Origin of the sequence: Cohnella laeviribosi DSM 21336 (assembly GCF_000378425.1) — a bacterium.
In the GTDB taxonomy this organism is placed as follows: Bacteria; Bacillota; Bacilli; order Paenibacillales; family Paenibacillaceae; genus Cohnella; species Cohnella laeviribosi.
Genome location: NZ_KB899811.1, coordinates 115,343 through 212,132, shown reverse-complemented (window position 1 = coordinate 212,132; position 96,790 = coordinate 115,343). Strand labels below are relative to the sequence as shown.

Annotated in this window: 91 protein-coding genes, 2 tRNA genes, 1 other RNA gene and 1 pseudogene (1 of these 95 only partly in view); 34 read left to right on the top strand and 61 right to left on the bottom strand. The window is 55.1% G+C overall.

Features of this window, described 5'->3' with window-relative positions:
- The first annotated feature begins 621 nt into the window (after window positions 1–621).
- The 5 genes from F560_RS0104515 (at window position 622) to F560_RS0104495 (ending at window position 4,896) form a co-directional block, all read left to right on the top strand.
- Window positions 622–2,148, top strand: a complete 1,527-nt coding sequence (locus F560_RS0104515) for an alkaline phosphatase family protein (protein ID WP_245554803.1) — start codon at window positions 622–624, stop codon at window positions 2,146–2,148.
- Between the two features lie 48 nt (window positions 2,149–2,196).
- The gene (locus F560_RS0104510) at window positions 2,197–3,039 is read left to right on the top strand and encodes an alpha/beta hydrolase (RefSeq protein ID WP_019004523.1); all 843 of its coding nucleotides are present in this window, start codon (window positions 2,197–2,199) and stop codon (window positions 3,037–3,039) included.
- 94 nt (window positions 3,040–3,133) lie between these two features.
- Window positions 3,134–3,517, top strand: a complete 384-nt coding sequence (locus F560_RS24875; protein WP_083931981.1) for a YmaF family protein — start codon at window positions 3,134–3,136, stop codon at window positions 3,515–3,517.
- Between the two features lie 424 nt (window positions 3,518–3,941).
- Window positions 3,942–4,424: a DUF4183 domain-containing protein gene (locus F560_RS24870; RefSeq protein ID WP_083931979.1), complete on the top strand. Its 483-nt coding sequence runs from the start codon at window positions 3,942–3,944 to the stop codon at window positions 4,422–4,424.
- An 88-nt stretch (window positions 4,425–4,512) separates the two neighbouring features.
- Window positions 4,513–4,896, top strand: a complete 384-nt coding sequence (locus F560_RS0104495; protein WP_019004520.1) for a DUF4183 domain-containing protein — start codon at window positions 4,513–4,515, stop codon at window positions 4,894–4,896.
- Window positions 4,897–5,022: 126 nt separating this feature from the next.
- Here F560_RS0104495 and F560_RS0104490 read toward each other — a convergent pair whose 3' ends face one another.
- From F560_RS0104490 to F560_RS22475, 8 genes are all read right to left on the bottom strand, one after another.
- The gene (locus F560_RS0104490) at window positions 5,023–5,901 is read right to left on the bottom strand and encodes a formylglycine-generating enzyme family protein (RefSeq protein WP_019004519.1); all 879 of its coding nucleotides are present in this window, start codon (window positions 5,899–5,901) and stop codon (window positions 5,023–5,025) included.
- Window positions 5,902–6,064: 163 nt separating this feature from the next.
- On the bottom strand, window positions 6,065–6,700 hold the full coding sequence (locus F560_RS0104485) for a glycoside hydrolase family 11 protein (protein ID WP_019004518.1): 636 nt from the start codon (window positions 6,698–6,700) through the stop codon (window positions 6,065–6,067).
- A gap of 804 nt (window positions 6,701–7,504) precedes the next feature.
- The gene (locus tag F560_RS22480) at window positions 7,505–8,626 is read right to left on the bottom strand and encodes a Gfo/Idh/MocA family protein (RefSeq protein WP_019004517.1); all 1,122 of its coding nucleotides are present in this window, start codon (window positions 8,624–8,626) and stop codon (window positions 7,505–7,507) included.
- A gap of 154 nt (window positions 8,627–8,780) precedes the next feature.
- Window positions 8,781–10,511 carry a sensor histidine kinase gene (locus F560_RS0104475; RefSeq protein ID WP_019004516.1) on the bottom strand — a complete coding sequence of 577 codons (1,731 nt, stop codon included), beginning with the start codon at window positions 10,509–10,511 and terminating at the stop codon, window positions 8,781–8,783.
- 126 nt (window positions 10,512–10,637) lie between these two features.
- Complete coding sequence (locus F560_RS0104470; protein ID WP_019004515.1) at window positions 10,638–12,203, bottom strand: ABC transporter substrate-binding protein; 1,566 nt, start codon at window positions 12,201–12,203, stop codon at window positions 10,638–10,640.
- 52 nt (window positions 12,204–12,255) lie between these two features.
- The gene (locus tag F560_RS0104465; protein WP_019004514.1) at window positions 12,256–13,143 is read right to left on the bottom strand and encodes a carbohydrate ABC transporter permease; all 888 of its coding nucleotides are present in this window, start codon (window positions 13,141–13,143) and stop codon (window positions 12,256–12,258) included.
- A gap of 11 nt (window positions 13,144–13,154) precedes the next feature.
- Complete coding sequence (locus F560_RS0104460) at window positions 13,155–14,117, bottom strand: ABC transporter permease (protein WP_019004513.1); 963 nt, start codon at window positions 14,115–14,117, stop codon at window positions 13,155–13,157.
- Between the two features lie 106 nt (window positions 14,118–14,223).
- The gene (locus tag F560_RS22475) at window positions 14,224–15,849 is read right to left on the bottom strand and encodes a response regulator (protein ID WP_019004512.1); all 1,626 of its coding nucleotides are present in this window, start codon (window positions 15,847–15,849) and stop codon (window positions 14,224–14,226) included.
- A 128-nt stretch (window positions 15,850–15,977) separates the two neighbouring features.
- Between F560_RS22475 and F560_RS0104450 the strand changes: the two genes are divergently transcribed.
- Entirely contained in the window at window positions 15,978–16,358 is a 381-nt protein-coding gene (locus F560_RS0104450; protein ID WP_019004511.1) for a RidA family protein, read from the top strand.
- 101 nt (window positions 16,359–16,459) lie between these two features.
- Here the strand turns inward: F560_RS0104450 and F560_RS0104445 are convergent, their stop codons facing one another.
- From F560_RS0104445 to F560_RS0104425, 5 genes are all read right to left on the bottom strand, one after another.
- Complete coding sequence (locus F560_RS0104445) at window positions 16,460–17,164, bottom strand: 4-carboxy-4-hydroxy-2-oxoadipate aldolase/oxaloacetate decarboxylase (RefSeq protein WP_019004510.1); 705 nt, start codon at window positions 17,162–17,164, stop codon at window positions 16,460–16,462.
- Window positions 17,164–17,895 (bottom strand): PIG-L deacetylase family protein, encoded by a 732-nt coding sequence (locus F560_RS0104440; protein WP_019004509.1) that lies wholly within the window; start codon window positions 17,893–17,895, stop codon window positions 17,164–17,166. The genes F560_RS0104445 and F560_RS0104440 overlap by 1 nt, the downstream gene beginning before the upstream one ends.
- Window positions 17,896–17,934: 39 nt before the next feature.
- Window positions 17,935–18,909, bottom strand: coding sequence for a catechol 2,3-dioxygenase (locus tag F560_RS0104435; RefSeq protein WP_019004508.1), 975 nt, complete (start codon window positions 18,907–18,909; stop codon window positions 17,935–17,937).
- A 3-nt stretch (window positions 18,910–18,912) separates the two neighbouring features.
- The gene (locus F560_RS0104430) at window positions 18,913–19,806 is read right to left on the bottom strand and encodes a DUF1932 domain-containing protein (RefSeq protein WP_019004507.1); all 894 of its coding nucleotides are present in this window, start codon (window positions 19,804–19,806) and stop codon (window positions 18,913–18,915) included.
- Between the two features lie 139 nt (window positions 19,807–19,945).
- Window positions 19,946–20,587 carry a GntR family transcriptional regulator gene (locus tag F560_RS0104425; RefSeq protein WP_019004506.1) on the bottom strand — a complete coding sequence of 214 codons (642 nt, stop codon included), beginning with the start codon at window positions 20,585–20,587 and terminating at the stop codon, window positions 19,946–19,948.
- A 311-nt stretch (window positions 20,588–20,898) separates the two neighbouring features.
- Here F560_RS0104425 and F560_RS0104420 point away from each other — a divergent pair, with 311 nt between their 5' ends.
- The 3 genes from F560_RS0104420 to F560_RS0104410 are packed head-to-tail and all read left to right on the top strand — an operon-like array spanning window position 20,899 to window position 24,742.
- Window positions 20,899–22,497: a response regulator gene (locus F560_RS0104420; RefSeq protein WP_019004505.1), complete on the top strand. Its 1,599-nt coding sequence runs from the start codon at window positions 20,899–20,901 to the stop codon at window positions 22,495–22,497.
- A gap of 20 nt (window positions 22,498–22,517) precedes the next feature.
- Window positions 22,518–23,264, top strand: coding sequence for a sensor histidine kinase (locus F560_RS22470; RefSeq protein ID WP_169449888.1), 747 nt, complete (start codon window positions 22,518–22,520; stop codon window positions 23,262–23,264).
- 14 nt (window positions 23,265–23,278) lie between these two features.
- A complete protein-coding gene (locus tag F560_RS0104410; protein ID WP_019004503.1) occupies window positions 23,279–24,742 on the top strand; it encodes an ATP-binding cassette domain-containing protein in 1,464 nt (487 codons plus the stop codon).
- 59 nt (window positions 24,743–24,801) lie between these two features.
- Here the strand turns inward: F560_RS0104410 and F560_RS0104405 are convergent, their stop codons facing one another.
- The 8 genes from F560_RS0104405 to F560_RS0104370 form a co-directional block, all read right to left on the bottom strand.
- Entirely contained in the window at window positions 24,802–26,001 is a 1,200-nt protein-coding gene (locus tag F560_RS0104405) for a lactonase family protein (RefSeq protein WP_019004502.1), read from the bottom strand.
- A gap of 21 nt (window positions 26,002–26,022) precedes the next feature.
- A complete protein-coding gene (locus F560_RS0104400) occupies window positions 26,023–27,153 on the bottom strand; it encodes a sugar phosphate isomerase/epimerase family protein (RefSeq protein ID WP_019004501.1) in 1,131 nt (376 codons plus the stop codon).
- A complete protein-coding gene (locus F560_RS0104395; RefSeq protein WP_019004500.1) occupies window positions 27,146–27,622 on the bottom strand; it encodes a C-glycoside deglycosidase beta subunit domain-containing protein in 477 nt (158 codons plus the stop codon). Before F560_RS0104395 ends, F560_RS0104400 begins: the two co-directional genes overlap by 8 nt.
- Window positions 27,623–27,644: 22 nt before the next feature.
- Window positions 27,645–28,751, bottom strand: coding sequence for a Gfo/Idh/MocA family protein (locus F560_RS0104390; protein WP_019004499.1), 1,107 nt, complete (start codon window positions 28,749–28,751; stop codon window positions 27,645–27,647).
- A gap of 14 nt (window positions 28,752–28,765) precedes the next feature.
- Window positions 28,766–29,743 (bottom strand): ABC transporter permease, encoded by a 978-nt coding sequence (locus F560_RS0104385; RefSeq protein WP_019004498.1) that lies wholly within the window; start codon window positions 29,741–29,743, stop codon window positions 28,766–28,768.
- A gap of 2 nt (window positions 29,744–29,745) precedes the next feature.
- Window positions 29,746–31,245 carry a sugar ABC transporter ATP-binding protein gene (locus F560_RS0104380; RefSeq protein ID WP_019004497.1) on the bottom strand — a complete coding sequence of 500 codons (1,500 nt, stop codon included), beginning with the start codon at window positions 31,243–31,245 and terminating at the stop codon, window positions 29,746–29,748.
- A 77-nt stretch (window positions 31,246–31,322) separates the two neighbouring features.
- Entirely contained in the window at window positions 31,323–32,546 is a 1,224-nt protein-coding gene (locus tag F560_RS0104375; protein WP_019004496.1) for a sugar ABC transporter substrate-binding protein, read from the bottom strand.
- Between the two features lie 136 nt (window positions 32,547–32,682).
- A complete protein-coding gene (locus F560_RS0104370) occupies window positions 32,683–33,927 on the bottom strand; it encodes an MFS transporter (protein WP_019004495.1) in 1,245 nt (414 codons plus the stop codon).
- Between the two features lie 121 nt (window positions 33,928–34,048).
- On the opposite strand from F560_RS0104370, the gene F560_RS0104365 reads away from it, so the two are divergent.
- On the top strand, window positions 34,049–34,930 hold the full coding sequence (locus F560_RS0104365; protein WP_019004494.1) for a LysR family transcriptional regulator: 882 nt from the start codon (window positions 34,049–34,051) through the stop codon (window positions 34,928–34,930).
- Between the two features lie 55 nt (window positions 34,931–34,985).
- On the opposite strand, the gene F560_RS0104360 is transcribed toward F560_RS0104365, so the two are convergent.
- Complete coding sequence (locus F560_RS0104360) at window positions 34,986–35,864, bottom strand: AraC family transcriptional regulator (RefSeq protein ID WP_019004493.1); 879 nt, start codon at window positions 35,862–35,864, stop codon at window positions 34,986–34,988.
- A gap of 142 nt (window positions 35,865–36,006) precedes the next feature.
- Here F560_RS0104360 and F560_RS0104355 point away from each other — a divergent pair, with 142 nt between their 5' ends.
- Window positions 36,007–37,422 carry a DUF455 family protein gene (locus F560_RS0104355; protein WP_019004492.1) on the top strand — a complete coding sequence of 472 codons (1,416 nt, stop codon included), beginning with the start codon at window positions 36,007–36,009 and terminating at the stop codon, window positions 37,420–37,422.
- 249 nt (window positions 37,423–37,671) lie between these two features.
- On the opposite strand, the pseudogene F560_RS26575 reads toward F560_RS0104355, so the two are convergent.
- Both F560_RS26575 and F560_RS26570 read right to left on the bottom strand, forming a co-directional pair.
- Window positions 37,672–37,788 (bottom strand): annotated as a pseudogene (locus F560_RS26575) (IS3 family transposase); the annotation flags it as partial.
- A gap of 835 nt (window positions 37,789–38,623) precedes the next feature.
- Entirely contained in the window at window positions 38,624–38,755 is a 132-nt protein-coding gene (locus F560_RS26570; protein WP_083931974.1) for a transposase, read from the bottom strand.
- Window positions 38,756–38,913: 158 nt separating this feature from the next.
- Between F560_RS26570 and F560_RS25480 the strand changes: the two genes are divergently transcribed.
- Window positions 38,914–39,057 (top strand): IS3 family transposase, encoded by a 144-nt coding sequence (locus F560_RS25480; RefSeq protein ID WP_019004489.1) that lies wholly within the window; start codon window positions 38,914–38,916, stop codon window positions 39,055–39,057.
- 111 nt (window positions 39,058–39,168) lie between these two features.
- On the opposite strand, the gene F560_RS0104335 is transcribed toward F560_RS25480, so the two are convergent.
- The 4 genes from F560_RS0104335 to F560_RS0104320 form a co-directional block, all read right to left on the bottom strand.
- Window positions 39,169–39,255: transfer RNA gene (locus F560_RS0104335), tRNA-Leu, on the bottom strand.
- A gap of 188 nt (window positions 39,256–39,443) precedes the next feature.
- Window positions 39,444–40,601, bottom strand: coding sequence for an ABC transporter permease (locus F560_RS0104330; RefSeq protein WP_019004488.1), 1,158 nt, complete (start codon window positions 40,599–40,601; stop codon window positions 39,444–39,446).
- The gene (locus F560_RS0104325; protein WP_019004487.1) at window positions 40,594–41,766 is read right to left on the bottom strand and encodes an ABC transporter permease; all 1,173 of its coding nucleotides are present in this window, start codon (window positions 41,764–41,766) and stop codon (window positions 40,594–40,596) included. Before F560_RS0104325 ends, F560_RS0104330 begins: the two co-directional genes overlap by 8 nt.
- A 12-nt stretch (window positions 41,767–41,778) precedes the next feature.
- Window positions 41,779–42,699 (bottom strand): ABC transporter ATP-binding protein, encoded by a 921-nt coding sequence (locus F560_RS0104320; RefSeq protein ID WP_033395794.1) that lies wholly within the window; start codon window positions 42,697–42,699, stop codon window positions 41,779–41,781.
- Window positions 42,700–42,903: 204 nt separating this feature from the next.
- On the opposite strand from F560_RS0104320, the gene F560_RS0104315 reads away from it, so the two are divergent.
- Both F560_RS0104315 and F560_RS0104310 read left to right on the top strand, forming a co-directional pair.
- Window positions 42,904–44,028, top strand: a complete 1,125-nt coding sequence (locus F560_RS0104315) for a sensor histidine kinase (RefSeq protein ID WP_019004485.1) — start codon at window positions 42,904–42,906, stop codon at window positions 44,026–44,028.
- A gap of 25 nt (window positions 44,029–44,053) precedes the next feature.
- Window positions 44,054–44,803: a response regulator transcription factor gene (locus tag F560_RS0104310; protein ID WP_019004484.1), complete on the top strand. Its 750-nt coding sequence runs from the start codon at window positions 44,054–44,056 to the stop codon at window positions 44,801–44,803.
- Here the strand turns inward: F560_RS0104310 and F560_RS22460 are convergent.
- Window positions 44,695–45,432 carry a YkoP family protein gene (locus tag F560_RS22460; RefSeq protein WP_019004483.1) on the bottom strand — a complete coding sequence of 246 codons (738 nt, stop codon included), beginning with the start codon at window positions 45,430–45,432 and terminating at the stop codon, window positions 44,695–44,697. The genes F560_RS0104310 and F560_RS22460 overlap by 109 nt on opposite strands.
- A 222-nt stretch (window positions 45,433–45,654) precedes the next feature.
- Here F560_RS22460 and pdaA point away from each other — a divergent pair, with 222 nt between their 5' ends.
- Both pdaA and F560_RS0104295 read left to right on the top strand, forming a co-directional pair.
- Window positions 45,655–46,461 (top strand): delta-lactam-biosynthetic de-N-acetylase, encoded by an 807-nt coding sequence (pdaA, locus tag F560_RS0104300; protein WP_019004482.1) that lies wholly within the window; start codon window positions 45,655–45,657, stop codon window positions 46,459–46,461.
- Between the two features lie 324 nt (window positions 46,462–46,785).
- A tRNA-Leu gene (locus F560_RS0104295) sits at window positions 46,786–46,872 on the top strand.
- Between the two features lie 73 nt (window positions 46,873–46,945).
- Here the strand turns inward: F560_RS0104295 and F560_RS0104290 are convergent.
- The 3 genes from F560_RS0104290 to F560_RS0104280 all read right to left on the bottom strand — a co-directional run bounded on the left by F560_RS0104290 (window position 46,946) and on the right by F560_RS0104280 (window position 48,277).
- Window positions 46,946–47,158, bottom strand: coding sequence for a hypothetical protein (locus F560_RS0104290; RefSeq protein ID WP_019004481.1), 213 nt, complete (start codon window positions 47,156–47,158; stop codon window positions 46,946–46,948).
- A gap of 95 nt (window positions 47,159–47,253) precedes the next feature.
- On the bottom strand, window positions 47,254–47,580 hold the full coding sequence (locus F560_RS0104285; protein WP_019004480.1) for a hypothetical protein: 327 nt from the start codon (window positions 47,578–47,580) through the stop codon (window positions 47,254–47,256).
- A 127-nt stretch (window positions 47,581–47,707) separates the two neighbouring features.
- Complete coding sequence (locus F560_RS0104280) at window positions 47,708–48,277, bottom strand: xanthine phosphoribosyltransferase (protein ID WP_019004479.1); 570 nt, start codon at window positions 48,275–48,277, stop codon at window positions 47,708–47,710.
- A 259-nt stretch (window positions 48,278–48,536) separates the two neighbouring features.
- Here F560_RS0104280 and F560_RS0104275 point away from each other — a divergent pair, with 259 nt between their 5' ends.
- The gene (locus tag F560_RS0104275; protein ID WP_019004478.1) at window positions 48,537–49,271 is read left to right on the top strand and encodes a hypothetical protein; all 735 of its coding nucleotides are present in this window, start codon (window positions 48,537–48,539) and stop codon (window positions 49,269–49,271) included.
- Between the two features lie 976 nt (window positions 49,272–50,247).
- Entirely contained in the window at window positions 50,248–51,312 is a 1,065-nt protein-coding gene (locus F560_RS0104270; RefSeq protein WP_019004477.1) for a YkvI family membrane protein, read from the top strand.
- Window positions 51,313–51,346: 34 nt separating this feature from the next.
- Here F560_RS0104270 and F560_RS0104265 read toward each other — a convergent pair whose 3' ends face one another.
- Window positions 51,347–52,495 carry a glycosyltransferase family 4 protein gene (locus F560_RS0104265; protein ID WP_019004476.1) on the bottom strand — a complete coding sequence of 383 codons (1,149 nt, stop codon included), beginning with the start codon at window positions 52,493–52,495 and terminating at the stop codon, window positions 51,347–51,349.
- Window positions 52,496–52,587: 92 nt separating this feature from the next.
- Here F560_RS0104265 and F560_RS22455 point away from each other — a divergent pair, with 92 nt between their 5' ends.
- The 4 genes from F560_RS22455 (at window position 52,588) to F560_RS0104245 (ending at window position 56,575) form a co-directional block, all read left to right on the top strand.
- Window positions 52,588–53,736 (top strand): GGDEF domain-containing protein, encoded by a 1,149-nt coding sequence (locus tag F560_RS22455; protein WP_019004475.1) that lies wholly within the window; start codon window positions 52,588–52,590, stop codon window positions 53,734–53,736.
- Between the two features lie 61 nt (window positions 53,737–53,797).
- On the top strand, window positions 53,798–55,183 hold the full coding sequence (locus F560_RS0104255) for an RsmB/NOP family class I SAM-dependent RNA methyltransferase (protein WP_019004474.1): 1,386 nt from the start codon (window positions 53,798–53,800) through the stop codon (window positions 55,181–55,183).
- A gap of 182 nt (window positions 55,184–55,365) precedes the next feature.
- Window positions 55,366–55,458, top strand: a complete 93-nt coding sequence (yjcZ, locus tag F560_RS24850) for a sporulation protein YjcZ (RefSeq protein ID WP_019004473.1) — start codon at window positions 55,366–55,368, stop codon at window positions 55,456–55,458.
- Window positions 55,459–55,723: 265 nt separating this feature from the next.
- Entirely contained in the window at window positions 55,724–56,575 is an 852-nt protein-coding gene (locus F560_RS0104245) for an SDR family oxidoreductase (protein ID WP_020621263.1), read from the top strand.
- A gap of 29 nt (window positions 56,576–56,604) precedes the next feature.
- Here the strand turns inward: F560_RS0104245 and F560_RS0104240 are convergent, their stop codons facing one another.
- The 4 genes from F560_RS0104240 to F560_RS0104225 all read right to left on the bottom strand — a co-directional run bounded on the left by F560_RS0104240 (window position 56,605) and on the right by F560_RS0104225 (window position 59,918).
- On the bottom strand, window positions 56,605–56,907 hold the full coding sequence (locus F560_RS0104240) for a hypothetical protein (protein ID WP_019004471.1): 303 nt from the start codon (window positions 56,905–56,907) through the stop codon (window positions 56,605–56,607).
- Window positions 56,908–56,947: 40 nt separating this feature from the next.
- Window positions 56,948–57,817 carry a pseudouridine synthase gene (locus tag F560_RS0104235; RefSeq protein WP_083931984.1) on the bottom strand — a complete coding sequence of 290 codons (870 nt, stop codon included), beginning with the start codon at window positions 57,815–57,817 and terminating at the stop codon, window positions 56,948–56,950.
- Window positions 57,818–57,998: 181 nt separating this feature from the next.
- Entirely contained in the window at window positions 57,999–58,802 is an 804-nt protein-coding gene (gene yjbM / locus F560_RS0104230; RefSeq protein WP_019004469.1) for a GTP diphosphokinase, read from the bottom strand.
- 21 nt (window positions 58,803–58,823) lie between these two features.
- Entirely contained in the window at window positions 58,824–59,918 is a 1,095-nt protein-coding gene (locus tag F560_RS0104225; protein ID WP_026298085.1) for a quinone-dependent dihydroorotate dehydrogenase, read from the bottom strand.
- A 261-nt stretch (window positions 59,919–60,179) separates the two neighbouring features.
- Between F560_RS0104225 and F560_RS25890 the strand changes: the two genes are divergently transcribed.
- Window positions 60,180–60,323, top strand: coding sequence for a hypothetical protein (locus F560_RS25890; RefSeq protein ID WP_169449887.1), 144 nt, complete (start codon window positions 60,180–60,182; stop codon window positions 60,321–60,323).
- Window positions 60,324–60,347: 24 nt separating this feature from the next.
- Here the strand turns inward: F560_RS25890 and F560_RS0104215 are convergent, their stop codons facing one another.
- The 3 genes from F560_RS0104215 to F560_RS0104205 all read right to left on the bottom strand — a co-directional run bounded on the left by F560_RS0104215 (window position 60,348) and on the right by F560_RS0104205 (window position 63,588).
- Window positions 60,348–61,823, bottom strand: a complete 1,476-nt coding sequence (locus tag F560_RS0104215; RefSeq protein ID WP_019004466.1) for a L,D-transpeptidase — start codon at window positions 61,821–61,823, stop codon at window positions 60,348–60,350.
- Between the two features lie 137 nt (window positions 61,824–61,960).
- On the bottom strand, window positions 61,961–62,197 hold the full coding sequence (locus F560_RS0104210; RefSeq protein ID WP_019004465.1) for a ferredoxin: 237 nt from the start codon (window positions 62,195–62,197) through the stop codon (window positions 61,961–61,963).
- A gap of 119 nt (window positions 62,198–62,316) precedes the next feature.
- Window positions 62,317–63,588 carry a DNA polymerase IV gene (locus F560_RS0104205; protein WP_019004464.1) on the bottom strand — a complete coding sequence of 424 codons (1,272 nt, stop codon included), beginning with the start codon at window positions 63,586–63,588 and terminating at the stop codon, window positions 62,317–62,319.
- 166 nt (window positions 63,589–63,754) lie between these two features.
- On the opposite strand from F560_RS0104205, the gene cimA reads away from it, so the two are divergent.
- The gene (gene cimA / locus F560_RS0104200) at window positions 63,755–65,368 is read left to right on the top strand and encodes a citramalate synthase (protein WP_019004463.1); all 1,614 of its coding nucleotides are present in this window, start codon (window positions 63,755–63,757) and stop codon (window positions 65,366–65,368) included.
- A gap of 79 nt (window positions 65,369–65,447) precedes the next feature.
- On the opposite strand, the gene F560_RS22445 is transcribed toward cimA, so the two are convergent.
- Window positions 65,448–66,026, bottom strand: coding sequence for a TlpA family protein disulfide reductase (locus F560_RS22445; protein WP_019004462.1), 579 nt, complete (start codon window positions 66,024–66,026; stop codon window positions 65,448–65,450).
- Between the two features lie 159 nt (window positions 66,027–66,185).
- On the opposite strand from F560_RS22445, the gene F560_RS0104190 reads away from it, so the two are divergent.
- Window positions 66,186–67,496 carry an MFS transporter gene (locus tag F560_RS0104190; protein ID WP_019004461.1) on the top strand — a complete coding sequence of 437 codons (1,311 nt, stop codon included), beginning with the start codon at window positions 66,186–66,188 and terminating at the stop codon, window positions 67,494–67,496.
- Between the two features lie 52 nt (window positions 67,497–67,548).
- Window positions 67,549–67,977, top strand: a complete 429-nt coding sequence (locus F560_RS22440) for a M67 family metallopeptidase (protein WP_019004460.1) — start codon at window positions 67,549–67,551, stop codon at window positions 67,975–67,977.
- Between the two features lie 20 nt (window positions 67,978–67,997).
- Here the strand turns inward: F560_RS22440 and F560_RS0104180 are convergent, their stop codons facing one another.
- Genes F560_RS0104180 through F560_RS0104170 form a run of 3 tightly spaced genes read right to left on the bottom strand, consistent with a single transcriptional unit; the run spans window position 67,998 to window position 71,241 of the window.
- Window positions 67,998–68,735 (bottom strand): exonuclease domain-containing protein, encoded by a 738-nt coding sequence (locus F560_RS0104180; RefSeq protein ID WP_019004459.1) that lies wholly within the window; start codon window positions 68,733–68,735, stop codon window positions 67,998–68,000.
- 5 nt (window positions 68,736–68,740) lie between these two features.
- Window positions 68,741–69,820, bottom strand: coding sequence for a DUF294 nucleotidyltransferase-like domain-containing protein (locus F560_RS0104175; protein WP_019004458.1), 1,080 nt, complete (start codon window positions 69,818–69,820; stop codon window positions 68,741–68,743).
- A 53-nt stretch (window positions 69,821–69,873) separates the two neighbouring features.
- The gene (locus tag F560_RS0104170; RefSeq protein ID WP_019004457.1) at window positions 69,874–71,241 is read right to left on the bottom strand and encodes an ammonium transporter; all 1,368 of its coding nucleotides are present in this window, start codon (window positions 71,239–71,241) and stop codon (window positions 69,874–69,876) included.
- Window positions 71,242–71,647: 406 nt separating this feature from the next.
- On the opposite strand from F560_RS0104170, the gene F560_RS0104165 reads away from it, so the two are divergent.
- Both F560_RS0104165 and F560_RS0104160 read left to right on the top strand, forming a co-directional pair.
- Window positions 71,648–72,103: a MerR family transcriptional regulator gene (locus F560_RS0104165; protein WP_019004456.1), complete on the top strand. Its 456-nt coding sequence runs from the start codon at window positions 71,648–71,650 to the stop codon at window positions 72,101–72,103.
- A gap of 22 nt (window positions 72,104–72,125) precedes the next feature.
- The gene (locus F560_RS0104160; RefSeq protein WP_019004455.1) at window positions 72,126–72,806 is read left to right on the top strand and encodes a zinc metallopeptidase; all 681 of its coding nucleotides are present in this window, start codon (window positions 72,126–72,128) and stop codon (window positions 72,804–72,806) included.
- 69 nt (window positions 72,807–72,875) lie between these two features.
- Here the strand turns inward: F560_RS0104160 and gltC are convergent, their stop codons facing one another.
- Complete coding sequence (gltC, locus tag F560_RS0104155; RefSeq protein ID WP_019004454.1) at window positions 72,876–73,814, bottom strand: glutamate biosynthesis transcriptional regulator GltC; 939 nt, start codon at window positions 73,812–73,814, stop codon at window positions 72,876–72,878.
- 55 nt (window positions 73,815–73,869) lie between these two features.
- Window positions 73,870–74,469: a rhomboid family intramembrane serine protease gene (locus F560_RS0104150; RefSeq protein WP_019004453.1), complete on the bottom strand. Its 600-nt coding sequence runs from the start codon at window positions 74,467–74,469 to the stop codon at window positions 73,870–73,872.
- A gap of 146 nt (window positions 74,470–74,615) precedes the next feature.
- Between F560_RS0104150 and tpx the strand changes: the two genes are divergently transcribed.
- Window positions 74,616–75,134: a thiol peroxidase gene (gene tpx / locus F560_RS0104145; RefSeq protein ID WP_019004452.1), complete on the top strand. Its 519-nt coding sequence runs from the start codon at window positions 74,616–74,618 to the stop codon at window positions 75,132–75,134.
- 73 nt (window positions 75,135–75,207) lie between these two features.
- Here the strand turns inward: tpx and F560_RS0104140 are convergent, their stop codons facing one another.
- From F560_RS0104140 to cshA, 4 genes are all read right to left on the bottom strand, one after another.
- Window positions 75,208–75,591 (bottom strand): DUF1499 domain-containing protein, encoded by a 384-nt coding sequence (locus F560_RS0104140; RefSeq protein WP_019004451.1) that lies wholly within the window; start codon window positions 75,589–75,591, stop codon window positions 75,208–75,210.
- A gap of 80 nt (window positions 75,592–75,671) precedes the next feature.
- Window positions 75,672–75,854: non-coding RNA, 6S RNA (ssrS, locus tag F560_RS24845), on the bottom strand.
- A gap of 59 nt (window positions 75,855–75,913) precedes the next feature.
- Window positions 75,914–76,678, bottom strand: coding sequence for a YesL family protein (locus F560_RS0104135; protein WP_019004450.1), 765 nt, complete (start codon window positions 76,676–76,678; stop codon window positions 75,914–75,916).
- Between the two features lie 70 nt (window positions 76,679–76,748).
- Entirely contained in the window at window positions 76,749–78,380 is a 1,632-nt protein-coding gene (gene cshA, locus F560_RS0104130; protein WP_026298083.1) for a degradosome RNA helicase CshA, read from the bottom strand.
- Between the two features lie 188 nt (window positions 78,381–78,568).
- Between cshA and F560_RS0104125 the strand changes: the two genes are divergently transcribed.
- Complete coding sequence (locus F560_RS0104125; protein WP_019004448.1) at window positions 78,569–79,402, top strand: YitT family protein; 834 nt, start codon at window positions 78,569–78,571, stop codon at window positions 79,400–79,402.
- A 114-nt stretch (window positions 79,403–79,516) separates the two neighbouring features.
- Window positions 79,517–80,689 (top strand): putative glycoside hydrolase, encoded by a 1,173-nt coding sequence (locus F560_RS0104120; protein WP_019004447.1) that lies wholly within the window; start codon window positions 79,517–79,519, stop codon window positions 80,687–80,689.
- A gap of 54 nt (window positions 80,690–80,743) precedes the next feature.
- On the opposite strand, the gene F560_RS0104115 is transcribed toward F560_RS0104120, so the two are convergent.
- The 4 genes from F560_RS0104115 to F560_RS0104100 all read right to left on the bottom strand — a co-directional run bounded on the left by F560_RS0104115 (window position 80,744) and on the right by F560_RS0104100 (window position 83,521).
- Window positions 80,744–80,956, bottom strand: a complete 213-nt coding sequence (locus F560_RS0104115; RefSeq protein ID WP_019004446.1) for a DUF3906 family protein — start codon at window positions 80,954–80,956, stop codon at window positions 80,744–80,746.
- Between the two features lie 30 nt (window positions 80,957–80,986).
- Entirely contained in the window at window positions 80,987–81,955 is a 969-nt protein-coding gene (pfkA, locus tag F560_RS0104110; RefSeq protein ID WP_019004445.1) for a 6-phosphofructokinase, read from the bottom strand.
- 109 nt (window positions 81,956–82,064) lie between these two features.
- Window positions 82,065–83,141 carry a tetraprenyl-beta-curcumene synthase family protein gene (locus F560_RS0104105; protein WP_019004444.1) on the bottom strand — a complete coding sequence of 359 codons (1,077 nt, stop codon included), beginning with the start codon at window positions 83,139–83,141 and terminating at the stop codon, window positions 82,065–82,067.
- Window positions 83,142–83,170: 29 nt separating this feature from the next.
- Window positions 83,171–83,521, bottom strand: coding sequence for a hypothetical protein (locus tag F560_RS0104100; protein ID WP_019004443.1), 351 nt, complete (start codon window positions 83,519–83,521; stop codon window positions 83,171–83,173).
- A gap of 140 nt (window positions 83,522–83,661) precedes the next feature.
- Between F560_RS0104100 and F560_RS0104095 the strand changes: the two genes are divergently transcribed.
- Both F560_RS0104095 and F560_RS0104090 read left to right on the top strand, forming a co-directional pair.
- Entirely contained in the window at window positions 83,662–85,002 is a 1,341-nt protein-coding gene (locus F560_RS0104095; protein WP_019004442.1) for a hypothetical protein, read from the top strand.
- Entirely contained in the window at window positions 84,999–86,156 is a 1,158-nt protein-coding gene (locus F560_RS0104090) for an MFS transporter (RefSeq protein WP_019004441.1), read from the top strand. The genes F560_RS0104095 and F560_RS0104090 overlap by 4 nt, the downstream gene beginning before the upstream one ends.
- A 106-nt stretch (window positions 86,157–86,262) precedes the next feature.
- Here the strand turns inward: F560_RS0104090 and F560_RS0104085 are convergent, their stop codons facing one another.
- From F560_RS0104085 to F560_RS0104075, 3 genes are all read right to left on the bottom strand, one after another.
- On the bottom strand, window positions 86,263–87,564 hold the full coding sequence (locus F560_RS0104085; protein ID WP_019004440.1) for a hemolysin family protein: 1,302 nt from the start codon (window positions 87,562–87,564) through the stop codon (window positions 86,263–86,265).
- Window positions 87,565–87,837: 273 nt separating this feature from the next.
- Complete coding sequence (locus F560_RS0104080; protein WP_211214103.1) at window positions 87,838–89,163, bottom strand: replication-associated recombination protein A; 1,326 nt, start codon at window positions 89,161–89,163, stop codon at window positions 87,838–87,840.
- Between the two features lie 102 nt (window positions 89,164–89,265).
- Window positions 89,266–90,303 carry a CotH kinase family protein gene (locus tag F560_RS0104075; RefSeq protein ID WP_026298078.1) on the bottom strand — a complete coding sequence of 346 codons (1,038 nt, stop codon included), beginning with the start codon at window positions 90,301–90,303 and terminating at the stop codon, window positions 89,266–89,268.
- 294 nt (window positions 90,304–90,597) lie between these two features.
- Between F560_RS0104075 and F560_RS25475 the strand changes: the two genes are divergently transcribed.
- Complete coding sequence (locus F560_RS25475; protein ID WP_156828885.1) at window positions 90,598–91,008, top strand: hypothetical protein; 411 nt, start codon at window positions 90,598–90,600, stop codon at window positions 91,006–91,008.
- Between the two features lie 474 nt (window positions 91,009–91,482).
- On the opposite strand, the gene F560_RS0104060 is transcribed toward F560_RS25475, so the two are convergent.
- The 4 genes from F560_RS0104060 to F560_RS0104040 form a co-directional block, all read right to left on the bottom strand.
- On the bottom strand, window positions 91,483–92,244 hold the full coding sequence (locus tag F560_RS0104060; protein WP_019004435.1) for a tRNA threonylcarbamoyladenosine dehydratase: 762 nt from the start codon (window positions 92,242–92,244) through the stop codon (window positions 91,483–91,485).
- A 55-nt stretch (window positions 92,245–92,299) separates the two neighbouring features.
- A complete protein-coding gene (aspS, locus tag F560_RS0104055) occupies window positions 92,300–94,135 on the bottom strand; it encodes an aspartate--tRNA ligase (RefSeq protein WP_019004434.1) in 1,836 nt (611 codons plus the stop codon).
- The gene (gene hisS / locus F560_RS0104050) at window positions 94,125–95,411 is read right to left on the bottom strand and encodes a histidine--tRNA ligase (RefSeq protein WP_019004433.1); all 1,287 of its coding nucleotides are present in this window, start codon (window positions 95,409–95,411) and stop codon (window positions 94,125–94,127) included. The genes aspS and hisS overlap by 11 nt, the downstream gene beginning before the upstream one ends.
- 671 nt (window positions 95,412–96,082) lie before the next feature.
- Window positions 96,083–96,790, bottom strand: partial view of a coproporphyrinogen III oxidase gene (locus tag F560_RS0104040; RefSeq protein ID WP_083931983.1) — the 3' end only. It continues 942 nt past the right edge of the window; 708 of the gene's 1,650 nt are visible here — the last part of the coding sequence; its start codon lies off the right edge, out of view; it ends in the stop codon at window positions 96,083–96,085.

Sequence of the window (96,790 nt, the reverse complement as noted above, 5' to 3'; positions counted from 1 at the left end):
CGCTCACTAGTTTCCGCCGCCGACTGCCGATCACACTAAGCGCTTCTCCACAACAAGGTGAGGGGACCAACTCTGCACATCGAACTGAAAACGCCGGGAGTCTTCTCAACCAGCTCATACTCTGTTACAATGATCATGTTGGGTAGGGGATGCATCCCGTGAGCCTGTTGCTGCAGGCCCACATAAAAGGGAAGCATCCTTTTCCTTTTCTGTGATACGGTCATTATATTCAGCAACTTCCGGACAGGCAATCCCATCAGCAATTGGACGTTATGCTTCAGCGGTAACAATATCCGATTGCTTGGCTTTTTGCACGTTCGTTTGGGTGCAGCCTGCGCTCACGCATACGGCCAACAGGCCTGCGATCAGACAACGGTGCTTCATAATGACCTCCTGCGTTTCGTTTTTCCTTTAGAGATGTAGAATTCCAAGAATGCCGAGATTTATGCGGTTTCCGATATTCCGGCCGGACGAGCCGAATAATTTGGATGGCCGATGCAAAAAATGGACCTGGTTCCAAAACCGGCAGAAGAGACTGGCAGGTGCAAAATGGCAAAGATGCGAAAAATGCGAAGGCTCGTTTTAACCGGCGCGATTGTTTTGGCGCTGCTCTCGGGATGCATGAGGAATCAAGCAACGCCAAAAGAACGCGACCTTCTTCGAATCCAATCCAAAAAACCGGATGCCAAAAAAATCATCTTGATTTGCGTCGATTCGCTGATGAGCCAATCGATCGACAAGGGGATCGGGGAAAATAAGCTTCCCGCTTTTCGGTTCCTCGTCGAACGCGGTCAATACTATAAGGATGTCGTCACCTCTTTTCCGACCATGTCCGTGTCGATTGACAGCACCCTGCTGACCGGAACGTATCCGGATGCGCATCGCGTACCGGGACTGGTCTGGTATTCCGCGAAAGAGAAAAAAATCGTGAACTACGGCAGCGGGCCTCTGGAAATAAGCCGAAACGGAATCAACCGCTTTCTGGGCGACGCGTTGATCCGCTTGAACGGAAACCACTTGAATCCGCACATTCCCACCCTTTACGAAGAACTGGCCCATAAGGGGCTGAAATCGGGTTCCGTCAACGGTCTGATTTACCGGGGAAACTCGGATCACCTGCTGACGTTTCCGCTTTGGGCTCGCATGTCTACCGCATTGCCCGAGGAACTCAAAGTGAAAGGACCCGATTTATTGGCGTATGGCGCTCTCTCGAACCCGTTGGAAGGCGTAAAGGACTTGCCGGACAACCTAAACGACCGGTTTGGCTTCAACAACGAATACTCCCTTGAAGTGGTAAAGCACCTCATTCAACATAACAAACTCCCCGATTTTCTGTTTGTCTATTTTCCCGATTTGGACAGCCGAATCCACAAAAAAGGGCCTTCGGATTTGGAGGGCGTGATCCGCACGGATCGGCAACTGCAGTCTTTGCTGCAGGCGTTTGGTTCGCGGGAGGAGGCTTTGAAAAAAGCCGTGATCCTGATTGCAGGGGATAACGGAATGGCGCATATCCTGCCGGAAAAACAGCAACCGGTGATCGACTTGGGCGAATCCTTAAAGGGGTATAACCTCTTACGGCCGGGAGCCGCCGTTACGGATCAAACGGAGATCATTGTTGCGGCAAACGACCGGATGGCTTATCTATATAAGCTAACTCCCCGATTGTCGTTTGAACCGATCGTCAAAGCCTTGAAGGCCGATCCGCGAATCGATATCCTGGCTTGGAAAGACAAGGGATGGATTCGCGCCGTTCGAGCGGGATCGTCCAACGAATTCGCCTACCAATCCCAAGGAGGATGGGTCGATCCCTACAACCAATCATGGACATTGGCCAAAGACCCGGAAGTGTTGGATTTGCGGATCGATCTCCGAAAGCGCACATTGGACTATGGCCGATATCCCGATGTTTTGCGGCGATTGTCCGCAGCCTTGAATTCGCATCAAGGCGAATTTATGGTGGTCACCGCCAAGCCCGGATATGAACTGAAGTACGGCAGCTCGCCGACGCATGAAGGAGGCGCGGGCCACGGCGGCATCAGTCAAGTGGAGTCACTCGTCCCGCTTATTGTTGCCGGAACCGACCGTAAACCGGAATCCTTGCGGATCGTCGATTTAAAGCCTTTTCTGCTTCAACTTTTAAAGGGTTAGCGTTGTGAGACCTGCGAAACCGAAACATCCATTTGGAGAGACAGAATCATGATTACGGACGAATATTTTTCGACGAGCAAAAAAGTGAAATTGTATATCCGGTATTGGCTCCCTGAATGCCCTAAGGCATTCATGATGTTCATCCATGGCGCGGGAGAGCATTCGGGGCAATACTCCCATCTTGGAATGGAGTGTTTGCAACGACAGATTGCTTTTATTGCCCCTGATGTGCGCGGATTTGGAAATTCGATCGGGCCGCGGGGGCATATTCGCCGATTCCAGGATTATCTGGACGACTTGGACCAATTGGTCGTTCATTTGCATGCGCGGAATCCGGAATTACCCGTTTTTCTCATGGGCCACAGTTTCGGGGGGCTTATTGCAATCCGCTATGCTCAACAATTTTGCAAAAAGATTCATGGAATCATCTTGACTTCGCCTGCCTTGGATATTGCCCCTGGAATCCCTAAACTCATCAGAAAAATGATCGGTCTTGTTTCCTTTGTAACACCCGCTTTGCCGCTTGAACTTGTCAAGTGGAATGAATCTTTGAGAAAGTTCAAATGGTTTCAGTCGAAGTCGCCATATAGGACTGCGGATCTGCTGAACGATCCTTTGGCCACGATAAAGTATACTCCTCGTTGGGTAAGTGAACTGATACATAACGGAACAAGAGCTCTATCGGAAATCAATCCTTTTCAAACTCCGACATTGTGCTTTTATGATCGTTATGATCCGTTAGTAAGTCCGGATCTGATTGAGCGATTTATCGGAAATATCGTCTCCCATGATAAAAAATTGACCGTATACGCTGATGGAAAACATCAGTTTCTACATAACCGCGAAGTGCTTCAACATATTTTTCAATGGTTGTCCGTACGTTTGGAATAGTACACAGTTAGGCATATACGTCTGGGTATCCATCCGTGTCAAGGACAGGAATATTTAACATAGTCTACTCCAGAATAAAATGAAGGAGATGCTTATGGATATTCCAATTAAGGGTTTCATCTTTGATTCCGACGATCCCAACGGTCAACACTCTCACAAGTTGTACATTACGTCTTGGGACGGCAGGCCCGTTCACGTCCACTCTTTTGCCGGCGTCACTTCATTTGATGTCGGGCACTCCCATGAATATGCTGGGGTTACTGCACCAGCCCCTTCAGGTGTTCCGCATGTACACGAGTATCAAGCTGAAACAACGTTTAACGACGGCCATACGCACTTTATCCGCGGCACAACTGGCGAAGCAATTCCCATTCCCGGAGGTGGCCATTATCACTATTTTGAAGGGGTCACAACAGTTAACGGAAGACATCCGCATGCTCACGGATATCAAGGTAGAACCGGTAACGAGGTAACATAGAAAAGAAAGCCGCTAGTTAGTAAGACTCTGTCACATTGGAAATTGAAGTTGAGCATAAACATGCCTATTTCGATGTTCATTTTTTCTTGGTTTATTAGCATCCGTACGTCGGCCGAACGTATCATGGGAAGAAGGGCGGGACGGCGATCGGCCGTTATCTGATTGGAGCGGATCATGCTGCCGGCATGTTCACTAAGGGTGGTACCGCGAGAGATCGTCCCTGTCTTTGATGACAGGGGCGTTTTTTCATTTCATCACCTGGGAAGATCTGGAGTACCGAAGCTTGATATACCAGGTGACGAATCGCGAGGGGCTGGAAAACCGCTCAATGTTATCACCTTTCTGCGATTGAGCGTGAAATATCCTATAGAGGAGTGGATTCTTTTTCCACGGGTAGGAATCGTGGTTGGCGAGGTGGATCTACATGCCCCAAATCATTATTAACATATACTGCCAAAAGAATAGAAGACTAAAATGTAACTGTGATAAACATACAAAAAAAAGGTACGCCAAGAAGAGAAGAAGATGTAGAAAAAAAACAGCATACAAGACCCTATACGAAGTAAATCGAATAAAAATAAATTGTCCCATGCATCCCTCAATTAGCGTTAGACCTATAGTTAAACGATATTTTTTTGTCGCCCCCTATGATATAAATTTAACAGACGAAAACGTTATTTATTCCAATCAGTTTGTCGATGATCATGGCGAACCCATCACCGAATTTTCTGATTTCGGTCAACAGGGTTATTTCAATTTGTATGTCAATGGTGTATTGCAAGAGGGCAAAATGTATCACGTGAATTCCAATGCACTAACGCTTGCCGCAACCGGACAACATATTTCTAAAGGAACCCCCATTATTGTTGAATCGGTTGGATTTACCACGGAACTAGTATACAAATAGTCATATGAACCAGAAAGTTCGCCCACCCCCTTCATATAATCTCGAATAAAATCTTATCGTAGTCTATCTTACGAGGAGGTTTTTAATCATGGCACTACAACTTATGAAGTTATTTGTTACGGCAACAACCACGACGGAAACGGTTCCAACTCCACAAAAATTTTTTTATGTAACAACGGGTGAAACCGCAGCGGGAGCTACCTTAACGATTGATGCGGCTGATTTTTTCGACGATACTGGCGCAGCAGCAACTGAACTTCCTCCGCTGGCGACAAATAATAGCATGTATCGCGTTTACATTAACGGTGTATTGCAAATGCAGGGCATTTCGACCTATACTCCTGGAGCTACTGCTGTTGGATCGCTAGTGATTAACGTGCCGGCAGGAGGAGATCCCATTCTAGCTAATTCGCCGATTGTATTGGAAATCGTAAACTTTGCTCCATCCTCTACAACAACGGTTATAACATAATTCATAGCCGTATTTCCGTGGGCGGAAGGGATGAGCCGGGAAGAGACGGCGGCGTATGTGAAGCACCACATGGAGAGGCAAAGCTAAAGCAACCGTCTCTGTTGCATAAAAATTCCTTGTTCCCGTTTACTCGCCGCGAATCACACGAAAACCTTGATCGGGTCCAATGCCACTCGCCTCGAACTTGCCCCGAAAAGAGATCTCGTTGTTGACGACGTCGCCGATCCAACCGCCGCCCTTCACAACCCGGTAAGAGCCGCTAGTAATATCCAAGCCGTCTCCGTACCAATTCCAGCACCATTCCCTTACATTACCTGACATATCGTAAAGTCCTAATTCGTTGGGTTTCTTGGTACCGACAGGTTTTGTTTGATTATGGTTGTTTTCGATGATAGGCCAGTTCCAATCTCCTGATAAGTACTTATCTCCGGCGTTTCTCCAATACCATGCTACTTCATCTGCATTATTGCTTCCGCTGTATGCGTAACTCTTGCTTTTCTGACCTCCGCTTGCAGCATATTCCCACTCCGCTTCCGTCGGCAATCGATAACCATTCGCTCCCTCGTTGATCGTTACGGTCCATTTTATATTATCGTAATCACTCTTATTATTCGGGTCTATTTTATTCTTGTTTATATTGTAGTACGGTTTTAAGCCCTCTTTTATACTCCTTTTGTTGCAGTACTCAACAGCGTCATACCAACTGACCATTTCTACCGGCAAATTGTCGCCTTTGAATGCTGAGGGATTACTTCCCATTACCTCCATCCACTCTTTTTGAGTTACTTCATATTTGCCGATATAAAAGTTCGATAGGGTTTCACTTTTTCCATAGTAGTTGGACTTTGTGTTTATAAAAGTCCCGCCTTTGACCAATACAAAGTTATCATTTTTTTCAATATTTTCATTATTTTTATCGCTTCCATTCTTTCCGGTCTTTTCCTGTGAACAAGCGCCGACAACAAATATTATGGCGATTAGAAGGAAAATGAACAGCTTTCTCATGGGTAGCTCTCCTTTAAAAGGAATCGGTTTCCTCCATAATATCTTTTGTTGAAATATATAAGGCCGCCGGCTGTGAGACCGGCAGGCCTTAGCAATATCAATGATTAAAAGACTTTCTCAATATTCCGGAAACGGTCTAGTTGCCCTGTTTGCAGTTGACCTGTTACCACACCGTTACGTTAGCGCTCCCGCTACTTTGATACCCTTCTACTGCCAACACCTGGTAAGCCCAACTGCTTCCCAGATTCATGCCTGCATTTCTCCATGCGTTAACGTGGTTGCTAAAAGTGATAGAGACGTTGCTTCCGGTCGGTCTCTTCGACTGACGGACACTCCAGTATTGGGGGAAAGTTTGTGTACCGTCAATGGAAGGTGCGTTGTATCTCATCGTCGTATAGATGTCATAGGTGCCCCCATCACTGGTCACGGTGCCTTTATACGTTCCAGTAGGTCTATAAGTGCCCCAACTGTCCACGACATAATATTCGATGAGCGAGTTTCTCGTCCACCCATAGAGAGTCAAATACCCATTGCCGGACGGCGCCCAGACGCCGGCATTGTAGTTCACCGTTCTAGTTGGCGATCCGGTTCCCCAGCCTTTACCGACAACAAAATTCCCGACATTGCTCCATGTAACACTGTAATTGCCGCCGGATCCATTGGTAGCATTTACTGTCCCGCCGCCATCGGTCCAATATTGCCAATAGTCTGTCGCTGCATTTGAGGTTGCTGCAAACAAGCTAAAACTCATTAATGCTGCAATACATACCGTCAAAAATTTCTTTTTAGACTTAATCATAATTTACCTCCTAAAAAATTTTTGATTACTGCTTGCCTGCACACTACCTGCTTGTCGGTTGTTTCTCGTTGAAGTTCATAACTTATCCTGTGTCAGGATCTTCCGCGAACTTCTTACTTTCACCTCCTTTTTAGTAAATTATAGAATGTAAGCGTATACACAACAACTTAACAAATTAAAGATTTTACCCCGTTTTTTTAATACTTTTAAATGCATAGAAACCGTCGAGGAACCGAGGTTATAACGGGTTCCGTAACATTGGACGGTTGTGTTCGAACCGCTATGCACTTTCACCCATTTCCTGTCCATCTTTCTAAGGTTAATTGAACATCAAATTTCATCGACATGTACGGTCCCAAAGGGTTTCCCCACATGTTAATTTTCTGATTATCAAGATCAGATATGTAACGACCGCCCTTTTCGAGGTAATCATAATCCGGATCAAATACAGTCATGGGTCGGAAAAAAGCAGGTGGCGGCGGTAAAGTTAAAGCTCCTGGTTCGGTTCTTGAAAAACTTGAGCAGCCGCATGTCCTTGTACGGGATAAATTGAAAGGCAAAGTAGAGCAAATGCTGTCAAGGTAAAAAATATCTTTCTCATTCTATCTTCCCTTTCCTGGTTTTATTAAGAATGAATAGTAAAGCCGCATTTCACAGAAAAATGCGGCTGATTTCTGATTATCGTGAACTTTCGGAAGCGTCCAACCCTTAACCATCCCTGTCGGTATGACGATCAACGATTTCAGAGCTGAACGCATGATCAGGTTGCGAACCTTGTCGGATGTAAAAAGATTCTTGAACTAATCAGCTTCTGACAAACAATCCGCTATGGGTGGCCTGCAGATTCATCGGCAAAGGTTCAGGACGATCACAGGTACTTTGCATAATGTAATACCTTCCCTCATGGGAAGAAATATGGAAACCGTGCATAGCCTCCAGCACGTGATACGCGATTTCCCCGTTTACTCTGTGGGGATAACCGAGACGGATCGCATATGCCATATCGAGCACACCGATCCCTCGGTTGTTGTCCGTGAAGGTATGAGTCAGCGGAACGTCCTGCCAGTTCGAATCTTTTCTAGCCATTCTGAGTTTCACTGTTCCTCCGAACATGTTGGGAACCGGAAGCGACAAGGAACCCTGGCTGCCATAAATTTCGATATGGGGGAGATTTGCTCCGCCTTTGATATCGAAGCTCGTTATCATTGTGCCGACCGCCCCATTTGCAAAGTTCAATACTCCTGCGATATGGGTCGGTGTCCGCACGGGAATTTTTTCGCCGTATCTGGCCTCGGATGTGATTGTCCTTTCGGCGAAAGAGGTCGTTGCCGAACCCGTCAGTTTGGAAATCGGTCCGAGCAGGGTAACGAATGCGCTCAAATAATAGGGCCCCATGTCAAACATCGGTCCCCCGCCGACATCATACAGAAAATCGGGATTGGGGTGCCAGCTCTCCGGACCCGGAGCCATCATGAATGCGGTCAGGGCGATCGGGAAACCGATCCATCCGTCATCAATCAGCTTGCGGCATGTTTGTATGGCGCCGCCCAATACGGTATCCGGCGCAACACCTACCCGCAGACCTTTCTGCCGCGCAAGCTCCAGAATTTTGCTACCGTCTTCCATCGTAACGGCCAGGGGTTTTTCCGAGTACACATGTTTTCCCGCTTCCAATGCCGCGATGCTGACCTCCGCATGGGCCGCGGGGATGGTCAAGTTTACGACAATTTCGATCTCCGGATCGGCCAGGAGCTCTTCGACAGTGCACACCCTAGAAACTCCAAATTCCTCCGCTCTGGCCTTCGCGCGCGACAGATCAATATCTGAAATGGCCACAACCTCAATCAGGTCAAATGTCTTGAAATTTTTCAGGTAAATGCCGCTGATCACTCCGCTTCCGACAATGCCCACTTTTACTTTTTCCATTATGACCTCTCTCCTGTTCCGTTCTGAAGTTGAATCTGGATTTAGACATTTTTGTTATCATTTTTGTTCAACAATATTACGAATATATTATATCCCACTATTCGATGCTGTCAATGATTTATATGCACACCCGCAGTGCTTTCACATGATCAGATCATTGCAATGGCAAACGAATTTCTACCTTTGCCCCGCCTTCCGGTACATTGGAAAACGTCAATTTTGCCCTGTTTTGATAAAGCAATGCGAGTCTCCGTTTGACGTTCCAGATTCCCACATGTTCTCCGTTCAACGGTCCCGGATCATCGGAATGCAAATATTCCAGAATTTCGGGAGCAAACCCCTTGCCGTTGTCCCCGATTTCAATAAACAAACCGGGCCCATGATCGTCATCCACAAGTTGAATCCGGATAAATATATGGATCGACTCATCCATGGTCAACGCATGTTTGATAATGTTCTCCACAAACGATTGAATGACCAGCGGAGGAACAGGAAAATCTCCCACGTCATCATCCATTCTGATTTCATATGTCAGATGATCGACAAACCGCAACCGTTGAATGTTGAGGTAGTTGCGGATATGCCTGATTTCTTCTTCCAGGGAGACAAAGGAATGGTTGCTTCGAAACATGTACCTGAAATATTCGACCAGATTGAGAGTCATTTCCATGATCAAATCGTATTTCTTGGTTTTCGCCAAATGGTACACAATGTTCAAGGAATTGAGAAAAAAATGCGGTTTAATTTGCAATTGCAGATGTTGGAGTTCGGCTCTTTGGCGATTCAACTGCTCTTCATAAACATCAATTTTCAGTTTCTGAATCTGGGAGATCATCTCGTTGAACGTGGAGCTCATCACTTCAAATTCGACGGAGGCGCGAGTCGGCGGGATATGGGTAACCCAGTTTCCCTCCCTTACTCTTCTCATCGCCGTCACCATAGAACCGATGGGCCGCAGGATCAAGCTTCTCATAAACAACAAAAGCAGCATCATGAAGAATATGAAAGCCAAAGGCATGATATATACGGCCCTTTGGAACAAAGGAAGTTTCCTTACGATATCCTTTTCCGGAATCAGAACATTGAGGTAAAATTCACCCTTTTCGGATCTTTCGCCGACCAACAAAAACTTGTCCGGGTCACCGGTAATGCGATAAGGCTGGTTGTGAAGGGAAAGATCGATCCCGTTGTCCGCAATGAACCGTGCCCCGCTCAAAGGTTGGTGATTCGTGGTACTGAGAAGCGCAATGCCGACATCCCCGAAATCGATCAATTGAAGCGGTTCCATCAGGCGATCCACGTTCGCCCAGGCTCCGACGAACATGTTGTCTTTTCTGAGGATATGGGCAAGAAAAAAATCCCCGCCAATTTGTCTGACGCACCAGCTTCTTTCGCATCGGGAAGCATCCGTCTCGTAATGTTGCAGCATGTCAACCAGTTTGTTCCGTGTGGCATCCCTTTGTTCAAACGTCACAGATTCGGCCGAACCCAGCAGCAGATCGGCATTATTTGCCGAATAAACAAAAAAAAGGTCCATCGACTCATGCAGACTTATGGCCGCAGACAGGTTATTGAACAGACGGATTTTTGCCGTCTGGTATCCGGAGGTATGGTAGGCGTTCGGCTGATCGATGATCAAGAGGTCCGACTCGCCCGCAACCAGGTTATACAAAAATACATCCGCTTCATGTAGCGTGCGGTCAATCTGATCCAGGTAAAGCGTGACCAGATTGTTGTTCGATTTCGCCACCTGGTCCCTGATGACATATCCGGCATAATAACTGAAATAATACAACAGGACCATCAGCGGCACACACAGGATGAAAAAAGCCAGACCAAGTCGAAAACGGAGGGATTTGAAAGTTTCTTTGCCGATGAAGCGCATGATTGCCCCCCTGCATTTGAACAAATGGATACGTTAATAATAGGAAGAAGGTCGACCGAGTATTGTCATCGGTCGACCTTGACAACGGAATGCTATTTTTGGCCCATCAACCGATGACAAACCCGTTTACTTCGTTTTCACCCATTCATCCAGTTGTCTTTGCTTCTCTTCGATGATCCTGTCGATGCCAGCCTTTTTCATCTCGGAAAAGTATTGCGGCAACAGCGTCTCCGGATCAAGGGAACCCGTTTCCAGGCCCAGGCGATATTGGTTCATCACATTCGTCACCGACGCGACCTCCGATTTGACCGGAGTGGAATCAAATGTAAATCCGAGTGCCGGCGATTTGACTGCCTCCTTGTTGAATTGATCCGTTTGTTGATAGATATCTTCGGGATCGCCCTTGAACACATACGACTTGAATTGGTTCCCGAACAGCCATCCCTGGTTCAAGCCATACGGCACGTTTGTCGCGTTGACACCTTCGGGATAATCGATTATGTTGCCCGAAACTTTGACATAGTCTCTTCCTTCAATGCCCCAGGCAAGCAGATTGATGATGTCCGTATCCGTAAACATCAGGTTCAGGAACATCATGGCCCGCTCGGGATCCTGCGAGTTCTTGGCAATCGACCACAGGAACTGCGTAATCAGGTTGGTGGTTGAATACGCGGGCGGAAGTTTCAGGCTGACCATTTCATAGCCCGTTTGCCGGCTTGCCTGCGTATCGCTGCCCGGTTTGGACTGTTTGATATAGGAAAACGCGCGTCCCGCCTGCACCAATACCGGACCGGTATCTTTCGTCGTAGCCGCATCCTTCTGCACATACCCTTTTTCATACCAACTTCTGACGGTGTTCAGGAGCTGGGCGTATTGCTCGGTTTCATACATATTTACAACTTTCATTTCGGAGTTTCCGTATTCTAACACGCCCATTCGATCCCCCAGTATGTCAAAATACATGCTGGCGATCACGTCAACCGGTGTGCTGATTTGGGTAAACAGAACGAGCGGGATGAGGTCCGGTTCGTTTTCCTTGACCACCTTGAAAATTTGCCCAAAGTCCTCGAACGTTTTTACTTGCGAAAGATCAATATGGTACTTGTCCACGATATCTTTCCTCATCAGCAATTCGCGGTCGGCGGCCAGGTCGCGGTTGCTCGGAATGCCGTACAATTTTCCGTTCATTCGGGCCGCCTCGATGAATGGCGCGTATACCGCTTCCTTGATCCCGCTGCCGTATTTCTCGAGCAGATCATCCAACGGGATCATGCTGCCCTGCGCCACCTGGCTGCTGTATGCACCGTTTACGCCGCTGACGAACAGATCCAGTTTTTCATTGGAAGCGAACATCAGGTTCAGTTGTTGGGCATACGATGCGTAACTGTAGGGCATGAGCTTGATCGTGGCATTGATTTTTTTCTTGGTGATTTCATTGATCGCTTGTTCCACTTCGGGAATGCCCGATGTCTGGGACGAGGAAGTGGGGAAAGCAATCACGATTTCATACGGCGGCAGATTTGAAGCATCGTTCTCCTCTTGCGCTTCGTCCGTGCTTCCGGTGTTTATGGAGCCGGTGTTTACGGAGCTGCCGCTGTTGCTGCCCGCATTGCTTGCCGACTTGTCGGACGATCCGCAGCCGGCCAGCACCAACGCCACCGCAATGAACAACATCAGCATTTTCTTCAGCATATCCATCCCCCTGCGCAGATTTGTATGCTTACCGGATAAACCGGAATAAGCCTCAGCCTTTCACGGCACCAACCGTAAGTCCCTGGATGAAAAACCTCTGGAAAAACGGATACGCGATCAAAATGGGAACCACTCCGATGACGGCCATGGCCATGCGCACGCCCTCTTTGGGAAGAGCGGCAATCATTTCAGCCTGGTTGCCCCCGAGATCACTGGTGCTCAAAAATTGAATGTCGAGCAGAATCTTGTTCAGCAAATACTGCAGGTTGAACAGTTTCCTGTCCGTGATGAAGATCAGGCTGTTGAACCAATCGTTCCAGTAATTGATGAGCTGGAACAAACCGACGGTGGCCAGAATGGGCAGCGACAGAGGCAGTATGATGCGCCAGAAGATCCGGAATTCGCCCGCCCCGTCAATATAGGCCGATTCGATGATCTCCATCGGAATCGTGTTCGCAAAAAAGGTTCTGGCCAACAGGACATAAAATCCGTTCAACAACAGGTAAGGAACGATCAATGCCAACAATGTGTTCTTCAGATCGAAGACCTGGGTGTAGACGAAATAAGTAGGGACAAGTCCGCCGTTGAACAGCATGGTAAAGAACACGAAAAACGACAGCGATTTGCGCCACGGAAAATCCCTTCGCGATAGCGGATAGGCGAGCATGGTGATGATCAAGAGACTGACGCTCGTACCAATCACCGTCGCCACGAAGGTATTTCCGTAAGCCCTCAGTATTGCCGAAGCATCATTGAGCAGGTACTCGTAGGCGGCAAAACTGATGTGCTTCGGGAACAAGGTGTACCCGTTGCGGATGATTTCGCTTTCATCCGTAATCGAAGAAGTGACGAGCAGAAAGAACGGCAGCAAGCAAACCGCCGAGACAACAACGAAAAACAGATGAATGACCAATTGGGTCCGACTGTTTGTGCGTTCCATAATTTTGCTCCTCAGAACAATGCGTTGTCGCTGTTGATTTTTCTGACGATGTAATTGGATATCAGCACGAGAAGAAAACCTACGACGGATTGGTAAACTCCCGCGGCAGAAGACATTCCGATATCCCCGAGCGTGAGCAGCGAGCGATAAACATAGGTATCGATGACGTTGGTTACCGGAAGCAACGGCCCCGAATCCAACGGCACCTGGTAGAACAGACCGAAATCGGAATGGAAGATGCGCCCGATCGCAAGCAGCGTCATGATCGTAATCACCGGCGTGATCAGCGGAATCGTAATGCTTCTGATCTGCTGCCAGCGGGAAGCTCCGTCGATGGTGGCGGCTTCAAAATATTCCTTGTCGATCCCGACGATGGCTGCCAGGAAGATGACACACAAATGTCCCGCCGTTTTCCAGACGCTGACCATCGTCAAAATATAGGGCCAGTATTTCGTTTCCGTGTACCAGCTGATCTCGCCCAATCCGAGCATCGGCAAAATCTTCTTGTTCATAATGCCCGTTTCGACGCTGAGCAAAGAAAACACCAAATATCCGATAATGACGGCCGATATGAGATAGGGAAGAAGCACGACGCTCTGGTAAAATCGGGCCAAAAACCGGTTTTTCAATTCATTCAGCAGAACCGCCAGCGTGACCGCCGCAATCACATGCAGAACGATAAACGTAATGTTGTACAGAATCGTGTTCCTTGTAATGATGTAAGCGTCATTGGTCCGGAACAAAAATTCGAAGTTTTTGAATCCAATCCAGTCGCTTTGCAGGATTCCCTTTGCGTAATTGACATCCTTGAAAGCGATGATGATGCCGAGCATGGGCAAGTAGTTGTTTATCAACAGATAGATGACGCCCGGCAGTATCATCAAAATCAGGACACCGTATCGGCGAATCCATCGAAAACGCCTCAAGGTCGATTTCGGAAATGCGTATTTCGGGGCGTCGACGGTTTGCTCCAAACGCTTTCACTCTCCTTCCTTTCCGCTTGTATACCCCGATTATAGAAACAGGGGCTCCCCTGCCCCTACTCCATATCCGTTATGTTTTGTCGTTTTTATGACATCTTCAACAAAGATAAGCGTCAATCTTCCGATGCCGGCATTTCCGATACTCCAACGGATTCATGCCCGTAACTTTTTTGAACATTTTTGAAAAATGAGAAAAATTCGTATAACCCACCGATGCCGCAATTTCGCTCACCGATTTGTCGGAATCGGCCAGCAGCTGCTTGGCGTAATTCATTTTTTCCTCTATCAAATGGTCGGACAAGGATTGGCCGGTCTCTTTCCTGAAGAGCCTCGACAGGTAGTCCGGGCTCAAGTACACGTGTTCCGCGATATCTTCGCGGGTGAGCCCCTTATGCACATTCTCCCTGACGTATTTCTTGACGCGGTCAATCAGAGAACGCGACTGTTCCACCGAACGGATAAAATCGATCCCGGTGCTGATCACCTGCGTAATCCATTCGCGCATATGATCAAACGAACGCGTGATCCGGACCGCGTTTTGGGGCGACACGGTATCCGCAAAGATCAGATGGGCCTGAAGCCCTTTCAGGTGAAGCACATGGCCGATCATTTGCAGGAAATCAAAATAGAACTGCTGCAGAAGCTTCGCGTCGCATTCGGACTTTTCCATGTAGCTCAGGTATGCGTCGATATCCTCGAGAAGAGCCGTCTTGTCCCCGCGTCTCAACAGCTCGATCCAGTGAATGAGAGCGGGAGGATGAAGAACCGGCCTTTCTTGCGCATAATCCGTCCGGAAGACGATTCCGGAATTCTTCACATTGTTCATATCTTGCTGGATCAACGCCATAACCGTTTCCCGGATCGAAGGGATGCGGGTTGGCGAGCCGATATAGACGCACAGCTCGCAATAGAAATGTTTTCTGCAGAACTCGACATATTGAGCCGACCTGTGTCTCAGGTCGATGTCCGAGAGAAAAAGCGGATGATTCTTGTCCAGGATGACAATCATATACTCCTCCGTCATCGGAACGACGCACCCGGTTTCCAGATCCGATATTTCGAGACTGTGTTCGGCGGCGTTCCGCAACGCATACTCGAGTATCTTCTGATCACGTTCCGACAACACTTTCGACCAGTTGCGCACCGAAACCAGAACGGGCAGGAATATGTCGTCACGGTCGTAAGGAATGTTCCGTTTTCTCATCAATTCTTCAAGCTGTTCCGGACGGGATGAAATGTTTTGGTGAATCAGGTCCAGCCAGAAACGTTCAACCAGCAGCGGACGATGTTCCAGCCACAACCGGTAATAGTGCTTCAACGTGTCGGCAAATTGGCGTTCCTTCCGGTCGGATTCGATCTTCCCGACGACGTGTTGTACAACGCTCTCCAAATCTTCAAAGCGAATCGGTTTGAGCAGGTAGTCTGCGCTTCCGAGCCGGAGCGCCTTCTGTGCGTAATGAAAGTCGGCGTGGCAGGTCAGGATGATGCAGCGCGTGTCGAACTGCTTCGCTTTCACCCAGGACAGAAGTTCCAGTCCGTTTTCCTGCGGCATTTCAATATCGCAAATCATCAGTTCCACTGCATGATTCTGCAGGATCTCTCTGGCCTGCCGGGCATTGTAGGCGACATGCACATGCGAGAAACCCAATCTCCCCCAATCCACCCCGTCTTTGATGCCATGCGCGGCGTGGATTTCGTCATCGACGATCAGCAGTCTGTACATAGGGCTCACCCCCACTATATGGAATTATTATGGTTATATTTTTTGTTCAACAATATTGTTATTTTTCATTGGTGCAATATATAATGATAAACGAAATCCACTACTACACAACGGAGAGTGAATGCAAGATGGCCAAAAGAGAAGTTCTCCAGGTCAAGGGTTCGCACCATCAAAACCCGATTCCGACAGCGGTCAAAATCGGAAATATGGTTTTTACCTCCGCCATTATCGGATCCGATCCGGAGACGGGAGAGATGCCCGAAAAGGTGGAAGACGAAGTGGCCAACCTCTTCCATTACATAAGGGAAATCATGGCGCTCGCGGGCGGGACGACGGATGACATCGCCCACCTTCACGTCCTGGTGTCCGATGCCGAATACAAGAAAGTCGTCAACGTGGAATGGCTGAAAATGTTCCCGGATGAAAACAACCGCCCCGCCCGGCACACCACGGTGCAAAAACTCCGTGAAGGTCTGCGCGTGCAGATCGAATTGACCGCCGTCTTGTAACTTGCACCCGTGCTGTGAAAAAAACGCATCCCGCCTTGCAGCGGATGCGTTTTATTGTTTGCCATGCTTCCCGGATGTCCGTCCGGGAAGCATGAAGATGTTTACTTGCTTGCTTCGATCTCCCCGATATTGTCGTAATAGACGACATTCTGCCTCTGGAGCACTTCGCGAAGACTGTAGAAGTCGAGGCTTAATTCTCCCCTGACGATGCGCGCTTTCGTCTTCTCTTCGTCTTCTACCCGCTTCCGGGTCGCATTCAGGGCGAATTCGGCATCGGACTTGCGAACGACGACAACGCCGTCATCATCCGCCAGGATGATATCGCCCGGGTGCACCTCCGTTCCCGCGCAAACCGCCGGAGCGTTGACCCAACCTCCTCTGGATTTGGTTGTCCCGAGTCCGTATACCGCCTTCGACCATATCGGAAATCCCATTTTCCGGATTTGCGCAATATCGCGGATACCTGCATCGATGACCACTCCGGCGACACCCCGGCGCTCCAGCGCCGTGACGATCAACTCGCCGATCATGCCGTGGACGCTTTCCCCGATCGTCGTGATCACGAGCACATCGCCCGGCTGGCATACTTCGATGGCGACGTGAATCATCAGATTGTCGCCAGCCGGGCATACCACCGTAACCGCGGGTCCGCATACGCGCCGGCCGGCAATGAGCGGCTTCATGTACGGAGCCATGAGGCCAATTTTGCCCTGGGCTTCGTAAACCGTGGTGGAATCATGTTCGGCAAACTGGTCGATCAGCTCTTTCGACGGACGTTCAATGTTGCGCACGACGTATTTTTGCATCAGATCAATTCTCCTCCCACAAGCGGAAAAAAACGGCTGAACGCTTCCGCATATTGATAGTTCTTGTTGCCCGAACAACGGCGGGCATGATTTCCCCTCAGTTTCGCCTTCCATCCGTAATACTCGATCAAGTGTTTCTGCGCCTTGAAGCAGTTCATCGCGGCTTCTTTCTGTTCGTATGTGTCCGTAATATCGACGATGATGTCTGGTTTGAAGTCGCTGATTTCCGGCTGATGGGGCTCAAACCCGAACAGTTTGGCCTGCGTCGCGGTCGGATAGCCTTCCATGCGGACCCCGTTCGATGTCGACAACACGCTGGCTTCGAAAACATACCTCGAAACCGTTTCGTGGTCGGGATTGAACGCATCCCTGGGTCCGTGCGTCAGAATGATGTGGGGCGCGACGGCGCGGATCTTTGCGGTCATCCGTTCCATGCGCTCCTGATCGATGTACATGTGGTAATCCTGGAAATCCCAGATCTCCATGTCCGTGACGTTCAGATGGGATGCCGCTTTTTCGATTTCATCCCGCCGAACCGCCTTGACCCTGTCCTCCGTCATTCCTTCAATATTCCAGAGATCGTTGGATTCGCCCCTTGCGCCGTAACTCAGAATCACCAGAGACACCTGGGCGCCGCTCTTCGTATATTTCGCGATTGTGCCGCCTGCGCGCCACACGAAATCCGCCGCGTGCGCGCTGACAACGAGAAGCCGAGTCTTGGGGTCGATCATGGCACATCCTCCGTTCCGTTTTCCTTGTCGCGTACAAAATCACTCGTCGGTTTTGTCTACAACGGGAGTACCATAACTGTGGAATGTCGGTACCGTCTTGTTGCCCCAGGCTTGCCCCCTGGCCCGTTCCGCTTCCGTCCATGTGATGGGCTTCCAATCCGGAGCCAGCACGAGATATCCGCCGGAACAGATCTCGATCCGGTTGCCGCCCGGCTCGTACACATAGACGAAATAGGTTTGATTGATGGCATGCTTGCTCGGAGCGAATTCGATAAACACGCCGTGTTCCACGAACAGATCGGCGGCCCGCCATATTCCTTCGTTGGTGTCCACCCTGAAGGCGATGTGGTGCAACCTTCCTTTTGAACCCGTGGCATCGAGCGTGTAGACGATTTCGTAGGACTTGTTGTTCGGGGTATACCATACCCCCGGGCGCCGTCCGTTGTTCATCAGAATCTGTTCCGTCAATCGCATGCCCAGCACATGTTCCATGAAATCTCCGTCAGCTTCGGGATGCGACGAGAACATGTTCACGTGATCCAGATTCCTGACCGCCACACCGTGCCCGATAAATCTCTGGGGTTGATTCTTCAGGGCAGGTTTCAAATGATCGGGCGGCTGATAAGGCTCCGACTCGTAATACAATTCCAGAAGATGACCGTCGGGACCGCGGAATTGGAACGTCCGGCCGTGACCGACATCCCCCTCGGTCCAACCGATTCCCGCTCCGGCATCCTGGATGGCCCGGACTCTTCTCTCCAGCGCCTGCGGGCTGACGGTCCGGAAGGCGGTATGTCCCACACCGGCATACGGTGCTTCGGTCAAGATCAGCGAATATTGCTCGTAATCGCCCCAGCACCGCAAATAGACGGAGTTGCCTTTTCGCGTCAGCTCCTGCATGCCGAGCACGTCCTTGAAGAAGGACAGGCTCTCTTCCATCTTGGGCGTCAATAATTCCACATGTCCCAGATGGGCGATGTCCCGGGGACGTTCGGTTTCATCCCTAGCCGTCATGCGTTATACCTCCGAACCCAACAGTTTTCTCAATACCAGATCGTAGCTCTTGGGGGCCTCATGGCCGAAATATTCCGCCAACCGGGCTTCGACCAACTGGCCGAGCTTCTTCTTCACTGCTTGCGAAATCGTGGAGTCGACGCCAAGTGATTCCAGCGTGCGCACCACTTCCTCCATTTCTCCGACGCGCCGCTCGGCATGAATGGCGGTTCTCGTGATCAGGTTGTTGATCGTCTCTTCGAACGGCTTGCCCGCAATGGTCTTGCCCAACGAGTCGACAATCATTCGTGTGGCGCCGTACGCTTCGCTTGCGACCAGCGTTTCCAGAAGCAGCGCCGCGAGACCTTTCATGAATACGCTTCGCAGCATTTTTACCGCCGATGCGCTCCCCGGCACTTCGTTGAGATACGTCACATTCATCCCATAGGCGGCCGCAAATTCCTCAAAGGCCGCAGCACCGGGGCCGCTCGCCAGCATCGGCACTTTGTGGCCATGGGCGGGTACGGAATCCATGACCGCAACATCCACGAACGAAGCAGTGCTTGATTTCAACTCATCGGCAATCTTCTGCTTCAGTTCACCGGACGCCGAGTTCAAATCCACATAAACGTGATGTTCCCGCAGGTGCGCTCTGACTTCCTGCGCAACCGACAAAGCGACGTAAGCGTTGGTCGCGCAGATGATCAGATCGCACGCTCCGCACAACCGCCCGATCGACGATTCCCGGATGACTCCGATGGAATCCGCACGGCTTCGAATCTGCTCTCCGAGATTCGCGTCATCGAAACGGATATCATAGGCATGGACCTGATTCACCCCGTTGTCCAGCAGACCTTTGGCAATGAAGTAGGCCGCTTCTCCAAAGCCTATGAAACCTACCGCCGGATTGGATTTCATCCGCAACTTCCTCTCAAGTACAATTTTAATAATCAGTAATGTAATTCAATTTTGTTCTACAATCTATAGTAACGAATACGGGATGCGATGTCAAACAAAAAAGACGCGGCCGTCGGTTTACGGACACGTCATTGACCTTTCAGATCAGATAGGTATAGTGTTTGGCCACAACGTCGCGGATTCTGTTCACATGTTGCATGATGGCAGCCTCCGCCGCATCCGGATCGCGCTTCTTCACCGCTGCGAAAATGGCCTTGTGCTCCTCATGGGATTCATCTTTGCGGCCCGGCATCAATATGGTCTTCAGATGCAGGCGGTTCAGCTGGGTTTTGATCTTCAGAATCATGTCCACCGCCTGCTTGTTGGCGGAAGCGTCATAGAGGATCTGATGGAATTTCTTGTTCAGCTTGGAGTACTCGTCAAACCGGTTGTTGCTGAGCTTGCTTTCCATTTGTTGAACAATGGTCTGCAGCTCATCAATGGATTCGTCATTGATGTGTTCCACCGCGGACCGGATGGCCAGTCCTTCCAGCACTCGCCGAATATCGAGATAGTTCAGAATTTCCGGCAAAGTGAAAGAAGTAATGGTGGCACCCTTGTTCTTCTCAATCGTTACCAGATTCTCCTGTTCCAATTTCAACAGCGCTTTAATTACTGTGTTTCGACTGACACCAATCTCTTCTGCCAACTGGGTCTCGGTCAGTTTCTGTGACGGAGCCAATCTTCCATCCAGAATGCGTTCTTTCAGATAATCGTACGCGATGTCCACCGGTCTCGGCACGGACTTATCATCCCTTCCATATCGATCAATAAACAATTTGCTTGATCAATTTTATTGAATTATGAAGGTAATATACATTTTCGAAAAGAGCCAAGTCAAGATGCCCTGTTGCTCGCCGTATGTTTCGAAGCACCCACCGTTTTCATATTGACTTTGGTTGGCACATTCACTATACTCCAGTTAGAACAAAATTGTTAAACAATAGCGACTTTTTTCTCCGTATTATATTCGACATTGTTGAAAACGCTTCCTGTTACTTTAGAGTTCTCCAACCTTAACCATTTGATCGGAAATGTCGGGAGGGGGGCAACATGGAGGAACGACTGAAAATCGCGATCGCAGATGACGAACCGTTCGTGTGCACCGTCATTCAAAAAGCCATCGATTATGACGGCATCGGCCTCGAACTGGTGGGCGTGGCTTATGACGGCGTAAGTCTGCTTCGAATGATCACCGAGACCAGACCGGCCATCGTGATCTGTGACATCAACATGCCGGGGATGAGCGGCCTCGAACTCATCAAAGAAGTCCGGCAGCGCAATATCGAGTGCAAATTCGTTATCATCAGCGGATATTCCAAATTCGATTACGCGCGCGAAGCCCTCAAATACAAAGTCGACGATTATCTGCTGAAGCCGATTGACGAGAGCGAATTGAACGACGTGCTGGTCAAGCTGCACGGCTCCATACAGAAGGAACGTATCCAACATTCCGGATTGCAGGTTCTGGAAGAGAATTCGAGAAACAAGGAAACAATCCGGAAGCTGTTCCTTTCCCGCTTGTACCGGGAATTTGATCTTCCGAAAGATACCGATGCGATTTCACGGGAATACGGCATTTCGTTCACCGGCGATCTCTTCCAGGGAGCGGTGGTGAAATTCGATCTGCCGGGAGATGCAGGCAAAGCCGAAGTTGATTTTGAATCCATCCAATCCAAAATTGTCGGCATTTTCAAACAATCCCTGAATCCGTACTGCAGCGAGATTCTCTTTTTCCAAGAACATAGTATACTTTATTTGGGGGTGAATTTCGCATCCCGGCATCAGAAGCACGTTGCCGGCGCGCTGAATCTGTTCTTTGAATATGCCAGGAATTATACGGAGCTTTTCGCGGGGTTGAAAATTACGGCAGGCGTCGGAAACGGCTATCCGTCTGTCGCGGAACTGAAAAAATCGTTGGATGAGGCGAAATACGCCACATACTGCCGCATCACGATGGGCGTGGACCGAATCTATTGGCATTCCAAACTGCCCGCAGCTTCGGTTCATATCGATCGCAACACGCTTTTCCAACAACTGCGTAAAGATTTTGATTTGCTGGATGTGGCAGACTATCAAAAATGCATGGCCAATCTCTTCTCGACTCTGGCCTTTTACCCCGGGGAACTGGTCGGGATTTGCATGGAAATCGCCGACCTGTTCTTCGAATGCAACCGCCGTTTGGGAAATGAAATTGAGGACGAGGATTACCAACGCTTTCAAATGCATCAGGGAATCCTGAACGCCGTTTCCCTGACCCAACTCCGGGATCACATGGTGGAATCCGTCAGCCGGATCATGACCATGCAGTTGGAGGCCATAAAGAAGAAAAATGCGAAACCCGTACGTGAAGCCATTCGATTCATCAAGGAGCACTACCATGAACATCTGGAACTCGAACGCGTGGCTGAAGCGATCAACTTCAATCCCGTATATATTTCCAACGTGTTCAAGAAAGAAACGGGCGAAAATTTCATCGATTATGTCAACAAATACCGGATTGAAATGGCCAAGGAATTACTGCGCACATCGAATGACAACATCAACCGCATCTCCAGCTCCGTCGGGTTCAACGATTCAAAGTATTTTGCCAAACTGTTCCGCAAATACGTGGGACTGAAACCATCCGAATATCGGAACATCTATGGTTGAATGCGATGAGAATCCACATTTTGACCCAGAAACAACTGGACAAGCTGATAGCAGAGCAAGTCGAGAAGAGCAGGCAAGAGTTTGTCGCCAATCTGCAAACGGAACTGATCAACAAGCAAATCACCCTGACAAGTTTGCAAAACCAGATCAATCCCCACTTCTTGTACAATGCCCTGGAGTCCCTCCGGGGTCGGGCCATTCTCGACAACGCTCCCGCCATCGCGGATATGGCGCAGGCTTTGGCCCGATATTTTCGCTACAACATCAGTTCGAAGAGCGATATTGTCACCATCCGGGAAGAATTGGACAATATCGGCAATTACATGAAGATTCAACAATTTCGCTTCAACAACCGTTTCCATATCGACATCCGCCATGATCCCGATGACGATGTCCTTGATGCCATCATCCCCAAGCTGACGCTTCAGCCCATATTGGAAAATTCGATTCATCACGGCTTTGAACGGAAGCTCGGCGATGCCAACATCAGGATTGAAATTGTGAGAACGCGGAAAAACATCAACATCCTGATTTCGGACAACGGCATCGGCATCAGCAAAGAAAAACTCAAGATGCTGAACGAGCGAATCGAACATTTCGATCTGTTGAAACAGGAAGAGAACCAACACCTGGGACTCGCACTGCCGAACATTAACAAACGATTGAAATTGCTGTTCGGCGACGAATACGGTCTCCATGTTTCCAGCATCGAAGGCGTCGGAACTGATGTGGAGCTTCATATTCCGTATGTCATCAACAACAGGTAAAGGTTCTGGATGAAATGAGGAACGAAATTCTCCGGGTTCACAAACTGTGCAAATCCCTGCAAAACAAGCGTGTTCTGAATCATTTCCACATGAGCGTCTATGAAGGGGAGATCTTCGGAATTGTCGGTCTCTACGACTCGGGGAAATCCGTTCTGCTGAACATTTTGGCCGGCCGGGAGGGTTGGGATTCCGGCAGTATTTTTTTTGATGAAGTACCTGTCAATCCGCAATTTTTGAAACAGACGAACAAGATTCAGTTGATCGATCATCAATCCAGACTGATTCCCACCTTGTCCGTACTGGAAAACTTGATCATTCCCCGAAGGCACTACCGGACAAAAATCTTTGTAAATTGGAAAAAGCTCGGGCGTCATTTGGACATCATATTTTCCGAGTTTGGCATATCGATTGACCGCAATCGCATCGTTTCCACCCTGACACCGGCCGAACAGAATTTGATCGAGGTCATCAAGGCCTATATTCTCGGCGCGAAAGTGATCCTGATGGAAAACATGATGGCCCAGTACACCCATGAAGAGCAGCAGCGCATTAAACAACTCCTTTTTCAGATGAAAAAGAAGAACGTCACATTCATTATCGCCGAGTACCAGTTGGCCAATCTCCGAAAATATGCGGACCGGATTCTCATTCTCGACAAGGGGCACAACATCAAGGTGATTCGCTGCGAGGATGCCGAATCGTTCGATGAAAACAAAATTCTTCTGAGCGGCATCCCCCGCGAGAAACCCGACCGCCCCGAAAGAAAAATTTACGATGATGTTGTATTTGAAGCCCGGCACATATCCACAAAACCGGGGGAAGATGTCACTTTCCGGATCAACAAAGGGGAGATCGCCGTCATTCTGGATCTCTCCCATTCGACGAACGCCAACCTCATCGATGCCCTTGCGGGAAAAGTGAAATACACCGGGCATTTCATCGTTGACGGCAAAGTGATCCGAAATATCGCGAAAGCACGTTCATCGGTCTGTGTCGCGGTCGACGAGCCGGGCGATAAGATCATCAAAAGCCTGGACCTGAAGGACAATCTCTGCTTGTCCGCCTTTCCCCGCATTTCTCGTTTCGGCATGGTCAGCGCCAGGCAGAAAAGACAAATCATGACGGATTTTTTGAAACTGTACCGCGACCGCAACTTCAATTTCGATTTCAACATTCACAAGCTGAGCCAGGCGGAAGCGACAGCCATTTATCTGTACCGTATTCAAATCCAGAAATGGAATGTTCTCCTGCTGATGAATCCCGATCTGCTGCTCAGCCATGAAACCGTATATGTCATCCAGGAGCAGCTGCGCCGCATGACCGAAAACGGGAGGGCGATCTGTATCTTTGCTTCCACCATTGAACCGTACGCCGACCTTGCGGACAGCTATTGCATCATTGCAAACGGAAAAGTTCAGGGGAAATATACCTATTCGGAATGCCGCCGATTTCTCGGTTCGGTGAGCCGGGATCCATGACATGCGGATACTGTTGAACCGAAAAAGCCTGGGCGCCGCGGCCCAGGCTTTCCGGCGTTTCAGAATTGCGCGAACTGTATGCAGACCGGATTGCTCAGCCTCAGTTCATTCCCGGTCGGAGTCAGTTCTCCGGTCGATTCATCGACCAGAAATTCGACGATGTTTCCGGTCCGCTGATTGACCGCATACAGCTTGTCCCCGGTCAAATCGAAATTGATCGCGCGCGGGATCTGCCCATTGGTCGGAGTAAATCCGATCAGCTTCAACTTTCCGGCGCGATCGATTTCGTAAGAGGCAATGCTGTTGTGCCCTCGGTTGCTGACATACAGAAATTTTCCCGTGCGATGCACCCTCATGTCCGCCGTCGCGTTTGAAGCAAAATGATCCAGCGGGTCCGGCGGAATATAGGGATCCGGTATGGTCCTTGCCGTATCGATGAGTTCGATCGATCCCGTGTCAAAATCGAACCGGAAGGCATTCACCGTGCTGTTGATCTCGTTGTTGACATACATCACGGGGAGCTCCGGGTGAAACGCAATGTGCCTGGGCCCGGAACCGGGCAACGATTTGAAGACGGATGCCTCGATCAATTTCCCGTTGCGGTAATCGATGCGATACACGATCACGCTGTCGGCGCCCTTGTCGCCGATGATCAGAAACCGATTCGTCGGATCGATCCAGACGGAGTGGGGGTGGGGAGAGCGCTGGAAATACCCGTCGACGCTCTTCCCTTCCAGAATCTTGACATCGCAACACTCCCCGAGACTTCCATCCGCCTTGATCAGGAACATGGCGATGCTTCCGTCATCATAGACCCTGACGGCTTCATATTTCCCGTCCGGCGTGATCCGGACTTTCGTCACAACGTCTTCATGGTTGCCGTGATTGGCCACGAATGCATATTTGTTTTCCCGGTCCGCAACGACATAACAGGGGTAGGGGCCAACGGAAGAGACGGCATTGAGAAATTCAAGTGTTCCGTCCTCCTGGTTGATCCGATAGGCGCACACCCCGCCGCCGTTGCCGTACTTCCCGTTGAGATCCTTCCGTTCATCGGTCGTATACAGATAGCGTCGGTCAGGAGAGATATGGATGATGCCGGCGTTGACTTCGGGCGAAACCGTGGCGACATATTGGAAGGCGCCGTCCGGATTCACCCTGTAAATTTTGATGCCGCCCCCCGAAGCTTGCTGCTTTTTCTCCTGGCCCTGGAGATCGGCGCCCCATGTTCCAATATACGCATACTGGCAGCGTTGCATGTTGTCCTCCACACATCCGGATTATTGTTCGATCAGACGCTTCAGCATTTCCTGATGCTTGCGCACCTGGTCCACTTCGTCAGCCAGCTGCTCGAACGGCAAGTCCTGATAGTAGCGCTGTCCCTCGTATTCGGAGTTGATATAGCCGGAATATCCGGCCTTCTTCAATACCGCGATGGGTCCTTCATAATCAATGCATTTGTCCTCGTATTGTCCCGATCGTCCGGGAATTGCCGTCATGTGGAGGAATTTTCCGTGGATCGAAACGATATAGGGCACCAGAGGCTCCAGATCCTCCGGTTTGGTGCGGGAATACATCAATGCCTGCAGCACCACTTCGTAGTCCATGGTCGTCGGATTTTTCAGTCGGGCGTTGGCGTACTCGATAACCGCATCGAAGGCATCCTTGAAGTATTTTTCCACAGTCCCGTTTTTCAGATATTGATGGAAGCGAACCTTGATGTTCCCCGCCGTCTCCAAAGACAGATCGATTCCGCTCAACGGCCCTTTCTTCTCCCGGATCTCGAGGCACGCCTCGGTCAGAACTTCGGTCGATTCCCTGCTGGCCCCTTGCCGGATCATATATTCCAGGGTCGGCTCGGCCGGCTGGAACTGGAAGATGCCCATGTCGGGAACGATTCCCAGATGCTTGGTGCCCGTCTTGTCCACGTATTCGACAATTTCCTGGACGGATTTGCCGGTCAACGGAATCGGATTGTGAATTTCCTTGCCGATTCTGATGTCGAGCTCTTCCGCCACGGGCAAGGCTTCAATCAGGATCTCGATCGGGACAACGGACAAGGTTCTGACATTCTTGAACCCGAGCTTCTTCGCGAGACGGATGTCCCCCTTCAATCTTTCCGCGCATTCATGGTAGGTCATCACGTGGTCGCGGAACTGCAGGACGTCCATGAAAACATCCATCGTGACGGGAACCGCTTTGTATTTTTCAAGCCACGAGTGCCATTGCTTCACGAATTCATCGGTGGGATTGGGGTATCTGCGGATGGACATTTCATCCAGAATCTCGATCCCGTCCGCGCCGTTCAGATTTTGCGTGACTTCGCGGATTTGCCCTTCCAGGTCCAGTTGCTTGAAAAACTGGGTTTGCTGGTAGCTGTAAAACGATACCCCGCGTTTGATTTCAGCCATTGTTCGGGCCCCCTTCTTTCAGTTCCAACTCAAAGGTCACAATTTGCGTCGTCTTGTCCGAACCGGCTCCGGATCCGGGAACGGGCGGATTTTTCACCCATTCCTCATCCGTGGGCATGTATCCATATGCCGCCAGAATGGATTGCTGGAACTCCAGAATGTGCTTGCCCGGGGCCAGACCACCCTCTTTCTCGACATACACGATTCCCTCGTCATCGTAATCCCAATGCTCGTACACCGCTTTCTTGAGCTCCTCGAAGCTCCTCGGCGGCTTTCCGTTCACTTCGAACTTCTGCACTTCCCTCGGGTACACGACCCCGTCCATTTTGATGTAATAACCATTGTGGAGGGAAAGAAAATTCCCTCTGTAATTGGCATTGCGGACAGCAAACTTGAACCCGACAGCTTTTCCGTTCTTGTCATAGACATTTTCAAGACTGTCCAGTCTGACCAGATAACGATCCAGCAAAATGGATTCCTCCCCGTTGGGCTCAGCCCAGAATGATTTCTTTGCCTTCTCTTGCCGAACGATAGACGGCATCGAGAATCTTGGTTACGACGAAGGTCTGTTCCGGTTTGACCAGCGGCTCTCTGTCTTCGATGATGGCTGTCAGCCACTGTCTGGCCTCGGCAATTCCCGGCGGCTCATGGACGCCTTCGAAATAGGCCACATTGCCTTTCGGCGTCAGCGATTCCTCCACCAGCATGCCCGCCTTGACCCGGTTGAAGATGAGATTGTCCACCGGATACGACATCCCGGAACGGATTTCCGCGCCTGCCTTCGTACCGCACAAGGTGGCCGATGCCTCCTTGGATTCCAGGATGTTGAGCGCCCAGGAGGCCTCGATGTAAATCAGCGCTCCGTTTTTCATCTTCACGTAGCCGAAGGCGGAATCTTCAACTTCATATTTTGTATGGTCCCAGGGGCCCCACATGTTGCCGCCCACGGCTTCTGGCAGCGAACCCAGCTTATGGAATACCGTGCCCGATACGCTGTACGGCTCGTAATTGTCCATGAACCAGAGGGTCAGATCCAGCGCGTGGGTGCCGATGTCGATCAGCGGACCGCCACCCTGCTTGTCTTTGTCCAGGAACACTCCCCAGTTGGGTACCGCCCTCCGGCGAACCGCATGGGCTTTGCCGTAGTAGATTTCGCCCAATTCTCCGTTCTCGCAGCAGTTCTTCAACATTTGCACTTCGGGCCGGAACCGGTTCTGGTAACCGATCGTGAACATCTTGCCGGATTTCTTCCAGGCGTCAATCATGTGTTGGGCGTCTTCGGCTGTATGCGCCATCGGTTTTTCGCACATGACGTGCTTGCCTGCCGCGAAGGCCGCCACCGTGATCTCGCGATGGGATACGTTCGGCGTGCAGATATGCACGACGTCGACTTCTTCATTTGCCAGCAATTCGCGATAATCCGTGTAAACTTTCGCGTCCGGCGTTCCGAATTTTTGCGCGGCGCTGACAGCTTTTTCATGGATGATGTCGCAGAACGCGACCATCTCGGCCAGGTGATTCAGCTTGGCGAGCGAGGGCATGTGTTTGTTGTTCGCAATTCCGCCGCAGCCGATGATGCCAATCTTGAGTTTCTTCATGACAGTTTCCTTCCTTATGAAAGTTTCTTCGCCCTCTGGGAGCGTTGATGAATGTCGAAGCCTATTGCCAGAATGAGAATCAGGCCTTTGACAACATACTGGATGTATTGATTCCATTCGGCCAGCTGCATGCCGTTTTCGATAATGGCCAGCGTGAAGACGCCGACAACCAGCCCCCACATTTTCCCTTCGCCGCTGTTGAAGGAGATACCGCCCAATATCGCGGCGGTCATGGCGGTCATCTCAATGCCGGGACCATATGAAGAGTTCATGGTGGCCAATTTGGAGATATAGATGAAAGAGGCGATCGCGACAAAGAATCCGCTTATGCAGAAGGTCGCAATCCGGAGCGCATTGACATTGACGCCCGCCAGACGGGTCGCCTCGATATTTCCGCCCATCGCCTTGATGTATCTCCCAAAATAAGTGAAATTGTAAATGATGCTGGCGATGAGGACGGAAACGATCGCGATCCAGACATCGACCGGCAGTCCCAGAATCTTTCCGGTCGTGATGTATCTGAAGGATGCCGGGAAATTGTTGTATGACATCCCGCCGGAAATGATGTTGGAAACGCCCTTGAAGACGATGGATGTGGCGATGGTGACGACCAATGGTTCAATCTTCAATCGCACGGCGACGCCGCCGTTGAAAAAGCCCATGGCGATCCCCGCAAGAATGCCGATGGCCATCGCAAGCCAAACAGGCATTTCATACACCGTCATCATGACCGCCGTCAAAACGCCAATGACGGAAATCTGTTGGCCGACGGACAGATCGAGGGAGCCGCTCATCATGACGAAGGAGATGCCGACCGCCACAACCAGAATATAGGAGTTTTGGACGATGATGTTGCTGATGTTCATCCAGGACAAGAATTTGGGATTCATCAGCCCGAAGAAGATGACGATCACGATGAAAATCAGCAACATCGCGTACTCGCGAATAAACTTGTCATAATTGAACGATTTCAGGTTCAGTCTGCTTTTCATGTTTAAGCCCCTTGTTTCTCGATTGAAATGCCGGACGCCATTTCTAGAATTCTCGACTGGCTGAATTCGTGCTTCTCGAGAATCCCCTGGCTTTTACCTTCATGGAGGACGAGAATGCGGTCACTCATCCCGATCAGCTCTTCCATCTCGGACGTGATCATCAAGATGGCGTTGCCTTCGGAAACGATCTTTGCCATCAGCTTGTAGATCTCTTGCTTCGCGCCGACATCGATGCCACGCGTCGGTTCATCGAAAATGATGACATTGCAGTTTGCCGCCAAAGTTTTGGCGATGACGACTTTCTGCTGGTTCCCGCCCGACAGATTGCCGACCAATTGCTCGAGATTCGGCGCCTTGATCATCAGCTCATCCTTGTAGGCTTGGGCCAGCTCTCTTTCTTTCTTCTTGTTGATAAAGCCCAATTTCGATATCTGTTTCAATGAGGACAACGAGATGTTGGTCAGAATGCTCCTGGTCAACAGACAGCCGTGCTGCTTTCGATCCTCCGGAATCATGCCTATTCCGTTTCGGATGGATTTGGCCGGTGAAGAGGTATTCGCCAGTCTGCCATTGACGTACACCCGGCCCGCATGTTTCTTGTCCGCCCCGTAGATGGCTCTCGCCATTTCGGTTCGGCCGGCACCCACCAGTCCGGCTACGCCGAGAATTTCGCCCTTGCGGAGTTCGAACGAAATATCCCTGAACCCGTTGCCGCTCAAATCTTTCACTTTCAGGACAACTTCATCGGATGGCTGCGGTCTGACCGGGAAGGTTTCCTTCAGTTCCCGGCCCACCATGTAATTCACGAGTTCCTGACGGTTGGTTTCCTTCGTCTGCACCGTCGTGATGTACTCGCCGTCTCTCATGACGGTGACCTTGTCAGAGATTTCAAACAGCTCATCCATACGATGGGTAATGTAGATGATCGCAACGCCCCGTTCCTTGAGCTTGCGGATCACCTGGAACATTTTCTCCACTTCGGCGACCGAAAGCGCGGCCGAGGGCTCGTCCATGATGAGAATCTTGACGTTTCGGAAGATCGCTTTGGAAATCTCCACGATCTGTTGTTTGGAGGCCGGCAGTTCGTATACGGCGGCGGACGGGTCAATGTCCACCCCGAACAAATCGAACGCTTCCCGTGCCACCTTCTTCATGTATCGGCGATTGACGAATTTGCCATGCTTTTCTCCGAAACAAATGTTTTCCGCCACGGAAAGGCAGCCCACGAGGTTGAATTCCTGATAGATAACCTCCACTCCGTATTCCTTGGCCTTTTGCGGCGTCATCGACTGATGGACAACCCCGTCCGAAAACACGATGCTTCCCGCGGAAGGCTGGATCGCTCCGGCGATGATTTTGATCAAAGTCGATTTGCCTGCCCCGTTCTCGCCCAGCAAAGCGTGCACTTCACCGGCGTAGATATCCAGGGATACATCTTTCAGCGCGACCACGCCGGGGTATTCTTTTTTGATGTTTTTCAGAGAAAGCACTTTTTCACTCATGATGTCCACCCTTTTTGCAGTTGAACGGTGCAACGACTACCCGGATGGCTCCCGGCAATCGTCACACCTTGAAGCGTTCAATAATTAAAGAACTCTTCGATGGAAGGCGAGAGCTGCTCCACATCCGTGTACATAACTGTAACCAAGTTGCCGTTCTCGTCCGCCATCACATAACTGAGCGGTTCCATCGTTATTTCGGGCACTTCTTCTCCCCTGACCATCTTCGCCGCATATTCGCTCAGGGTGTTGACCAGGTCGCCGGCAGCCATGACGCCGCGGAAGACCGTGGTGTTGTCCGCACTTTTAGCGATAGCTTCCAGGTTGGCATCCGTTGCATCCGAGCCGAATACGGCGAGTTCGGGCAGATCATGTTTCAGCAGTCCCGTTTGTGACATTTCGATGACTTTCTGGCTCATCGTGATGCCGAGGTCGCCGTAGGACATGATGATTTGGATGTCGTCATGGCCGTTGGTCACGGCTGCCTCCAGCGCGGCCTGCGCCTCGGTAGCGTTTACACCGGCGCTGACCCTGTTGCTGCTCTCGATGAGTTCCACCCGGGGATCGTAGAAAGGATTCAAGATTGCGTATCCTTCTTCATCAAGGATCAACCCGCCGGTCGGCTCGTCCACCGGCAGCACGTTTCCGGCCGCATCCTTGTAGTACACCGGGTCACCATCTTTTTTGACAAAATACATGTTCCGGATGTCCGCTTTTCGCAGAAACTTCTCGCTGATCAATCGCATTCCCAGAACGCGGTGAGCCATGGTTTCATTGAAGTGCGCTTCGAGAATCAGGGCTTTGACTTTTTGCGCATCAGGCAAACTGTAGTCAATCCATCTCGAGACCATCTTCGCCATCATGGCGCCCATGTAAAATTCTTCACTGCCAACAAACGCATCGTATGTGCCTTTCCCGGTATTGTTGTGGCTGACAAGGACTTTCACTCCCGCTTTGCGGGCATTGCGCAACGTATCACCATAGGCTTGAGCGTCGCCGACAGGGAACACATAAATGATGTCTGCTCCGTTTGTAACCGCATTCTGAATTTGTTGCAATTGAGTGCTTACCGAGCTCGCACCATCAAGTACATCAACAGTCGCGCCCGCGTTCTTGAACGCTTCCGAAACCCTCGCTCCCACAATGGTACCGATGTAGTAGTCGGTTGAATCCGCGAGCGATACGGAAACACGGACTGTCGATTTGTCATTGCCGGAATTTTTGCCCGAACTTTGCGAACATCCGACCACCAATGAAAACAGCATGGCAGTCACGACGAACAATACCGCAAATCTTCTTTTCATCTTCAGACACCCTCCCCTTTTTTCGTGTTTATCCTAAAGCACAGTCACATTGTAGAATTATAGAAAACACGATCTTTCCCAACAAGGCATCGAAATACAGATTAGGTGGAAGAAATAAAGAGTTTCACGAACCGACTCATCCCCTTCGTGTCTTGGCTCTGCTCTGTCCCGCTTCGACAAACGCGGACAGGAGAGCCTTGTTTGCCCGCCGCTCCCTTGCATGATGAAGCAGACAATAAAAAATGATCGAGAAGGCCATCACGATGGAGGAGCAGAAATACATCGCATGGTAATCGAAATACTTCGCAACAATCCCCAGGATCATGGACCCTGCAGCCACACCCGCGTCGAAGAAAAACAAATAGGTAGAGGTTGCAAATCCTTTGCGATGCTTTGGAACGTCCCGCACGGCCAGCGTCTGGAACGACGGAGCCAGCGCTCCGTATCCCAAACCGAGAACCGCCGCACTGGCCACATACCCGATTCCCGAATGCGCCTGGCTGAGGATAATCTGCCCCATAACGAATACCACAATGCCGGAATAAATGATGACGTGTTCTCCTCGCTGGTCAAACCATTTTCCCAACCAAGGCCGCGGAAGCACGATCATCAACGCAAAGACCGCGAAAAAATAATTGGCCAACCGAATCAGTCCCAGGCTGGCACCGTAGACGGAGACGAATGCGGAAATTCCTCCATACGCAAAAGACAAAAGAAATCCGCATATGGCCATCGGCAACGCGGATGTCTCCAACAGATTCCGTGCGGTGCTCGCAGGATTCATCTCCCCGCATTGTTGGTTGCCGGTTGCAATCGACTCGAGACGAACCAACATAGTGAAGCAGAGGCCGAGAAATGAACATAGCGCCAACAACGAGAACAGGACCGGAAAAGGCACATGCCGGATCAGGGTCAGTCCGACAAACGGGCCGATGACCATCGCCATGCTCCCGAACATGCCGTAATATCCGAGCCCTTCACCCAGACGATGCTTCGGCAGCACGTCGACCGCGATCGTGCCGGCGGCAGCGGTGGCTATGCCGAACATGAATCCGTGGACAATCCGGATCGCGACAAGAAGCGGATAACTGTCCACCATGACATAAGCCAGGCTTGCCGCGGCGTAAATGAACGCGGCGGCAACCACCACCCGTTTTTTCCCGAATCTGTCCAACAACATGCCGACGAACGGTCTGGATGCCAGGGAGGCCAGGGCAAATACGGTCAGGATGAATCCGATTTGCGATTGATCTGCGTGAAAGCGGTCCTTTGCGAAAAGCGGCAGTGTGGGAATCAGCGTATAGAAGCAGAAGAACACGAAAAAGCAGCTCAGCGAAATGCTGACAAAATTGCGGTTCCAGACATTATCTCTCTGATTCACTCTGTATCCTCCATTCCTATCCTCCTTGAATTCTAATACGGAAACACATTATATGAAAAATATCTGTTGAATATTTCTTACATATGAAATATATATGGTTATTGTGGGAGGGTATGCGGAGATGGACATTCGCCAAATGCGATACTTTATTGCGATTGCGGAAGAAGGACAAATCACCTCGGCCGCGAGACGGCTCAATATGGCGCAGCCTCCGCTCAGTCAGGCGCTGAAAGCGATGGAAGAAGAGCTCGGGGTCATGCTGTTTGAACGGGGGCGCCATGCATTGACGCTGACATACGAGGGAGAGGTTTTTTTGCGGAAGGCCATGGAGGTCGTCCATCATTTCGAGGAAAGCATTGCCGAGGTGAAGGAACTCGGCCGGGAGGTCAAAGGAACTTTGTCCGTCGGTGCCACGGTGTATTGCTCGCAGCTGCTGCTCGACAAAATCACCGCGATGCGAGAACAAAACCCGATGCTGTCGTTCCGCATACGGGAAGGTTACATTGACCACCTCAAGGATTTGATGGAGAAGCGCAAAATCGAAATCGCCATTTCCCACAGTCCGGTGGATTGGCCTCACGTTTCCACGCTCCCGTTGGATCCGGAGCCGTTCGTGCTGGTCCTCCCCGGCCAATGGAATCTCCAATTGCGCGAGCCTGTCGATTTGGCCGACATCGCGGACAAGCCGCTTATTTTGCTGCTGAGACCCCCGCATGGCAGGAGCATTTATCAGGATACGCTGCGCGAATTTCAGAAACGAAACCTGCAGCCGAACATCATGTGCGAATGCAACGATTCGGTCATGCTTCTCAGTCTCATATCGGCCGGGTTCGCCATGTCGATGCTGCCGATGTCCATGCTGGAGCTTTATCCTTCACACCATTTCCGGATCCTGCGGATCAAGGGCAACCCTCTGTTTTCACAACCGCAAGCCATCTGGAGGAAGAACGGCTACCTGTCCAAAGCCGCAAAGCAATTTCTGGACTGCCTGAGTTCGGAATGAACATTCACGATAACGGCCCGAAGCCGCTCCATGCGTGCCGCCTCGGGCCATTCTGCTAGTTGCGATGATAGACGTTTCGGGCGGAGAAACGATAGTGTTTCGGTGTGACTCCCATGCTTTTCTTGAATATGTGGGAGAAATACGCGTTGCTCTTCCACCCGACTTTTTTCCCGATCTCCTTGATCGACAGGCTCGTGGTGGACAACAGCAAACAGGCTTCCTGAACTCTTCTGGCCGTAATGTAATCCATAATCGTGCATCCCATCTCTTCCCGGAACAGATGGGAAATATGATAGGGGGACATGTGCAGGTCCGAAGCCAGCCTGTCGAGGGAAAACTCCTCCTTGTAATGCTGCTCGATCCAATCCATTACCCTTTCGACATGGCGCAAATGCTTTTTTTGTGATGCGGAAGTGTCCGCATCGTACGGGATGGTATCCCGCAGCTCGCTGAGGAGCGAAATGATGAAAATGTTCAGCTCTTCGCGATATTGATGCTCATGCACGGTTTCCAATCTCCGGCGGAAATCCCCGAACAGGTGGAGTAAGCGGCGATTGCCCGACATGTCAAACATTTGCTGCAACAGCTCGCCCTTGCAGAGATGTTTCAGGAATGACTCGAGAGAAGGAAACAATTTGATATAGGGGTCCGCCACCGCCGGATCGAAAACGAACATCGTGCGCATGTAGGGAGATTGCGGGCTGGTGTAAATGTTGATTCTGTGCAGCTGATAGGGCTGAAAGCAAAAAAGGGCAGCCGGCTTGATGTCGTACACCTTCTGGTTGATGACGATCCGGCCGTTGCCTTGATGGATATACAGAAACTCCAATCCCCGATGGGCATGGAACTTTTCCCACTGCTGCTCGCAAGTGACGGCTTCATGATGGAACCAGAACAAATGGGGACCCAGATTCAAATTCTCGATGAGACTCACGGACAGCCCCCTCCCCGGACTCGATGTCATGGAGATGCGCTCACGACAAAAACCGCAATTTGGCTATAGTTTAACACAATTCCGAAATATCCGGTAACTCTATAATGAGATGTACCAAGATCGCGAGGAGGGCTTGATCGACATGGAAGAATCGGTTGTCTTGGCCGAAGTGGCGGAGAAAATGTTCAACTCCGATATCAAACGCAAGAGTCCCTATCTCAGACCCACCGACACGGGCGAAATGCTGAAAACCCTGTTCTGGCAAGAATTCGAACTTTCCAGAATCGCCTTTGGCTGGGTTCCCGCGGTTCCGAAATACGAGAGCAAACTGAAACTGGGCCGCTTCGGGTATCTGCACAATCGCAATGCAAAGTTTCTGGAAGCCCGGATCAACGAGCTGCCGGTTACGTTGAACAAAAATGAAAGCGCTGTCGCCTTGACCCGCGAAGCTTTCGAACGGATGACCTTGGCCGAAAACGACCAGCATTTCTTTGCCAGCTACTTCTTCATCCTACAGCGGCTGTACGAACAGTATGACAACCTGATGGACCGGCTGGATCCTGTATTGGATGCGCCGACCGTGGATCAGCTGAATCTCGTCTTCGTTGAACGCAATCGGATGCTGAACTGGGTGCGAGAACAAATCCGCTTCTACAACGTCAATGTCACAGACGCTGAAAACGCGAAGAAAGCGCAGGCCTGGGGTGAATACGTTGCCGTCATCTGGCATCTGTTCATGCAAGGTTTGCAAGAGAAGAAATCGGTGGACGAAAGCGCGTGGCCCGCGCACCCGGTAGAACAACCGGCCGGCCCGGTGCCGGCGGACTCCGCATGGGAGCCTAATGTTTTCCCATTGTACGAGGGGCCGATGCCCAGCGAGGAAGAGCTGGAAAACAACGGGCAAAGCTTTGCGGGCGCGCTGCAAAAAGGGAAAAACTTCTCGGACCCCTTGATGTCGCCTTTCTTCGAAAGCGTCAAACAGATGATCTATATCCACTCCACGGAAATCGGCCCGGCGGAAGTCCTGTGCTATGTCTATTACTGTACGCATGACATGCCGTTCGAATTTTACTATGACCTTGCCCGGCATGCCTGGGACGAATTCCGCCACACCGAGATGGGTGTCAGGAGAATCAAGCAGCTGGGGTATTCGACGACCGATTTCAAATACTTCAAAGGGTCGCCGGGCAAAGAAATTTCGGACGAGTGGGTCCGGAATGCCTATACCGGGCTGACCATGATCGCGGAGCCGTGTTCGTTCACGAAGAAGAGAAAAAGCGCCGAAGCTTTCTGGGAATTCGGGGACGCACTGTCCGCCATCCAGACGGAATTCGATATTGCCGACGAGAGAACGCACGTCAACTTTGGTCAAAAATGGGGAACAGAGCTTTACAAGAAAATCGGCCAAGTTTACACAGCCAAGGAGTTGGCGGAAAAAGTCAGAATCCAACGCCTCAATGGTTTGGGGGTTACCGTCGACGACTTCAAGAAAGTGGTCAAGAACTTCCCCATGTTCTGCGGATTCTCAACGACGGATTTGAATTACGGCAACTATTGATGCACACCAGATTTAGAAGCCGGACGCGGATCAAGGCAATCCCTTGCCGCGCCCGGCTTCATTTCATTTAAACTATCCGCCTTGCTGGTCGATGACGGTTCCTTCACTGGACTAACCTCGTACAATGAACTCTCTGCCTTCCTGAAAATAATACCGTTTATCTTGATGCATAATGATTGTCGCTTCTTCAAACGACTCTTCTTCATGCTGAACCTCTGTCAATAGACTGGACAGCCAGAATCGAGAAAATCATGCAGCTTTATCGTACATTTGTTCGCATTGAATGGGTGTAAGATACCCGATTGCAGAATGAACGCGTTTGCGATTGTAGAAAAACTCGATATATTCAAAAATCCGACTTTGGGCTTACTTTGGGGTTCTGAACTTTCTCCAGATAAACGAGTTCTTTTTTAAGTACGCTGTGGAACGATTCGATGCAGGGTTGAGTAGCCCGGGGGGATCGCACCCCCAGGCTCTCTCAGAACCGGACTTGAACCTCTCGGCTCATCCGGCTCCCATTATCCAGCCCAACTTAAATAATTCTTCTCCCATTGGACGAAAAGTTTGGGTTCCCGCTTCGCAATCTGTATGAGCCAATTCCAGGCCCGCTTGCGTCGCTGTCTGAACCTTTTGTACTTTCTCATCGTCCACTCTAGTAGCGTACGATTCATGCGTCGATATACCGAGTGCATTTCCGCTTTGGTAGCGTCCATAGTAGTTGACCCAACCTCTTAGTTCGGCGGTCCCCGTCAATCTCGCGATGAGAACATACCCCACAATCGGAACCAAGAATACTCCAAACTTGATTGACTCGGACAAGAAGGCAAAATGCAAGCTCGTCGCGCTAACATTCTGATATTCGTGGGTTCTAGACAAGTTTTGATTCTTCAGTGTGATAGAGAGTTCCATCTGTTCACTTTGCCTTCTTGTCCCAGTGATCAAGCGTCCGAATTGGTTATTGTGTAAGTAAGCCGTTGCAACTTTAATTCGGACTTATGCGACTTAGACAGCTGCCCATAAAAAGCCGAGAAATTCCCTGGCTATTGCTGCAATGGCGACGTTCGAGTGCTTCCTACGCTGCAAAACAAGATGCATATATTTCTGGTGAAGTCGGGTTTGCGCCTTCCAGGAAATCCGCTGGACTTCGGGCGGTAGGTGCTTAAGCCGTTTCTTCAACTTCAAGTCTTCTTTTACACCGGGTTTATGGCGGTAACTCCATTCGGCCTCGATCAGGCCCCGTCGCAAAATGAGTATTACCGGCTTTGGTCAAACTGCCTCGTCGCGTCGTCAGGCCCGTCGAATTCTCACTTGGTACTAACCCCGCGTAGCTCATCAATTTTCCTGGATCGCTGAATCGATAACGACAATGAGCTAGTGCTAAACACGTTTAAAGACGCCTTTGAAACGCAAAAAGACGCGACTGGCAAGATCCCTGGACCGATTGTCCACAATGACCAGGGAGTCCAATACACGTCCCATGCGTACCATGACATGCTGCCTACGGATCCTATTCGTTCGTTAAAAGAGTCGCAAGAACGAATTGAAGCTTATATCCGCTTTTATAACGAGGAACGAATCCAGTTAAAATTGAACAAGCTGACGCCGGTGGATTATCGGAGCCATCTTGTATCCTAGGGCTTTTTTCAATGTCTACGATTTGGGGGCTTGACCACATCAAGGGACAGCCCCTATCATTTACAAAAAAATAAACCCTCCAGATTTCCTGAAGGGTTGTGCTTGCTTGTATGGTGCGGTCGAGAGGACTCGAACCTCCACGGCTGTTACACCACTAGAACCTGAATCTAGCGCGTCTGCCAATTCCGCCACGACCGCGAGCGACATGGTTCATTATATAAGCGTCGAACGGAATTGTAAAGAGAAGTTTTAATTTGGCTAGTTTCGTGCAGAAGCGGCGAGAGCAGGCTTCGTTCGCTTCGCGCCAGCCATCGCCGGTACGCAAAGGGAAAGCGCGGTGCCGAACAGACGGGACGGCGTCTGCCGATGGCTTTCCCTTGCTTTAACTAGCGGTCGAACTCCGTTTTGTGCGGCTGAAGCGTCACCGAGCCGAAGCCCAGAAGCACAACGGCGAAAACGACGAGCACGGCGATATGCAGCCCGACGGACGCCACCTCGTATCCGGCCGATACGTTCTGGATCGCGTCGATCGCCCAACGCTGCGGCACGAAATACGACAGTTTCTGCATCCAGTCCGGCATGAGGGTAACGGGCCAGAAGCAGCCGCCGATCATGCAGGACGGCGTAACCAGCATCGTATTGAGCAGTCCGGCCGACTGGCTGTTCCGGATGACGCCTGCCACTGCCGTAGCGAGTCCCACGCATGCGATCAGAAAGAGTTCCAAAATCAGGAGCTGACTGAAAAAGGGCAGGCCGTAGTCAAAGCGCAAGACATACCGGGTGAACAGCAAAATGAGAACCAGCTGAACGCTTCCGGCAAGGAAGCTCCCGAGGAAATTGCCGGCGGCGATTTCCAGCGAACGGACAGGCGCCGTATAAACGCGGGACATCGTCTTAATTCTCCGGTCTTCGATCATCAGGTTTACGGTAGACGAAATGTTAATCATCAGAAACATCAGCATGAAGCCGGTAGCGAACCGCACTCCGTCACGCGGGACCAGTCCCAGATCGGTTACGCTGGATGTAATCATCTTGTTTTGCGCCCGGCGCAGCGCCTCGTCCAGCTTGGCGATCATCTCGTCCCCGGATGCACCCGTCGCGGCGATCAATCGCACGATGTCGGCGAACCGCCCGACGGCGGATTCCGCATGCAGCCTCAGGGTGGCGGAAGCCTCGCTTACGTTCAACTGGAACAGGCTCACTTCCGGCGTCTCGCCCTTCAGCAGCCGCTCGGTAAAATCGGGCGGAATCGCGATCGCAGCCGCCGCTTTGCGGTCGGTTACGCTCTTCTTCACTTCCTCAACGGTGTTCATCCCGGTCAGCCGATAGGCATGAGCTTCTTGCAGCTCCCGGACGAAGTACGCCCCCATGATCCCTTGGTCCGCGTTCACGTAGGCGACGGAATAATCGTCCTTGTCGCTGCCGCCGACAATGCCGATGAGAAGCGATATCGCCGCGACCGGCAGCACGATATGGATCAGGAGGGCTCTTTTGCCTCCCACCATTCTTTTCAGGAGATTCAAGGCGATAAAAATGCTATTCATAATATCCCGCCTTCCGATAAACCGCGAAAGAGCCGGCCAGAAATACCGCTGCGATCACGCCGACAATCGCGACCGGCTGCCAATCCGTCCGGCCGAGCATCGAATTCAGGATGCTTTGAAACGCCCAATGGCTGACCGTGAATTCCCCGATCCGGCTCAGCATGCCTTCGGGAAGCTGAAAGAACCCGCCGCTGAAGAAGGTCATAACGCCGATGACCAGTTGGAACACCACGTTCATCGGCCCGGAGCCTTTCGTGAACGACAGAACGAGGACAGCCAGACCAATCGAGAACAGAATGACGGCCAGGCACGCGAATGCGACGGCGCCGATGGACGCCCCCCAATCGACGCCCATAACGGCGGAAGTAAACCCGATGATCAGCACGGCCTGAAGCACCGCCAATAGAAAATTCGCCGTCAGCTTTCCCGTCAAAATGTGCCATGGCCGAACGGGAGTCGAATGCAGACGCGCAAGCGTATGCCGCTCTTTTTCCTCGGCGAGTCCGATCCCCGTGAACATGCCCGCATAGAGCAGAAACATGATCAGCATCGATGCGGCATAATACTGCATCGCCGAGTACGGTTTGCCCGCGGCCAGTTGGCCGATCTTGACAAACGATCCCGCGCTGCTGCCGGCATCCGGGGTTGCCGCTTGCATCGCCGGCTGTCCTGCCGGCAGGCCGGGTCCCAGCGCAAGCGAAACGGCTTGCCGGTCGTTCAGCCGATCCAGCATGCTTTGAAAAATGACGGAGGCGGCCAGGTTTTTGCCGCTGTCACCCCCGGCGATCAGCTCCCACTTCGCCGACCCGCCCCGCAGAACGGAGGCGCTGAAATCCGGCGGCACCACAAGCGCAAAGTCGGCGGTTCCGTTCCGGAGCCGGCCGATCGCCTCGCTTCGGGAAGCGGCGGGTTCCAGCCGGATGCGGTCGGCGGCGGCAGGAAGCCGCAGCCATTTATCCAGTTCGGCTCCAATCTCTCCTTTGTCTTGCTGCACCAGCGCCACCCGAACCGTTTCCAGCTTCTCGTCCTTAACCGTGAAAACCGAATCAAGCGCCGTGCCGAGAATGAAGATGAGCAATAGCGGCAGTATGAGCTGGATGAAGAGATAAACCGGATGCTTGACCGCTCTGCGAATTTCAAATGCGACAATCGTTCCCAAATTCACCCGCTTCTCCTCCTAATCCCGCAAGCTGCGCCCCGTGAGCGACAGGAAAAGCGTCTCAAGATCCGGCTCGGTTTGCGTCAGGCTCCGGATGCGCACCTGATGCTTGGACAAGACGAAAAGAATGTCCTGCAAGTAAGCCTGAGTGGAATTCAGATACACTTCGACCCCTTCCTCCAACGGCACGACCCGAATCATATGGGGATGCTGTCTCAGCTCCTCCAACGCGGCTTCCGGTATGCCCTGCGCCTCGATCGTCAGCTTCTCCTCCCCGGCCACCTTCGCGCGCAGCTCCTCCTGGGTGCCGCAGGCGATCAGCCGGCCGCCGTCCATAATGCCGACCCGCGTCGAAATCGCCGCCACTTCTTCCATATAATGACTCGTGTAAATGACCGTCGAACCCATCCGGTTCAGCTCTCTTACCGATTCGAGAATATGGTTGCGCGATTGCGGATCGATGCCCACGGTCGGCTCATCCATGATAATCAGCTTCGGACGATGCGTAATGGCGCACGCAATGTTCAGCCTTCGCTTCATCCCGCCGGAGAACGATTTGGGTTTGTCTTTTTTGCGGTCCTGAAGGCCGACAAACGCCAGCGCTTCGTCTACGCGTTCCTTGAGCAGAGCGCCCCTTAGGCCGTACAACCTGGCAAAAAACATGACGTTATCCAGCGCCGACATCTCTTCATAGATAGCCAGATCCTGCGGTACGAGGCCGATTCTGCGCTTCGTCTCCAGCGGCCGTTCCGCCACGGAGAAGCCGTCCAGACAGATCGAGCCATAATCGATTTTGAGCAGGCCGCTCAGCATGTGGATCGTCGTGCTTTTGCCCGCACCGTTCGGACCGAGCAGACCGAAAATTTCCCCTTCCTGAATGGTCAGATTCAAATGATCGACCGTTACCTTGCTGCCGTATTTTTTTACGACGTCTTTCATTTCCACGAGACGGTTCACGCGTTTTCACTCCTCATCTAGCCCCTGCTTTCACTAATCCCCATTATAGAAAGAAGGGAGCCCCGCCGCAGGTAGAATCGGTCATGAAACGCATATGACTTAAGTCATCTTTCGGAATCCTCCTTCGCATCGCTGGTTGTGCTATACTTTTGGCAAACGAGTTCGGAGAAAAAGGATGAGACGGACGTGCTGCTTTACCTCCGCTGCCTGCTTGTGATTCTTCCGGCTTTGTATTCGATGAATGCGGAGTCCTACGATTCCGACCGCTTGTTCACCCTTTGCGTTCTTGTTCAACTCGGCATTGCGAGCTGGACAAGGCGAATGCCCGAGCGGTGGATGCTGCTCTGGCTCGTCCTGGACATCGGATACGGAGCATGGGTAAGCGAACGTTATGACGGCCTGATGTATGCGGCTCATATGGCGCCGATGCTTGTCTATTTGCCCGAAGCGTCCTTCCGTTTCGCCTGGCCGATGGCGCTGCTTCACGCGGTGCTGCTGAACGCGGCCTTGTGGGACCGCCCCTTATCGGCGATCGTGACCGCCAATCTGATGTTTGCCGTGATCGGCCTGCTGCTCCTGCAGCTAAGGCGCGCGATGCGAAGCAAAGCGGAAATCGAGCTGCTTTACGACGAGCTCAGGTACAAGCATATCGAACTGAACGAAGCGAGAAGCCAACTGGTCGAATACGCCCAAAAAATCGAAGAAATTTCACAGCTGGCGGAACGAAACCGCATATCGCGCGACATCCATGACGAACTCGGCCACAAGCTGATCCGCCTGAAAATGATGATGGACGCCGCCATCCGCATTTGGGCCGATCGGCCGGAACAGGGAATTCGCATGGCCGAGTCCGTCCGCGATCAGCTTGCCGAAAGCATGGAACTGCTGCGTTCGACCGTCCGCAAGATGAAACCGGAAGAAGGCGCGATGCGTTCGTATTCGCTGACCCGCCTGATCGAAGAGATCGGCAACGAACAGGGGGTTGACGTCGCCTATTCCATAGAAGGCGTACCCTACGCCTTATATCCGAGTCTGGATTTTATCCTATACCGCAACGCCCAAGAGGCGGTGACGAACGCGATCCGCCACGGCGCGGCCACCGCCGTAAACATTACACTTCGGTACGAGCCGAACCGCGTACTCATGACCGTCGCCAACAACGGCGCCGTGCCCGAGGAAGATCGACCCTGGGGCCTCGGCCTCCGGGGGATGAAGGAGCGCGTCGAGCTGGTCGGCGGCGAGCTTGACATCCGGCGCCAGCCGAGCTTCGCGGTTACGACCGTGCTGCCGACATACCGACACCCCGCCTAATCTTAACCGGAAAAGAGGAGTTCCCATGATTCGCCTGATCGTGGCCGATGACGATCCTTTTATTCGTGAAAGCCTGAAGCTGATTTTGAACATGGAGCCCGACCTTGAAGTTGTGGACGCCTGTTCGGACGGGGAGCAAGCCTGGCAGGCCGTCGGCCGGCAGGAAGCGGTGAATGCCGTGCTGATGGATATCCGCATGCCGGGCTGCGACGGCGTGGAAGGGACCCGGCGCATCAAGCGCGATTACCCGCACGTCAGCGTGCTGATCTTGACCACGTTCGACGACGACGAATACATCATCGAAGCGCTGCGCGCAGGCGCGAGCGGATATCTGCTCAAAAACCTTCCGCCGGAGCGCATCGCGCAGGGCCTCCGCACCGTGTGCGAAGGCAATCTGCTCATTCATCCGGACATCGCCAAAAAGCTTGCTTCGCTGATCGGTCCTCCGCCTTCGGCAAACGCTTCAGTATCGCGGCCGAACTCCGTCTCCCTGTCCTCCTACGGGCTGACCGACGGCGAACAGGCCATCGTCCGCAAAATCGCGGACGGCCTTTCAAACAAAGAAATCGCCCAGGAGTTGTTCCTGAGCGAAGACACGGTCAAAAACTATGTCACGAGCATCCTCGGCAAGCTGAACCTGCGCGACCGGACGCAAATCGCTATTTTTTACTGGAAAAACCGGCAGTTCGATGAATCTCGAAGCAGAGCTGATCGAGCCGCCGATGTCGAGCCCTTGCGGCCCGCCATGGCCTCCCGCAAGGAGCCGCGGGTATGAACCAGCATCATCGGAACCAGCTTCTCCTTGCCGCGCCGGACTCGCGTCGCGCCGTCCGGGTGCAGAAACCGCAGCAGAAGAAGCAGATAAAGCCGCGACAGCTTCTCGAATCCTTTACCGGGCAGCGGCCTGCGTTCGAATCCCAGGCCATGAGTTAGTCCCCTGTGCAGCAGCGTCACCCCGACCAGCGCCTTCACCATCGCCAGCTCGGGCCTTGCGTCCATCGCCGCCTCGATTTGCCCGAGCGATTGCCGGACGAGCCTGGCCGTCAACAGCCCGGCCCGGTCCGCTCCATGCTCGCGCACAAGCTCCAGCACCCGGCGATTGTCCAGATGAAGCTCGCCGATCCGGTCGCCCTCTTCGATCCATGTCCCGTCCGCGCACAATATGCTTTCCCCCGAATATTGCCTGACCATCACTTTGCAGATGCCGAATTGCAGCGTATATTCGCTGCGCAGAGACATCGCCCAGCAGACGGCTTTCTCCCACGCGAGCCAAACCGTCTGGCGGATTGTATTCGGCGAGACCCTACCGGACGATTTCGCCGCGGCATCCGCCTCCTTCCGCCGAAGGCCCGCCGTTCGCCAAACAAGAGGCCGCCCGAATCGGTCCGCTTTCTTTCCGATCATTCCCGTTCCCGCCTTTGTCCGCAATTCCTTGTTTATCTTAGCTTCATTCTATTGCTCGGGCTCTTCGTTTCCCATCGTCCGGCGTCGAATTTTCAGCCCTGCTTGCGGCTTGTCCGAAGCCGGACTTTGGTCCGGGAACGCTGGTCCGAGATCGCCTTCGGCATAGGATCGCCCAAATTGCGGAAACCTAGACGGGAATACGAACATGGAGTGAAGGAAACGATGGCTAAAACGCTCAAATCTCTAGCGCTTGCAACGGTTATGGCGGCGCTTGCGGCAATCATCGGCTGGTCGGTTGCGTCCGCCCCCGCGTCCGCGCATGGAACCGGACCGTACCACTTCGGCTTCAAGAAAAGCAAAAACGGCAGCTTCCCTTCGATCGCCGAGGAAGGCTTTATGGACATCATGAAAAAGCACGAGGCTATTTTTCTCGGAAATACGGCCCAGAAGGAGCTTTACCTGACGTTCGACAACGGTTACGAAAACGGGTATACCGCCCGGATACTGGACGTGCTGAAGGAAAAGAAGGTGCCAGCGGCCTTTTTCGTGACGGGGCACTTCGTTCGGGATCAGCCCGAATTATTGAAACGAATGGTTCTCGAAGGCCACCTGGTCGGCAATCATTCCTGGAGCCATCCCGATATGACGCAGTTGTCGGCCGAACAGATCAAAAACGAGCTGTCCAAAGTCGAGCAGGAAGCGGAGAAGGTAACGGGACAGCTGGACATGCGGTTTATGCGGCCGCCGCGGGGGATCTTCAGCGAACGGATGCTGGATATTTGCCGCCGGATCGGGTATACCAACGTCTTTTGGTCCATCGCGTACAAAGACTGGGACGTCAAGCAGCAAAAAGGTTGGAGCTACGCTCACGACAACGTGATGAAGCAGCTTCACCCCGGCGCCGTCATTTTGCTTCACGCCGTTTCGGAGGACAACGCGAACGCGCTGGGAAAAATCATCGATGACGCCAGAAAGCAGGGTTACGCGTTCAAAAGCTTGGATCAACTGAGCGTCAAACATTACAAATAGAAGGGGAAAAAGGGTACGCCATCTTGCGGCGGAGCGATAGAGCGGCGGAATAACGGAATAACAAGCGACGAGGCGACGGGATGGCAAGGTGGAGTAACGTTCGGGGGCTCGGGCGCTTGACCGCTGGTTCGGGCTGAAACCGATTCGCCCCTTCGCCCCCTCCGCCGCTTCGTTCCCGCTTCCGGCGCCCCGTTGACTGAAAATTTAAACTTTGCGATCCGCCTTGACTTTGTCCTTCAGCGCATGCTATTATAATCTTCGTGATTACGAAGAACGCCGCTTGCAAGGCAAGCCGGCATCGCTCCGAAGAATCTCATACGATATGCGGTCGTGGCGGAATTGGCAGACGCGCTAGATTCAGGTTCTAGTGGTGTAACAGCCGTGGAGGTTCGAGTCCTCTCGACCGCACCATATTCACAAGACCAACTCCAGCGGAACTGGGGTTTTTTTATGTTCAAATAACAGATGAAAAGACGGAGCGCCCCTACACCACCGAAGGCCGGGGAGCGTCCGCCTCCACCATTGTATATTCGCGGCTTAGCTTGACCACGCGCCGGTTGGGCCGCCGGATCAGCACATGGGTATCGTCCCAAGCGACGACAATGCCGATGACATCGTTGATTTCCAGCGCGTCGCGGACGACTCTCACCTTCGTGCCTTCCACCCGGTACTTATCCAACAATTCTTCGCTCAACATCCTTTGCATCCTCCCGTAACCCATCCGTGAACAAAGACCCGTCTGCGGACGAAGCCAGCGTCCGGACGGGTCTTCGATTATGCATGCAGCGGCGTTCATCCTACATGTTCCCGCGTATCGTTCGTCTCGTACCAGTAATCCAACACTTTGCCGGACATGACGCGACCGCGGATATATTCCACCTGACGCTCCGTAAAATGCTCGGTCCACGGAATGCCCAATTCGTCGCAGAGCTTGACGACCGTCAGAAGTTCGGACCACGCGACGTATCTTTTGTACCAGAAAAATTGCGGGTGCTCGATCATATAGGGATACAGATCGTCAAATTCCGTATGCTTGCAGTCGAGCGCGCGCTCGAAATGGTTCTTGGCATCATCCAGCTTCTTAGCGAAAAATTCGTTCGGTTGATCGACGGCTGCCATTGCTGCTCGCCTCCCCTCTGCAACTTAAGTCTTATTATAAATCATATGAGGCCTGTCGGAAAAGAGACATCGGCTTGGAAACGTCCGGCAACGAAACAACGGGCAGGCATCCCGGCTTGATCGCGGCTTATTCGAACGTAATGACATTGCCTTCGAGGGAGGCGATTTTCACCAGGGATTCGACCCGATATCCCATGTTTCGCAGCGTTCGTCCTCCGGCCTGGAACGTCTTCTCCAGAACGATGCCGATTCCCGCGACGGCCGCTCCGGACTGATCGATAATTTTGAGCAATCCCCGCGCCGCATCCCCGTTCGCAATGATATCGTCGATAAACAGAACGGAATCCTTCTCGTCCAGCAAATGCCGGGAAACGATCAAATCCGTCACGATTCCTTTCGTAAAGGAAGGAACCCGCTCGCAGTACACGTCGTTGTCGCCGATCAGCGTCTTCTTGCGGCGGGCGAACACGAGCGGAACGCCAAGCTTGTAGGCGGTAGCGAAAGCGACCGGAATACCGGAAGACTCCACCGTGATGACCTTCGTGATCTTCTCGCCCTGAAAACGGCGGACAAATTCTTCGCCCATCTCCATTGTGAGCCGGGGATCGACGCCATGATTCAGAAGCGCGTCCAGCTTGAGCACATCCGAATTCATCACCGTCGCTTCCCGCAGAATCCTTTCCTTTAGTATTTCCATCCGGTTTCCTCCGTCACTTCTTTTCCGTCTAAGGTACCATATCCGCCACCCCCGTGCAAGATGCCGCGGCCATGTCCATGTCGGCTTATTACAGTTCCAGTCTGCCCGCTTCGCCTTCGGTTTGCCTGCGTCTTTCGCAGCGCATCCGCCGGCCGATTGAGCCATAAGCACGGTTTTTGCCCGGTGCCGAAAATGCATGCAACTTTTGCGCGCCCGTACAGTCCTAAGTAGTAGAAAGATGCAGAAGGGTGAAGAATCGATGCGCAAAACGAAAAACTATATCTGGATGCCGCTTGTTGCCGCCATAGGTTCGTTTTGTCTCGTTTCTTGCGACCTTGCCGTCGTTTCCCCGTCTCACCGGACGATATCCGTTTCGAAAAGGGCGGACGCCTCCGGCTCTCCCCTGCGGAACGGGATGGAGGCGGGCGCCGAAACTGCGCCGTCAACCTTCACGCCCGTGTTTACTCCGGCGCCAGCGGCTTCCGTGGTCCCGCTGCCGGACGACCGGGAGGAGCGGCCGTCTGCCGGCGCCCCTTTTCCGTTCGCCGTCGCCAAGCCTTCCGAACCGGATGCCGAACGCCCCGCTCCGGAAAGCGGCAACCATGCGAGCTCATCCGGCGTCATATCGCTCGGCATGAGCGATGCGGACGTAAGGGCTCGGCTTGGAGCGCCGGCGGACGTCTATACCGTCGCGGACAGCTTCGGCAGCGTGCAGATGCATGAATATGATGGCATAACCGTCGGGTATGGCCCGGACGGACAAGTCGTCTATGTCGAAATCGTCTCGGCTTCGGTGCCGACAGGCATCGCCGGGCTGACCGTCGGCGAAGACGAAGCGCAGGCCGCCGCCGCGCTTGGCGTGGAGGTTCCGTCCGACTCCAATGTGCTGAGCGCCACGGTCGATCAGGGCTGGATCAAAGCGGACGTGGACCCGTCGACACGGAAAGTGCTGTCCGTCCGGCTGCTGAAGAAAGAGTACAAAAACGATGATTGACCCCTTAACATCCCCTATTCGGTTCCGCTATGAAGGCCGTGTTCGAGATGTCTTCTGAACGTCTTCGTTTGGCCCCTTCTGGCATGGCAAGCAAACTCGCCTTTTAATCGAGTGAACCCATGTTGCCGTTTGGCTTGAAAAGGCGGGTCATGTATGTACGGGCGGCATGGGGCAGCCCTCCAAGTAGTCCGCCTAGTACCCTACATCGTCTCCGTCCGCAGTGCACAGCCGCTATGTAGTCCGTCCAGTACCTCTCATGGCCCCGAGCGGCGATTTTGGATTTTGTGCAGGATGCAGGCTCCTTTCGCCTCTTTTCGGAACCGTATATTGGATTTATTCCGATAAAATGGCGCGAGAACCTTGCGGATTCGGCTTCTGCGGTTCAAAATAATGGATATTTCCAATATAAGCCGGCTTTCGGCGTCTAAACGGCGTATTCGGTTGGATTTTTCCAATTTAGGTGCGATAGACGTGTATAGGTGCGATAGACACAAAGCCGAGTTGTTATGTAGTGGTGGTGGGGATATAGACGCATAGACTACGGTTGCTCATAGGTTGCGGTAAACTCATAGACTGCGGTAGCTCATCGGCCGCGGTTGCGATAATGATGCCGAAGTTGCGGTATGTATGCAGTTGCGATTCACGAGCAAACAGCCGCTACGTCATCCCGGGCAATTTCGTTCTCTGCCCCTGCCGGCTTGCCGTTTCCGATTTTCGTTGCGGGCAGAATGCGATTCTAGGGCAAGGGCTTTGTCCGAGCATTTGGAAATCCTTGTTCGTAAAAGGAGTCGGCCGCAGTCAAAAAGACGGAACGGCCAAGCACGGGCCATGCCGCCGTCTAAAGCGGAGAAGCGAAGATGCAAGCGCGGAAATGAATGTTTTCGCATAGCGGAATCCTTTAGTCATGCCCGTCCCATTCCCCTCATACCCTTGTAAAGAGATACATGGACAAGGAGCGGTCAGGGGGTACGAAGGCATGAAAGCATGGTTCCGCAGTTTGCAAATCGCGTTTACGTTTATCGGAACCGTCGTCGGTGCCGGATTTGCAACGGGAAAAGAAGTGCTGCAGTTTTTTACCCGGTTCGGACACTGGGGAGCGCTGCTGATTGCGACGGCCACCTTGTTCTTCGTGTGGCTCGGCGCCAAAATGATGCTGCTCGCCGCCCAAATAAAAGCCAGATCGTACGAGGATTTGAACAAGCATCTGTTCGGAGAGCGCGCCGGCGCCTGGGTCAGCCACCTTATGCTCGTCGTTCTGATGAGCGTCAACTCGGTCATGCTCGCGGGGGCGGGCACGATTTTCTCCGAGCAGCTGCAGATGAGTTACCAAAGCGGGATGTTCATCACGTTGATCGCCTGCTTCTTCCTGCTCCGCAAAGGCATTTCCGCAATCGTCTCGGTGAACTTGCTTGTCGTACCTGTCATGATCCTGTTCACTTTTGCGCTCGTTATCGACACAATGCGCGGGCCGGGTGCCGACCGCTGGCTGACGCTTCGGAGCGATCTGTCCCCTGCGGCCGCCTGGCTGTCCCCGCTGCTGTACGCTTCCTTCAATTTAACCATGTCGCAGTCCGTGCTTGTCCCGCTGGGCTCCGTGATCGGCGATGCGAAAATCTTGCGGCGCGGCGCATGGCTCGGCGGCATCGGCATCGGGACGATGCTGCTGGCAGGACATTTCGCGTTGTCCGCGCACATGCCGGGCGCCCAGCAATTCGACATTCCGATGGGCGACATTGCCCGCGAACTCGGGCCGTGGATGCACGCCATCTTTGTGTTTCTGATTTTCGCGGAAATCTTCACAACGCTCGTTGCCGATCTGTACGGGTTATCGCTGCAACTGGAGGAGAGAATCCGCCTCCCCCGAACATGGCTGACGCTGTCCCTTCTGCTGTTCTGCCTTATCCTCGGACAGTTCGGCTTCGGACCGCTGCTGACGACGCTTTATCCGCTGTTCGGCTTGCTCAGCCTCGGCTGGCTGCTTCTCCTCATCCTCGACCGCAGGCTGAGAAGGAAGCCTCCCCATTCTCCCACGGCCTCCTGAACCGGCCCCGGTCCTGGGCAGGCCGGGCGGAAGATCAACGATCTTCCCGGCCCGGAGCACCCGGAGCGAAATCCAGATAAATCTTCTTCAGCTCCGAGATGACGCGGTTCAGCGAATACGCCTTTTTCGCCTTGTTCCAAGCGGCGCGCGCCATTTCATAGCGGAAATGCGGATCGACAATCAAATTCTCCAGCGCGTCGGCCAGCGCGATCGGGTCGTCCGGAGGCACAAGGCGCCCGTTGACGCCGTCTTCGATCTGCTCCGCTATGCCTCCCACGTCGGTGCCGACGAGCGCCAGCAAACATAAGGCCGCCTCCGCAAACACCGAGCCGAACGCCTCCGCGCGGGAGGGCAGCACGAACACGTCAAAGAAAGGCATCAGCTCTTCCGGATGCAGCATGTAGCCGTAGAAAATCGTATCGTCATAAATGCCAAGCTGCTGGGACAACGCCTCAAGCTCCTTGCGGATCGGCCCGTCCCCGATAATATGCAGCACGAACGGTCTGCCCCGCGAGCGGAGCTCCGCGCAAGCGCGCAGCAAAATGTCGAGCCCTTTGGCGGGGACAAGCCGGCACACCGTCACCAGTTGCGTCACTTCGTTCTCGTGGGCGATCGGCTTGAACCGCTTCTCGTCGTAGCCGTTCGGAATGACCCGGACCGCTTCCGGCCGGACCAGGTACTTCCCCATATAACTGGCGAAAGAGTTCGAGACGGTCATCAAAAGATCCGTCTTCCGTTCCAGTTCCCCGTACAAAGAGGTAAGAAAACGATGCTCCGGTCCGTCCGCGGCAATCCTTCCGTTCAGAATCAATTCCTTCTCGAAGCTGGAATGCACCGTCATCAGCAGCGGCGTGTCCGGATAAATCCGCCTCATCGCAAGCGCCGCCACCGGGTGATGGGCGTGGATCACGTCGTAGCTGCCTTTGAGCCGGAGCTTTGTCCACCAAATATAGTCTTTGAGCGTTTGGATATATTTGTCGACGATCGGATGGCCGGCGTATTCACGCCAGTCGAACGTTTCGAACTCGATTTCCTCCTGGCCTTTGTTGCGAATGCGCTTCGGCAGGGAGAACAATTCCATTTCCCAACCGATTTTGCGGAACCGCTCGCCGATGTAAGGCACCATGGAAGAGACGCCTCCCGGCTGCTCCGGGGGGAAAAACAGCGCCTGCAGAATGTTCAAGGGCGACTCCTCCTTTTGTCCTGCTACTCGCTCTATCAAAGATATGATATATTAGAACATATGTTTCTGTAAAGGAAACCTGGGGGGCATCTATGAATTTCAACGCGTTTTGGGAGAACAACCAGCCTTTGTTAAATCTGTTCTCCTCCTCCGTTTCGTTCATTCTTCTGTTTCTGATGCTGTTCATGGCCTACCGGTTGCTCGTGCAGACCCGCCGCAAAGCGTACCGGAATCTGCTCGTTTCGCTCGTGATCTGTCTCGCCCATCAAATGTTCGTGCTGGCGCGCACGTTCGAAGCCAGGGACGTTTCGCTGCTTGCTTTCATAACCGAGACGCTCAACGTCTTCGCCTTTATCGTCATCAACTTTTCCGTCTTTGAGCTGTATCACCGAAAACGGCCCCGAACGCGCGCCTGGTTTTACTCCCTGCTTGGCGTAGGCGGCGCGATCGCGGTCACGGGCCTGTTCTCCGGAACCGATTCGTTTCGGCGCCTTTGGGAGCAAGGCACGCCCGTCACGCCGGTGCTGAGCGTCTACCTGCTGCTGCTGTGTCCGCTGTTCGCGCTGATGTTCGCACCCCATGTCGGGCAGCGGCTTCGCTATCTGATCACGCTGGCCGTCGCCATGCTGATGCAGATGGCGGCGCTTGCGGACCGTTTTTTCGAGCCCGGTTCTTTATTTTATTCGGTTGTTTCGGCGCTATTGCCTGTCGTCTATTTCATCTTTTTATTTATGATTTTGTTCGAGCGGGTCGTGGAAATCCTGCAGTCGGCGTACCGCTCGTCCATTACGGACGGACTGACCAATCTGTTCAACCGCCGTTTCTTTACGGCGCAGCTTGAGCATGCACTTCGCAGCGGGCTGCCGGTCGGGGCGATCTTCTGCGATATCGACAACTTCAAAAAACTCAACGACACTCACGGTCACCAGCAAGCCGACATCGTGCTGAAGCAGGCCGCCGCCATTTTGATGGAAGAAACGGAAGAAGTCGGGCTTGCCGGCCGCTACGGCGGGGAAGAGCTGGTCGCGTTCGTATCGGCGCCGGGCGCATCGGTTGCCGAGGTCGCCGAGTCGATCCGCGCCCGAATCGAGAAGGAGACGATCGTCACCGTCAGCGTGGGCATCAGCAGCGCGACCGGCGGTATCACCGCCGAACAGTTGATGAAGCAGGCGGACGAAGCGATGTACCATTCCAAAAAGACGGGCAAAAACCGGGTCACGTCGTTCGCATCGCTCGTATAACCGGCGGCAGTCGTGTATACTGTTATCGATCACGGAACGAACGCGAAGGAGATTGGCCCGCATGACCCGACTTCCGCCCGAATACATCGAACGGATCCGCCTCCTGCTCGGCGAGCGAGAGGCCGAAGTCTTTTTGCATACGTATCAGAAGCCGCGCGCGTTCGGCCTGCGCCTGAACCCGTCCAAGCTGACGGCCCGGGACGAACGGTTCCCCGGCATCGCGAAGCGGTTCGGCTTGCGGCCCGTGCCGTGGTGCGAGCACGGCTATTACTACGAAGAGTCAAGCCGTCCCGGCCGGCACCCTTATCACGCGGCGGGATTGTACTACATCCAGGAGCCTTCCGCGATGATTGCCGCCGAACTGCTCGATCCCCAGCCGGGCGAAACCGTGCTCGATCTTGCGGCCGCGCCCGGCGGCAAGACAACGCAAATCGCCGCCCGAATGCAGGGACAGGGACTCCTCGTCGCCAACGAGATTCACCCGCCCCGGGCCAAGATTCTGGCCGAGAACGTGGAACGAATGGGGATTGCCAACGCCTTGGTCATTCATTCCGCGCCGGGACCTCTGGCAGAACGTTGGCCGGAAGCGTTCGACCGCATTATGCTGGATGCGCCCTGCTCCGGGGAAGGCATGTTTCGCAAAGACCCCGAAGCGGCCCTCGAGTGGTCGGTCGAAGCGGTGAAAGCCTGCGCCGCCCGCCAGCGGAACATCTTGCGGGACGCCGCCAGGATGCTGAAGCCCGGCGGCCGGCTCGTCTATTCGACCTGCACCTTTAACCGCGAGGAGAACGAGGAGACCGTTCGGGCATTCATCGAGGAATTTCCGGAGTTTGAACTTGCGAGGGAAGAACGAATGTGGCCGCACCGGCTGGAAGGGGAAGGACACTACGTCGCCGTGCTGGAGAAGCATCCGCAAGGAAGCGGTTCGGCATCCGGCTCCGGCAAGGGGGAACGCGCCAGGGAACGGAGCGCGGCGCGCAAGTCCGGCAAACCCGATAAAGCCGCCGAAGCCGCGCTGCGGCTGTTCCGCGAATTCGCGGAAGAAGCGCTGCCCCGCTTCCGCTTGCCGGAGGAGGGATCGCCGCTGCTGTTCGGAGAAGCGCTCTACTGGCTGCCTCAGCCCGAAGGCGCTCCGTTCGGGGCGGCGGCGCTCGCCGGCCTGCGGACGCCGCGCCCCGGACTGCATCTTGGCGATGTTCGGAAAGGACGCTTCGAACCGGCCCATGCGCTGGCGATGGCCGTCCGAGCGGACGACGCCGCGCTGACCGCCGATTTCCCCGCGGATTCGCCGGAAATCGCCGCATACCTGCGGGGCGAGAGCATCGCCTCGCCGGAAGGCGCGAAGGGCTGGGGGCTGCTTGCGGTCGACGGCTGGCCGCTCGGCTGGTTCAAGGCCAGCGACGGCCAGCTCAAAAACCGCCTTCCCAAAGGCCTTCGCTCGGTCTGACGGCCGGCGTGCTGCGGCATCCGCTTTTTTTCCGCGAATGCCCAAAGTCGTTTGCCCCGGGGCAAATGTCCAATTCGGCTTTCCGCTTCCTTCATAGGATAGAGTAGGCCAACGGCGGGAGCGTTCGTCCGCGCCGAACCCCCGCTTCGGCCGTCTACAGCTCATCAGAAGGAGGAATGCGCATGTCCGGTGTTATCGGCAGCTACTATGCATCGGCAGCCTTCGTTCTGGTCCTGTTCATCCTGCTCGTCATCATCCTGAAAGCCGGCTACTGACCGCCGGCCCGCCGTTTCCGGAACCGGGGCGAATCGGTCTGAACCGGCGCCAGCTCCTTCAGGGGGACGCAATCGAGCCTAACAAGAAAGCAAGCCGTTCAGCCCTTTCGCTTCCTTACGGGAAGCCGAAGGGCTTTATTTTTTTCGTTCCCGGACGCAATTGGCGTTCCGGACGATTTGCTGCGGGAAGGAATACCGCCGCCGGCTGACGAAAACGGTAATGACCGACAACGAACAGAGGCAAAAAAGGAGACGGATGATGGCAATGGCGGACAAAACGGCGCTCGTTACGGGAGCTTCCAGCGGCTTCGGCTTGCGGATTTCGATCGCGCTGGCGCTGAGGGGTTATCGGGTGATGGCCGCAATGCGGGACCTCGGAAGGGGGGATGAACTGCTTCGGGAAGCGGAACGGGCCGGCGTCGCATCGCGGCTTGATCCGGTACGGCTCGACGTGACGGATGCCGAATCGATCGAAGCCGCAATGGCGCATGCGGCGCGGCGATACGGGCGTCTCGACGTCCTCGTGAACAATGCCGGCTTCGCCGTGGGCGGATTCGCGGAAGAAGTGCCGATGGACGACTGGCGCGCGCAGATGGAAACGAACTTTTTCGGCGTTGTCGCCATGAGCCGCGCCGCGATTCCGCTGATGCGCAAACAAGGCGGCGGCACGATTATTCAACTGAGCAGCGTCAGCGGCCGGATCGCTTTTCCGGGTTACGGCGCTTACGCCGCCTCCAAGTTCGCTGTAGAGGGCTTCAGCGAAAGCCTGCGCCACGAACTGGCCCCGCACGGCATCCGCGTCGTTCTCGTGGAGCCGGGAGCGTACCGCACCGCCATCTGGGACAAAGGATTCTCCGGCATCCGCAGCCGTCCCGACTCCCCGTATCGCAAGACGCTGGAGGCGGTGCTCGAATATTCGCGGCGCGCGGCCGCGACGTCGAAGGACCCTCGGGAGGTCGCGGAGCTTGTCGCCAGATTGGCCGAATGCCGGGCGCCGCGCCTCCGCTACGCGGTCGGCCGCGGAACGAAGCTGACGCTTTTCGGCAAAGCGGCGCTGCCCTGGCGCTGGTTCGAAGCGATCATCCAAAGAACGCTGTCGGGCAAAGCCGGCGGATGATGGCGGATCGGGAATTCGGCGGCCTGCGGTTAGCCGATGCCGAACTTGCGAAGCTGATCCCATAGCCGTTCCCGGATCAAGATTTCCTTTTGCTTCGGACCGATCAGATCGAAATGGGGGAATGGCTCCCGTCGGTGAATGTAAGCCGGGTCCAGCCCGTTCTCGGCGCACCACGCCGCGAGCCGTTTTACGTCCGAGCAGCCCACCTTCGTCACGGTGCGGACGCCGGGCCAGCGCGGTTCGTGCCAATAATGGGTAAGAAACGCGATTTCCCCGCTGGCCACCCGCTCTTTCCATTGTTGCAACTCTTCGCGTTTGATACCGAATGCCATAGATCCAAACACGCCTTTCCGTGAACAACTCCGACGGGGGTTATCCGACGAATCCGTCCGCCGCCCGCTTCTCCTTGCGATAGTTCCGCAATGCCTCGATTTCGGCTTCCGTCAGCTCGCGCCACTCCCCGGGCCCAAGAGCGGGATCGAGCTCGAGCGGTCCCATCGCCACCCGGCGCAAATACAGGACCCGCTTGCCGACGGCTGCGAACATCCGCTTTACCTGATGGTATTTGCCTTCGTGAATCGTCAGCTCGATCCAGCTCAGCGGGGACCGGTCCCGCTGCGCGCGCTCGAGCTCGTCTCGCCGCAGCGCCGGCGTAGCGCGCATTCTTTCGATCGCCTCGGCCATTTCCCGGTCCGCGGGGGCTTCTCCGGGCTTTGCGACATGCAGGACGCGCAGATGCGCGGGCAGGGTGACGTAGCCGTCGTCCAGCGCCACGCCGGCCCGGAAAGCCGCCGCGTCCTCTTCTCCCGCCTCGCCTTCGACGAGCGCCCGGTACGTCTTCGGCACATGCCTCCGCGGAGCCAGCAATTCGTGCGCCAGCTTGCCGTCGTTGGTGAGCAGAAGCAGCCCCTCGGTATCCTTGTCGAGCCGCCCGACGGGAAACGGCGACAGCACGCCAAGCTCGTCCGGCAGCAAGTCGACGACGGTCCGGTCGCGCCGGTCTTCCGTCGCGGAAACAAGGCCCGCCGGCTTGTGCATCATCACGTATACCTCTTCGCGATAGGCGACCGGTTCGCCGTCCAGCGCCACCCGATCCAGATGGGGATCGAGCTTCATGCCGGGGTCTTTGACGGCGGAACCGTTGACCGTCACCTTGCCTAGGCGTACAAGCTGCTTGATTTCGCTCCGCGTTCCATAACCGAGGTTGCCCAGCATTTTATCCAATCGGATCGACTTTTTCATCGTTTGCACTTCTTTCTTCCTGGCCTTCGCCTTGCTAACGTATACTGTACGGGAGGAAAGACGACTTGTCCACCCTGCGGCCTTTTCCAAAAGTTTCGCCGCGCGAAATTCGCGAAAACATAAAAAGGGACATTTCCGTCTGTGAAAAACGGATGTCCCTTGCGAAATTTCGCAGCTCCCGTCAGGAATCCGGGCTCTTTCCCGCGCGTATGAGCGCCTCCTGAATTTCCGCGGAAAGCTCCGTAATTCCCCAGATGTCCTCCTGCTCCCACAGCTCGTTGAAACGAAGCTGAAACTGGGCCGCTTCCCGCACGCGGCGGTAGAAATACAAATTCTGAATATCGTTCAGCACCTTGCGCACAATGCCCGATTTTTCTTCGAAGCCCTGCTGCGCATCGACAATTTCCTGGCGGATGCTGGACATCTCGTTATCGAGCTGGAAAGCGGCCTCCGCCGCTTTGTACAGCCGCTCCCGCACTTCTTCGGGCAGCTGTTCGCGATACTTGTAGTTCAGCGAATGCTCGATCGTCGCCCAGAAATTCATCGCCAGCGTCCGGATCTGGATTTCCGCCAGAACCGGAAGCGAGCCGAGGGACGTTTGAACCGGATACCGGACGATGATATGGTAGCTTCGGTAACCGCTCGGCTTCGGGTTGCTGATGTAATCTTTCTCGTAAAGGATCGTCAGATCCTCGCGTTTGCGGATCATTTCGGCAACCGTCTTGATATCCTCAACAAACTGGCACATGATCCGGATGCCCGCGATATCCTCGATCCCCGTTTCGATCTGATCCAGAGGGACGGAGAGTCGTTTGGCCTTTTCAAGGATGCTGGAAATCCGTTTGACTCTGCCCGTCACGAATTCGATAGGCGCGTATTCTTCTCTCGCCTTCAGCTCGGTGCGCAGCGTCTTCAGCTTAACCTTCAATTCCTCAACCGCTTGCTGATAAGGCAGCAAAAATTTGTTCCAATCCCTGCCGTCCATGCTGACTCCTTTCCGGCCGCTTCACCGAAAATCGGCTCCGACCGCTTCCGTAATGCGGCCGAATCCGTCCTTGCGAAGCAGCTCCCGCAGCCCCCGGACAATCTCGCCGACAACGCCGGGGCCCTTATAGATCATGGCTGTGTAGACTTCCACGAGGCTCGCTCCGGCCCGGATTTTGTCGTAGGCATCCTGCGCCGTGAATATGCCTCCCGATCCGATAATCGGCAATTCTCCCCCTGTCAATTTGTACAGCGTACGGATCACTTCCGTCGAACGCTTCGTCAGCGGCCGTCCGCTCAGCCCCCCCGTTTCGGCGGCGTTCGGATGGGTCAGGCCGTCCCGTGCGATCGTCGTGTTCGTCGCAATGATGCCGGACATCCCGCTGATCCGGATCGCCTCCGCCATGTAAGCGAGCTGTTCCTCGCTGTTGTCGGGAGCGATCTTGACGAGAATCGGCTTCGGCGTTCCGCCCGTCCGCTGCGCCTGCCGCCGCATCTCGTCGCGCACCGCGTCCAGCAGCCCCCGCAGCTCGTCGCCGTGCTGCAGCAAGCGCAAATCCGGCGTATTCGGCGAACTGATATTGACGACGAAAAAGTCCCCGTAAGGATAAAGCCTCCGCAAACATTCCCGGTAATCTTCCGCCGCCTTTTCGTTGGGCGTCGTTTTGTTTTTGCCGATATTGATCGCGAGCGGAATCCGTCTGCGGCCGAGCCGCGCAAGGCGCGCCGCCATCGCTTCCGCCCCTTCGTTGTTAAAGCCCATCCGGTTAATCAGCGCTTCGTCCGAAGGCAGCCGAAACAGCCGCGGCAGCTCGTTGCCGGGCTGGCCTTTGGGCGTGACCGTGCCGACCTCCATGAACGAAAGACCGATGCTGGAGAAGCCTGGCACCGCTTTCGCATTCTTGTCGAGCCCCGCCGCCAGTCCGACAGGATGGGCGAAACGCAGCCCGAACAGATCGACGGCGAGCTCCTCGGGCGCCTTTACTCCCCAGACGGCCGACAGCATCGACGTCGCCCCGGACACGCCGCCTACCGTTCCCAACCCGTCCACCACCAAATGATGCGCCAGCTCGGCGTCCATGCGGAATAGCCATGGTTTAACCAACTTGTACAGCAAACCGTCCGACATCCTTTCTTCTCGATGCGAAAACTCCGAATCGCCTCCGGGTAACGGAGCGCTTCCCCGCCCCGGAATGTGGCGCCGCTTTGCAAAAATAAAACCTTCGGGTACCAGTTTAGCCTTTTCTTCGCTAAAAGAAAAGGGAGCTTTATCCGGCTTAAGCGCCAACGGCCGGCGAGCATCTGGCGTTTTGCCGGGCAACCGTTTACAATAAAGGCACAAGCCATATTCTCCATAGCGATGAAAGGTCTGATTGCCATGAGCGCACCAAAAAAGAAACCCTCCGCCTTGCCCAGGGCAAAGCAGAAGGAAGAGGTGAACAAGAAGGCGCTGATCTGGATCGGCGCCGCCTTTGCCGCCATCGTCGTCGTTGTCGGTACGCTGCTCATTCTGAATGTTTGACGCCCGGGCGGCAAGCCTGGCCGGTCAGCCCAGCCATTCATACGTTTTCTTAGGGTTTGTCTCGTCCTGCGCCGGCTTTAGCCGGAACCGCTTCTCGGGAATGCGCAGGTCCGCGGGCAGACCCTCTTTTACAATGGTGACCTTCGTGCCGAGCGGAACCAGATCGTACAGCTCCTCCAAGTCCTCCTTCGCCATGCGCACGCAGCCCTGCGAACGGTCCTGGCCGATGCTGTCCGGTTCGTCCGTGCCGTGGATCGCATACAGCGTATCCGACAGCGTCATCCCCCGGCTGCCGAACGCCCCGTCGGACCGGCCGTTCGGATTGCGCACCTTCTCCGTAATCCGGAACGTTCCCTCGGGCGTCTTGTCTCCGCCAAGTCCCACCGGATAATTGCGCAGCAGCACATTCCCGCTGACGACCGCGAGCCGGTGGTTTTTCTTGTCGACGATAATTTCGAGCGGATGCTCGGTCATGGGCGCGAACGAGCCGGCCGGGACGCCTCCGCTCTCGCCCGCCGTCCCGCCGGCGCGCGGCCAGCCGACCGTCTCCGCCTTCCCTTTCTCCAGCTCCGCCTGCAGTTCGTTAAACCAAACGGTCATCTCCTCCGACCATCCCGCCGTCGTATTCGCGGGGTAGGCGCCTGCCAGCTCGTCCGGGGACTTCGGCCAGCTTCCCGTCCGCTCCCGGTACCGGATCATGGCCGAGCGCAGCAGCAGCTTTCCTTCCTGCGGCGGTTTCCACTCCGCGACCGATCGCCATAGCTCCGACGCGTCCTTCGACGTGCCGCAGGGACACCATTTCGGATCGAACCAGTCGATCGCCGCCGCCGCATCCGGACGGTCGAGCGCAACTTTGGCCAGAGGGCGGCCGCTGCCGACCCAATCGGTCCATTTCCCCAGCTTCGGGGCCTGAACGAGCCACGATTCGGAGCCGCTCGTCCGCTTGGTCAGCAATCCGCCGAGCGTCTTCATGCCGTCCGTGGCCGGATCGTCCGCTCCGGCCACAAGCGCCAGCCCGTCTGCCGCGGAGCCGGTTGCGGCCGCAGGAGGAGCGGAATAAACCGGCTTCAAGGGCGGCCCCGGCTCCTCCATGGCGCCCGTATCGTCCGCCGCCTGCCGCATCCCCGGCGCAGCGTCCGTAGGTGCTACGGCTTGACGGACGGGCAGCACGACGGACACCGCGATCGCCAGCAGCGCGGCCGCGATCGCCAAACCGCGTTTTTTCCCTCCGTCTCGGGGGGCGGACGCCGGAAAACCGCCGCCGCTCAGCGGATTGGCCTTCGCTTCGAACGCTTCATACACGGGCCCGGCCTGGCCGAAGCAGTAATTCGCTTTCGCTTCCTCGCCTCTGGCCGCATACTGCTTGCCAAGCAAATACCAGGCCATCTGATTGTTTTCGTGTTTGAGCAAATAATCCTTAAGCGGCAGGGAATCGGCCACGTCCGGCACATGCTCGTAAAACTGCCGGATCTGCTCTTCCAGCCGGTCGTCTTTGCGCATCCGGAATCTCCTCTCCGAGGTTCCTTTCCCGTTTATATCGGATAGGCGCGCCCGGAATTTCAGATGCGGCGGATCGCCGGCGGCGCAAAAAAACTCCCCCGGGCTCTCTATAGCCCCAAGGGAGTCGGGATGCATCGTCAGTTATTGAACGGTTCGTCCGAAATTTTGATCGAATCGGTCGGGCAGCCGTCGGCCGCATCCTGCAGATCGTCGTACAATTCTTCCGGAATTTCCGTAACGCCGCGGTTGCCGTCGTTGCCGTAAATCACTTCGGCAAGCCCCTCGTCGTCGTAGTCGTAAATGTCCGGAGCCGTCGCCCCGCATGCTCCGCAAGCGATGCATGTATCTTTATCAACATAGGTGAATTTAGCCATGAAAAGTAACCTCCTCAAATCGGTCCAGCGCACGTCTTTTATGTCCAATATAATATAAAAGCTATGCGATATCAAACAAAAAAATCAATGGCATTCATCACATTTCCTTATAAAACCTCTTACTCGAAGAAATCCCGTTCGCGCAAAAAATCGGTTTGCAGCGACGTTCCCCTGACTTTCCGGTTCCGGATCAGCGCGGAAGGATCGTCCGTCAGCATGCCTGCGGTGAGCACCGCATCCTCCCCGTATTTGTCCCGAAGCCGGTCCATGACCGAGTACAATTGCTCCTTGCGCGGGGCTTCCCGGTAATGGAACAGGTCGAGCTGTACCGGCGTGTCTTTCTTGGGAGACAGCCCTTGAAGCGTGATGCCGAGCAGGCGAACCGGCTGTCCCTCTTTCCAATGCCGATCCATCAGCCTGCAGGCTTCGCGGTACACGTCGTCCAGCGAGTCGATGGGCGCTTGCAGCGTGGATGCCCGCGTAATGGTTCTCATCTCCGGATCGCGAATGACGATTTGGACGGTCGAGCACAGCATCGATTGGCGGCGAAGCCTTCGGGTCGTCTGATCCGCCAAATTCAGCAGCACCCTGCGCCAGTCGTCCCGCCGGGTCAAATCCGCAGGAAGGGTTGTCGTATGGCCGATGGACTTGGCCGCTTCCCGGATCGGCTCGACCGGCGAATCGTCGATCCCGTGCGCCGCCCGCTTCATCCATTCGCCGTAAACGCCGAATTTCTCCTTCAGCAGCGCTGCGTCGGCCGCGGCAAGCTGGCCGATCGTGCGGATATTCATCCGTTCTAGTTTGGCCGCCGTTTTCCGGCCGATTCCAAACAATGTTTGGCAAGGCTTATCCCAGAGCAGCGCGGGCACCTCGCGCCTGCGGAGCACGGTGATCGCATTCGGCTTGCGCATATCCGAAGCCATCTTCGCCAGCAGCTTGTTCGGCGCGATGCCGATCGAGCAAGGCAGGGACAGCTCCTCCCTGACCCGCCGCTGAATGGCTTCGGCAATCTGCAGCGGCGTGCCGAACTGGCCGCTGCCCGTAATGTCGAGATAGCATTCGTCGATGGAGACCGCCTCGACAAGCGGCGTGTAGCTGCCCGCGATACGCAGAAATCCCCGCGAATATTTGCGGTACAAGTCGAAGTCGGGAGCGATCAGGATCAGTTCCGGACAGACCCGCTGCGCTTGCCGCACCGTCATGCCGGTTCTAACTCCCCTGGCGCGCGCTTCGTACGAGCTGGTGACGACGATGCCTTTGCGCAGCTCGACGCTGCCGGCCACGGCCGTCGCCTTGCCGGCATACCGCTCGGGGTCCTCGGCCGCGTGAACCGAGCAGTAGAACGCGTTCATATCGATGTGCAAAATGACTCTCCGCTTCGCTGCGCTCACGCGACCGCCTCCTTCGGTCTTTTTTCTTCGTAACTACATTATAATTCCAGCCTCCGCTTCCGATCAACGAAGCCCGGCAGCGGAACCCGGGACAAACGCTCTCTACATTTGAGTCCAGCCGTGCTATAATAGTTTCACCTGTTTGTAAGGAGGCATCCCGTTTTTCATGTCCACGTCCATCAGCATTTTCGATACGACTCTACGCGACGGAACGCAAGGCGAAGGCATCAGCCTGACAGCGGAAGACAAGCTTAAAATCGCGCTCAAACTCGACGCGCTCGGCGTTCATTATATTGAAGGCGGAAATCCGGGAAGCAACGGAAAGGACATCGAATTTTTCAAAAGAGCCCGCGCGCTCGACATGCAGGCGAAGCTGACGGCCTTCGGCAGCACAAGACGCAAAAACAGCACTTGCGAGCAGGACGCCAACTTGCGGCACTTGGTCGAATCCGGCGCAAAGGCGGCGACGCTGGTCGGCAAGTCGTGGGATTTCCACGTGCACACGGCGCTGCAGACGACGCTCGAAGAGAATTTGGCCATGATTTACGAATCGCTTGCTTTTGTCAAGCGGCACGGAATGGAAGCCATTTTCGACGCGGAGCATTTCTTCGACGGCTACAAAGCCAATCCCGAATACGCGCTTTCCGCCCTGCGGAAAGCCAAAGAAGCCGGCGCGGACTGGATCGTCCTCTGCGACACGAACGGCGGCACGCTGCCCGGGGAAATTCACGAAATCGTCTCGCGCGTCGTGGCCGAAATCCAGGCGCCGATCGGCATTCATACGCATAACGACTGCGAGCTCGCGGTCGCCAACACGCTGGCTGCGGTATCCGCCGGGGCGAGACAGGTTCAAGGCACGATCAACGGATACGGCGAACGGTGCGGCAACGCGAACCTGTGCTCCATTTTGCCCAATCTCCAGCTCAAAATGGGATACAAATGCATTTCCGACGAGCAATTGAAGTCGCTGACCAGCGTCGCGCGCTATGTCGGCGAAATCGCCAACGTGATGTTGCCCGTCAATCAGCCTTATGTCGGCTCCGCGGCTTTTGCCCATAAAGGCGGCATCCACGTATCCGCGATTTTGAAGGATTCCAAAACGTACGAGCATATCGAGCCGGGGCTTGTCGGCAACAAGCAGCGCATTCTCGTCTCGGAGCTGGCCGGACAAAGCAATATCGTCTCCAAAGCCCAGGAGATGGGGCTCGACATCGCATCCCACAGCGAGAAATCCCGGGAGATCATCGAACGGGTCAAAGAGCTCGAGCACCAGGGCTACCAATTCGAGGGCGCCGACGCCTCCTTGGAGCTGCTGCTTCGGGAAGCGTACGGAGACGACGTTGAAGTGTTTACGGTCGAGTCGTTCAAGATCATGGTGGAGAGAACAAGCGCCGGCATGACCTCGGAAGCGATCGTCCGCCTGCGGGTCGGCGAGAATCAGGTGTATACCGTAGCGGAAGGCAACGGCCCGGTCAACGCGCTCGACAATGCCCTGCGTAAAGCGCTGGTGCAGTATTTCCCAGGCATCGCCGACGTTCACCTGACGGACTACAAGGTCCGGGTGCTGGACGAAAAAGACGCGACCGCCGCCAAAGTCCGGGTCTTGATCGAATCCACGGACTTCAAGGACACCTGGAGCACCGTAGGCGTGTCGTCCAACGTGATCGAGGCGAGCTGGGAAGCGCTCGTGGACAGCATCCGGTATGCGCTTCTGGGCATGGCCAAAAGCGTAACCGAGCCGGAAGCGCGGCTGGAACCGCACGGATTGGTCAACCATTAATCAAAGAAAAGGAGACCGTGTCACGCCAGTGGCATCGGCCTCCTTTTTCGTTTCCTTTCCCGGCTGCCGCGCGCCGATCTTACTCTTCAAGGACATCCCCAAGCATCTTCTCCCACTTGTCAAGCGGCTGGACGCCTTCGATCCGTTCGCGGACAACGCCGTTTTTATCGATGATAAAGCTGATCGGGTACGAGAACACTTTGTACAAATCGCCCGCTTTGTTTTCCGTATCCATCAGGACCGGAAACGAAATTTGTTTTTCTTTTACGAAATCCTTGGCGCCCCGCACCGTATCGTATTTGGCGGCATTGACGGCGTAAAGATCGACCCGGTCCTTATATTTATTGTAGATTTTCTGCAAATCCGGCGCTTCCAGATCGCAAGGCCCGCACCACGAAGCCCAGAAATTGAGGATAAGCGCCTTGTCCCTCGCTCCTCCGACATGGTACCGGGTTTGCCCGTCCATGGATTCAAGCGTAAAGGACGGAGCGAGCGAGTCCGCGACCGGCGCAACCTTCCGCACTTCTCCCGCGGCTTGCGAATTCGATGCGGCCGCTCCCTCCGTTTCCCGGCCGGTTTCTTTCGCAGATTGGTTCCACCAGATAACAGCCACGACGGCTGCGATCACAAACCCCAATATCGCTACATTTCGTTTCATGCCGAACGGTCCCTCTTTCGCCTTAGGTTGCCTCTTCTATCTTACCTTACTCCCGTTTCCGGTTCCAACGCATCCTTGTTCTGGCTTCGCTGCTCCCGCATGAGAACAAGGCGGGCCGGGAACATTAGCTTTGTTTATTATCGTTCAAGGAGGAACACCATGGCAACCACTCGAACCAAAAAGGATGCGCGGGCTTCTTTTGTCGCGGATGCCGCCCGAACGGAAGACGAGTCATCCTCGACCCGTCGCCGCCCGGCCGAACGCGTCTCTTCCGGCGGCCGTTCGAAAGTTTGGGAATACATTGCGCTTGCCACCGTGCCGGTCGTGCTGGTGCTCGGCAACTCGATGATCGTGCCGATCTTGCCCACGCTGCAGCGCGAGCTGGGCATTTCCTCGCTGCAAAGCAGCTTGGTCATTACGCTGTTTTCGCTTACGGCGGCCTTCCTTATCCCGGTTGCCGGATTTCTGTCCGACCGGTTCGGCCGCAAAGCGGTGATCGTCCCCGCCTTTATCGTTTACGGAGGCGCGGGCATTTTATCCGGATTTGCCGCCGTTTGGCACAGCTACGGGCTTCTTCTGGCCGCCAGAGCCCTGCAGGGAATCGGCGCCTCGGGGACGACGCCGATCGTGATGGCGCTCACCGGCGATTTGTACAAAGACGCCGAGGAGAGCCGAGCGCTCGGCCTTATCGAAGCCGCCAACGGATCGGGCAAGGTCATCAGTCCCATTCTCGGCTCTTTGCTGGCTCTTATCGTTTGGTATGCCGTTTTTTTCTCGTTTTCCGTCTTTTGCCTGCTTTCCATGATCGCCGTTCTCGTTTGGATCAAAGAGCCGAAACGCGAAGACGAGCCGATGCGGATCAAGGAATATTTGTCCAAAACGGGGCAGATTTTCAAGCAGCACGGGCGGTGGCTGTACGCGTCTTTCTGGGCGGGAACGGCGGCGCTTTTTATTTTGTTCGGCGTCTTGTTTTTTTTGTCCAATATTTTGGAGGAACCGCCTTATTCGATCGAAGGCGTCCGCAAAGGCTTTTTTCTGTCCATTCCCTTGTTCGGCATGGTCACCTTTGCCTATTTGACCGGAATCGTCATTAAGAAAAACGGTGTGCTGATCCGCTGGATGATGAATATCGGCCTGCTGCTGATGGTCGTGGCGCTGGGATTGGCCATCTGGTTCAACAACAACCTGTATTGGGTCATCGGCCTGTTGACGGCCAGCAGCGTCGGTACGGGCATGCTGCTTCCTTGTCTGACAACGATGATAACGGGCATTGTGGAGAAAGCGGAACGCGGGATGCTTACTTCGCTGTACAGCGGTTTGCGCTTTTTCGGCGTGGCGCTCGGCCCTCCGATTTTCGGCTGGATGATGGGCATTTCCCACCGCATAGTGTTTATTGCCGTTTCGTTAATGTCCTTCGTCACCCTGGCGCTCGTGTTCTTTCTGGTAAAGCCGGCCAAAACGGTCAAATAAGATTTGCCCGTTCCCCTCTCTTGCCTCATACTGATAAGCGGGGGGCGGTCCTATGTGCGATATTCGATACGGATTCCTGAACGAAGCGACCCGGTTCGCCCTTGTCCGGGATTGCCTGGCCAGAGCGCCGTACGAAGCATGCGGCGTCATGCTGGGGGACTTCGCACCCGGCCGGGTTGTCGCGAGCGGGTACGCGCTCGTTCGCAATGCCGCCGGTTCGCCCGAGCGCGCGTTCCGGTTCGATCCGGACGATTGGGCCAAAACGTATGGCCAAACGCAAAAAAACCAACGGAACATCGTCGGCCTTTTTCATTCCCATCCTCAAGGCGCCCCGTCGCCAAGCTTGGCGGACCGCTTGGGTTGGGACGGCTGGGGAAGCTATTGGATTGTAGCCCTTCAAGGCGGACAGGCGAGCTTGCATGTATACGTCAGGGATCAAGCCGGCCGCTTGAGGCCGGTTGAACTTGTCGTCGTGCCTTGATTCCCCGGATAAGGCCGGATTCAATGCCGGCTCAAATAAGCGTAAAGGTCGCCAAGCGTTACGACTTGCTTGCGGCGGATGATTTCGAGAAAACGAAACCACAGCTTGGCGGTCATCAGCGAATCGTGGAGCGCGTGGTGGCGAACGGTCACTTCGATCCCGTAGGCTTCGAGCAGCTCGTCCAGGCCGTAGCTTATGCGTTTCGGTTCCAGCCATTTGGCGATCATCATCGTGTCCAGCACCCGATGGGTCAGTTGGATTTTGGACGTTTTCCACAGCGCGGCATTCAAAAATTGCTTGTCGTGCCCGCTCCCGTGAGCGATCAGCAAGCGCTTGCCCGCAAAATCCATAAAATCGTGCAGCGCCTGCACGAGATCAGGAGCGGATTCCGCCATTTCGTTCGTAATGCCGGTCAGTTCGGTAATATGGCGGGGGATTTTGCGTTTCGGATTGACAAGCGTGTAGAAAGGTTCCGCGTCCTGCAGCTCCCTTCCCTTCGTCAGAACGCCTCCGATCGACAGAATTTCGTCCCCGTTATAAGGATGAAAGCCCGTCGTTTCCAAATCGAACACGACGGTCTCCAATTCCTCGAGCGGCGTGTCCAGCACGGATTCCTTGCGCTGTTCGCGCGAGATAGAACGGATAAACGCCATCTGCTGCGCGTGGCTTGAACCGAGCATGGATGCGATCGCCGGCGTAATGCCGCCCATTTTATACAAATGCCACATGCGGCCCATGGGACTTTTGGGCTCTTTCACGTTGTTCACCTCCCGCCGAAGCGGTCACGAATCCCTTTTTCCAGCTGGCGCTGCAGCTTGCGGCCAAGCCTTAGCGCCTTCTTCAAAGGCTTGATCCATTCGTGGGAAAGCTGTTTGACCGGCAGCTTGCCGGTGCCGACCCATTGGCCGTTTTCGATCTTCGTCATCGACATCAGGCGGAGCCGGAGAAAAAGCGCAAACGCTTCGGACGCCTCCTGCGCTTCTTGTTCCGCAAGCTTCCCCGCTTCCCGCAGCGCCCGGATTCGGCCGAACGTGCTCGTCTCGCGGATGCCGGCTTGAACGGCCAGCAAGCGGAATACGTTCACCATCGGAATGTAAGCCCCGTACTTGATGTCGAGGCTTCCCGCGCTTTCGCCGTAGCTTTCCGTGAGGAGCTGGCCGAAGACGCCGATCAGCACCTTATGTCGCAAGGTGTTCTCCATCATGCGCTGCGCAATGACGGGTTGATGGAGAACGTCCCGGTAAAAGCGCTGCTTCCACCTTGCCGCAAGCTCCGCATCCCCGTAGACGAAGCGTCCGTCCGCAACGATCAGCAGATAGCGCACGTGCTCCCAGCTCGGCTCATTGAACCAGCCGTCAAGCTTTTGCTCCCAATCGGCGATCGACAGGCACCAGTCCGGGTTGGAAGCGATGACGTTCCCTTCGCAGGGAGGGTAGCCCGTTTCGACCAGCCGCTCCACAACCAGCCGGCCCAAGCTCCGGAAATAGCGGCAGCAGCGCTCCGCCTCCGCGCCGTTTTCCGGGACGCCGTACACGATGCCGCTGTCCTGGTCGCTGCTCATCGTCTGCTCGCTCCTGCCGCCGCTTCCGAAGAGCAAGTATGCGTAAGGCACGGGGGGCTTGCCGAACCCCGACCGTGCCAGTTCGATTTCCGCGAGCTCCAGAATCCTGACGATGACAGCGTCGTGAAGCTCGTTCAATTCTTCGATGACTTGGATCACCGGAGAAGAGGAGAGAACCGAAGCCAGGCGGTTCTGCTCCTCTTCCCGCAATTTTCTCAGCTCTTCCGGATTTCCGGCGCCAGCGATGTCAAGCAACCGCTCCTGCCTGTGGAGACTGGACATGCGGCTTCTTCCCTCCTGTCGTCACGCCGGTAAGAGGATCATCGAACGCGCGATCAAACCGACGTCGTGCCTGGTTTTTTCAATACTTCCGGATAGCCGTAGTTGCCGTGTTCGCTGAGGTCCAGACCCAGAATTTCTTGCTCTTCCGTCACGCGCAATCCGATGACTTGCTTGACGATCCAGAGGACCACGAACGAAGCGGCGAAGGCGAAGGCGCCGCATACGACAAACGACACGATTTGCACCCACAATTGTTCGAAGCCGCCGCCGTAGAACAAGCCGGCTTTGCCTACGCCGACTTTCTCGACAAGCTCGGGGGTGGCAAAGAAACCATTCGCCAGCGTTCCCCAGATTCCTGCCGCGCCGTGCACCGACATGGCCGCAATCGGATCGTCCACCCGGATCTTTTCGAAAAACGCCATGCTGAAGAAAACGAGCAAACCGGCGATCAAACCGATGACGACGGCCGCCCAAGGTTCGACGAACGCGCAGGAAGCGGTGATGGCCACCAGACCCGCCAGCGCGCCGTTCAGCGTGACGCCGATATCCGCCTTGCCTTTCACGAGCCAGGAAATCAGCAGGGCCGCTACCGCGCCGCCGGCGGCGCCGAGCTGCGTGGTGAACGCGACATAACCGAAGAAGCCGTCTCCAACCGCGAGCGTGGAACCGGCGTTAAAGCCGAACCAGCCGACCCACAGAAGCAGAACCGCAAGCGAGGTGAAAACTTGGTTGTGGCCGAGAATCTCGTTCGCGGAGCCGTCCTTGTTGTATTTGCCGATGCGCGGTTTCAGCAGGATCGTCGCCGCGAGCGCAGCCATTGCGCCGGTCAGGTGCACGACCGTGGAACCGGCAAAGTCTTGCGCGCCGTCTTCGGCCAGCCAGCCGCCTCCCCAAATCCAGTGCGCGATAATCGGATAAATCAAGCCCGCAAAAATGAACGTAAAGATGAGATAGACCGAAAGCTTGGCGCGTTCCGCAAAGCCGCCCCACGCGATGGAAAGCGATACGGCCGCAAAGGCCAGCTGGAACACGAAGAAGTTCGTCGCCGGGTAAGCATCGTCCGGACCGGCGGCGATGGCGGGATTAAAGAAGAAATCGCCGAACCCGATGAATGCGTTCAATCCGTCGCCTGCGTTCGGGCCGAACGCGAAGCCGTAACCGACGGCCCAGTAAACCAGGGAACAAAGCCCCACCGTGAAGATCGTTTTGCCTGCGACGTGTCCCGCGTTCTTCATCCGGGTAGAACCGGTTTCGAGCAATATAAATCCGCCTTGCATGAGCAAAACAAGTATGGCGGCGATCATCACCCACAGCGCGTTAAGTCCCATCGACGACGACGGCGGTTCCCCGTCCGCTGCGAATGCCATGGTCGGGAAAAGCAAGAGCAGAGCTCCGATTGCCAACAAACTTTTCTTAATCATTGCGGACCACTCCCCAATTGTAATATTTCATAACATTTCAAGAAAGGCTTAGTGCCATTATAGTCAGAAGTTCACGGTTTGACAATACGAATTCTTCACGATTGTGAATAAAAAACGAAAAAATACCTAACATTAAAAACGGACAAGCGCTTGAATGTTAGGAATCAGGCCGATTTCTCACGGATTTTCAGCGGCGGATAAGGATTTGGTCCTCGTCCGTTTCTTTGGCGACTTTTCACAAAAAGGAGGTTGATGAAGAAATCTTACATAAAATTGACGCTTAATGGGGATGGCAAGACGGCCCATGCGAACAAAGCATCACGTTTGACTGTATGGTTCTGAATCGGTATGATAACTATAGATAAGGAATAATAAAGGATGTTTAATGAAGAAGAAGGTGGCTGCTATGCGTCACGGAACGTCCGAGACAAAACGCATGTACCGAATCGGGGAATTGGCTCGGCTTGCCGGCGTCAGTCCCCGGACCATCGACTACTACACCGGTTTGGGGCTTCTGTCCCCCGTCAAACGGTCGGAGGGAAATTATCGCCTGTACGACGATGAAACCTTGGAGCGGATTCGCCGTATTGAGCAATTGAAGGCGCAAAAGTTCACGCTGGAAGAGATCAAGGAGAAGTTCGCGGCGCTGAACCGGGTTACGCCCGACGAACAGGTGACCCGCAAGCTCGCGGACTTGCAGGAGCATCTCGTGCGGCTGGAACGCGAGGTCAAGGAGCTCGAGCCCGTGCTGGAACAGTTGAAGCCTCAGCAGGCGAAACGGTTGTACCGCACCCTCTCTCCGCAGATGGCCGCCTGCATCGAAGCGCTGCTGCTTCTGCTGAGCAAGAGCAATCTAATGTAAGCATTGTATTGGAGGGATCCGCATGAATTCGAACTGGATGTACATCCCCATCGGCATCGCTTTTCTGCTGTCGCTTTGGGCCCAATTCCGCGTCAGCGGAACGTTTAACCGCTTCTCCGAAGTGCGGGCAAGCAGCGGCATGACCGGCTATGAAGCCGCAAGAAGGATGCTGGACCGCAACGGTCTGCACGACGTGCCGATCGAGCCGGTGCCCGGCAAGCTGTCGGACCATTACGATCCGATTCAGCGGGTCGTCCGACTGTCGGAGCCCGTTTACTACGAAAGCTCCATCGCCGCCATTTCCGTCGCCTGCCACGAGGTCGGCCACGCCATTCAGCACAAGGAACACTATCCGGCGCTGGTGCTTCGCCACCGGATGTTCCCGATCGTCAACTTCGCGTCCGGAATCGCGCCGTTCCTGCTTCTGGCCGGCTTCCTGTTCGGCATGCTGAATCTTGTCGGACTGGGCATCATCTTCTTCTCGGCCGCAGTGGCGTTCCAGCTCGTCACGCTTCCCGTCGAGTTCAACGCCAGCTCCAGAGCCCGCAATTTGATGGTCGCCGAAGGCTTCATCTCCGGCACCGAGGAGCGCGGGGTCGCGAAAGTGCTGAACGCCGCCGCGCTGACCTATGTCGCCGCCGCGCTGATCTCGCTTCTGGAGCTCATCCGCCTCGTCTTGGCGTTTGTCAACAGCCGCGAGTAAGCCGATTGCGCCGTCGGAACGGCCCAATAAAACGTCAGGAGCGCATTTCGCAAGCGCCCCTGACGTTTTTTATTTGGTTTCATGGCCGTGGTCGGCCCCCGCCTGCTTCATGTTCTGGTTCTGGCAGCGAAAATACTCGAGCACGAAGTGGTGAAACATCTTGACGACCGGCGCCGGCTTCTCGCCCGCCCGCCGGATGAGGCCGATCGTCCGCGTGACGCGCGGCTCTTCGATTTTGACGACCGCCGGCATCATCGTCCCCGTATGGTGGAGCGCCATCTCCGGCAGCAAGCTGACGCCCATTCCGGCCGCGACGAGCCCCCGGATCGTGTCGGTTTCCTCGCCTTCGAAGCCGATGCGGGGGAGAAAGCCCGCCGTTTTGCAGGCTTCCCAAACGATCGGCCGCAAGGAGTACGGCGCGCTGAAGAGAACGAACGTGTCGTCTTTAAGCTGCTTCAGATGAATCGACTTTTCGCCGGCGAGCGGATGGTTTTGCGGCAGGATCGCAAACAGCTCTTCGGTAAGGACGATATCTCCGGTCACCGCGTCGTTATTTTCCGGAAACGGGGAAATAAACGCCAGATCGACTTCCGCTTCGGTGACGTCGCGGATCAGCGACGCGTACATGCCTTGGCGGAATCGGAATTTGACCTGCGGGTGAACTTTCCGGAACGCGGCGATCACCTGGGGAATCAACAAAATGCCGAGGCTGTGCGGAAAGCCGAGACGGATTTCGCCGGCCTCCGGGTCCAGAAACTCGTGAATTTCGTTTACGGCGTTATCCAGGGCGTGCAAGATCGACTCGGCGCGCTTGAGAAACAACTGGCCGACCGGCGTCAGCTGCACGTTGCGCCCGCGCTGAACAAACAGCCGGACCCCCAATTCTTCCTCCAATCGGTGAATTTGCCGGCTTACCGCCGATTGTGCCACATGAAGCTCTTCTGCCGCTTTCGTAACGTGCTGCAGCCTGGCTACACGGACAAAATACTGCAGTTGTCGCAGTTCCACCTGTTGTCAAACTCCTTCCGCAGGACTGTCGTCTGTTCGCTCCGACTGAAGCCGCCTAACGGGCGATGCTGCCCCCCATGATCCTGTAGAGAACAAATCCGGCCGCAAGTCCTCCGATATGCGCCCAATAGCCGATATTCGGAACGATAAAGGAATGAATCAACCCCATGACCAGAATGGCGTAAACGGTCGTGCGCGACGCCTGATCGAGCAGGTGGCGCTGGAATACGGTCATATACAAATACGCCCCGTAAACGCCGTATATGGCGCTTGAGGCCCCTACGCCAATCCAGAACTCGCGGTCCGCCGTCAGCACGGCCGCCAGATTGCCGAGCATGCCGGAGACGATGTAAAACACCGCATAGCGGACATGTCCGAATATTCGTTCAAGCGGCGGCGCGAACACGAACAACGCGAACATGTTGAACAGCAGATGCGACCAGCCGCCGTGCACAAACAGCGCCGTAATAAAACGCCACACCTGATTCAGCCCTTCGACGTTGGTCAAAGCGCCGAAGTCGATCAATCGGTAGGCCCCCGTCCCTCCGGTCGCCACCATGACGAGGAACACGGCGATGCAGACGGCCATCAGCGCCGTATTGACCGGGTACAGGCGAATATACTGCCGAAAGCTCTCGTACCGGATAAATAGCAAGCGAATCGCCTCCCTTTTCTGTGCGGCGCCCTTTTTCCACAGATTGGACAACCTTGTTTCTCAACGATTATAATAAATTTCGGCAGTCAACAAAAGCCGGGCGCCGGAGACATCCGGCTCCAACCCATAAGGAGGTCATTCCGAACATGAGTCAAGAACGTACAGGCGCCGCCACGTTCAAAGGCAACCCGATTACCCTGATCGGACCCGAACTGAAGGTGGGCGACCAGGCTCCCGATTTCGTCTTGAACAAAAACCTGCTGGAAACCGTTTCCCTCAAGGATTTTGCCGGCAAAGTCAAGCTGATCAGCGTTGTCCCGTCCATCGATACGGGCGTGTGCGACGCGCAAACCCGCCGCTTCAACGAAGAGGCTTCCAAGCTTGGCGACGACGTCGTCGTGCTTACGGTCAGCGTCGACCTTCCGTTCGCGCAGGCCCGCTGGTGCGGAGCCGCAGGGGTAGACCGCGTCGTCATGCTGTCCGACTACAAAGACCGCAACTTTGGTATTGCATACGGCGTACTGATCAAAGAGTTTCAACTCGATCTCCGCTCTATCTTCGTCCTGGACAAGAACGACAAAATCACGTATATCGAAGTGTTGAAGGAAATGACGGAGCATCCGAATTACGAAGCCGCCGTCGCAGCCGTCAAAAGCTTGCTGTAACGCGCAAATTTCGGACCGACACAATAAAAGCGAGGCAGGCCCTGCGCCTTCCTCGCTTTATTATCGCTGTCGCTTAATGCTTGTACGCAGCCAGCTTCTTGTCCAGCACCGCGTAAATCTCCTGGATAACCCGGTAGTTGGCGCCCAGGTCGCCAAGCGACCCGCGGGAAGCCGAATAAATGTCGACCGCGGAGGTGCCGGGGCCGGTTCCCACAATCTGAACCGTTATGTCCATCGTCCGCCCGGATATCGTGCGTTTCTCCATGACGATCTCGCCGATGGTCGGCACTTCATGCAGCACGCGATAGCCTTGCATTTTCTTTAAGATCGAACCGATCTCTTCCCATGCGCGGTCCTTTGACAAACGATAATAATGGGATTTCAATTTCGGATCCTTGGCTTTGTCGCCCGTATGCTCCTGGCTTTTCACCAATCCGATGAGTATTCGCTTCAGCAATACACTCTCTCCCTCCGGGTGCCAAATGCGCTACTAATAATCATACCACACCTGTCCCGGGTCGAAAAACGTATGGGGATGAGAAACCCGCCTATGCCGTTCGACGTGCATGTTTCTGAACCCGCACTCGCAGGTGGGTGTCCGCAGCCTGAGTTTTTGACGTCCCCTTTAGGGGGCATGCCAGCCGCTCGGCTATGTAGGACTCCCTTTGAAACAGCATTGGTTCAAAACAGTTATCGCCGTAACGAACATCGCAGGAAGTACTCCCATTATAAACATGCGCCGCTCAAATGTAAACCCGGGACATCTGGGCGCTGTCCGATTACCGGTCTTTTCTCTCTTCGTCCTTCGTTTCCGATTCGTCGATCGGCAGCTTCTCCTCGCTCCTTGCCTGCTCCGCTTTCTCCTGCATCTTCTGGATCGTTTGATAAAAATTGAAGAAGGCGACGACGGCGATGATGCTGCCCATAAAGAACGGAATCAGAAAGGTGAATTGAAAAAAGCTGAGATAAAGCACGAATGCGCTGATGATCGCGGTGGACAGCGAGCGCAGCGGCCGGCCGATCGTCAGGATCAGGGCGTTTTTCAGCAATTGAAACGTTTTCATATGAAAGTGGGACAGAAGCGAGAAAAACTGAAACAACGAAACGGTAAGCAGAACCATCATGGCCAGGAACAAGATGGCAAGCACGCCGAAGCCCTTCAAGTTCCGCAAATAAACCTGGTAGTCGACGATCAGGACGAAAAACAGCGCGGCGTACAACAGTCCGCCCAGCATCGCCTGAAGGTAATTTTGCTTGTAGCTGCGGAAAAACGTTTTGAACAACGGAGCGTCCGTGTCCCCCATCACCCATTTCCGGGCGACCGAGAACATGGCCGAGGTCGCCGGAAAAAAGATGAACGGGAGCAGGATGGCGATCAGGATCATGGTCGAAATAAAATGTTCCGTCGTCGGCGATGCCAGAAGCACCAGCAACAAATACCAGATCGGCAGGGAACAAACGATCCACAGCAGATTGGTCACGGACAAACGCATAATCCACTCGGAAATCTTGTAAAAACCGCCCATCATGCCCCGCATTTCCATAGGATTTCCTCCCAGATGACTTGGTTAGAAAGGGGTTCGAACGCGCCGGACGCGTTCGAACCGCGTTCGGTTAGATGTTCACGAAATCCTCGCTGTGCGAACGCGCGCCGCGGGAATCGTCGCGGTGTTCGCCGCGTCTGCCGCGAGGCATGCCGTCGCGGTAAGCATCGTCGTCGCGCCAGCTCCGGCCGCCGCCGTGGCTGCCGCCGTCGCGGTAAGGTCTGCGGTTGCCGCCGTGCCCCTGGCTGCCGCCGCGGTAAGAGCCGCCGCCCTGGCGCCAGCCGCCGCTGCGGCCTCCGCCCGAACCGTTGTTGTAGCGGCGTCCTTCGCCGCCCCCGCCGTAGCCGCCGCGGCCGTCGAATCTCCGCTTCTTGGTGCGGATCGGATCTTCCGGCGTAAGGTGGATTTCGACGTCCTTCTTGTCCCCCGCAAGCAGCTTCAACGCCGCCGCGAGCAGTTGGACGGAGTCGTGCTGCTCCAGAAGCTGCGTGGCCATCCATTTGAACGAAGCGATGTCTTCCTCTTTGCCAAGCGCTTCGACCAGACGGTTGGCAATGACCCGCTGCTTGCCTTCCATCGCTTCCGCGGCGGTCGGCAGCGGCTTTTTGGTAATGCGGATGCGATTAACCCGTTCGATAAAGTGCAGATGCTCGGTCTCGCGAGGCGTCACGAACGTCCAGGAGGTTCCTTCCTTGCCGGCGCGGCCGGTGCGGCCGATCCGGTGAACGTAGCTTTCCGGGTCCTGCGGCAAGTCGAAGTTGATGACATGCGTGACGCCGGAAATGTCGAGTCCGCGCGCGGCGACATCGGTCGCGACCAGCATGTCGATGCTGCCGTCGCGGAACTTGCGCATGACGGCATCGCGCTGATTTTGCGACAGGTCCCCGTGGAGGCCGTCCGCCGCGTATCCGCGTTTCATGAGCGCCTCCGACAGTTCCGCCACGCGGCGCTTCGTGCGGCCGAAAATAATGGCCAGCTCCGGCGGCTCCATATCGAGCAGGCGGGACAAGCCGTCAAACTTCATCCGCTCCTGAACCTCGATATAGTACTGCTGAATGGAAGCGTTCGTTTGCTGCGTCTTCGGAATAACCGAAATATGCTCGGGTTCGCGCAAAAATTGCTGCGCAAGCTTTTGGATGTTCGGAGGCATCGTCGCCGAGAACAGCAGCGTCTGGCGCTCTTCCGGGACAAGCTTGAGGATGGACTGAATATCGTCCATAAAGCCCATGTCAAGCATTTCGTCGGCTTCGTCCAGCACGACCGTCTGCACGTCGTCGAGCTTGATCGTCTTGCGGTTGATATGGTCGAGCAGCCGTCCGGGCGTTCCGATGATGATTTGCGGCTTGCGCTTTAGGGCGCGGATTTGCCGCCCGATGTCCTGTCCCCCGTAAATGGCCAAGGAGCGCAGGCCTTTGAAGCGGCCGAGCTTTTCGATCTCTTCGGCGACCTGAATCGCGAGTTCCCGGGTCGGGGTCATAATCAGCGCAACGATCCGGTCTTCGCTCGCCGAAATCCGGCTGACGAGCGGAATGCCGAAGGCGGCCGTCTTGCCGGTGCCGGTTTGCGCCTGACCGATCATATCCTTGCCGCTGAGGGCAACCGGAATCGCTTGGGCTTGAATTGGAGTCGGTTCTTCATAACCAAGTTCCGAAATGGCTTGCAACACGTCGGGCTCCAAGCCGAATTGTGAAAATGTACTCAAATTGTTTTCAAACTCCTTCTGTAATGGGCCTTCTTTATTTGAATGGCGTCCCAAAAAATATACATTCCATTATAGCATACTTGCAAGACGAAACACCAGCGAAGGGCACGGACCGCATGTCTTGAAGCGTTGGGGGAAGCCTAATTTCATCGGGAAATGCCATCCGGGTATGGGAGGTGCTTAGAGCGATGAAACGGGCTTCGTCCCGGCTGGCCGCCGCCGGAGTGATGGTTGCAGGCGCCGCGGTCATTTCCGCCGGATTTCGGCTGCTGCTTATTCCCCAGGAAATGCTGAGCGGCGGCATCTCCGGCGTCGCGATGATCGTCGGCTACATCACGGGCCTGAACATCGGCTGGCTCTATTTAGCGTTTAATGTCCCCGTGCTGCTCTGGGGATGGCGGGCGCTCGGCAGACGGTTTGTGTTGCTCAGCCTTGTTTCCGTATTCGCCGTCTCGTTGTTCATGCAGTTGATCCCGGAACGTTCGCTGTCCGGCGATCCGCTCCTGTCCGCGGTTTTCGGCGGCGCGCTGGTCGGCGCCGGCACCGCGATTTCGCTGCGGTACGGCGGTTCCACCGGCGGCTTTGACATCATCGCCTCGATTATTTCCCGATACCGGAACATGCCCGTCGGCATCGTCATTTTCGCGTTGAACGCCGCCGTCGTCGCCGCGTTGGGCATCTACAGCCGGAACGTGGATGTTTCCCTGTATTCTATGCTGTCGATCTTCGTGACGGGAAAAGTGATCGACGCCGTCCATACCCCCCACCGCAAAGTGACGGCCTTTATCGTGACCAACCGGACGCAGGAGCTGGCCGAGCGGCTGCTCAGCCTTCCGCGCGGCGTCACCATTTTGAAGACAAAGGGCGCGTTTACGAGCGCGGAAAGGGATTTGCTGATGACGGTCACCACCCGGTACGAGCTTGCCGAACTGCGCAAGCTTGTCAGGGATACGGACCCGAAAGCGTTCGTCAACGTCGTTCAAACCATCGATGTGATCGGGGAATTCCGGCAAAGGCGCTAAGCCGCGTCCGTCCGGTTTTCGCCATCCTTCTTCAAGCTCCTCCAAAAAAACCTTTGTCTCCCGGTCGGCCCCCCGCTATAATCGGAATGAAAGAGCTTACGGGGAGAGAGTACCATGCATGTTTTTGTCGCCTTGTTCATGGCATTACAGGCGGCGCTATCCGCGCCGCAGCAACATCCGGCGCCGGACGGCGGGTTTTGGCACCGCGCGATTCAAGCCGTTTTCGGAGCGGATGCCGCCGCTTTCGCACCCGGCCCAAGCCGGACGGATGCGGCCGCGGACCCTCAGCCGGACGCGCCCAAGATCAAAGGAATTTACGTCACCGCCCACAGCGCGGGAGGCCAGCGAATGGCGTCGCTGCTCGATCTTGTCGACAAAACCGGGCTGAACGCCATGGTCATCGACATCAAGGACGATTACGGCTATATTACGTACAAGACCGACAACCCCGAACTGCTCAAGCTCGGCACGGACCAAAATTACATTCGGGACATCCGGCAATTGATGGCCACGCTCAAACGGCACGAGATTTATCCGATCGCCCGTATCGTCGTGTTCAAGGACAGCGTCCTGGCCAAGAAGCATCCGGAATTGTCGTTCCGGAAAGGCGACGGTTCGGTATGGGCGAACGGCAAGGGCGATTCATTCGTCAATCCGTACAACAAGGAAGTGTGGGACTACAACGTCGCGATCGCCAAGGAAGCCGCCAAGCTCGGCTTTAAGGAAATCCAGTTCGATTACGTCCGGTTTCCCGAAGGCTTCGAAAACAAGGCGGATTACCTGACCTTCAAGCGGACGGACGAAAGCCGCACGGACATCGTGGCGGGTTTTGTGAAATACGCCCGCGAGCAGCTTGCGCCGCTCGGCGTCCGGGTGTCCGTCGACATCTTCGGATACGCCGCTTCGGTTCCCGCCGCCGAGGGCATCGGGCAGGATTTCGTCAAAATCTCGGAATCCGTCCACGTGATCAGCCCGATGATTTATCCCAGCCACTACAGCGCCGGCTGGTTCGGGCAAAAAAATCCCGACATGGCCCCGTACGCCACCGTCAAAGGGGCGATGGACGACACGCACAAAAAGCTGAAGCCGCTTGGCGCAAACAAGCCGATCATCCGGCCGTGGATTCAGGATTTCACGGCCAGTTGGCTCGGCAAAGGGCATTACACCAAGTACGGCGCCGCCGAAGTCTCCGCCCAGATCAAAGCGCTGAAGGATTCGGGCATAAACGAGTTTCTGCTGTGGAACGCAGGCAACCGGTATACGGCCGACGCGGCGTTCGGCGAATGACAAAGGCTGCTCCCCCGTCAATGACGATTGCGGGGAGCAGCCTTTGCCGCTTGATCATGGCCGTTCGTGTTCGATGACGTAAGCTGCCCCTTTGACCGCGCGACGCTTTTCGATCAGCACCAGTTCACGTACATCCTGCTTGCCTACGAAGTGCTTTTCCAGATGCACCTCGGCCTGTTCCATCGCTTCGGCGTCGGATTCGCCCATGACGATGAGCGTCACGGCGCCGCGGCCGCCCAAGACGGCCTCCAGTTTGTACAAATACATATCCGCTTCTCCGATCTGGCCTCTTCCCGGTTATTGGGCAAGGCGAAGCGCCAAGTTGTAGAGTTCCATGTCAATCGTTTTCTTGGTCGAAACCACCTTTTCGATATCGGTCGTCACCAATTCGCCCTTGATGATGCCGCACGCTTTGCCGGAATCGCCTTCCACCAGCCGCTGAACGGCGAAATCGCCAAGCCGGCTGGCCAGAATCCGGTCGTTGTGCGTCGGCGTTCCGCCGCGCTGGATATGCCCCAGCACCGTAACGCGCGGTTCGATGCCGCTGTGCTCCGTAATTTCGCGGGCGATGTCCTCGCCCCGGCCGACGCCCTCGGCGACGATGATGATGCTGTGCCGCTTGCCGTTTTGGAAATTTTCCTTCATCCGCCGGGAGATTTCCCGGATATCGAACGGAACTTCCGGCACGAGAATCGATTCCGCCCCGCTTGCCAGGCCCGCGTAGAGCGCGATATCGCCGCAGTGGCGGCCCATGACCTCGACGACGGACGAGCGTTCATGCGACGTCATCGTGTCGCGGAGCTTGTTGATCGCGTCGACGACGATGCTGACCGCCGTATCGAAGCCGATCGTAAAGTCCGTGAACGGAATGTCGTTGTCGATCGTCCCCGGAAGGCCCATCGTCTTGATGCCGAGCTTGCTCAGCTTGTTCGCTCCCTGGTAGGAGCCGTCGCCGCCGATGACGACAAGCCCGTCGATCCCGTATTTGCGGAGCACGTCCGCGCCGCGCTGCTGTCCTTCGGGCGTCATGAACTCCTTGCAGCGCGCCGTCTGCAAAATCGTTCCGCCGCGCTGGATGATGTCGCCCACGCTCCGCAGATCCATCGGACGCAGATCTTCGTTGAGCAGCCCCTGGTAACCGCGTTGAATGCCGAACACTTCCAGCCCGCGGTACAATCCGCTCCGCACGACGGCCCTGACGGCCGCGTTCATCCCTTGCGAATCCCCGCCGCTGGTCAGCACGGCAATTTTTTTCACTGCGCTCATGTACCGATTCCCCCTCAGTTTGTTCATTGCAAGTATAGTCGGTGATTGCCGCAACGGCTGCGCCGTCATGGGTTAAGGGGCGCGTCCGTCGAACCATGAGCGGGCTGCGCTACATGGCTTTGCGTATGAAATGGCTGTTCAGCCAGAAAAACACCCTTGTCCAAGGACTTCCCTTCATCAACAGCCGGGCCGTCTGCCGCACTTCGCGCTGGCCGCGCACTTTCGGATCGGACAGGTAGAGCGCGATCAACCCCTCCACGATCATCCGGTGAAACCGGGAGAACGGAAGGCGGTCCGCCGCAGACCTTGCCGCCTGCACCATCCGGAGCAGCCGCTCGTTCATCTGCTGCTGGCTCTCGTAATAGCTGCAGAAGTTCAGGTCCCCGCCCTGCTCGTCCTCGGCCTGGTCGATCAGGTAATCGAGCAGAATGTGCAGGCCGTTGATGGCGGGAAAATACGAATTCCGGATGCCGGCGCTCTGCTCCGGCGTCAGGTTCTCGTCGCTGGCCGCAAGAAACAGCATAAACATGCCCAACGTCGATCCGGCGGCCGCCGCGAATTCGTTCCACAGCAAATCCGGGTAACGCTCGGCATGCTTGGACCACCAGTCCAGAAGACGCTCCTCCCGAAGGGGCTTGGCGATGTGCTTGTAGACCTGGAGGTCTCCGTACAGACTCACCAACTCCCGGACCTCGTCCTGCACGAGCGGGTAGGAAGGAAGGCGGGAGACGCAAGCCTGGCATCGTTTCACGAGCTCGCGAAGGTAGCCTCCGTCATCCTGTTCGTTCCGCAGCTTATAGTAATTTCCGGGCGGCTCGCCGGGAGTGACCGCGTCCAGCATGCTGCGGTGCAGCAGCCGAAAATCGTCGGCGTCAAGCGAGGTGCTCCTGTCGCACAGATTGTCCAAATAATCGCTAATGGTCTGCAGCGCGACGATCAGCGGAATCAGCACATCCTTCTGTTCCAGGTTCGCGGCGGCATATACCGCCCCGCCCTGGCAGTGGAACTCCTTAAGAGCGATGCTGCTTAATGCCTGCTTTCGCAATTCGGCGTCCGGAATCGCCTCCGCCATTCTTCGCCAGCCGTTCAGTTGTTCCCGCACGCCCGGAAGAATGTGCTTGTAGACGCGATGCATCAGGGCAAAAGGGCCCTGAGGGGAGCGGCCGGCAAGCAACGTTTGATCCATGCGGCGCTACCTCCACCTGCCAGCTTACCTCAGCTGTGTTGTCGGGTTTCTTCATCCAGATCCTGCTGCATCCGATACCAAATATGCAAGTCGTTGATTCTGCTGGCCAAATCGGCGATCGCGCCGTTAAGCCGGCAGGATTCCTCGAAGTCTTCTTCTTCGTTCAAGCGATCTTGCAGGGTTCTGATTTGCTCTTCGAAAACGATTATGCGATCGGGAATCCGACCCCGGATCCGTTCCCAGGCTTCGAGAAGCTCGGATTGCCTCAAGCGGCTCAAGCTCTCCCATGGAACGGCCAATCTCGGCAGCGCTATGCCCAATCGCTCGTTCAAGACGAACTGGCGATCCGCCCAGCTTCGATCGTCGTGAAGTTGTTCCATGTTCAACTCCTGTTTGCGCGCATCATCCTTTAATTTATCATTTCGGATGGGTGAAATCCAGTGAAAATGTATTGAAAACGCCTTCCCTATCCCGCCGAACCTGCTATAATACACAGGTAGAGATAAGGAGATGACCAAACTTGAATTCGCAACAGGCCCCTGTCACCTTGAGACGGCTTTTTTTCTTTTTTATCCCGCTCGGATTATCGGCCTTGCTGATCAACCTGTCGCACGTCATCGTCAACGGCACGCTCGCGCGCGCCGACAACCCCGAACTGATCCTTGCCGGCTATGCGACGGCCATGAGCCTGCTCAGCGTGACGGAGAAGCCGTCCGTTCTCTTTCGCGAGACATGCTCTGCGCTCGTGCGGGACCGGCTGTCCTTTGCCGCGACCCGTCAGGTCGCGTTTATCGTGTTCGGCGGCGCGCTCGCTTTCGGCGCCGTCATCGCGCACACGCCCGCCGGCCATTGGGTGTTCGGCACCGCCTACGGCGCGGAGCCCGAAGTCGCCGACGCCGCCGTGAACGTCTACCACGCGCTGATGTTTCTGAGCGTGTTTTCGGGTATCCGCTGCCTGTATCAAGGCGTCATCATATATAAAATGCGCACGCGCTGGCTGACGATCGGCATGGTCATCCGCCTTTCCTCGATGTTTCTGATGTCGCAATATATGCTGCATATAGGCGTGACCAGTTCGCAGCAGGGCGCCATCATCTTCGTGTTCGGCATGGTCATCGAAGCCGCCGTCAGCTGGTTCGAAGGAACCAAGCTGGCCCGGGAATTGCCGCGGGAGGCGGACGAATGCGAAATCCGCCGGCCCAGGCAGGTGCTTCGCTTCTACAGCCCGCTCCTGATGTCGTCGCTGATTGTCGTCTGGGTGCCGCCGGTCATGAACGCCCTGCTCGGCCATACCGATCACGGCACGCTCGCCATCGCTTCCTTTGCCGTCGCCGGCAGCTTTATGAACATGTTTCTCGGCTTTTTTTCTTATTTTCACCAAATTTCCCTGCAATTTTACCGGACGCATCCCGAGCTGGTCCGGAAGTTCGTGCTGCTGATGGCGTTTATTCCGGCGAGCTTGATCTCGATTATGGCCTGCACGCCCTTAGGGCCGTGGATTCTCGTTCACGTGATCGGGGTCGAAGACCGGCTTTTGGAATCGTCCGTCCACGCGCTGCGCGCCTTTATTCCATACGCGCTTATTTTTCCGTGGCTCGACAGCCTGAACGGCATCATTCTGTCCGAAGGCCAAACCAAGCTGATGTTCGGCTCGCAAACGTCGAACGCCATGCTCACGCTGGTTCTGATCGTGACGCTGACGCTGGCGCTGCCCGAATGGACCGGAGCGCTTGGAGCGCTGGCCCAGTCCGGCGGCATCATGGCCGAACTGGCGCTGCTCGCGTGGCTGTACCGCCGCAGCAAGCGGCATATCCGGCTGGGAGCCCATCTGCGTTCTACGGGGAAGGGTGCCGGCGTATGAAAAAGTTTCATTCCGACTCGGCGCAGCTTGCCGTCATCCGCAGCCTGCATTTTGCAAACTACGCCACCATGGTGCTCGTCGTCTCGTTTTTCCCGTTGTATTTCGACGATATCGGCTTCACGAAGCTGCAGATCGGAACGGTCTATTCCATCGGGCCGATGCTCTCGATCTTTTCCAATCTGCTCGCCGGAATCGCCAGCGACAAGACCCAAAATCTGAAGCTCGTCCTGAACCTGATCTTTATCGGCCAGATTCTGGCTCTTGCGCTGCTTCTGCCTCAGCGGGAATTTACGGTTATCGCCGTCGTGATGGGGATTTTTTATTTCTTTCAAACGCCCGTCAACACGATGATGGACAGCCTCTCGCTGCTGGCGGCGGAGAGGATGAACCGCTCCTTCGCTTCCATCCGGATGTTCGGTTCGCTCGGCTATGCGGTCTGCGCGGTGCTGTTCGGCCTCGTTCTCAAATCGATCGGCTCGGAGCTGACGCTGTGGCTCGGCTTGATCACCGTCTGCTGTTCGCTTACGCTGTCCCTTGCGCTGGGAAACTTTCAAAGCTCGCTCAAAAAATTCGAATTCGGCGGGCTGATCGCGATTGCGCGCAAAAAAGAGACGTTTGTCTTCTTCATCCTCGTCGGGCTCGTCTCCGTCGCCCATCGCATCAACGAAGGCTTTCTGGCCGTCGCCATGCGCGAGCTTGGCGCCAGCGACTCGCTGATCGGCACGGCCTGGCTCGCTTCGGCCGCCAGCGAAATTCCGATCTTCTTCCTGCTGGCGAAATACGGCCACCGATTCCGCGAGCTTCCGCTGCTTGCCGTGGCCAGCCTGTTCTATATGATCCGCATGGGCCTTCTCGGCTTCATCGACCGGCCTTGGCTGTTCGTGCTTGTCCAGCTCATGCACAGCGTGACGTTCGGCATCTATTACATCACGGCGCTTCGCTATCTCCAGTCGATCGTACCCGACGAATACCGCGCGTCCGGACAGGCGCTGTTCGCCGTCGTCTGGACCGGCATTTCCGGACTGGCGGCCGGCACGATCGGCGGATGGATTTACGACGCGTTCGGTCTTTCCCCGGTGTTCAAGACGGCGGCGATGTTCGCCCTGGCCGCGGCCGTCGGGTTCCTGGCGGTTCATTTCCGGCGCGGCGATTAAAGCCGGCGCTGGCGCGCTGGCGGAACGGCTTCGAAATCGATCCGTTAAATCAAAAAAGCTATCCCGCAGGTTCTGCCTGAGGGATAGCTTGATTTTTCGCATTCGTTTAACCCGTCTCTGCCCGGGTTTCCTCCCATTGCGCCGATTCGATCCGCGTGACGCGAATGCGCGAGATCCGCAAATGGTCCGTCTCCTCCACGATAAACTGGAAGCCGCCTTCCACTTCCACCGACTGCCATTTCGTAGGCGGAATCTCGATCTGCGAATACATCCAGCCGCCGATCGTATCGTAATTGTCGGTCGGAATATCCAGGCCGAAGAAGCTGTTCACCTCTTCGATGAGCATCATGCCGCTGATCGAATAAGAGTGTTCATCCTTTTTTTCAAGATCCGGACGCTCTTCGTCGAATTCGTCCTGAATCTCGCCGACGATCTCCTCCATGATGTCCTCCAGGGTCACCAGGCCGGACGTCCCGCCGTATTCGTCAATGAGAATGGCGATTTGCGTCTTTTTCTTCTGCATCAGCTTCAGCAGCGAACTGATCGGCATCGTTTCCGGCACCGTCAGCATCGGCCGCATCAGCTCGCGAATATCGCGAACCGAGCCGTCCGTCGCCTTGAGCAGATCCTTGATGTGGACGAAGCCGATGATATTGTCCTTGTCGCCCGCGCACAACGGGTAACGGGTATGCATTTCCTTTAACGCGATGTTTTTGTTTTCCTCGAAGGAAAGATTGGTGTAAAGGCAAATCATATCCGTACGGGGAATCATGATTTCGTGCGCGTTCGTTTCCGCGAATTCGAATATATTGTCCACCAGCGTCAATTCGGTGTTGTCGATCAACCCGTTCTTGTGGCTCTCCTTCATTAAAATCCGGATTTCTTCTTCCGTATGGGCGGAAGAAACCTCGTTCGCCGGCGCGATCCCGAACGCCTTGAGCAAAGACACGGCCACTTTGTTCAGAATCCAGAGATAAGGACTCATCAGCTTCCGGAAAAAAATGAGCGGAGCAGCCGCGAGCTGGGTCACCTTCTCGGCTTGCCTTACGGCAAGCGTCTTCGGCGCAAGCTCGCCAAGCACGATGTGCAGCGCCACAATGATCAGGAAGGCAATCGCAATCGACAGCGAATGAATCCAGCCCTCCGATAAGCCTAACCAATGGAACGCGGGCTCAAAAACGCTCGCGACGACCGGTCCTCCGAACCATCCGAGTCCAAGCGACGCGAGGGTAATGCCGAGCTGGCACGCAAACAAATACGCGTCGATATGATGGGCCAAATGCGAGATGAACTTCGCCCGCGGTTTTCCCTCCTGAACGAGGGTATCGATCCGGACGCCTCGCATGCTGACCATCGCAAATTCGATGGACACGAAAAAGCCGTTCCAGAAGACCAACAGCAATACCAAGATTAGATCTACCGTTAATGGAAACGGGTCACTGTCCAAACGCTTCCTATCCCCCCATGCGCGGAGGATAGGTACACCTCCTTTGGATAACGAAGATAAATAATGGGAACGGCTTAGGCACACCTTTATTTTAGCTTAGACGTTTTGAGCGAAACCGTCAATTGACGTGTCGCCCCGCTAACGGCCGTAGTACCCATCTGTATTCGCCGTAACCCGTGTCCTATGCCGGTTTTTCGTTCGGTACGGCTTCAAACGGCGCATGACGCCCGGCCGTCAGCGATCGCCCGGTTGTCCGCGGCGCCGCCTGCGCGCCTGGTTTTGCCGGATTTTGTCCTCCATTCCCTGTTCGGTCGCCTCGTAGAAGGCCTTGCCGTGCAGCTTGTCCGGCAAATACTGCTGCTCCACGTAATGGCCGGGATAATCGTGAGGGTATTTGTACCCGACGTGCCCGAGCTTTTTGGCGCCGCTATAATGCGCATCCCGCAAATGCATGGGCACCTCCGCCGACCCGATCGCGTCGAAAGCGTTCATAATGCGATCGATCGCAACCGGGATCGCGTTCGATTTCGGACTCTCCACGGCAAAAAGAATCGCCTGCGCGATGATGTATTTGGATTCCGGCCAGCCGATCCGGTGATACGCTTCCATTGCGCTGACCGCCTGCACCATCGCCTGCGGATTCGCAAGCCCGATGTCCTCGCTGCAGGCGACCGTCAGCCGGCGCAGAAACACCATCGGGTCCATGCCCAGCCGTTCCACGGCGTACAGAAACCAGAACAGCGCGGCGTCGCTGGACCCTCTCACGCTCTTGTGAAATGCGGACAGCACATCGTACTGCGTCGATTCGTCCGCCTGAACCGAAGGCTGGCGGATCGACTCCTCCGCGATGTCCAGCGTAATATGCACCGTCCCGTCCTCCCGGGACGGCGTCGTGACGGCGGCCAGTTCCAGGGCGGTCAGCGCCCGGCGGATATCGCCGTTGGCCATCGCCGCAATATGCTGCAGCGCCTCTTCATCGACCTGCAGCTTCATGAAGCCGAGCCCTTTGACCGGATCGGCGATCGCTCTCCTCATGGCGATCAGCGAATGCTCTTTCGTCAGAGGATGCAGCCTGAACAGGGTGGAACGCGAAAGCAACGCGCCGTTGATCGAATGGTACGGATTTTCCGTCGTCGCTCCGATAAAGACGATAATCCCTTTCTCGACCGCCGGAAGCAGCGCGTCCTGCCTGGCGCTGTTGAAACGGTGGACTTCGTCCAGGAATAAAATCGTTTTGCGTCCGTACAGGTTCTTGTTGTCCTCCGCCCGCTCGATCACTTCCCGCACGTCCTTGACGGACGCGTCGACCGCGTTCAGGCGGACGAATTCGCCGTCGGTTTTTTTGGATATTATATGCGCGAGCGTCGTTTTCCCGCAGCCCGGCGGCCCAAACAGCACGATCGACGACACCGTGTCGCTTTCGATCGCCCGCCGCAGCAGCTTGCCCGGCCCGACGATGTGCTCCTGCCCGATATATTCGTCAAGCGTCTCCGGCCGCATCCGGTCGGCAAGCCGCCGGGAACGCATGTCGGCTTCCGTTCCGAAACTGAACAAATCCATGGAAATCACGCCTTTCTGTATCCTTCATCATACCAGATTCGGACACATGCGTTCCATCCCGGATTCGCGCCGTTACCGGCGGGGGCCCCGGCGCGACAACGGTCACAGCTGCTTGAGGGCGCTTGCGACGATTGCCCTCCGCTCCCGGATATAGTTGCGGATGACGTCCAATTCGCCCAGAAATTCGTCGTAAGGCCACTGGAAGTACTCGTCCTTGCGAACGTAAGGTGAGATGGACCGGTGCATGTCGGTCGCCTTCGCCAGAATCTTCTTTTCGTTGAACGCTCCGTTCAGCGCCTTTCGCAGCATGTTTTTGTAACGCAGCCTGTACGGCCGATGCTGGAGCACTTTTTTCGTCAGTTCGTTATACCCTTTCACGTCCACCAGATCGCTCTCGACCAGCTTCCCGTAGCAGTTGCGCCCCCATGTTCCTTCGTAGTCCCAAGGGATGATTCTCCACTTTCCGCTCGCCCGGTGCCGATACAGCGCGTAGTTTTGCTCGAATCCGTCGTAGTTGCCGGTCAGGACGGCGCCCGTCAGCCATTTCAGGTAGTTGTCGATGTCCAAATTCCGGTTCAAATAAGCGGCCAGCCGCGTTCCGCGGACGCGGTGCAGGCCCCGGATGAACGAAGCGAGCCGTTTTTTTTCGCAGGAGCCGCCGAACCGGTATTCATAGCCCGATAGCTGCGACGCGGGACTCCGCAGGCTGAAATCCGCATGACTATTGACCGCGTAAAAAAGAGAGCGGGCGCCGATGCCTCTGCGGCGGAAAAATCCCGGCTCTACCGCCTCGATCTCCAAATATAATCCGAGCGGCTTGCCGTTGCGGACAAGCTGAACGTGCTTCGTGCGCGGACTGGGCAGGCCGAGAAGCTCCAAAAACCAGAAAGAGAGCGCATTGCGGATCATGGACGGGTCGTCGAATTCCGCATTGTAATGGAAGGTTTGGCCTTTGCGGACGATCTCGAAGGATCGTTTCGGGTATTCCCTCGTATGGCTGCCGCGATAACGCACCAGGACGGGAGTCGACTGCCCGTTGGTCCGGAGAACCGCCGGAACGTACCGGTCCTTCCATACATCCATTTCCAGCTTATTCATTTCCGCTTTCCCGATCACAAGCGATCGTACAGGTATGTGCATGCCGTCTCCACCTTTCATGGAAGGGCAATGGTATACGCGCCTTCTTCAGCGTATGACTCTGATGAAATGGCGGAAACGGCCAATATCACGAGTGGACGGCGAGGTCGATCCATACCGGACTCCGCGCAAAAAAAAAGGCCAACCGGATTGGCCGGTTGACCCGATCAAGAACGTCATGCCCTCATGGCGCCGAAAGTCTGCCCGATGCCGGGCTTATTCCGGATTGCCCCGAAGGCTCTTGCTTTAGTAGCCTTTGCTGCGGCTTGAACGGCTTTTGCTGCTGAAATCTTTGCTTTGGCTCGAGCGGCTTTTGCTTTTGTGGCTTTTGCTTTTGTGGCTTTTGCTGATGTGGTCCTTGCGATGGCTCGAATGGCTTTGGCTTTTGTGGTCTTTGCGGTCACTCAAATGGCTTTTGCTTTTGCTGTCTTTGCGGTAACTCGTGTGGCTTTTGCTGATGTGGTCTTTGCGGTAACTTGTGTGGCTTTTGCTGATATGGTCTTTGCGGAGTCTAGAGTGGCTTTTGCTTTTGTGATCCTTGCTGAGGCTCGTGTGGCTTTTGCTTTTGTGATCCTTGCTGCGGCTCGAGTGGCTTTTGCTTTTGTGGTCCTTGCTGAGGCTCGTGTGGCTTTTGCTTTTGTGGTCTTTGCTGAGGCTCGTGTGGCTTTTGCCGCTGTGATCTTTGCCTTTGCTCGAACGGTCTTTTGAACCGTCGGCTTCCCAAGAAAATACGCCCCAAGTTTGGTTTTCCAAATCTTTTCACCTCCTTGTCGAGAGATAATCTAATCTATGAACCGCCTTGTCCCTTTGAAAGAGACAAGCGCCAACCGGCCGCTAAAAAAGGCGTATATTCCCCGGTTCAAGCGGATTTGGGCAAAAAACAACCGCGGCTTTGCGTCTTTATTGGAAAAAATCCAACCGAATGCGCCGTTCAGGAGCCTGAAGCCGGCCTATGTTGGATATATCCAGTCATTTGGCCCGCAGAAGCCGAATCCGCACGGCTCACGGGCCATTTCACTGGAGAAAATCCAACATACGGTCCGGAAATGCGCAAAAGGAGCCGGTACCCTGCACAAAATCCAATTTAGCCGCTCGGGGCGATGAGGTACTGGACGGACTACAAAAAAAATCGGACCCTAAGGTCCGATTAAAGAAATCAAGCGTTTTTTTGGGTTAAGCTCCTTACGAAGGCTGCCTGCTCCCCCGCTCCAGCAGTTCCCTGACCACGACGCTGACCATGATCAGTCCGGCCACCGGCGGAACGAACGAGTTGCTGGCGGGAGGCTGCTGGGCTTTGCGAATCTCCTTCGGCGCCGTATCCGGAACGATGCGCTGAGTCACGTCCTGGCGCGGCTTGAGCGGCTCTTCCGTGGAAAAGACGACTTTTACCCCTTTTTTGATCCCCTCTTTGCGGAGCTTTTGCCGGATGACGCGGGCGATCGGGTCGACGGTCGTTTTCGAGATGTCCGCAACCTGAAACCGGGTCGGGTCCATCTTGTTCGCCGCGCCCATGCTCGAGATGATCGGAATGTTGCGCTCCAGGCACGTCTTGATCAAGTGGATCTTGTACGAGATCGTATCGGAAGCGTCGAGAACGTAATCCAGCGGATATTTGAACAGTTCTTCGTACGTTTCCTCCGTATAAAACATGCGAAGCGCGATCGCGTCGCAATCCGGATTGATCAGCTTGATGCGCTCCCGCATCAGCTCCGCCTTCGGCTGTCCGATCGTCGTCGTGAGCGCGTGGATTTGCCGGTTGATGTTCGTAATGTCGACGACATCCTTGTCGATCATGACGATGCGGCCGATGCCCGTACGGGCAAGCGCCTCGGCCGCGATCGAGCCGACGCCGCCGATGCCGAGCACGGCTACGGTGCTTCCCTTCAAGATTTCCAGGCCTTCGGGCCCGATGGCGAGCTCGGTTCTGGAGAACTGATGCAGCATGGAATGTTCCGCTCCTTTGCTTTAATGGGCGCCTGCCGCCACTTCGCCCTTCCGCTTATCCTTGCGGCTGCGCTTCTTCGGCCGCCTGGGCGGCTGCCGGCGCTGCGGCTTTGGCCTGCGCGGCCAGCGCTTTGGCCGACAGACGGATGTGAAGATCTTCAAGCTGCCGCGGCTCCACGGCCGACGGCGCGTCGGTCAGCAAGTCGGTCGCGCTTGCCGTCTTCGGGAACGCGATCGTTTCCCGCAGATTGGTGCGGCCGGCCAGCAGCATGACGAGACGGTCGAGTCCGAACGCGATGCCGCCGTGCGGAGGCGTGCCGTATTCGAACGCGTCGAGGAAGAAGCCGAACTTCTCTTTCGCTTCCTCCATCGTGAAGCCGAGCGCCGCAAACATTTTCTCCTGCACGTCGCGGCGGTAAATCCGCATCGAACCGCCGCCGACTTCATAGCCGTTAAGCACCAAGTCGTAGGCTTGCGCGCGGATTGCGCCGGGGTTGGTATCGAACAGTTCCAAATCCTCGTCGCGCGGACGGGTGAACGGATGGTGTTCGGCGACCCAGCGTTTCTCCTCTTCGTCCCAGCCGAGAAGCGGGAAGTCGACGACCCACAGGAACTTGTACTGGCTGTTGTCGATCAGGCCGAGATCGCGGCCGACTTTCAGGCGCAGGTTGCCCATGACGTCGGCGGCAACCTTCAGCTTGTCGGCGGAGAAGCAGAGCAGGTCGCCTTCCTCGACGTTCAGCCGTTCGGTCAGGGCGGCGATCTCTTCCGGCTTGAAGAACTTGACGATCGGCCCTTTCCATTCGCCGTCCTTCACGGTGATCCAGGCGATGCCTTTGCCGCCGTAGCGCGCAGCGAACGGCTGCAGGTCGTCAAGTTCCTTGCGGCTCCAGCTTGCGCAGCCTTTGGCGTTCAGCGCCTTGACGACGCCGCCGGAAGCGGCAACCGAGGCGAACACTTTGACGTCGCTGTCTTTGACGATGTCCGTGACGTCTTCGATTTCCAAGCCGAAGCGAAGGTCCGGTTTGTCGGAACCGTATTTATGAATCGCGTCGTGATAGGTCAGCCTTTGAAACGGGGTCGGGATTTCGACGCCGATCGTTTCGCGGAACAGCTTGGCCATCAGTTCTTCCATCATGGTCAGAAGCTGGTCTTGCGAAAGGAACGACGTTTCGATGTCGACCTGCGTGAACTCAGGCTGACGGTCCGCACGCAAATCTTCGTCGCGGAAGCAGCGCGCTACTTGATAGTAGCGCTCCACGCCGCCGATCATCAGCAATTGCTTAAACAATTGCGGCGATTGCGGCAGCGCGAAAAACTCGCCCGGATGCACCCGGCTCGGCACCAGATAGTCGCGCGCGCCTTCCGGCGTGCTTTTCGTCAAAATCGGCGTCTCGACCTCGAGGAACCCTTTCTCGTCGAGAAAATCGCGGAACACCTTCGTCGCCTTCGAACGGAGCTGCAGCGTCCGGTACATTTCCGGGCGGCGCAGGTCGAGATAGCGGTACTTCAGGCGCAGCGATTCGTCCACTTCCACGCCGTCTTCGATCGGAAACGGCGGCGTTTTGGCGGCATTGACGATTTCGACTTCGTGCACCTGCACTTCGATTTCGCCGGTGGCCAGGTTCGGGTTGAACGTTTCCGGATCGCGATGGACGACTTTGCCTTTTACCGCAAGCACGTATTCGTTGCGGGCGCGGCTGGCGATGCTCAGCGCTTCGCCGGAAAACTCCGGATTAAATACGATTTGCACGATGCCGCTGCGGTCGCGCAGGTCGATGAACAGGATGCCTCCGAAATCGCGCCAGCCTTGAACCCAGCCGTTCAGCACGACGGTTTCGCCGACGTGGCTTTTGGTTAACGTTCCGCAGTCATGAGTTTTAAGCATCATTGGTTACGATCCCCTTTTCCGTTGTAATCAAATTCCGAATGCTGTCGGCCAAGCCCGCAAGCGGCACGTTCCGCTGCTCCTGGCTGGCCAGATCCTTGAGCGCAATCTCTCTCTTGTCCAGCTCTTCGTCCCCGAGAATGGCCGCGAACCTGGCGCCGATGCGGTCTGCCGCCTTGAACTGCGCCTTCGTCTTGCGGCCCTGGTAATCCCGCTCCACCGCAAGTCCGGCTTCCCGAAGCCGCTGCACGATGCCCGGCGCTTCCCGCTCCGCGCGCTCGCCCATCGCGATGAAGTACACATCGACGGCGGAGCCTAAGGCCGGACCTGCGCCTTGCTTTTCCAGCAGCAGCAGCGTGCGCTCGAGGCCGATCCCGAGGCCGACGCCCGGACGGTCTTCCCCGCCGATGTCGGCGACAAGGCCGTTGTACCGGCCGCCTCCGCCGACGGTGTCGATGGAGCCGATGCCTTGCGCCTTGTACTCGAACGCGGTGTGCGTGTAATAATCGAGGCCGCGGACGAGGCGGGGATTGATGCTGTACGGGATCTTCATCGCGTCCAAACATTCCCTTACCCGGGCGAAGTGGGCGCTGCACTCCTCGTCCAGGCTGTCGAGAATCGAAGGCGCGCCCTCGAACTTCGCCTGATCGACCTTGCAGTCGAGCACGCGGAGCGGATTGCGTTCCATGCGGGACTGGCAGTCCTTGCACAGGCTTTCCTTCATCGGAGCCAGGAAGCCGAGCAGCTTCTCCCGGAAAGCCGCGCGCACCTGAGGCGTGCCGACCGAGTTGATCTCGACGGCGACGTCTTTGAGCCCGACAGCCTTATAGAAGCTGTAGCCCAGCGCGATGACTTCGGCGTCAAGGGCCGGATCGGCCGATCCGATCGCTTCCACGCCGAACTGATGGAACTGGCGGTAACGGCCGGCTTGCGCCCGCTCGTAACGAAACATCGGCCCGATGTAGTAAAGCTTTGCGATGTCCGGCTCGCCGTACAGCTTGTTTTCCACATAGGCCCGAACGACCCCCGCCGTCCCTTCGGGCCGGAGCGTCATGCTCCGGCCGCCGCGGTCTTCGAACGTGTACATCTCCTTCTCGACGATGTCCGTCGTCTCGCCGACTCCGCGCTGGAACAATTCCGTCGCCTCGAACATCGGCGTGCGAATTTCGCGGTAATGGTATCGCCGGCACAGCTCTCTGGCGGTTTGCTCCACGAACTGCCATAATTCGGCGCTGCCGGGAAGCACGTCCTGCGTGCCCGGCGGTTTCTGAAACTTCATCGTCAAGCCACCTTCCTCGTTTTTGCGACAACTGCGTCGCTCCGCTTCGTTCTGGTTTGCCGAATGGTCATTTTTGCCGAAACGTCAAAAAAGCTCCCGTCCCGAACATGCCTTCATGCATGTCAGGGACGAGAGCCGTCTTTGCTCCCGCGGTGCCACCCGTCATTCGACCGCCGCCCTTCGGCCTTGTCGCTTCGGCCGCGCGGCGATCGCGCTTCATCCGGTTAACGCCCGGCACGCCTCTACGCTACTGGCGCCTCCGCTTCCTGCGGAAACCGTTCGCGTGAAGTTCTCGGGGATGTCGTTCGTCCGGTCATCAACGGAAAGCTTGCAGCCGGAGGCTTTCCTCTCTGGAGATGTGGGGCCGGAGTACTTATTCCCGTCATCGAATCATGGCTGGATACAGTTGATAATCATTTTATTACGAGATGGGGAGGAAAGTCAACATCGGACCGGGCCGGGCCTGGATTGGGTCGGGATTAGGACGGGATCGGATCTGCCGCCTGCAGCCCCGAAGCCCCGGCAAAAAAATCACCTGCCGGCATTCCGGCAGGTTCAGGTTGAATCTATATTGAAAAAAGGGGGTCACCTTAGATAATAGAGATCTTATTTTAAGAAAACGTAAAAAGGAGATTACAGTATGGTTACAAAAAAGTAAGCGTTTATCGCCGTTACCGCCGCCGGTCCGCAACAGCTTCGCTATGCGGGTTTTCTTCGCCTTTCCCCGAAAACAGACGCGCCCCTTTCGCCGCAACCGCCTTCAGCCTTGAGGCGTTCCATTTCTCCAGCGCTTCGAGCTTGGCTTCGATCGATTTTTCGTAGGTTTCGATATAAGCCTTCGGCTCTTTCGGATTGGCCAGTCTCGTCATGGCTCCCGTAACCGGATCGACCCATTTGCTGGTCGCGCCGCAGCCGAGCCCGATGATCGATTGCATCTCCTCGATGATAAGGATGTTGTACAGGCTTTCCTTGCCCGGGAGCGAGTAGCCGACATTTTCGAGATTGCCGAGAATATTTTTCTGGCGGTACAAATAATAGGGCGCATAGCCGTGGGCATCCGTCCAGCGGACCGCCTCGTCCATCATCTCCCCGATCTCCCCGCGCGTCGCCACCTTGTACTTGGCTTCGCCGCGATGCCGCGTCATTTCCGAGGCGCGCTTGAAGGACAGCGTATGGACGGTCAGCGATTCGGGCAGGAGCTTCTCCGTTTCGGCGAGCGTATGCCTGAATTCGTCCGGACCTTCTCCCGGAAGGCCGATAATCAAATCCATGTTGATGTTGTCCATGCCGTGCTCGCGGGCAAGCCAGAACTTCTCGACCGTCTCCTCCACCGAATGGTGTCTGCCGATGAGATCGAGCGTCTCCTGAATGTACGATTG

Bases quoted from the DNA above. Each gene is read 5' to 3' on its own strand.
- F560_RS0104445 (WP_019004510.1), bottom strand. From the start codon at position 17,164: ATGCAAAAATACGTCGTGCGCAACATTGAACGTCCGTCGAAAGAGCTG.
- F560_RS0104160 (WP_019004455.1), top strand. From the start codon at position 72,126: ATGAATTCGAACTGGATGTACATCCCCATCGGCATCGCTTTTCTGCTG.
- F560_RS0104105 (WP_019004444.1), bottom strand. From the start codon at position 83,141: ATGGATCAAACGTTGCTTGCCGGCCGCTCCCCTCAGGGCCCTTTTGCC.
- F560_RS0104255 (WP_019004474.1), top strand. From the start codon at position 53,798: ATGACCCGACTTCCGCCCGAATACATCGAACGGATCCGCCTCCTGCTC.
- pdaA (WP_019004482.1), top strand. From the start codon at position 45,655: ATGGCTAAAACGCTCAAATCTCTAGCGCTTGCAACGGTTATGGCGGCG.
- F560_RS0104430 (WP_019004507.1), bottom strand. From the start codon at position 19,806: ATGAAATCCAATCCGGCGGTAGGTTTCATAGGCTTTGGAGAAGCGGCC.
- F560_RS0104375 (WP_019004496.1), bottom strand. From the start codon at position 32,546: ATGAAAAGAAGATTTGCGGTATTGTTCGTCGTGACTGCCATGCTGTTT.
- F560_RS0104450 (WP_019004511.1), top strand. From the start codon at position 15,978: ATGGCCAAAAGAGAAGTTCTCCAGGTCAAGGGTTCGCACCATCAAAAC.
- F560_RS0104120 (WP_019004447.1), top strand. From the start codon at position 79,517: ATGCATGTTTTTGTCGCCTTGTTCATGGCATTACAGGCGGCGCTATCC.
- F560_RS0104245 (WP_020621263.1), top strand. From the start codon at position 55,724: ATGGCGGACAAAACGGCGCTCGTTACGGGAGCTTCCAGCGGCTTCGGC.
- F560_RS0104320 (WP_033395794.1), bottom strand. From the start codon at position 42,699: ATGAAAGACGTCGTAAAAAAATACGGCAGCAAGGTAACGGTCGATCAT.
- F560_RS0104515 (WP_245554803.1), top strand. From the start codon at position 622: ATGAGGAATCAAGCAACGCCAAAAGAACGCGACCTTCTTCGAATCCAA.
- F560_RS0104175 (WP_019004458.1), bottom strand. From the start codon at position 69,820: ATGTCCAGTCTCCACAGGCAGGAGCGGTTGCTTGACATCGCTGGCGCC.
- F560_RS0104115 (WP_019004446.1), bottom strand. From the start codon at position 80,956: ATGTATTTGTACAAACTGGAGGCCGTCTTGGGCGGCCGCGGCGCCGTG.
- F560_RS0104435 (WP_019004508.1), bottom strand. From the start codon at position 18,909: ATGACGGCTAGGGATGAAACCGAACGTCCCCGGGACATCGCCCATCTG.
- F560_RS0104380 (WP_019004497.1), bottom strand. From the start codon at position 31,245: ATGAGTGAAAAAGTGCTTTCTCTGAAAAACATCAAAAAAGAATACCCC.
- F560_RS0104390 (WP_019004499.1), bottom strand. From the start codon at position 28,751: ATGAAGAAACTCAAGATTGGCATCATCGGCTGCGGCGGAATTGCGAAC.
- F560_RS0104215 (WP_019004466.1), bottom strand. From the start codon at position 61,823: ATGCGCAAAGACGACCGGCTGGAAGAGCAGATCCGGCAGTTTTACGAG.
- F560_RS0104135 (WP_019004450.1), bottom strand. From the start codon at position 76,678: ATGGAAATGCGGGGCATGATGGGCGGTTTTTACAAGATTTCCGAGTGG.
- F560_RS0104330 (WP_019004488.1), bottom strand. From the start codon at position 40,601: ATGAATAGCATTTTTATCGCCTTGAATCTCCTGAAAAGAATGGTGGGA.
- F560_RS0104270 (WP_019004477.1), top strand. From the start codon at position 50,248: ATGAAAGCATGGTTCCGCAGTTTGCAAATCGCGTTTACGTTTATCGGA.
- hisS (WP_019004433.1), bottom strand. From the start codon at position 95,411: ATGAAGTTTCAGAAACCGCCGGGCACGCAGGACGTGCTTCCCGGCAGC.
- F560_RS0104285 (WP_019004480.1), bottom strand. From the start codon at position 47,580: ATGGCAGCCGTCGATCAACCGAACGAATTTTTCGCTAAGAAGCTGGAT.
- F560_RS0104365 (WP_019004494.1), top strand. From the start codon at position 34,049: ATGGACATTCGCCAAATGCGATACTTTATTGCGATTGCGGAAGAAGGA.
- F560_RS0104440 (WP_019004509.1), bottom strand. From the start codon at position 17,895: ATGATCGACCCCAAGACTCGGCTTCTCGTTGTCAGCGCGCACGCGGCG.
- F560_RS0104470 (WP_019004515.1), bottom strand. From the start codon at position 12,203: ATGCTGAAGAAAATGCTGATGTTGTTCATTGCGGTGGCGTTGGTGCTG.
- F560_RS0104410 (WP_019004503.1), top strand. From the start codon at position 23,279: ATGAGGAACGAAATTCTCCGGGTTCACAAACTGTGCAAATCCCTGCAA.
- F560_RS0104385 (WP_019004498.1), bottom strand. From the start codon at position 29,743: ATGAAAAGCAGACTGAACCTGAAATCGTTCAATTATGACAAGTTTATT.
- F560_RS0104485 (WP_019004518.1), bottom strand. From the start codon at position 6,700: ATGATTAAGTCTAAAAAGAAATTTTTGACGGTATGTATTGCAGCATTA.
- F560_RS22455 (WP_019004475.1), top strand. From the start codon at position 52,588: ATGAATTTCAACGCGTTTTGGGAGAACAACCAGCCTTTGTTAAATCTG.
- F560_RS22445 (WP_019004462.1), bottom strand. From the start codon at position 66,026: ATGAAACGAAATGTAGCGATATTGGGGTTTGTGATCGCAGCCGTCGTG.
- F560_RS0104100 (WP_019004443.1), bottom strand. From the start codon at position 83,521: ATGGAACAACTTCACGACGATCGAAGCTGGGCGGATCGCCAGTTCGTC.
- yjbM (WP_019004469.1), bottom strand. From the start codon at position 58,802: ATGGACGGCAGGGATTGGAACAAATTTTTGCTGCCTTATCAGCAAGCG.
- F560_RS0104490 (WP_019004519.1), bottom strand. From the start codon at position 5,901: ATGAGAAAGCTGTTCATTTTCCTTCTAATCGCCATAATATTTGTTGTC.
- F560_RS0104465 (WP_019004514.1), bottom strand. From the start codon at position 13,143: ATGGAACGCACAAACAGTCGGACCCAATTGGTCATTCATCTGTTTTTC.
- F560_RS0104190 (WP_019004461.1), top strand. From the start codon at position 66,186: ATGGCAACCACTCGAACCAAAAAGGATGCGCGGGCTTCTTTTGTCGCG.
- F560_RS0104210 (WP_019004465.1), bottom strand. From the start codon at position 62,197: ATGGCTAAATTCACCTATGTTGATAAAGATACATGCATCGCTTGCGGA.
- F560_RS0104280 (WP_019004479.1), bottom strand. From the start codon at position 48,277: ATGGAAATACTAAAGGAAAGGATTCTGCGGGAAGCGACGGTGATGAAT.
- F560_RS0104310 (WP_019004484.1), top strand. From the start codon at position 44,054: ATGATTCGCCTGATCGTGGCCGATGACGATCCTTTTATTCGTGAAAGC.
- F560_RS24875 (WP_083931981.1), top strand. From the start codon at position 3,134: ATGGATATTCCAATTAAGGGTTTCATCTTTGATTCCGACGATCCCAAC.
- F560_RS24870 (WP_083931979.1), top strand. From the start codon at position 3,942: ATGCCCCAAATCATTATTAACATATACTGCCAAAAGAATAGAAGACTA.
- F560_RS0104125 (WP_019004448.1), top strand. From the start codon at position 78,569: ATGAAACGGGCTTCGTCCCGGCTGGCCGCCGCCGGAGTGATGGTTGCA.
- F560_RS25890 (WP_169449887.1), top strand. From the start codon at position 60,180: ATGAGCGCACCAAAAAAGAAACCCTCCGCCTTGCCCAGGGCAAAGCAG.
- F560_RS0104420 (WP_019004505.1), top strand. From the start codon at position 20,899: ATGGAGGAACGACTGAAAATCGCGATCGCAGATGACGAACCGTTCGTG.
- F560_RS22480 (WP_019004517.1), bottom strand. From the start codon at position 8,626: ATGGAAAAAGTAAAAGTGGGCATTGTCGGAAGCGGAGTGATCAGCGGC.
- F560_RS0104290 (WP_019004481.1), bottom strand. From the start codon at position 47,158: ATGTTGAGCGAAGAATTGTTGGATAAGTACCGGGTGGAAGGCACGAAG.
- F560_RS0104240 (WP_019004471.1), bottom strand. From the start codon at position 56,907: ATGGCATTCGGTATCAAACGCGAAGAGTTGCAACAATGGAAAGAGCGG.
- tpx (WP_019004452.1), top strand. From the start codon at position 74,616: ATGAGTCAAGAACGTACAGGCGCCGCCACGTTCAAAGGCAACCCGATT.
- pfkA (WP_019004445.1), bottom strand. From the start codon at position 81,955: ATGAGCGCAGTGAAAAAAATTGCCGTGCTGACCAGCGGCGGGGATTCG.
- F560_RS0104510 (WP_019004523.1), top strand. From the start codon at position 2,197: ATGATTACGGACGAATATTTTTCGACGAGCAAAAAAGTGAAATTGTAT.
- F560_RS0104405 (WP_019004502.1), bottom strand. From the start codon at position 26,001: ATGCAACGCTGCCAGTATGCGTATATTGGAACATGGGGCGCCGATCTC.
- F560_RS0104495 (WP_019004520.1), top strand. From the start codon at position 4,513: ATGGCACTACAACTTATGAAGTTATTTGTTACGGCAACAACCACGACG.
- F560_RS0104400 (WP_019004501.1), bottom strand. From the start codon at position 27,153: ATGGCTGAAATCAAACGCGGGGTATCGTTTTACAGCTACCAGCAAACC.
- F560_RS0104165 (WP_019004456.1), top strand. From the start codon at position 71,648: ATGCGTCACGGAACGTCCGAGACAAAACGCATGTACCGAATCGGGGAA.
- F560_RS0104060 (WP_019004435.1), bottom strand. From the start codon at position 92,244: ATGCTGCATCAGTTCTCCAGAACCGAGCTCGCCATCGGGCCCGAAGGC.
- yjcZ (WP_019004473.1), top strand. From the start codon at position 55,366: ATGTCCGGTGTTATCGGCAGCTACTATGCATCGGCAGCCTTCGTTCTG.
- F560_RS0104475 (WP_019004516.1), bottom strand. From the start codon at position 10,511: ATGCGCTTCATCGGCAAAGAAACTTTCAAATCCCTCCGTTTTCGACTT.
- F560_RS0104075 (WP_026298078.1), bottom strand. From the start codon at position 90,303: ATGCACATACCTGTACGATCGCTTGTGATCGGGAAAGCGGAAATGAAT.
- F560_RS0104275 (WP_019004478.1), top strand. From the start codon at position 48,537: ATGCGCAAAACGAAAAACTATATCTGGATGCCGCTTGTTGCCGCCATA.
- F560_RS0104080 (WP_211214103.1), bottom strand. From the start codon at position 89,163: ATGGATTTGTTCAGTTTCGGAACGGAAGCCGACATGCGTTCCCGGCGG.
- F560_RS26570 (WP_083931974.1), bottom strand. From the start codon at position 38,755: ATGAGCTACGCGGGGTTAGTACCAAGTGAGAATTCGACGGGCCTGACG.
- F560_RS0104355 (WP_019004492.1), top strand. From the start codon at position 36,007: ATGGAAGAATCGGTTGTCTTGGCCGAAGTGGCGGAGAAAATGTTCAAC.
- F560_RS22440 (WP_019004460.1), top strand. From the start codon at position 67,549: ATGTGCGATATTCGATACGGATTCCTGAACGAAGCGACCCGGTTCGCC.
- aspS (WP_019004434.1), bottom strand. From the start codon at position 94,135: ATGATGCTTAAAACTCATGACTGCGGAACGTTAACCAAAAGCCACGTC.
- F560_RS0104235 (WP_083931984.1), bottom strand. From the start codon at position 57,817: ATGAAAAAGTCGATCCGATTGGATAAAATGCTGGGCAACCTCGGTTAT.
- F560_RS22460 (WP_019004483.1), bottom strand. From the start codon at position 45,432: ATGATCGGAAAGAAAGCGGACCGATTCGGGCGGCCTCTTGTTTGGCGA.
- F560_RS22475 (WP_019004512.1), bottom strand. From the start codon at position 15,849: ATGTACAGACTGCTGATCGTCGATGACGAAATCCACGCCGCGCATGGC.
- F560_RS25480 (WP_019004489.1), top strand. From the start codon at position 38,914: ATGCTGCCTACGGATCCTATTCGTTCGTTAAAAGAGTCGCAAGAACGA.
- F560_RS0104170 (WP_019004457.1), bottom strand. From the start codon at position 71,241: ATGATTAAGAAAAGTTTGTTGGCAATCGGAGCTCTGCTCTTGCTTTTC.
- F560_RS0104090 (WP_019004441.1), top strand. From the start codon at position 84,999: ATGAAAAAGTTTCATTCCGACTCGGCGCAGCTTGCCGTCATCCGCAGC.
- cimA (WP_019004463.1), top strand. From the start codon at position 63,755: ATGTCCACGTCCATCAGCATTTTCGATACGACTCTACGCGACGGAACG.